Origin of the sequence: Pseudomonas sp. AAC (assembly GCF_000725445.1) — a bacterium.
Classification (GTDB): domain Bacteria; phylum Pseudomonadota; class Gammaproteobacteria; order Pseudomonadales; family Pseudomonadaceae; genus Pseudomonas; species Pseudomonas citronellolis.
In genome coordinates this window covers 766,033-879,647 of the sequence record NZ_KL647095.1, presented here as the reverse complement: position 1 = coordinate 879,647, position 113,615 = coordinate 766,033, and the positions used below count along the sequence as shown (strand labels likewise).

The 113,615-nt window shown below is 60.6% G+C and carries 108 protein-coding genes, 10 pseudogenes and 3 riboswitches (2 of these 121 only partly in view); of the genes and pseudogenes, 79 read left to right on the top strand and 39 right to left on the bottom strand.

Annotated features, from left to right (window positions below):
• Both FG99_RS09400 and FG99_RS09395 read right to left on the bottom strand, forming a co-directional pair.
• Positions 1-2,043: the 5' portion of a DEAD/DEAH box helicase gene (locus tag FG99_RS09400; protein WP_043268975.1), read on the bottom strand. The gene continues 1,500 nt to the left of window position 1, outside the view; 2,043 of the gene's 3,543 nt are visible here — the first part of the coding sequence; its start codon is at positions 2,041-2,043; its stop codon lies off the left edge, out of view.
• The gene (locus FG99_RS09395; RefSeq protein ID WP_043268973.1) at positions 2,027-2,806 is read right to left on the bottom strand and encodes a Hachiman antiphage defense system protein HamA; all 780 of its coding nucleotides are present in this window, start codon (positions 2,804-2,806) and stop codon (positions 2,027-2,029) included. Before FG99_RS09395 ends, FG99_RS09400 begins: the two co-directional genes overlap by 17 nt.
• 506 nt (positions 2,807-3,312) lie before the next feature.
• Here FG99_RS09395 and FG99_RS09390 point away from each other — a divergent pair.
• The 6 genes from FG99_RS09390 (at position 3,313) to FG99_RS32465 (ending at position 7,556) form a co-directional block, all read left to right on the top strand.
• Positions 3,313-3,585 (top strand): hypothetical protein, encoded by a 273-nt coding sequence (locus tag FG99_RS09390; protein WP_003150493.1) that lies wholly within the window; start codon positions 3,313-3,315, stop codon positions 3,583-3,585.
• A gap of 98 nt (positions 3,586-3,683) precedes the next feature.
• A complete protein-coding gene (locus tag FG99_RS09385) occupies positions 3,684-4,652 on the top strand; it encodes a DUF932 domain-containing protein (protein ID WP_043268971.1) in 969 nt (322 codons plus the stop codon).
• Between the two features lie 155 nt (positions 4,653-4,807).
• A complete protein-coding gene (locus FG99_RS31250) occupies positions 4,808-5,209 on the top strand; it encodes a hypothetical protein (RefSeq protein WP_081884600.1) in 402 nt (133 codons plus the stop codon).
• Between the two features lie 122 nt (positions 5,210-5,331).
• Positions 5,332-6,336: a YqaJ viral recombinase family nuclease gene (locus tag FG99_RS09375; RefSeq protein WP_043268967.1), complete on the top strand. Its 1,005-nt coding sequence runs from the start codon at positions 5,332-5,334 to the stop codon at positions 6,334-6,336.
• A gap of 79 nt (positions 6,337-6,415) precedes the next feature.
• Positions 6,416-7,336: a recombination directionality factor gene (locus tag FG99_RS09370; protein ID WP_043268966.1), complete on the top strand. Its 921-nt coding sequence runs from the start codon at positions 6,416-6,418 to the stop codon at positions 7,334-7,336.
• 46 nt (positions 7,337-7,382) lie between these two features.
• Positions 7,383-7,556, top strand: a complete 174-nt coding sequence (locus FG99_RS32465; protein WP_023105896.1) for a hypothetical protein — start codon at positions 7,383-7,385, stop codon at positions 7,554-7,556.
• 27 nt (positions 7,557-7,583) lie between these two features.
• Here FG99_RS32465 and FG99_RS09365 read toward each other — a convergent pair whose 3' ends face one another.
• A complete protein-coding gene (locus FG99_RS09365) occupies positions 7,584-7,916 on the bottom strand; it encodes a helix-turn-helix domain-containing protein (protein WP_228380054.1) in 333 nt (110 codons plus the stop codon).
• A gap of 103 nt (positions 7,917-8,019) precedes the next feature.
• On the opposite strand from FG99_RS09365, the gene FG99_RS09360 reads away from it, so the two are divergent.
• From FG99_RS09360 to FG99_RS31240, 6 genes and pseudogenes are all read left to right on the top strand, one after another.
• Complete coding sequence (locus FG99_RS09360; protein ID WP_043268964.1) at positions 8,020-8,466, top strand: hypothetical protein; 447 nt, start codon at positions 8,020-8,022, stop codon at positions 8,464-8,466.
• Between the two features lie 29 nt (positions 8,467-8,495).
• Positions 8,496-8,855: a hypothetical protein gene (locus FG99_RS09355; protein WP_034077542.1), complete on the top strand. Its 360-nt coding sequence runs from the start codon at positions 8,496-8,498 to the stop codon at positions 8,853-8,855.
• A 9-nt stretch (positions 8,856-8,864) separates the two neighbouring features.
• A complete protein-coding gene (locus FG99_RS09350) occupies positions 8,865-9,128 on the top strand; it encodes a hypothetical protein (RefSeq protein WP_023101161.1) in 264 nt (87 codons plus the stop codon).
• A 210-nt stretch (positions 9,129-9,338) separates the two neighbouring features.
• Positions 9,339-11,900: an autotransporter family protein gene (locus FG99_RS09345; RefSeq protein WP_043268961.1), complete on the top strand. Its 2,562-nt coding sequence runs from the start codon at positions 9,339-9,341 to the stop codon at positions 11,898-11,900.
• Positions 11,900-12,754 carry a hypothetical protein gene (locus FG99_RS31245; protein WP_023105891.1) on the top strand — a complete coding sequence of 285 codons (855 nt, stop codon included), beginning with the start codon at positions 11,900-11,902 and terminating at the stop codon, positions 12,752-12,754. Before FG99_RS09345 ends, FG99_RS31245 begins: the two co-directional genes overlap by 1 nt.
• A gap of 137 nt (positions 12,755-12,891) precedes the next feature.
• A pseudogene (locus tag FG99_RS31240) lies at positions 12,892-13,826 on the top strand (IS1182 family transposase); the annotation flags it as partial.
• A 166-nt stretch (positions 13,827-13,992) separates the two neighbouring features.
• On the opposite strand, the gene FG99_RS09335 reads toward FG99_RS31240, so the two are convergent.
• On the bottom strand, positions 13,993-14,898 hold the full coding sequence (locus FG99_RS09335; RefSeq protein ID WP_023105885.1) for a LysR family transcriptional regulator: 906 nt from the start codon (positions 14,896-14,898) through the stop codon (positions 13,993-13,995).
• 157 nt (positions 14,899-15,055) lie between these two features.
• Between FG99_RS09335 and FG99_RS09330 the strand changes: the two genes are divergently transcribed.
• The 3 genes and pseudogenes from FG99_RS09330 to FG99_RS09320 all read left to right on the top strand — a co-directional run.
• Entirely contained in the window at positions 15,056-16,165 is a 1,110-nt protein-coding gene (locus FG99_RS09330) for an S-(hydroxymethyl)glutathione dehydrogenase/class III alcohol dehydrogenase (RefSeq protein WP_023105884.1), read from the top strand.
• 43 nt (positions 16,166-16,208) lie between these two features.
• Positions 16,209-16,607 (top strand): VOC family protein, encoded by a 399-nt coding sequence (locus FG99_RS09325; protein WP_023105883.1) that lies wholly within the window; start codon positions 16,209-16,211, stop codon positions 16,605-16,607.
• A 183-nt stretch (positions 16,608-16,790) separates the two neighbouring features.
• A pseudogene (locus FG99_RS09320) lies at positions 16,791-17,390 on the top strand (DUF3422 family protein); the annotation flags it as partial.
• 50 nt (positions 17,391-17,440) lie between these two features.
• Here the strand turns inward: FG99_RS09320 and FG99_RS32460 are convergent.
• Positions 17,441-17,599: a hypothetical protein gene (locus tag FG99_RS32460; RefSeq protein ID WP_162489991.1), complete on the bottom strand. Its 159-nt coding sequence runs from the start codon at positions 17,597-17,599 to the stop codon at positions 17,441-17,443.
• Positions 17,600-17,644: 45 nt separating this feature from the next.
• Here FG99_RS32460 and FG99_RS09315 point away from each other — a divergent pair, with 45 nt between their 5' ends.
• On the top strand, positions 17,645-18,496 hold the full coding sequence (locus FG99_RS09315; RefSeq protein WP_023105881.1) for a hypothetical protein: 852 nt from the start codon (positions 17,645-17,647) through the stop codon (positions 18,494-18,496).
• Between the two features lie 292 nt (positions 18,497-18,788).
• Here the strand turns inward: FG99_RS09315 and FG99_RS31235 are convergent, their stop codons facing one another.
• Entirely contained in the window at positions 18,789-19,100 is a 312-nt protein-coding gene (locus FG99_RS31235) for a DUF2845 domain-containing protein (RefSeq protein ID WP_071537366.1), read from the bottom strand.
• A gap of 812 nt (positions 19,101-19,912) precedes the next feature.
• On the opposite strand from FG99_RS31235, the gene FG99_RS31230 reads away from it, so the two are divergent.
• On the top strand, positions 19,913-20,803 hold the full coding sequence (locus FG99_RS31230; RefSeq protein WP_196754676.1) for a TolC family protein: 891 nt from the start codon (positions 19,913-19,915) through the stop codon (positions 20,801-20,803).
• 15 nt (positions 20,804-20,818) lie between these two features.
• Here the strand turns inward: FG99_RS31230 and FG99_RS09300 are convergent, their stop codons facing one another.
• Positions 20,819-21,274 (bottom strand): DUF6285 domain-containing protein, encoded by a 456-nt coding sequence (locus FG99_RS09300; protein ID WP_071537368.1) that lies wholly within the window; start codon positions 21,272-21,274, stop codon positions 20,819-20,821.
• Here FG99_RS09300 and FG99_RS32800 point away from each other — a divergent pair.
• From FG99_RS32800 to FG99_RS09290, 3 genes and pseudogenes are all read left to right on the top strand, one after another.
• A pseudogene (locus FG99_RS32800) lies at positions 21,224-21,966 on the top strand (alpha/beta hydrolase). The gene FG99_RS09300 and the pseudogene FG99_RS32800 overlap by 51 nt on opposite strands.
• Positions 21,967-22,838: 872 nt before the next feature.
• Positions 22,839-23,951 (top strand): VIT1/CCC1 transporter family protein, encoded by a 1,113-nt coding sequence (locus tag FG99_RS09295; RefSeq protein ID WP_043268959.1) that lies wholly within the window; start codon positions 22,839-22,841, stop codon positions 23,949-23,951.
• 297 nt (positions 23,952-24,248) lie between these two features.
• Positions 24,249-24,890 (top strand): glutathione S-transferase family protein, encoded by a 642-nt coding sequence (locus FG99_RS09290; protein ID WP_031630821.1) that lies wholly within the window; start codon positions 24,249-24,251, stop codon positions 24,888-24,890.
• Between the two features lie 120 nt (positions 24,891-25,010).
• Here FG99_RS09290 and FG99_RS09285 read toward each other — a convergent pair whose 3' ends face one another.
• From FG99_RS09285 to FG99_RS32030, 3 genes and pseudogenes are all read right to left on the bottom strand, one after another.
• The gene (locus FG99_RS09285) at positions 25,011-26,396 is read right to left on the bottom strand and encodes an IS4 family transposase (protein WP_043268957.1); all 1,386 of its coding nucleotides are present in this window, start codon (positions 26,394-26,396) and stop codon (positions 25,011-25,013) included.
• 199 nt (positions 26,397-26,595) lie between these two features.
• A pseudogene (locus tag FG99_RS32035) lies at positions 26,596-26,838 on the bottom strand (IS3 family transposase); the annotation flags it as partial.
• A 34-nt stretch (positions 26,839-26,872) separates the two neighbouring features.
• Positions 26,873-27,195: pseudogene (locus FG99_RS32030) on the bottom strand (transposase); the annotation flags it as partial.
• Between the two features lie 224 nt (positions 27,196-27,419).
• On the opposite strand from FG99_RS32030, the gene FG99_RS09275 reads away from it, so the two are divergent.
• The 5 genes from FG99_RS09275 (at position 27,420) to FG99_RS09260 (ending at position 31,607) form a co-directional block, all read left to right on the top strand.
• The gene (locus tag FG99_RS09275) at positions 27,420-27,632 is read left to right on the top strand and encodes a helix-turn-helix domain-containing protein (protein ID WP_235567576.1); all 213 of its coding nucleotides are present in this window, start codon (positions 27,420-27,422) and stop codon (positions 27,630-27,632) included.
• Between the two features lie 611 nt (positions 27,633-28,243).
• Positions 28,244-29,164: a GGDEF domain-containing protein gene (locus FG99_RS31205; RefSeq protein ID WP_023105870.1), complete on the top strand. Its 921-nt coding sequence runs from the start codon at positions 28,244-28,246 to the stop codon at positions 29,162-29,164.
• Positions 29,165-29,671: 507 nt separating this feature from the next.
• Positions 29,672-30,121 (top strand): MarR family winged helix-turn-helix transcriptional regulator, encoded by a 450-nt coding sequence (locus FG99_RS09270; protein WP_023105868.1) that lies wholly within the window; start codon positions 29,672-29,674, stop codon positions 30,119-30,121.
• Between the two features lie 29 nt (positions 30,122-30,150).
• Positions 30,151-31,209, top strand: a complete 1,059-nt coding sequence (locus FG99_RS09265; protein WP_043268955.1) for an NAD(P)-dependent alcohol dehydrogenase — start codon at positions 30,151-30,153, stop codon at positions 31,207-31,209.
• An 11-nt stretch (positions 31,210-31,220) separates the two neighbouring features.
• Entirely contained in the window at positions 31,221-31,607 is a 387-nt protein-coding gene (locus FG99_RS09260) for a hypothetical protein (protein ID WP_023105866.1), read from the top strand.
• Positions 31,608-32,215: 608 nt separating this feature from the next.
• Here FG99_RS09260 and FG99_RS09255 read toward each other — a convergent pair.
• From FG99_RS09255 to FG99_RS09240, 5 genes and pseudogenes are all read right to left on the bottom strand, one after another.
• Positions 32,216-32,425, bottom strand: a complete 210-nt coding sequence (locus FG99_RS09255) for a YgdI/YgdR family lipoprotein (protein ID WP_031630816.1) — start codon at positions 32,423-32,425, stop codon at positions 32,216-32,218.
• Positions 32,426-32,751: 326 nt separating this feature from the next.
• Positions 32,752-32,853 (bottom strand): annotated as a pseudogene (locus FG99_RS31200) (IS3 family transposase); the annotation flags it as partial.
• A gap of 767 nt (positions 32,854-33,620) precedes the next feature.
• On the bottom strand, positions 33,621-34,049 hold the full coding sequence (locus FG99_RS31195; protein WP_023105864.1) for an organic hydroperoxide resistance protein: 429 nt from the start codon (positions 34,047-34,049) through the stop codon (positions 33,621-33,623).
• Between the two features lie 188 nt (positions 34,050-34,237).
• Positions 34,238-37,375: an efflux RND transporter permease subunit gene (locus FG99_RS09245; RefSeq protein ID WP_023105863.1), complete on the bottom strand. Its 3,138-nt coding sequence runs from the start codon at positions 37,373-37,375 to the stop codon at positions 34,238-34,240.
• A 12-nt stretch (positions 37,376-37,387) separates the two neighbouring features.
• Positions 37,388-38,530: an efflux RND transporter periplasmic adaptor subunit gene (locus FG99_RS09240; RefSeq protein ID WP_031630811.1), complete on the bottom strand. Its 1,143-nt coding sequence runs from the start codon at positions 38,528-38,530 to the stop codon at positions 37,388-37,390.
• 1,567 nt (positions 38,531-40,097) lie between these two features.
• Between FG99_RS09240 and FG99_RS09235 the strand changes: the two genes are divergently transcribed.
• The 25 genes and pseudogenes from FG99_RS09235 to hypE all read left to right on the top strand — a co-directional run bounded on the left by FG99_RS09235 (position 40,098) and on the right by hypE (position 65,430).
• Positions 40,098-42,491 carry a DUF3772 domain-containing protein gene (locus tag FG99_RS09235; protein ID WP_043268953.1) on the top strand — a complete coding sequence of 798 codons (2,394 nt, stop codon included), beginning with the start codon at positions 40,098-40,100 and terminating at the stop codon, positions 42,489-42,491.
• Positions 42,492-42,514: 23 nt separating this feature from the next.
• Positions 42,515-42,643: pseudogene (locus FG99_RS33075) on the top strand (hypothetical protein); the annotation flags it as partial.
• 2,255 nt (positions 42,644-44,898) lie between these two features.
• On the top strand, positions 44,899-45,291 hold the full coding sequence (locus tag FG99_RS09225; protein WP_023105860.1) for a DUF3592 domain-containing protein: 393 nt from the start codon (positions 44,899-44,901) through the stop codon (positions 45,289-45,291).
• Between the two features lie 153 nt (positions 45,292-45,444).
• A complete protein-coding gene (locus FG99_RS09220; RefSeq protein ID WP_023105859.1) occupies positions 45,445-46,899 on the top strand; it encodes a sigma-54-dependent transcriptional regulator in 1,455 nt (484 codons plus the stop codon).
• The gene (locus tag FG99_RS09215; RefSeq protein ID WP_023105858.1) at positions 46,896-47,903 is read left to right on the top strand and encodes an NADH-quinone oxidoreductase subunit B family protein; all 1,008 of its coding nucleotides are present in this window, start codon (positions 46,896-46,898) and stop codon (positions 47,901-47,903) included. Before FG99_RS09220 ends, FG99_RS09215 begins: the two co-directional genes overlap by 4 nt.
• 12 nt (positions 47,904-47,915) lie before the next feature.
• Entirely contained in the window at positions 47,916-49,373 is a 1,458-nt protein-coding gene (locus FG99_RS09210) for a nickel-dependent hydrogenase large subunit (protein WP_043268951.1), read from the top strand.
• Between the two features lie 14 nt (positions 49,374-49,387).
• A complete protein-coding gene (gene nikR / locus FG99_RS09205; RefSeq protein ID WP_023105856.1) occupies positions 49,388-49,843 on the top strand; it encodes a nickel-responsive transcriptional regulator NikR in 456 nt (151 codons plus the stop codon).
• Between the two features lie 4 nt (positions 49,844-49,847).
• Positions 49,848-51,164, top strand: coding sequence for a sensor histidine kinase (locus FG99_RS09200; RefSeq protein ID WP_034077747.1), 1,317 nt, complete (start codon positions 49,848-49,850; stop codon positions 51,162-51,164).
• Positions 51,165-51,321: 157 nt separating this feature from the next.
• The gene (locus FG99_RS09195) at positions 51,322-52,362 is read left to right on the top strand and encodes a HoxN/HupN/NixA family nickel/cobalt transporter (protein WP_023105854.1); all 1,041 of its coding nucleotides are present in this window, start codon (positions 51,322-51,324) and stop codon (positions 52,360-52,362) included.
• Positions 52,363-52,745: 383 nt separating this feature from the next.
• A complete protein-coding gene (locus FG99_RS09190) occupies positions 52,746-53,831 on the top strand; it encodes a hydrogenase small subunit (protein ID WP_081884599.1) in 1,086 nt (361 codons plus the stop codon).
• Positions 53,832-53,854: 23 nt separating this feature from the next.
• Positions 53,855-55,711 carry a nickel-dependent hydrogenase large subunit gene (locus FG99_RS09185; protein WP_023105852.1) on the top strand — a complete coding sequence of 619 codons (1,857 nt, stop codon included), beginning with the start codon at positions 53,855-53,857 and terminating at the stop codon, positions 55,709-55,711.
• A 60-nt stretch (positions 55,712-55,771) separates the two neighbouring features.
• Positions 55,772-56,455 (top strand): Ni/Fe-hydrogenase, b-type cytochrome subunit, encoded by a 684-nt coding sequence (gene cybH, locus FG99_RS09180; protein ID WP_023105851.1) that lies wholly within the window; start codon positions 55,772-55,774, stop codon positions 56,453-56,455.
• Positions 56,452-57,090: a HyaD/HybD family hydrogenase maturation endopeptidase gene (locus FG99_RS09175; RefSeq protein ID WP_023105850.1), complete on the top strand. Its 639-nt coding sequence runs from the start codon at positions 56,452-56,454 to the stop codon at positions 57,088-57,090. The genes cybH and FG99_RS09175 overlap by 4 nt, the downstream gene beginning before the upstream one ends.
• Before the next feature lies 1 nt (position 57,091).
• Positions 57,092-57,415: a HypC/HybG/HupF family hydrogenase formation chaperone gene (gene hypC, locus FG99_RS09170; protein ID WP_023105849.1), complete on the top strand. Its 324-nt coding sequence runs from the start codon at positions 57,092-57,094 to the stop codon at positions 57,413-57,415.
• On the top strand, positions 57,412-57,894 hold the full coding sequence (locus FG99_RS09165; protein ID WP_023105848.1) for a thioredoxin domain-containing protein: 483 nt from the start codon (positions 57,412-57,414) through the stop codon (positions 57,892-57,894). The genes hypC and FG99_RS09165 overlap by 4 nt, the downstream gene beginning before the upstream one ends.
• Before the next feature lie 14 nt (positions 57,895-57,908).
• A complete protein-coding gene (locus FG99_RS09160) occupies positions 57,909-58,766 on the top strand; it encodes a hydrogenase expression/formation protein (protein ID WP_023105847.1) in 858 nt (285 codons plus the stop codon).
• The gene (locus FG99_RS09155; RefSeq protein WP_023105846.1) at positions 58,763-58,987 is read left to right on the top strand and encodes a rubredoxin; all 225 of its coding nucleotides are present in this window, start codon (positions 58,763-58,765) and stop codon (positions 58,985-58,987) included. Before FG99_RS09160 ends, FG99_RS09155 begins: the two co-directional genes overlap by 4 nt.
• Positions 58,980-59,459 (top strand): [NiFe]-hydrogenase assembly chaperone HybE, encoded by a 480-nt coding sequence (gene hybE / locus FG99_RS09150; RefSeq protein ID WP_023105845.1) that lies wholly within the window; start codon positions 58,980-58,982, stop codon positions 59,457-59,459. Before FG99_RS09155 ends, hybE begins: the two co-directional genes overlap by 8 nt.
• Positions 59,456-60,538 carry a hypothetical protein gene (locus FG99_RS09145; RefSeq protein ID WP_043268948.1) on the top strand — a complete coding sequence of 361 codons (1,083 nt, stop codon included), beginning with the start codon at positions 59,456-59,458 and terminating at the stop codon, positions 60,536-60,538. The genes hybE and FG99_RS09145 overlap by 4 nt, the downstream gene beginning before the upstream one ends.
• Entirely contained in the window at positions 60,531-60,878 is a 348-nt protein-coding gene (locus FG99_RS09140; protein ID WP_023105843.1) for a hydrogenase maturation nickel metallochaperone HypA/HybF, read from the top strand. The genes FG99_RS09145 and FG99_RS09140 overlap by 8 nt, the downstream gene beginning before the upstream one ends.
• A 21-nt stretch (positions 60,879-60,899) precedes the next feature.
• On the top strand, positions 60,900-61,853 hold the full coding sequence (gene hypB, locus FG99_RS09135) for a hydrogenase nickel incorporation protein HypB (protein WP_051878648.1): 954 nt from the start codon (positions 60,900-60,902) through the stop codon (positions 61,851-61,853).
• Positions 61,846-63,018, top strand: coding sequence for a Kae1-like domain-containing protein (locus FG99_RS09130; protein WP_051878645.1), 1,173 nt, complete (start codon positions 61,846-61,848; stop codon positions 63,016-63,018). Before hypB ends, FG99_RS09130 begins: the two co-directional genes overlap by 8 nt.
• Complete coding sequence (locus tag FG99_RS09125) at positions 63,009-63,242, top strand: HypC/HybG/HupF family hydrogenase formation chaperone (RefSeq protein ID WP_031630801.1); 234 nt, start codon at positions 63,009-63,011, stop codon at positions 63,240-63,242. The genes FG99_RS09130 and FG99_RS09125 overlap by 10 nt, the downstream gene beginning before the upstream one ends.
• Positions 63,239-64,369, top strand: a complete 1,131-nt coding sequence (hypD, locus tag FG99_RS09120; RefSeq protein ID WP_023105839.1) for a hydrogenase formation protein HypD — start codon at positions 63,239-63,241, stop codon at positions 64,367-64,369. The genes FG99_RS09125 and hypD overlap by 4 nt, the downstream gene beginning before the upstream one ends.
• Positions 64,370-64,398: 29 nt before the next feature.
• Complete coding sequence (hypE, locus tag FG99_RS09115; protein ID WP_269465861.1) at positions 64,399-65,430, top strand: hydrogenase expression/formation protein HypE; 1,032 nt, start codon at positions 64,399-64,401, stop codon at positions 65,428-65,430.
• A gap of 257 nt (positions 65,431-65,687) precedes the next feature.
• Here the strand turns inward: hypE and FG99_RS09110 are convergent, their stop codons facing one another.
• Complete coding sequence (locus FG99_RS09110) at positions 65,688-66,563, bottom strand: IS110 family transposase (RefSeq protein WP_051878643.1); 876 nt, start codon at positions 66,561-66,563, stop codon at positions 65,688-65,690.
• A gap of 345 nt (positions 66,564-66,908) precedes the next feature.
• On the opposite strand from FG99_RS09110, the gene FG99_RS09105 reads away from it, so the two are divergent.
• The 16 genes and pseudogenes from FG99_RS09105 to FG99_RS31185 form a co-directional block, all read left to right on the top strand.
• Complete coding sequence (locus FG99_RS09105) at positions 66,909-67,424, top strand: sigma-70 family RNA polymerase sigma factor (RefSeq protein ID WP_023105836.1); 516 nt, start codon at positions 66,909-66,911, stop codon at positions 67,422-67,424.
• Positions 67,421-68,407 (top strand): FecR domain-containing protein, encoded by a 987-nt coding sequence (locus FG99_RS09100; RefSeq protein ID WP_023105835.1) that lies wholly within the window; start codon positions 67,421-67,423, stop codon positions 68,405-68,407. Before FG99_RS09105 ends, FG99_RS09100 begins: the two co-directional genes overlap by 4 nt.
• A gap of 111 nt (positions 68,408-68,518) precedes the next feature.
• Positions 68,519-70,948, top strand: coding sequence for a TonB-dependent siderophore receptor (locus FG99_RS09095; protein ID WP_177330897.1), 2,430 nt, complete (start codon positions 68,519-68,521; stop codon positions 70,946-70,948).
• Between the two features lie 35 nt (positions 70,949-70,983).
• Entirely contained in the window at positions 70,984-71,247 is a 264-nt protein-coding gene (locus FG99_RS09090) for a GNAT family N-acetyltransferase (protein ID WP_023105833.1), read from the top strand.
• 123 nt (positions 71,248-71,370) lie between these two features.
• Positions 71,371-72,033, top strand: coding sequence for an aldehyde dehydrogenase family protein (locus FG99_RS09085; protein ID WP_256204841.1), 663 nt, complete (start codon positions 71,371-71,373; stop codon positions 72,031-72,033).
• A 234-nt stretch (positions 72,034-72,267) separates the two neighbouring features.
• On the top strand, positions 72,268-72,888 hold the full coding sequence (locus FG99_RS09080) for an SDR family NAD(P)-dependent oxidoreductase (RefSeq protein ID WP_167543650.1): 621 nt from the start codon (positions 72,268-72,270) through the stop codon (positions 72,886-72,888).
• Positions 72,889-72,892: 4 nt separating this feature from the next.
• On the top strand, positions 72,893-73,234 hold the full coding sequence (locus FG99_RS09075) for an alpha/beta fold hydrolase (protein ID WP_034076308.1): 342 nt from the start codon (positions 72,893-72,895) through the stop codon (positions 73,232-73,234).
• A 158-nt stretch (positions 73,235-73,392) separates the two neighbouring features.
• The gene (locus tag FG99_RS09070) at positions 73,393-73,785 is read left to right on the top strand and encodes an Ohr family peroxiredoxin (RefSeq protein WP_043268944.1); all 393 of its coding nucleotides are present in this window, start codon (positions 73,393-73,395) and stop codon (positions 73,783-73,785) included.
• A 76-nt stretch (positions 73,786-73,861) separates the two neighbouring features.
• Positions 73,862-74,164, top strand: coding sequence for a putative quinol monooxygenase (locus FG99_RS09065; protein ID WP_034076332.1), 303 nt, complete (start codon positions 73,862-73,864; stop codon positions 74,162-74,164).
• Between the two features lie 201 nt (positions 74,165-74,365).
• Positions 74,366-75,409: a zinc-dependent alcohol dehydrogenase family protein gene (locus FG99_RS09060; RefSeq protein ID WP_034076304.1), complete on the top strand. Its 1,044-nt coding sequence runs from the start codon at positions 74,366-74,368 to the stop codon at positions 75,407-75,409.
• Positions 75,410-75,510: 101 nt separating this feature from the next.
• Positions 75,511-75,936 (top strand): organic hydroperoxide resistance protein, encoded by a 426-nt coding sequence (locus FG99_RS09055; protein WP_043268942.1) that lies wholly within the window; start codon positions 75,511-75,513, stop codon positions 75,934-75,936.
• Positions 75,933-76,391, top strand: coding sequence for a MarR family winged helix-turn-helix transcriptional regulator (locus FG99_RS09050; protein WP_034076300.1), 459 nt, complete (start codon positions 75,933-75,935; stop codon positions 76,389-76,391). Before FG99_RS09055 ends, FG99_RS09050 begins: the two co-directional genes overlap by 4 nt.
• 80 nt (positions 76,392-76,471) lie before the next feature.
• Entirely contained in the window at positions 76,472-77,479 is a 1,008-nt protein-coding gene (locus FG99_RS09045) for an NAD(P)H-dependent flavin oxidoreductase (RefSeq protein WP_051878640.1), read from the top strand.
• A 31-nt stretch (positions 77,480-77,510) separates the two neighbouring features.
• Complete coding sequence (locus FG99_RS09040; protein WP_034076298.1) at positions 77,511-78,071, top strand: glutathione peroxidase; 561 nt, start codon at positions 77,511-77,513, stop codon at positions 78,069-78,071.
• Between the two features lie 74 nt (positions 78,072-78,145).
• Positions 78,146-79,141, top strand: a complete 996-nt coding sequence (locus tag FG99_RS09035) for an aldo/keto reductase (RefSeq protein ID WP_043268941.1) — start codon at positions 78,146-78,148, stop codon at positions 79,139-79,141.
• Positions 79,142-79,190: 49 nt separating this feature from the next.
• A pseudogene (locus FG99_RS31185) lies at positions 79,191-79,964 on the top strand (NAD(P)-dependent alcohol dehydrogenase); the annotation flags it as partial.
• Here FG99_RS31185 and FG99_RS32790 read toward each other — a convergent pair.
• A pseudogene (locus FG99_RS32790) lies at positions 79,941-80,114 on the bottom strand (CopG family transcriptional regulator); the annotation flags it as partial. The pseudogenes FG99_RS31185 and FG99_RS32790 overlap by 24 nt on opposite strands.
• A gap of 16 nt (positions 80,115-80,130) precedes the next feature.
• Here FG99_RS32790 and FG99_RS09025 point away from each other — a divergent pair.
• A complete protein-coding gene (locus FG99_RS09025; protein ID WP_051878629.1) occupies positions 80,131-80,574 on the top strand; it encodes an MFS transporter in 444 nt (147 codons plus the stop codon).
• A 9-nt stretch (positions 80,575-80,583) separates the two neighbouring features.
• On the opposite strand, the gene FG99_RS09020 is transcribed toward FG99_RS09025, so the two are convergent.
• The 3 genes from FG99_RS09020 to FG99_RS09010 all read right to left on the bottom strand — a co-directional run bounded on the left by FG99_RS09020 (position 80,584) and on the right by FG99_RS09010 (position 83,289).
• The gene (locus tag FG99_RS09020; protein ID WP_226046299.1) at positions 80,584-81,765 is read right to left on the bottom strand and encodes an MFS transporter; all 1,182 of its coding nucleotides are present in this window, start codon (positions 81,763-81,765) and stop codon (positions 80,584-80,586) included.
• A gap of 164 nt (positions 81,766-81,929) precedes the next feature.
• Entirely contained in the window at positions 81,930-82,730 is an 801-nt protein-coding gene (locus FG99_RS09015) for an endonuclease/exonuclease/phosphatase family protein (RefSeq protein ID WP_051878626.1), read from the bottom strand.
• Positions 82,731-82,746: 16 nt separating this feature from the next.
• Positions 82,747-83,289 (bottom strand): Chromate resistance protein ChrB, encoded by a 543-nt coding sequence (locus FG99_RS09010; RefSeq protein WP_043268939.1) that lies wholly within the window; start codon positions 83,287-83,289, stop codon positions 82,747-82,749.
• Positions 83,290-83,464: 175 nt separating this feature from the next.
• A riboswitch (Fluoride riboswitch) is annotated at positions 83,465-83,526 on the top strand.
• 142 nt (positions 83,527-83,668) lie between these two features.
• Here FG99_RS09010 and crcB point away from each other — a divergent pair.
• From crcB to zapE, 8 genes are all read left to right on the top strand, one after another.
• Complete coding sequence (gene crcB / locus FG99_RS09005) at positions 83,669-84,052, top strand: fluoride efflux transporter CrcB (RefSeq protein ID WP_034076290.1); 384 nt, start codon at positions 83,669-83,671, stop codon at positions 84,050-84,052.
• A gap of 13 nt (positions 84,053-84,065) precedes the next feature.
• On the top strand, positions 84,066-84,410 hold the full coding sequence (locus tag FG99_RS09000) for a DUF190 domain-containing protein (protein ID WP_034076288.1): 345 nt from the start codon (positions 84,066-84,068) through the stop codon (positions 84,408-84,410).
• A gap of 20 nt (positions 84,411-84,430) precedes the next feature.
• Positions 84,431-84,964 (top strand): inorganic diphosphatase, encoded by a 534-nt coding sequence (gene ppa / locus FG99_RS08995; protein WP_034076285.1) that lies wholly within the window; start codon positions 84,431-84,433, stop codon positions 84,962-84,964.
• Between the two features lie 229 nt (positions 84,965-85,193).
• Positions 85,194-87,032: a dihydroxy-acid dehydratase gene (gene ilvD / locus FG99_RS08990; protein WP_043268937.1), complete on the top strand. Its 1,839-nt coding sequence runs from the start codon at positions 85,194-85,196 to the stop codon at positions 87,030-87,032.
• A 48-nt stretch (positions 87,033-87,080) separates the two neighbouring features.
• Positions 87,081-87,146: riboswitch (Fluoride riboswitch) on the top strand.
• 117 nt (positions 87,147-87,263) lie between these two features.
• Positions 87,264-87,704: a hypothetical protein gene (locus FG99_RS08985; RefSeq protein WP_034076280.1), complete on the top strand. Its 441-nt coding sequence runs from the start codon at positions 87,264-87,266 to the stop codon at positions 87,702-87,704.
• Positions 87,701-88,861, top strand: a complete 1,161-nt coding sequence (cfa, locus tag FG99_RS08980; protein WP_051878625.1) for a cyclopropane fatty acyl phospholipid synthase — start codon at positions 87,701-87,703, stop codon at positions 88,859-88,861. Before FG99_RS08985 ends, cfa begins: the two co-directional genes overlap by 4 nt.
• A gap of 51 nt (positions 88,862-88,912) precedes the next feature.
• Positions 88,913-90,199, top strand: a complete 1,287-nt coding sequence (gene eno, locus FG99_RS08975; protein WP_043268935.1) for a phosphopyruvate hydratase — start codon at positions 88,913-88,915, stop codon at positions 90,197-90,199.
• A 54-nt stretch (positions 90,200-90,253) separates the two neighbouring features.
• Positions 90,254-91,336, top strand: a complete 1,083-nt coding sequence (gene zapE, locus FG99_RS08970; protein ID WP_043268933.1) for a cell division protein ZapE — start codon at positions 90,254-90,256, stop codon at positions 91,334-91,336.
• Positions 91,337-91,354: 18 nt separating this feature from the next.
• Here the strand turns inward: zapE and FG99_RS08965 are convergent, their stop codons facing one another.
• The 8 genes from FG99_RS08965 to FG99_RS08930 form a co-directional block, all read right to left on the bottom strand.
• On the bottom strand, positions 91,355-91,969 hold the full coding sequence (locus FG99_RS08965; RefSeq protein ID WP_043268931.1) for a histidine phosphatase family protein: 615 nt from the start codon (positions 91,967-91,969) through the stop codon (positions 91,355-91,357).
• Positions 91,970-91,990: 21 nt separating this feature from the next.
• Complete coding sequence (locus FG99_RS08960) at positions 91,991-92,461, bottom strand: HAD family hydrolase (RefSeq protein ID WP_043268929.1); 471 nt, start codon at positions 92,459-92,461, stop codon at positions 91,991-91,993.
• Between the two features lie 20 nt (positions 92,462-92,481).
• Complete coding sequence (locus FG99_RS08955) at positions 92,482-92,901, bottom strand: universal stress protein (protein WP_034076266.1); 420 nt, start codon at positions 92,899-92,901, stop codon at positions 92,482-92,484.
• Between the two features lie 3 nt (positions 92,902-92,904).
• Positions 92,905-94,149 (bottom strand): cation:proton antiporter, encoded by a 1,245-nt coding sequence (locus FG99_RS08950; protein ID WP_034076264.1) that lies wholly within the window; start codon positions 94,147-94,149, stop codon positions 92,905-92,907.
• A complete protein-coding gene (locus tag FG99_RS08945) occupies positions 94,142-94,489 on the bottom strand; it encodes a DUF190 domain-containing protein (RefSeq protein WP_034076262.1) in 348 nt (115 codons plus the stop codon). Before FG99_RS08945 ends, FG99_RS08950 begins: the two co-directional genes overlap by 8 nt.
• Before the next feature lie 144 nt (positions 94,490-94,633).
• Positions 94,634-94,696, bottom strand: a riboswitch (Fluoride riboswitch).
• Between the two features lie 2 nt (positions 94,697-94,698).
• Positions 94,699-95,664, bottom strand: coding sequence for a YagK/YfjJ domain-containing protein (locus FG99_RS08940; protein WP_043268926.1), 966 nt, complete (start codon positions 95,662-95,664; stop codon positions 94,699-94,701).
• 771 nt (positions 95,665-96,435) lie between these two features.
• The gene (locus FG99_RS08935) at positions 96,436-96,663 is read right to left on the bottom strand and encodes a helix-turn-helix transcriptional regulator (RefSeq protein ID WP_023082732.1); all 228 of its coding nucleotides are present in this window, start codon (positions 96,661-96,663) and stop codon (positions 96,436-96,438) included.
• 48 nt (positions 96,664-96,711) lie between these two features.
• Positions 96,712-97,881 (bottom strand): hypothetical protein, encoded by a 1,170-nt coding sequence (locus tag FG99_RS08930; RefSeq protein WP_043268925.1) that lies wholly within the window; start codon positions 97,879-97,881, stop codon positions 96,712-96,714.
• Between the two features lie 485 nt (positions 97,882-98,366).
• On the opposite strand from FG99_RS08930, the gene FG99_RS08925 reads away from it, so the two are divergent.
• On the top strand, positions 98,367-99,035 hold the full coding sequence (locus tag FG99_RS08925; protein WP_043268923.1) for a hypothetical protein: 669 nt from the start codon (positions 98,367-98,369) through the stop codon (positions 99,033-99,035).
• 299 nt (positions 99,036-99,334) lie between these two features.
• On the opposite strand, the gene FG99_RS32785 is transcribed toward FG99_RS08925, so the two are convergent.
• Together FG99_RS32785 and FG99_RS32780 are read right to left on the bottom strand one after the other, a co-directional pair.
• Positions 99,335-99,667 carry a hypothetical protein gene (locus FG99_RS32785; protein ID WP_043268921.1) on the bottom strand — a complete coding sequence of 111 codons (333 nt, stop codon included), beginning with the start codon at positions 99,665-99,667 and terminating at the stop codon, positions 99,335-99,337.
• A 1-nt stretch (position 99,668) separates the two neighbouring features.
• A complete protein-coding gene (locus tag FG99_RS32780) occupies positions 99,669-99,797 on the bottom strand; it encodes a hypothetical protein (protein WP_256204840.1) in 129 nt (42 codons plus the stop codon).
• Between the two features lie 380 nt (positions 99,798-100,177).
• On the opposite strand from FG99_RS32780, the gene FG99_RS30745 reads away from it, so the two are divergent.
• On the top strand, positions 100,178-100,414 hold the full coding sequence (locus FG99_RS30745) for a hypothetical protein (protein WP_051878623.1): 237 nt from the start codon (positions 100,178-100,180) through the stop codon (positions 100,412-100,414).
• Positions 100,415-100,958: 544 nt separating this feature from the next.
• On the opposite strand, the gene FG99_RS08910 is transcribed toward FG99_RS30745, so the two are convergent.
• From FG99_RS08910 to FG99_RS32010, 7 genes are all read right to left on the bottom strand, one after another.
• On the bottom strand, positions 100,959-102,944 hold the full coding sequence (locus FG99_RS08910) for an amidohydrolase (RefSeq protein WP_051878621.1): 1,986 nt from the start codon (positions 102,942-102,944) through the stop codon (positions 100,959-100,961).
• Positions 102,945-103,112: 168 nt separating this feature from the next.
• On the bottom strand, positions 103,113-104,507 hold the full coding sequence (locus tag FG99_RS32020; RefSeq protein WP_141766166.1) for a phenylacetate--CoA ligase family protein: 1,395 nt from the start codon (positions 104,505-104,507) through the stop codon (positions 103,113-103,115).
• Positions 104,508-104,535: 28 nt separating this feature from the next.
• Positions 104,536-105,783: a saccharopine dehydrogenase family protein gene (locus tag FG99_RS31170; protein ID WP_081884596.1), complete on the bottom strand. Its 1,248-nt coding sequence runs from the start codon at positions 105,781-105,783 to the stop codon at positions 104,536-104,538.
• A gap of 13 nt (positions 105,784-105,796) precedes the next feature.
• Positions 105,797-107,158: an MATE family efflux transporter gene (locus tag FG99_RS08905; protein WP_043268918.1), complete on the bottom strand. Its 1,362-nt coding sequence runs from the start codon at positions 107,156-107,158 to the stop codon at positions 105,797-105,799.
• Positions 107,159-108,841, bottom strand: coding sequence for an asparagine synthase (glutamine-hydrolyzing) (gene asnB, locus FG99_RS31165; RefSeq protein WP_081884595.1), 1,683 nt, complete (start codon positions 108,839-108,841; stop codon positions 107,159-107,161). It lies immediately after the preceding gene.
• A 14-nt stretch (positions 108,842-108,855) separates the two neighbouring features.
• Positions 108,856-109,296 carry a hypothetical protein gene (locus tag FG99_RS32015; RefSeq protein WP_141766167.1) on the bottom strand — a complete coding sequence of 147 codons (441 nt, stop codon included), beginning with the start codon at positions 109,294-109,296 and terminating at the stop codon, positions 108,856-108,858.
• On the bottom strand, positions 109,283-110,485 hold the full coding sequence (locus tag FG99_RS32010; RefSeq protein ID WP_168187681.1) for an aminotransferase class I/II-fold pyridoxal phosphate-dependent enzyme: 1,203 nt from the start codon (positions 110,483-110,485) through the stop codon (positions 109,283-109,285). The genes FG99_RS32015 and FG99_RS32010 overlap by 14 nt, the downstream gene beginning before the upstream one ends.
• A 197-nt stretch (positions 110,486-110,682) precedes the next feature.
• Between FG99_RS32010 and FG99_RS32005 the strand changes: the two are divergent.
• Positions 110,683-111,766, top strand: a pseudogene (locus FG99_RS32005) (IS3 family transposase).
• 29 nt (positions 111,767-111,795) lie between these two features.
• Here FG99_RS32005 and FG99_RS31155 read toward each other — a convergent pair.
• Both FG99_RS31155 and FG99_RS08880 read right to left on the bottom strand, forming a co-directional pair.
• Positions 111,796-112,101: a hypothetical protein gene (locus FG99_RS31155; RefSeq protein WP_081884593.1), complete on the bottom strand. Its 306-nt coding sequence runs from the start codon at positions 112,099-112,101 to the stop codon at positions 111,796-111,798.
• Between the two features lie 122 nt (positions 112,102-112,223).
• The gene (locus FG99_RS08880; protein ID WP_043268912.1) at positions 112,224-113,144 is read right to left on the bottom strand and encodes a LysR family transcriptional regulator; all 921 of its coding nucleotides are present in this window, start codon (positions 113,142-113,144) and stop codon (positions 112,224-112,226) included.
• Between the two features lie 158 nt (positions 113,145-113,302).
• Between FG99_RS08880 and FG99_RS08875 the strand changes: the two genes are divergently transcribed.
• On the top strand, positions 113,303-113,615 hold the 5' end (the start) of the coding sequence (locus FG99_RS08875) for an AMP-binding protein (protein ID WP_043268910.1). It continues 1,379 nt past the right edge of the window; 313 of the gene's 1,692 nt are visible here — the first part of the coding sequence; its start codon is at positions 113,303-113,305; the stop codon falls past the right edge of the window.

The following is a 113,615-nucleotide window of genomic DNA, read 5'->3' as shown; positions in this document are numbered from 1 at the left end:
CATGACGACGGCCGTGGCTGACAGGTTAAGGCCTTGCGCCAACGTTGGCGACGAGACGGTGACCTTTAGGATGTTGTCGCGCAGTAGCCGCTCCACCTCCTTGCGATAGGCGGTTGGTAACGCTCCGTGGTGCAACGCTACGCCGAGGCGAAGGCATTTGAGAATGGCGCTGTCCGGTCCCAGCCATTCCTCACCGAGTGCGATAGCGACGCTGAGAGCGGCGGGGCCAGCTTCAAGCAGGGAGCGAAGTGCACCGCGCTCATGGAGATCGACGATTACATCCGCATAAGGCTCAACGCTGCGCCGCTCAGGGCAGAAGATCAGGACAGTTTGCCCATCCTCGACAAGTCGCCATGCAGTCGCGATACACATCTCGCGCTGATCGCACGGGAATAGTTTGGTTCGACGACGTTTCGGCGACACCCAGTTAGGTGGTACTACTCCCGTGAGAAATCGTTGAACCCACGGGCGTTCATCACCAATGCGCAGATCGAGGCGCGCTGTGGACGTAGCGGAAGACCAGGTAACTTCACCGAACCGTAGCCGTGTGGGTCGCCAGTCATGTTTGATTAGGCCACCCGGATGATCCCGGCGCAGCCATCCGGCGAAGTCATCGAGCTGGTCACCATCAGGCAGGATGGCCGATAAACAGACGATTCGCCGCTCATGCGCATCTGGTCGGCGAAGCAGTCGTTGAATCTGTACTTCGTAGCGAACCTCGCGCTCGTTGGGCCCGATCATGTGCCCTTCGTCAAAGACGAGCAGACCGACGTCATTGAGAAGAGAGGGATCACTGCGTAGCGCAAAGTCGAGCTTCTCCGGCGTCGCAACGACGATGTCGCGTTCTCGAATCGTGTCCTCATCGAAACCGCTTACCCCAATGCTGCCGTAAAGCGTCGAAATCGTCTTACCGAGCGGACCAAAAGTCCTCTGCAGGGTAGTTTCGGTCTGGGCCGATAGCGCGCGCAGCGGTGTGATGAATGCTACGCGCCTGCCGCTGGCTAAACAGCGCAAGATGCACAATTCGGCAATGCGCGTCTTGCCGGCGCTAGTGGGTAACGAAACTACGAGATCATCAGTTTGATCTGCCGCGCGAGCCGCCGCCTCGATTTGAGAAGGCCACAAATCGACCTCGGCTTTAGGGCGCCGTTGTAATAGCGCAATGAATAGCTCACGAAGGCGCGGCCAGTCCGCTGCCTCGCCTCCAACGGGTTGGAGCGGTACTTTCTCGTGGAAGGTATTCGACCAGAAGTCCGTGAGGAGGTGAATCGCAACTCGGTGGCCCCACCACTGCGGCAGCATGTTCAGCTCACTGCAAATGGCGAGGCTTTTCCGAAGCCGTTCCAGCGCCTGGTCGAGTAGCGATCGCTCGCCGCGCTCTAGCGCGAGGAGGAATATAGACATGGCTGCCATGAAGGCATCGGTCAGTGCGGTGTCGAGCCCGTTGTAAAGGAAGTCGTTTCCACCGTCAGCGAGGCCCTCCGCAGCCTCCCCTTGATCTAAATTCTCCTTGATTTCGGCAGCGATGCGGATGTCGCTGCCTTGCTCAGAGGCCCGATAGTTGAGGACGCCGGAGCGAAGCGCGTTAAGGTTTCGCCGCATTAAAAGAGCGAGCACGCGTTCTGTAAGCGAGAAATTTTCGTCTGCTTCGACAATCGCCAGAAGTGAGTATGCACGAGCGGAGAGGTGCGCGAGATGATAGCTCGCCGCCGCCATGATGAAGTGGAAATCACGATCGACTTCCTGGCGATTTCCCTTGGCAATGACCGCCTCAAGAGCAGTGCCAGCCTGCTCGAATGCGATACGGGCTTGTGCAGGATCACCTCCGAATTCGCGCAGGCGAAGGCCAAGCCCGAGTAGCGCATATCCGTACGAATGTAGATCGTAGCTTAGCTGCTGCGCAAACGCGGGCGCGTCCGGCGGGAGTTCACCATCACGCCAAATGATCGCGCGCGCCTGTCCGCGCGCTATTAGGCGGCCACGAAATCCGGCGGTCGCCGCATCTAAAATGTCGGCAGCAATTGCTTCAGGCGTTGTTGACATTGGCAATCACTCGATCATAGACCGCGGCGATGAAGGCGGGATGGCCATTCACGTGCAGGCCAATCCCCCATTGAATAATGGTGCCGGTATAGGTCTGGAGAGCGGCAGTTAACAGGGCTTCCGGCGCATTGCCTGAAAAGGTGAAGAGCAGGTGCTGTACGTTCTGTATAGGTATGCCGTGCTTGAGCAGCGCGTCATCGATTGCGTCGGCGAGGGGCAATTCGTTCAGCTCGAGCAGGCGTTCTGAGATGAAGGTCAACGCGTGAGCTGAGGGTAGGCCTCCATCCTTATCCAAGCCGGCCCGAGCTTCGGCAAGGACCTGGGCGGTGAGTTTGGCTCGGCTCTTGGCTTCGGTCTTCAGAAAATGAAGCTGCTGGGTACGGGCGTCTTGGCGAATACCGATGACATCATCTCCGCGCATCGCCATATTGCGATGGTCCTTCCAGCGCAAGCGTTTGATCGGCGCGCGATAGCCACCGCTACACGCATCGATCCATTCCGTCGCATAGATCTCACCCAGATCGCCGGATCGGATCGCTTTGGTGTTCGGCAACTTGCCTTGGATAAGTGCAGCCGCTGCAGGTTTGCCGAGACGGGCGAGCGCACGAGCGACGTGCTCCTCTGAAGCATAATGCCCCGGCACGATGGCTGCCGTTACCTCGATCCCTGTGGGAAGGTTGGCGGGCTGGCCGGTCATCACTCGACGGAAGTGACTCCCTACCGGCTGATCGACCGAATCGCACCAATCGTTGAACTGCGCCACGCTCCTCCTCCCAGTCAGTGATAAAAAAGATCTCGGACGAGAGCGAATGGTAATCCAGTGTCAGTGGTACGGCGAACCTTGCGCTTACGAACCAGCGCAAGGGGGTATTTGTTGCTCAAGCATCTCGGAGAGATTGTGGCCGTCCATGCAGATCACGCACTTGCCTTTCCCGAAGGGAGCGAGACCGTCATCGGTGAAGCCCCTACTATTGACAGAGCAGGCACGGTGCCACGCCGCTTTTTTTGCTCGATATTGCCATAGAAAAGATGCAGCTCCACAACGTCTACGGGTGGGCCTTCAGGCATTCGATTATCTGGCACTTGCTCTCCTGAACACCCCGGATGCTAAAGGTGGAGAGAGCACTCTATAGCTCCACCAGAAAGTCGACTCGAAATAATTTCAGTCCTACATCACTGCTTTGACATACCCATCATGGAGGCTCTCCAGCCATGTCATTGCAGTGTCCTCGCTGTAACTCCCCCAAAATCGCATCTCTGCATCCCGCCATGAAGATCGGCGCCCTGGTCGGCACGGTCGGTGGCGCAGCGCGTGGCGCTTCCGCCGCTCTTGCTGGTGGTCAGGCCGGCGCAGCAGTCGGCGCCATTGCCGGCCCGCTGGGCATTACCCTCGGCTCGTTGTCCGGCGCCATTCTTGGCGGCCTGGCAGGCGGTGTCGGCGGCTGTGCGCTCGGCGCCCAACTCGGCGACCAGTTGGATCGCCACGTGCTCGCCAACAACCTCTGCCTGATTTGCGGGCATCGCTTCAACCTGCCGACCTGATCGGCTTCGTTCTTCGCTTCCCTTCCCTTTCATCCCTTCCGCCGGTGCTGCGCGTGGCGCAGCGCTTTATGCCGGCTATTGCTCACAGGAAACTCATCATGGCTCATCTCATCGAACGTATGGCCTATGTCGGCGAAGCCCCTTGGCATGGCCTGGGCAGCCGTCTGTCCCCGAAACAGCCGCTGGAAGTCTGGCAGCGTGAAGCCGGCATGGACTGGCAGATTCAGGAAAGCCCGGTCCATTTCAAAGCGGATGCGGTTGGCCACCTGGGCAGCATTCACTCCTTCCCTGAACAGAAGGTGCTCTACCGCTCCGATACCAAGGCACCGCTCTCGGTAGTCTCCCAGCGCTATCAGGTAGTGCAGCCGCGAGAGGTGCTGGAGTTCTACCGCGACCTTACCCAGGTTTCCGGCTACGAGTTGGAAACCGCGGGCGTGCTCAAAGGTGGGCGCAAATTCTGGGCGCTGGCGCGCACCGGACAGAACACCTCGCTGAAGGGCAACGACCTGGTCAACGGCTACCTGCTGCTGGCCACCTCCTGCGACGGCACCCTGGCCACCACGGCGACACCGACCACCGTGCGGGTGGTGTGCAACAACACCCTGACCATCGCCGTCGACGGTGCTACCCGGGCGATCAAGGTGCCGCACAGCACCCGCTTCGATGCCCTGGCTGTGAAGAAGCAACTGGGCATCGCCGTCTCGCAATGGGACGAGTTCATGTACCGCATGCGCCACCTGGCCGAGCGCAAGGTGCAGTGGCATGAGGCGATGGGCTACTTCATGCAGGTGCTCTGCGATGCTCAGCCCAACAATCCGCTGCCGGATGCCTTGCCGAATGAACGTGCGCTGCGTCGGGTGCAAAGCCTGTACGAAGGCCGTGGTCGTGGTTCGCAACTGGAAGCCGCCAACGGTACTGCCTGGGGCCTGCTCAATGCCGTCACCGAGTACGTCGACCACGAACGCCGGGCGCGCAGCAACGAGTACCGCATGGACTCGGCCTGGTTCGGCCAGGGGGCAGTGATCAAGCAACGCGCCCTGGATGCGGCCCTACAGTTGGTGGCCTGACGGCCGTTCCCTCCTCTCGTTATCCCTATTCGCCCAAAAGGTTCTGCGGCTGCTCCAGTAGTTCTTTAGCAGCCGCAGCTTTGGGCGTTCTCTTCCACCCGCCGGGGTTCCGCTCCTGTGGAGTGGGCTCCGGTGTTTCATTGGAGGCCTCTCTCATGGGCTGGCTGTTCTCATCCCGTACCCGGTCAGAACTCATCCAAGATCTGATCCGCCCCGAAGACACGGCACGAGCCAGTGTTCGTGTGCTTGTGCATACCTTGCGTGGCAATGTGCTGTGGTCCGTCAGCGAAGTGACGGCGAAAGCTACCGGTGTCCACCCAGACCTCGCGCCTGGCGAGTCGATGCGTTACATCCGTTGTGATCTGCTGCAACGCAGTGGCGGTGAGTGGGGTTACAAAGCCATGGATGAGTCCATGGCGCCGTACTACTACAGCTGTCCGCTGCGCTATCTCGACATGGCCAAGGAACTCTCGCCCGGCTGGCGCGAGAAAGTGCGCGCCCATCACGCACGGCAACGGCAGCCGGCGGCCTCCACAGCCGTTGCTGTAGCCCGGTAAGAGGGAGTGATCGCAGCACCACCTGGATGTGGTCCTCCCATTGATGGCCTGACGGCCGCCCATTCCCCGATGCCCGACCGGCTCTGCCGGCCGGGCATTTTTATGTCCGGAGAAAAACCCTCATGACTCACGCCCATTCCACATCCAACAGAACACGGCAGCGCCCTGCCCTGCGCCTGGTCGGTACCAAGGACCTGTCCCGCGATGACTGGCTGGCGGTACGCAAGCACGGTATCGGCAGTTCGGACGCGGCCGCCGCAGTCGGCCTCAACCCCTACAAGTCGCAGCTGGAGCTGTGGCTGGAAAAAACCGGCCGCGATGCCGGGCTGCCCAAGAGCGATCCGAACGACGAGGAAAGCCCGACCTATTGGGGCAACATCCTCGAGCCCATCGTCGCCAACCACTACTGCCGCCGTACCGGTAACCGGGTACGGCGGATCAATGCCGTGCTACAGCACCCTGATTCCAAGTTGGACTGGATGCTGGCCAACATCGACCGTGAGGTGATCGGCGCAAGCGACGTACAGATCCTCGAATGCAAGACCGCCGGCATCAACGGTGCCCGTCTCTGGAAGGAAGGCATGCCGGTGTACGTGCAGTTACAGGTGATGCACCAGCTAGCCGTCACCGGTAAACAGGCAGCCGACGTGGCCGTGCTGCTCGGTGGCCAGCACCTGGAGATCCATCGCATCGAGCGCGACGAGGAGCTCATTGGCCGATTGATCGAGCTGGAGCGCGACTTCTGGGCCTACGTGCAACGCGATACGCCACCGCCGGCGGATGGTTCCGACTCGGCGGAGCAGGCCCTGCGCTGCCTGTATCCCGAGGACCACGGCCACACCCTGGACTTCACTCAGGACCGGGGGCTGTCAGACGCCTTCGATGAATTGCAGACGGTACGCGCCAGCCTGGAGCTGCAGGGCAAGCGCGAGGCCGAGTTGAAGCAGCAACTACAGCAGGCCATGGGCAATGCCAGCCGGGCCCTGTTCGCCAATGGCACGGTGTCCTGGCGCAAGGCCAAGGACAGCGTGGTGCTCGATGTGCCCCTACTGCTCAAGGAAAAGCCCTACCTACTGGCGCGCTATCCCACCACCAAGGTCGGCAGCCGGCGTTTCCTGATTACCTGATTTCGCTTCCCCCCTTGACCACCCTGGCGTCTCCCCTGCGCCGGAGTGGTCCTTTTTATTCATCCACTGGAGAACCACCATGCTCAAAGGCTTGGCCATTACCCCGCCGGTGCTCGGGCGGATTTCCATCGGCAAGGTCGTCGAGAAGAACGGCAAGCGTCTGCCGGAGAAGGACGATCAATTCACCCTGACCTCGCAGGTGCAGTTGCGCGACGGCTGGCTGCCCCATCCCCTGGACGAGGAACTGCGTAAAGCGCAAGGCGGCAAGATCCGCAGCATTCCGATTCGTCTGTTGTTCAACGCGCCAGAGCTGAACTTCCGCGCCGAGTACTGCCTGTTCGATCGGCAGTCCGGGCGACCGGTATGTGTTGGCAATGGCGAGACCTGCAAGCGTCGTGGTCAGGACGGTATCGCCTCGCTGCCCTGCCCTTCACCGGATGGCTGTCCGCTGGCTAAAGGCGGTGCGTGCAAACCCTACGGTCGCCTCAACGTGGCCATCGGTGATGAGGATCCGTTGGGCAGCTTCGTGTTCCGCACCACCGGCTTCAACAGCATCCGCACCCTAGCAGCGCGGCTGCAGTACCTGCAGGCGATTTCCGGCAACCGCCTGGCGTGCCTGCCGCTGGAGCTGCGTCTGCGCGGCAAGTCCACCCGGCAAAGCCACGGCTCGCCGATCTTCTACGTCGACATCACGGTGCGCAGTGGCCTGTCGATGGAGGAAGCGCTGCTACAAGCCCGGGAACTCGATGAAGCGCGCCAGGCCTCCGGCTTCGACCAGGTGGCGCTGGATGCCACGGCGCGGCTGGGCTTTGCCAATGGCGCGTTCGAGGACAGTGACGAGGAAACCGGTGCCATCGCCGAAGAGTTCTTCCCGGAGCCAACTCCCGAATCGCCACCTTCAACCGCTCCAGTAGCGGAACCGACCACCACGCCGAAACCCACCTTGTCGACGCTACTGAAAGCCCGCGCCGAAGCACGCACTCAACAAGCCGCGGACTGATGTCCGCGGCATCACCCATCACTCAATCTACGAGGAGGATTGCGCCATGAACCTGGTGCGCTTCATTGGTTTGCTGTTCGTGTTCATCGGCGTGCTGGCCAGCTGTGCAGTGGCCGTTGCGCTGCTGGTGCTCATGCTGCGTTTCTGGCCACTACTACTAGTGATCAGTGCAGCCTGCGCAGTCTTCAATGAGTTCTTAGTAAGGAGGCACGCCGGCTAATCAACCGGGGCAATTGAAGGAGCCAGTCTAACTAGCAAGCAATTCGTCGAGGTATCGCAGCAGTTGCATACGCTTCGAAGCCTCTAACTGATGAAACTTGGTCAGAAGCTCAGCCTCGTCTTCCTCAGTCGAATAGAAGTAGGCCGCCGGAACCCCGAGAACCAACCCCAAACGCTCGACAAAGTCGGGAGTGGGAATGCGCTTCCCCAGTTCGTAGCGGTTCATGCGCGCGCTAGCAGACATCGCGTCCAATCCAGCCTCTAGCCCGAGACGCTCCTGCGAGAGCCCCACTCGCATCCGGGCCTGCTTGATTCGGCTTCCCAGCACCGACATCCCGATAACTCGCTGCAAAAGCAGCATCGTGCATGTTGGTACTTCACCAAATACTACCGTTTTGGTAGTGTCGCAATGACACTAGGACCCGAACGGATACCTGCGCCCTAAACCACAAGGACCCGTCCCCATGCGTAAACACTTTTTCGCCGCCACATTACTCAGCCTGATGTCCATTACCGCCGCTCACGCCGGTACCTACGAATGGACTTCCAGCTATACCCAGGGCGTTGAGGAACACCTGGTCGACGACGGCAACGGCAACCAGTTGAACATCACCTGCCCAGACGATGACGAGAGCTCCGTCTCCGCCTACGCCACCATCGCCGGTAAGCGCTACTCCTCCGAACATGACGGCTTCGACGTCATCGTCGACGGCACCACCTTCAGCAACCCCTTCTACACCGACTGCGAAGCCTGCAGTGCCAGCTTCCCGGGCTTCTGGGCTGCGCTGCGCAAGGCCAACTCCCTGCAGCTCAGCGTCGGCGGACAGACGGTGAAACTCCCAACCCAGAACCTTCCCCAAGTTCTCCAACCCCTGACCAGCAAGAAGAACCTCTGCCGCTCCGGCTGGTAACCCTTCCCACACGACATAGAGACAACACCATGGAACAAGAACACGAAACGGCAGACGCGCCGAATGATCTGCCCGCCAGTCCGGAAGTGATCGGCTGGGGCGCCGCCTCGCTCGTCCTCACCATCATTTTCCTGACCGTGAACACCTCAGCAATGGTGTTGGGCGCCAGCTTCATGCTGAAGCTGCTGGCCGGCCTCGTTGGTTTGATAACAGGCTGGATCGGCGCCCTGGTGGGCAACGCGATCCGCAAGTTTGCCCAACCCGATGCGATCTACACCAACGGCGGCGCGCTTCACCTGATCTGGTTGAAAGTGTTCTGGCTGATAGGCCCGCAAGTCATTGGCCTGGTAGTTGGCATCGGCCTCGGATGCTCCCTGGTATTGCGATAAGGAAGACCGATGAAGAGCAAGTTCTATCTGGTGCTGGGCCTGTTGGTCCTGGCGGGCTGTTCGGATGACAAGTCCAAGCTACGCGGACAGTTTCTCTCAGGCTGCGTGCAAGGTGGCTCTCCCAAGCCAGTTTGCACATGCGTCTACGACAAGCTGGAAAAGACCTACTCGACCGAGCAGTTGAAGCAGATTCAGGCAGGGCGAAGCCCGCTGGTATCGAACTTCATGCAGGACAGCATCACGTATGCAAAGGCCTGTATAGCGGAGCAGTGACAGCAACCGTGCCGCTCCCGATCACCTCGGAACCGTGAGCACCAACTAACAAGCATCACGCCCCAAACATAACCAACCCCGCACACGGCCATAACTGGTCGTGTGCGGGGCAGGGGTTCTTTTGTTTTTTGAAAACCCAGGAGCTGCCCGTCGAGACACATCCCAGAAGAGCAAAGCACCACAGCCACACACACTCAAGGACCTGAACCCATGACCCCGACGTACCGCAAAACCCTGCTCGCCCTGGCGATTTCCGCCAGTGCCCTGCCCCTCGCCGCACACGCCCTGACGCTGACCAACAGCGGCCTGGACAGCGAAGGCAACACCTACACCGACAGCACCGAAGTGACCGGCGTTTTCACTGGCAGCGACCAGCCTCTTCGCTTCTACAGCGACACTTTCAATCACGACCTGGTGCTCAACGCCCAGGTGCAGGCCACGGGCGATGACCTCAACGGTATCGACCTGTCCTACGCCGGAGACGATGACAGTCCCTCGCCCATCGGCGCGCCGACCGAGGTGCTCGGCAACCTGCAAAACAAGGGCAGCATCACGGTGAATGGCGCGGGCGTCACCGGCCTGCTGATCGATCCGGCCATCATCCACGGCAACCTGGTCAATGAAGGCACCCTGCAGGTGGCCGGCGGTGTCCTCGAGGGCGATGGTATCCGCGGCCTCAAGTTCGCCGGTCAGTCGGTGTTGCAGGGCGACCTGGTCAATGCTGCCAGCGGCAAGATCCTCGCCGATGGCGAAGAGGCCACGGGCATTCAGCTCAAGGGCGGCACCATCGGCGGCAAGCTGATCAACGATGGCCTGATCCAGGTCAGCGGTACCGGCTCGACAGCGGTCCTCGCCACCTATGACGATGACATGGGGAGCCCGAATCGTGTGGACCTCGGCGGAATTGAGAACCATGGCAGCATCCTGGCCAGCGGCGATGATGCAACCGCGTTGCGTCTCGACGGCGTGAGCTTTGCCAATGCGCCGGTGCAGGTGCTCAACACCGGCACCATCCAGGCTGACGATGCCGCCATCGAGGTGGGGGCCTTCGACATCGACGGTGCGAATGCCGGCAACACGCTGGTCATCCAGAACAACGGCAACCTGATTTCCCAGGACGAAGCCATCGATGCCTCCCAGGCCAGTGGCGGGGTGCACCTGGTGTGGAGTGCCGGCAGCATCACCGGTAACTTGATCGACCTGTCCAACATCGAAGTGAACGGCGACGTGACCTTCAGCGGCACCGACGCCAGCACCGATGGCGCGAACATCCGCCTGAAGGACGGCGGTTGGCTGGATGTTGGTAGCGATGCCGGCAACACGCCGGCACACTTGGAATTCGCTCAGCCGCACACCACGATCCAGGGCAACCTGGATGTGGCGGCCAACTCCTCGCTGGGGCTCAACCTGAGTTCGGCCACGGATCCGAACAAGGCCGTGGTTGCGGTCTCCGGTACCGCGGAGTTCGCCAAGGGCTCGCAGATCCAACTGGCGGCCCAGGGTAATGACTTCAAGGCTCAGGGCACGACCTATACCCTGGTCCAAGCCGGCACCCTGCAGGATGACGGCGTGAGCGTGACCAGCCGTTCGGCCCTGCTGAACGTCAACACCTACAGCAGTGGCGACAATCAGATCGTGGCCAAGGTCAGCACCAAGAGTCAGGATGAAGTCGGCGAGGTGATCGGCCAGGTCGGTGGTTCGGCCAATGCCCAACGTGCGGGCGCAGCTTTCAGCCAGGTGGTAACCGGGCTGGCGCAGAGCAATCCCAACGATCCGGTGTTCCAAGCCTACGTGAATGCCTCGCAGGATCCGGTGGCGCTGAAGAAGCTGACGGAGCAGTTGGCCCCCGAGGTGAATGGTGGTGCAACCCAAGCGGCCACCAGTGGGCAGACGCTGGTGAGCAACGTCACCGGCAATCGCACCAGCAGCCTGCGCGGTGCGTCCTCGGGCGATGTGCTGCAGAACACCGGCATCTGGGCCCAGGCACTGTACAGCGATGCCAACCAGGATCTGCGTAACGGCGTGGCCGGCTTCAACGCTTACAGCCGCGGCATCGCCATCGGCGCCGATGGCAAGCTCACCGACCAGTTGACCCTGGGCGTGGCCTACAGCTTCCTGCACACCAGCGTGAACAGCGACACCGGCAATACCACCGATGTCGATGGCAATGCGCTGACCCTGTACAGCGGCTTCGAACAGGGCAACTACTTCGTCGACGCCAACCTGAGCTATGGGCTCAACGACAACGAGAGCAAGCGTCGCATCGCCGGCACCACGGCCAAGGGTGACTACGACAGCCAGGTCCTGGGCGCCAACGTCGTCGGTGGCTACACCTACCACCTGAACCAGCAGTTCCTGATCGAGCCACGCCTGGCCGCCCGCTATGCGCGCGTCGATATCGATGGCTACCACGAGAAGGGTTCGTCGGCGGCGCTCAAGGTGGATAGCCAGCGCTACGAGGTGGCGGAACTGGGGGCTGGTGTGCGAGTGGCGGGCGACTTCCCGGTCGGCAACGGCAACCTGCAGCCGCAGGCCAAGTTGATGGCCTACCATGACTTCGCCGCGGACGAAGCCCAAAGCACTTCGGCCTTCACGCTGGGTGGCACCCCCTTCGTGAGCCAGGGCGCCAAAGCCGTACGCAACAGCTACGAAGCCGGTGTCGGTGCGGACTACCATCTGGGTGCGGTTACCGTTGGGGTCAGCTACGACTACACCGGCAAGACCGACTTCAACGCCGACACCTTCACCGCCAAGGTCCGTTACGACTTCTGATGAAGCACTACCTTTCCGGCCCACGCGCGTGGGCCGGTTTTCTTCGAGTCCTAGTGGCACTGTTGATCGGCGCCCTCCTCGCCGGCTGCCAATCACCACGCGAAGCGCTGCAGCAGTTGGCATATGGGCATGGGAGGAAACTGGAAATCCTGCCGGGGCAGCCGTTCCCGTTGGCCATGCTGCCACCGCAAGGCACAGAGAAAGCCAATCGCCTGCGCGTCTACCTGGAAGGTGATGGCCACGCCTGGGCCACGGCAACACAACCCAGCCTGGATCCGAGTCCGCACAACCTGCTGGTGGCGCGGCTGGCCGTGGACGATCCGACGCCAAATGCTTATCTGGCGCGGCCTTGCCAGTTCGTCATGACGCCAGCCTGCGACCCCACTTTCTGGACCGATCGGCGCTTTTCGCAGGAGGTGGTCACCAGTCTCAGCCAAGCGCTGGACCATTTGAAACAGCGCTATGGCAATCGGGAGTTTGAGCTGGTGGGATATTCGGGAGGCGCGGCACTGGCACTGCTGCTGGCGGCACAGCGGGAGGACGTCACCCAGGTCCAGACCCTAGCGGGCAATCTCAGCCCACGGCTTTGGGCGGAAATGAAAGGACTATCGCCTCTCGGCGGCTCATTGGATCCATTGGACTATCGGGATCGCCTGGCATCGATACCACAGCGACATCTGGTGGGAGACGTAGATGACGTTGTCCCTGCCTCTCTGGCCAAGGCCTACCTGGAACAGCTAGGGCCATACGCCTGCAGTCAGGTTGTAATCTCTCCGGCTACGGATCACCAGCAAGGCTGGGAGACCGCTTGGAGAAAATGGCGGGGTCAACCGCTAAATTGCAAGAACAATTGAGTCCACAGCCGCAAGCCGCCGGTGACCAGGATTCGTTCTTAGCAAACGAACCACGACCCGTTATCGGCCCAGGCTGTGTAAAAATATGGCCAGTGCTCTTGCTATTCTGCCGTCGGCGGTCATAGCGGGGGTAGTCCATGAAGCGTTTCATCCAAGGTGAGCATCGAAGTCAATGCACTCTGCTGCTCGAGAGCCTGGATAATTACGTCGCGGACACCAACCCTGTTCGAGTAGTCGATGTGTTCGTCGATGAACTCGATCTCGGCCGCTTGGGCTTTGACGGTGTGGTTCCCGCCGAAACAGGCCGCCCTGCGTACCACCCTGCCGTCCTGCTGAAGATATACATCTACGGCTATCTCAATCGCATCCAATCCAGTCGCCGGCTGGAGCGTGAGGCGCAACGCAGCATCGATCTGATGTAGCTGGCCGGACGCCTGACACCGGACTTCAAGACCATCGCCAACCTCCGCAAGAACAACGGCAAAGCCATTCGTGGTGTCTGCCGGCAATTCGTGGTGCTGTGCCAGCAACTCGGTTTGTTCTCCGAAGCACTGGTGGCCATCGACGGTAGCAAGTTCAAGGCGGTCAACAATCGCGACCGCAACTTCACCAGTACCAAGCTGCAACGGCGAATGGAGGAGATCGAATCCAGCATCAGCCGCTACCTCACTGCGCTGGACACTGCCGACCGGCAAAAACTGCCGTGGCGCGGACTAAATCCGAGCGTTTGCACAGCAAGATTGCCACCCTGAAAGCCAAGATGCAGGAGCTCAGGGATGTTGAGGCTCAGTTGGAGACCACCCCGGACAAATAGATTTCTCTTACTGATCCCGACGCACGTTCGATGATGAGTCGCGGCACTGGCATGGTCGGTTACAACGTCTAGGCAGCGGTTGAGACGAAGCATCACCTGATCGTGACGCACGAGGTCACCAGCAATGGCATCGACCGCGATCAGTTGAGTGCGATGGCCAAGCAAGCGCGGGCGGCAATGGGGACGCAATCGCTGTCGGTGGTTGCCGATCGCGGCTACTTCAAAAGCGAGGAAATGCTCGCCTGCCACGAGGCTGGCAGCCCCATCAATCCTCGCCGGCAAGCTTCAGCCAATCCTTTCAACTCTCTGTAACGCGCACCGACCACGATGGTCCTCCCTCAACGAACCGTGACTAGGTACTTCCTCAAGATCCGGCCTTCAATGACGTAGCCGTCGCGCTAGTCCTACAGCGCCTTGCGGCGTGTCAGCGCAAAGCTGGCAACGATCCAACGGCGACCAGCATTTCATCAAATACCGCTCGAACCCTTCCAGGAATGGGGCCACGCTGAGGCCGATAGACGTACAAGCCCCATGCCGGAGGCTCTTCGTCCTGCAACACCTGCACGAGTTGCCCGCTGGCAATATAGGGAGCCGCCATGTAGTCCGCTAGTTGGGCGAATGCGATCCCGGCCAGTGCGGCTCCTATTTCCATTTCGGCATTGTCGGCGATGAGGGTGGGGGCCGCGGGTGTCCACTGCTGTCCCGCTTTGAAGTGCCAAGGCCAGGGGCGGCCGGTATTGATATCCAGGGCTACGGCGATCGGTAGCCCGGCCAACGCATCGATATCGTCAGGGGTGCCCACTTTCTCGATAAGACGTGGAGCGGCAACGATTGGCAGCCTCATGTCGGCTGCCTTGCGCGCGACGAAGCGGCTATCACGCATGAATCCGACCCTGATGCCAACGTCGATCCCATCGTCAACCGTATTACTGATGCGATCGGACAGACGCACATCCAGGGTGATCCCAGGATGACGCGCGGCAACGCGCTCCAATGCAGGTAGAACGGCTCTGGTACCCAGGCTGTACGGTGCGGTGATGCGGACCGTGCCCGACAGTGCAGCCTGCTGGTCGGCAGCAGGCGTTCGCCACAGATCGTCGACCCGCTCCAGTACAGGGCGGACCTGTTCCAGCAGACCTTCGGCAAAGGCGGTGATGCGAACCTGGCGCGTGCTGCGATGAAACAACACCTCGCCGTAGTGTCTCTCCAGTTGCTGAATGGCACGCGTGACACCTTGAGGGGAAGTCCCCAAGCGGACAGCTGCGTCGCGAAAACTGCTGCTTTCAGCCGCCACCCGGAATATATGCAGCAGTTCGATGTCCTTGTTCATTCTCCATGCTCCTAGGCCATCTTCGTTGTGCACTTATTATTCCATATTTTGGAATTCCAAAATCGCAACAATTCCATATACGGCAACCGAGTCATTTCCCAAACTGACAACTCAGCGGAATGCTCCGCTCCGAACCACCAGATGAGGAAACGACATCATGAAATCACGTGCAGCAGTTGCCTTCGGGCCTGGAAAGCCGCTGGAAATCGTCGAGATCGACGTCGAGCCGCCGCGCAAGGGCGAAGTACTCGTCAGGATCACCAATACCGGCGTTTGCCATACCGACGCCTTCACCCTGTCGGGCGACGACCCTGAAGGCCTCTTCCCGGTCGTGTTGGGTCACGAGGGGGCGGGAATCGTTGTGGAGGTGGGTGAAGGTGTGACCAGCGTGAAGCCAGGCGATCACGTCATTCCGCTCTACACCGCCGAATGCGGGGAGTGCCTGTTCTGCAAGTCTGGCAAGACCAACCTGTGTGTCGCGGTTCGCGCAACCCAGGGCAAGGGGCTGATGCCCGATGGTACGACCCGCTTCTCGTACAACGGTCAGCCGCTTTACCACTACATGGGCTGCTCGACCTTCAGCGAATACACCGTGGTCGCCGAAGTCTCGCTGGCCAAGATCAACCCGGACGCCAATCCCGAGCATGTCTGTCTGTTGGGTTGCGGTGTGACCACCGGCATCGGTGCCGTTCACAACACAGCCAAAGTGCAGCCGGGCGACTCGGTGGCCATCTTCGGCCTCGGCGGCATCGGTCTCGCTGCGATTCAGGGGGCACGCCAGGCCAAGGCAGGTCGAATCATCGCCATCGACACTAATCCGGCGAAGTTCGAGCTGGCTCGTACCTTCGGCGCGACCGAATGCCTCAACCCGAAGGACTTCGACAAGCCGATTCACGAGGTTCTCATCGAGATGACCGGCTGGGGTGTCGATCACACCTTCGAGTGCATCGGTAACGTCAACGTGATGCGGTCGGCCCTGGAAGCTGCCCATCGTGGTTGGGGCCAATCGATCGTCATCGGCGTCGCCGGTGCTGGTAAGGAAATCTCGACCCGTCCGTTCCAGCTGGTCACCGGCCGGACCTGGAAGGGCTCTGCTTTCGGCGGAGTTAAGGGACGCACCCAACTCCCGGGCATGGTGGAAGACGCAATGAGAGGCGAGATCGATCTCGCTCCGTTCGTCACCCACACCATGGGCCTCGACGACATCAACAAAGCCTTCGACCTGATGCACGAAGGCAAGTCGATTCGCACAGTGATCCACTACTGATCACTCACGATCCACTCAACACCAACCATCAAGGAAATTAACCATGTCCAATCCTGTCATTTCCGGCGACGGTATCTTCTCGCATGTCTTTATCGGCGCCGCCGACGTTCAGAAGTCGGCTGCGTTCTATGACGCCGCTCTCGGTGCTCTCGGCATCAAGAACCTCGGTCCTTTCGGCAACGGGTGGGTGCTTTTCGGTCGCGAAAAGCCAGCCTTCATCATCGCCCGTCCGGGCAATGGCGCAGCGCCCTCCAGCAACGGCGTGACCATCGGCTTTGCGGCCGCTACTCCCGCCGAAGTGGATGCCTTCCATGCCGCCGGTCTTTCCGCAGGTGGCACCGACGAGGGCCAGCCTGGCCCGCGTGGTCACCTGCCGGGTGCCTATGCGGCCTACCTGCGTGATCCGGCGGGCAACAAGGTTTGCTCGTACACCTTCGTTTGAAAGCAAAGAAGCTGAGGATGCTCTGAAAGGGTCAGCACAAGCCTCTATCCGGCGAGCCTATTAGACAGACCGTGTAGGACGGTGCCTGCTCATGAAGGTCGGCCCGCAGCCATGTGCGAAACGCATGGCTGCGGGCATTTACCTTGAAGCGTGTTTTTCCAACCAATGAGAAATGAGGTCGTTATGAAAGAGCCGGCCAACATCAATACGACGACCGTACAACCCGCCTCGACCGCCACCGTGTACGGCATGCCGGCCTATGCCGATCGTGCTGCCGCAGCGGGTGAAGTGCACGCGCGCCCGCATCTGTTGATTCAAGCCCCACACGGCATATTGCAGATCGCTTTCATGACCGAAGGCGACCTTGCCAAGGACCAGATGGCGATGAGCGAGTTGTCTCATCGCTTCGGTGTTGCCGAGCCCGACCATGCCACGCCGCTTCACGGCGTGACATGGGATGAGGGAGACCTGCACTGTGAAAAGCACACCGAGTTCTCGACGTATCTCTGGTGCGCTTCGCTGGATTCCGAGACAGGAGAGCCGTGCGGCGAAAACCCGTTCAAGCATGGATTTGTCCCGTCGGGCCAAGTTGTATCCGGCATCCGTTTGAGACTTCTTCCATGGACGCCGGAAACAGAAAAGGAGGCCGATCGCTTCGATTCCGCCAGTCTGTGTTACTCGCTGGTGGAGAAAGGTTCTGCCGCCATCCTAACCGACTTCTAGCAGGATGAGGACGGCCTGACGCAGATCCTCGTCCTTGCCCGCGATTTGACCCCGGCACGGGGGATGCCGTCGGATGTGTTCTGCTTCTATCGCGTCAGCAAAGCGGTCAGTCATCGAGAGGACGACTCTTCGCCAGTATTTCCAATAAAAGCACAATGATCTACATCAATAACACCAACATCAAAGCATGCAAAAGTTTGTTTCAAAAACCGCAACAAAAACACCTTATCGATTCCAGGAATCACTTCTAGCTTCTTTTTGCCACCCATGAAATGGCGCTCCCTGATCTATTTGCAAAAAGGAATTAGCAGAACATGAAACTTGTACTGAACTTCGACGGCTCCGCCCTCACTGCCAACAACCTCCAGCAAGCAATGACTGCAGCAGGAGCAAATACCACAATCAACATCGACACGGCGCAGGCCGTCAATATTACCACGCTACTGCAAGTGATCGGCATCGCGGGGAATACCAAGCACCTGAACGCAACATTCAATGGGGCGCAGTTGACCTCGAACAACTTGCAACAGGCTGTAAATGCATCCGGCAGCAACACCAGCATCGCCGTCAACACTGCGCAGGCGGTCAACATAAACACCTTGCTGTCGATAATCGCCTCAGCAGGCACCATCAAACACTTTAACGCTGACTTCAATGGTTCTCAGCTCACTGCGAACAACCTCCAGCAGGCAGTAACCGCCGCTCAGTCGGGTACCAGCATCAGCGTAAACACCGCTCAAGCGGCGAACATCACCGCCCTCCTCGAAGCGATTAATGACGCGGGCAATAGCAAGGTCTTTAGCGCCAATTTCAACGGTGCACAACTCTCCGGGACAAACTTGCAACAGGCACTGACCGCTGCCGGCACCAACACGTCCATTGGCGTGAATACCGCCCAAGCTGTCAACATCACTACCTTACTGCAATTGCTGAGCATCGCAGGTAACACTAAGAAGTTCAGCGCTGATTTCAATGGCGCACAGCTGACCTCGAACAACCTTAAGCAGGCTATCAGCGCAGCAGGCACCAATGTCAGCATCAGCGTCAACACCGCCCAGGCAGCGAACATCTCGGCCCTGCTTCAGGCGATCCAAAACGCTGGCAACACGAAGAATTTCAGCGCCGATTGCAACGGTGCACAGTTGACAACTTGCAACAAGCGTTAACTGCCGCAGGAAGTAAAACCAAGATCAGTGTCAACACTGCCCAAGCGGTAAACATTAGCACCATGACACAACTGCTTTCTATTGCCGGAGCTAGCAAGCTCTTCAGCGCCACCTTTAACGGTGCACAACTAACGGCCAACAACTTGCAGCAAGCAGCTAGCAACGCGGGGGCGAATACTACGATCATTGTCTCAAGCGCACAAAGCGCTCCCATAGCGACCATACTGGATATCATCGGCACGGCCGGCTAACGGATATACGCAGGTACTCACTGAGCACCTGCGTTCATCGCTCAATTCATTCGGGTACGGATTTCTACCAATCTTCCATCGACAAATCGAAGATATTGATACGCACCATTACTAGGTCCATAAACCCAATTCTCAATAGTCGCGGCACCTTTTGCAACGTAACCATTGGCATCAACAGCCGGCCCAACAACTTGACGCTGCGACGGATCACCACACTTTCTAATAACATCGACTATCAGCTCGCCTTCACTTACCAGGTTACTTCCGCAACGCATTGTGGCAGCCTGAGCAGACGATGCCGCAAGCGCGAGCACGCCAAAAATTGAAACGGCGCAAACTCCCCTAAACTTCATAATGGACTCCTTGAGACCAAATTCATCAGATATTCGACCATGACACTATCACACCCCTGTGTCGGACAGTCATCTTAAGCCCGTCCAATTTAGCGCACATTCTCAGTTAGAGCAGCTTAGGAATCGGCACTTAAAATGCTTGGCTGTGGATCCCCCCACATGGAAGGTCTTCCTGGAGGAGTTTATCTGGTCATGCGATACACGGAAAAAGGCCGAGAAATGGGCTGCACAAGCAGAGGCGCTGAGCTGACTTATTCAGCTTATCACTTGCCGTCGCCGTACCCCGCACGCCAGCCCAGAAAAGGTGATCATCTGTTGATCGATGAAAGTCCATCCTGCAGGAAGCTGATTGCCAAAAAATCCCAGCAGATTCAGTAAGCATTTATTGCTGCCTCGGTAGCCCACTTACGCGAGGGTGTCCTCAGCTTCGAGAGGACACCCACGAACCTGCGCCCTACCCGATCATCGCTGCTCATCACGATAGGATTTCTTGCCCTCGGGGGTCTTGTGACTTACCAGCAGTACCAACTGGTAAACATGCGAGGCCCCCTGGAAGGTGCTACCGAGAAAACGTCAATCGACTCCCTTCTCGGCCGGATAGGAAAGCTCGACGAGCGAGTCGACACCTTCGCCGGCCAACACCTGGCCAGTAACGAGGATTTCCGAACGGCCCAACAGGCGCTATCCAATCGGATTGACGCGGCGCAGGCATACGCCAAGCAGGCCAATGACAACGTGAGCTAGATCGTGCAGTCCGCACTGTCAGCCGGCGACATCGTAGCACTGAAGGCCGACCTGGAGACGCCACGGCCATCCACGACTCCGCCCACGACGACAACACCCGCAAGAAGCTGTTTCCGGGCCGCAATGCCGTCGGCCAGACCCTACTGCTGGGCAACGTGCCGGTGCGGATCGTCGGCGCGCTCAACCCGATCCAGAGCAACTTCAGCAACAGCGAACAACTCAAGGTGTACCTGCCCTACACCACCGTCATGCACCGCACCCTCGGCCAGTCGTACCTGGCGAGCATCACCGTGCGGGTGGGCGACAGCGTCACCCTGGCGCTCGACGACGAGCCGCAGCGACTCACGCAGACCGGGTTGCCAGCGGTGGATGCCGGGATGCAGGTCTCCTTGCTCGCACGCCGGCCCGAACTGAGCGCGGCCGAACTGCGGCTGCGCAGCACGCTCAGGAGCGCCGATGCTACCCGCGCCAGCTACTTACCCGGACCTCAGCCTCACCGGTACACTCGGCTACTCCAGCACCGCTCTTGGCGAGTTGCTGAAGAATCCGGTGGGCGCCTTGGGTGCTGGACTGAGCCTACCGTTCCTGCAATAGCGCCAGATGAAATACGACATCGCCATTTCCAAGGTGGATTACGAACTGGCCGTGGTGAACTTCCGGCAGACGCTCTACGCCCCTTGGGGGATGTGGAGAACAACCTGGCCGGCCGCCGCCACTACACGGAACAGGAAGCCATGCGCGAACGGGCACTTGCCTCCGCGAAAGAAGCGGAACGCATTTACCGCATCCGCTACGAGTCCGGCGCGGAAAGCCTGCAATCCTGGCTCACCGCCCAGGAGACCCGGCGCAATGCAGAAATCACCCTGGCCGAGAACCGCCTGAACAAGTTGCTCAACTATGTCGCGCTGGTCCAGTCCCTGGGCGGTGATGCGAAAGCCGGAACCCATCCGGACACTTGAAGCGGCGAGAGACGCTCATCGGCTGATCTTGCCAATCATGAGGGGGCGTGTCGCCAACTGCCGATGTCCGCCGCCATGGGTTGAACCGAGTCCGGATCGCAGTCGATCAGGGCCGCCAGCCTGCTCGAGAAACTCATCCGTAGCAGGCGCCTCGCACCGGCGGCTCGCGTCACAGGGGGCATCATGCCGAAGTGCGCCCTTCCCCTGACCGAACAGATCCAGATAAGCCGCTAGGACCTTGGGATTGCTGATTTCCAGCTTGCGCCGCGTGATCTGCTGCAGGTCTTGCCAACGTTCCTCATCGCAGCGCCCGGAGCGCAACTCGCGAGTGAGCAGGCTCTCGCCCGCAGTACCGTCACCCTCGCGGTGCGCTTCACGCACGGCGATGGCCAAGGCATTGGCGATCATCCTCGCCAGGTAATGAACATCGGCAGACAGCCGGGGCAGCCGTTCCCGTTGGCAATACTTCATCAGCCTCAAGGCAAAACGAAAGCCCCTCGCCTGCACATTTATCTGGAAGGCGATGTCTATACCTGGGCCACGACGACGCAGCCCAGTCTGGATCCGAGTCCGCACAACTCGCTGGTAGTGCGGCTGGCCGTGGACGATCCGAAGCCGAATGCCTATCTGGCTCGCCCCTGCCAATTCGCTCTGGCGCCAGATTGCGAACCTGCACTCTGGACCCATCGGCGCTTTTCCCAAGCGGTGGTCACCAGCCTTAGTCAGGCGTTGGATCAGCTAAAGCAGCGCTACGGCAATCGATAGTTCGAACTGGTGGGGTATTCAGGAGGGGCTGCACTGGCGCTGCTGCTGGCTGCTCAACGAGACAACATTACTCAGGTCCAGACCCTGGCCGGCAACCTCAGCCCGCGGCTTTGGGCAGCAAGGAAAGGGTTATCGTCCCTCAACGGCTCGCTGGATCCGTTGGACTATCGGGATCACCTGGCATCGAACCGCAGCGACATCTGGTGGATGACGCAGATGACATAGTCCCGGCATCGCTAGCCACAACCTACTTGGTACGGCTACATCCATATGCCTGCAATCAGGTTGCAACCTCTCCTACTACAGATCACCGGCAGGACTGGGAGGCTATCAGGAAAATATGGCAAGACCAGCCATTAAGATGCAAAACACTTCAATCCATCCCCAAAGCAGAATAGGTTTCTAATGCTGCCAGACGTAAAGCGCAGCGGGTACACGGGATAATGTCCATTGGGCCTCCTACAGTGCATAGAGGCGCCTTGGAACCGTATCACCCCAGCCGGTAGACGGCGAAAACCGGCTTCAGCGTTCTGCTTGCGAAACGCTGGAAAACCGGTGGACGGAAATGAAAGGACCGGGACCGACGGGCTATGAAATCTTCATGCGCGAAGTCAGGTTCTGCTGCATGAAGTCCAGGAAGCGTCGCTGGAACAGCATGGCGTGCTCGTGGGCGGCCTTCTCGATGAAATGAAAGAGCTTGCAAGAGGCGGGAACCAAAAGTTGACCGGCAACATAAAGCTGTCAGATCCAGCCACGTTTGAGCGCACATTTGTAGCTTCGGCAATTACAGACTTTTGCTAATTACACCTGAGGGTTGGACTTGACCTGCGCCTTTCCGACCAAGTTCAAGATCTCTACAGCGGCGACCTGGGTCCAGCAACGAGTGGGTGGCTCTGATCGCGCAGACGCAGAGCGGGGAGCAAACTGCGAGCAGCCGCACTGCCGGTCCCAGGAGCGCTCCCCGACAACTAGGCCTTGACGCACAGGCAATCGATAACCTCTGCCATACCGTACACTTTCTGGTGCCTGTGCTGAACAGTTCCAGCATGCCTCCATCTCACTCACATCATTTTCAGCACAGAAGGACAAGCAATCATGAGCACATTCAATAGTATCCATTGTAAGGTCTTGGCTATCACCGGTGGCAGCGACGGACAGGGTGAGGCAACTGTGCGCCATCTAGCCAAACTGGGCGCCAGGCTGGTGCAATGATCCACTTGCATTGCGCGACTACCCAGGCACGGCAGCCAACACCAAAGGAACAGCCCTCATGACAAATGCCACAACAAGCCGCTACCGCGCAAACCTGCAGGGCGAAGTGGATGGCACAGCCATCTACACGGCGCTTGCCGAGGGCGAGTCCAACCCTGACCTGGCGGGTGTATTCCGACGCCTCGCAGCCGTAGAGGCCGCCCACGCGGAGTTCTGGCGCCAACGGATGACGGCAACCGGCGACCATTTTTCGCCCGGGCCATCGCGCCGCGCCCGCCTGGTGGCCTGGCTGGTACGAAGGTATGGCAGCGCCATTCTGCTGCCGGTGCTCGCCGCTGCAGAGAGCTTCGGCAGCAGGACCTATGACGACCAACCCGAGGCTCGCGTGGCCGGGCTCGCACGTGATGAACGCTCGCACGCGCTATTGATGCAGCAGGCCGCCGGAACCGGTGGCTTGCCCGGCCCGTTTCTTGCCATGCTGGAAGGCCGGCATCGCGGTGGTGGCAACACGCTGCGGGCTGCGGTGCTGGGTGCCAACGATGGGTTGGTGTCCAATCTCAGCCTGGTCATGGGTGTGGCCGGAGCCGCCGCCTCAGAACATGCCATCCTGCTGTCGGGCCTGGCTGGGCTTATCGCCGGCGCAGGCTCGATGGCCATGGGCGAATGGCTGTCAGTTACCAGTTCACGCGAACTCTATCGCAGCCAGATTGCCATCGAGGCCGACGAATTACGCGAGCTCCCGGATGAGGAACGTGAGGAGCTCATTCTTATTTACCAGGCCAAGGGCATTGCCGAACCCCAGGCCCGCGCACTCGCCGGCAAACTCCTGAGCACGCCAGCGACTGCGCTTGACACCCTGGCTCGGGAGGAACTGGGGATAGACCCGGAGGGGCTGGGAGGTTCGGCTGTCACCGCTGCGGTGTCCTCCTTCATGCTGTTCGCGGTGGGGGCCATCATCCCGGTCCTGCCCTTCATGTTTCTGTCGGACACTCCGGCACTACTTACCAGTCTGGCGGCCAGCAGTGCAGTGCTCGGCCTGCTGGGTGCGGGGACCAGTCTCTTCACGGGACGCGGTGCATGGTTCTCCGCAGCTCGCCAGATCACCATCGGGCTGGTCGCTGCCGCAGCCACCTATGGTATCGGCACGCTTTTCGGCGTGACGCTCGGTTGAGCCGCCTGCAACTGCCACGCAGGTGGGCAGAGCGCGAACGCACAAAGCGATTATGCAAAGGCAGATTTCCGCCTGAAGTATGCAGAAAACGACGGCAACACGCGCATGAGAAAGCTGGAGACTCGATGAACAAGGCTCCGGTGCTCTCATCAGACCGGCGCTATGTCAACGCAAGTGCAACGGCATATATACCCTCGTCGCCAGCTATCTTGAGGATTTTCGGCTCCACACCACTCGCCGTCTGCAATTTTGCAAAGCAAGTTTTTTGAGAACCTATTCATTGCGGAGAACCCACCCATGATTACCGTATACCATCTGGGCATTTCACAGTCTGAGCGAATCGTCTGGCTGTGCGAAGAACTTGCGCTTGCCTATGAGCTTCATCGCTTCGATCGCGATCCCGGGACAAGGCTGGCCCCGCCCGAATACAAGTCCATCTCGCCGACCGGGACGTCACCAGTCATGCGCGACGGGGACATCGTTCTGAGCGAGTCGGGAGCCATTATGGAATACCTCATTCACCGGCACGGTGATGGTCGTCTGGCCGTTGCTCCAGATCATGCAGACTATCCCACCTATCTGTTCTGGTTCCACTTCACCAACAGCTCGCTCATGGCGATGGAGATGGCCAGGACGACGTTGGCCGCGGCGGGGAAGGGTCATGGTGGAGGGACTTCACCGCTCGTAGAGGAGCGCATCGATATGGCCTTCAAATTGATCGAAGAGCAACTCGGGCGTACTGCTTACATTGCCGGCGATTTCTTCACGGCTGCTGACATCATGCTGCTGTTCCCGCTCACAACCATGCGCTATTTCATGCCCATGGATATTGCCGGGTATCCCAACCTCCTCGGCTACCTGCAGCGGATAGGCAATCGGGAAACCTACCGACGGGCCATGGCTAAGGCAGATCCGGGGATCGCCCCTCTGCTCACCTGAAACCGTGCAGGAAAAAGAGGCGTAAAAGCATTGTTGTACTGCGGACACGGACGACTTCCCGTTGTGCGGAGGTGTATGCCAAGCTATATCTGATAAATAGACGACTGGTCTGAATGGCGCTTACTTAGCCCGCCTAGGGTGACCGCTTCGCCTGATTTTGGCGCGCTCAGATTGGCGTGTATGGGTCAGCAATGGATAAGGTTTCGACCTTCGCTTGAGAGCTCGTGGCTCAACCCGCCCAGGCCGCCTGCCAACGCGCTGCTGGGCGATTAAAATGAGTAACCTCTGAAGGCTTTCGTCCATATCCGGACCATCGAACTGTCGCCACGCCAGCCATAGCTGCAGGCTGTGCTTGAAGCTCAGTTCACGCGGCAAACAGTCCGCCATTAATGCCGATTGCACCATGAGTAGCCGGATCAGGTTGTGTGCCAGCAGGTAAACCCAGAGTTCTTTCACGGCCATCGTCGGCGTTTTACAACTCAGCATCACAAGCCCCATCGTGCTCTTGAGATTGCGTAAGTCCAGTTCGACATGCCACCGGCTTTTGAACAACCCTTTCAATGCGGCCTTGGGCGTTTGATTCGCGCAGCGCAATGTTGTGACCAGGATCTTGTCGCCTGCTTTCAACTCCCGAACCACCAACCTCTCAGGCGCTTGCTCGTAGTGTGCCTGGCTCATCCAGAGCGGACGTTTCGGGGGCTTTTCCAGAGCAATCAGATGATCGCGCGCGCCCAAGCGCTTGCCGCGTCGGAAGTCGGTACTGCGTCGACGAGCACCATACTGTTCGAATACGCCATCAATGCCTCTGCGCTGCAACTCGCACAGCAGAAAGTAGGTGGCGTAATAGGCGTCGCCCACCAATACATCCCCCGTGTTCAACGTATCGAGCATCGACCGCAACAGGGTTTGTTCATCACCGCCTTTACCTCGAAAACGCCCCAATGCCGCATCCAGCACTGCCCCGCTGGAAAGACAGACAATGCCGACCAACCGGCAAATCGGAAATCCAAGCCCTGGCTTTTGTCCACGCGACTGCGGATAGGCAGCCTGATTGGCTTTGGTATCTGGCATCGCCACTGTCGTCCCATCGACCAGCCGAACCGGTCTGCCCATCCACTGCCCAGTCTGAGCAGAGCAGGTGCTGATCAGATTACCAGCGCCGCGAACCAGGCTGGAAACCATCTCCACCGGCAATCGCTGACGAGCACGACAGTAGCCGCCGGTGTGAGTGCTGCACGGCATCAAACCACCGTGTACCTGCTTTACAGCCAGGTCATTGACCGCTCTTTGGCAGGACCGGTCGGCACTCAAGGCTTGAGCCATGAACATGGACAGCGTCTCCGTCGGTGGGAACAAGCGCTCCCGATGAGCCGGCAACAACAACTCGACCCGGTCAAGTAATTCAGGGCCGGTTAGCAAGTTGAAGAAGGCGTAGGCATCTGCGCTTGATGCATGTCGGCGGGCACGTTGCTGTTGATGAATGGCAGCTTGATGCCTAGGATTCATGTGGGCTGCTCCTTGGGTTCGGTGTGTGTTCGCAACTATCACCGTAGACCAAGAGAAGCCTTTCCTCTTCAGGATCAACCAGTTAGCGCTTAAGTAAGCACCATTCACGACTGGTCTAATTTTGTTTTCGAGTGCGACACATGAACGTCATTCAAACCACTAACGATGTCCGTACCCATATCATTGCGACGGCCGGGTTCTACCCTATTTCCACAGACGGTTTGAAAAAGGCTGAAAACTTCAGATCCTGGCGGTCGACTCTACGACGCATTCGTGGATTGTGAAATCGCTCGATGTAGTCGAATAGATCTGCCCGTGCCTCATCGCAAGTTCGATACGATTGATGGGCAACACGCTCCCGTTTGAGCAGGCCAAAGAAGCCTTCACAGGCAGCGTTATCGCCGCAATGCCCGACGGCACTCATGCTACAAACCAACGTGTTGCGACGGCCGATTGAATCCACCGTCCCCCGGCAACAGGGGGAGTGCGCAATCCATTTTCGCGAGCGGGCGATCTCCACCGCTTCCTTGAGGATCTCGGCCTCCATGATCTTCTTGCCTAGCATCCGTTGCAGCTCGCGGATCTGCTTGAGGGCATCGGCCAACTCGGAAGCGGGCACCACCGCCTCACCGGCACTGACTGCCGAGAGGCTGCCGTCCTGGTAGAGCTTGCGCCAGTGGAACAGTTGGTTGGGATTGATACCGTTGCGCCGGGCCACCACCGAGACGCTTTGCCCGGGCTCCAGGCTCCCGCGCATCATGGCCAGTTTCTCCTCGACGCTCCAGCGGCGACGCCGCTCCTAGCCAAGCACTTCGATGCTTTTGTCTTTGCTGGTAGTCATAAACACAGTCGTTTGCCTATCCCTTATGGTAAGGGGGAAACGGTGTCCTGTGTTTCAAGGGGCTCGTTCACAGGTTAGCTGTACCTTTTTTGGATACGACGGCCTTGTACCTATAAAAGGTACAGGTGACCAAAAGCATAAATACCCCGGGAATGTTGGCCTTAACCTGCTGGCTGCGCGATATGCGCAAGAAGCAGGGCTTGACGATGCGCGACCTCGGAAAACGGTTGGGCGTCACACACTCTTACATTCAGAAAGTCGAGACTGGAGAACGTAGGTTGGACGTTGTTGAGTATATCTGGTACTGCAAGGCTCTTGATGTGCAGCCGCATGAAGGATTGAACATTGTGATGGCATTTGGACAAGGCGAGCACACGCAGCAAAAGAAATCATGACCAGAGGACACGTCGATGAACCATGATGTTGAGAATCAACCTCATTGCTCATCACCTCAAACAGCACCTGCCCCTATCGCCTCTCTATAGCCCCCACCAAGCGTTAGCCGGCCTGCGCTCCAACCTGTCGGCATCTGGCTTTCAGGAAATAAGCCATTTCTGAAGGCCAAGATGCCGATTCAGAGGAGCCTGCCTAATGAGCTCGGCAGGAGGCTGGGAGTCTGTCCATGACTCCCCACTCCGGCGATTCCTCGCACCACCTTTTCCTGCGCACGCCTGTCTGCACACCAAGAAACATGGCATGCATCTGCCCTCGGCCAGCTCCAAGGCTAGCCCCCACCCACTGCACTATGCCACCGCATGGCAATGAGCCATTGGTCTTCCTGCTGCTTGTGGTACGCTGTACCTGAATTAGGTACATTGCAGATGTATCTTGGACGAATATGGCGATCTAATTAATGGATACTATGGACTGGGCGATCGAAGAAGCATGATTTAATGCTTCTTGGCATCTCAGAGTAGGAGCACCCAGTTGGTTCAACTAGCTATCCATAATAGAGAGAATATCCATAAGCCTAGCCAAGCATGTCGGGATGACGAGGGGGAAACCCATGGCGTTTTCGAAGGAATCACTCCTTTGTACCTTACGGGATACGGTACTTGATGCACTACCTTTTGCTGTCTCATGGGCTACCCTGCCAGAAGCACACATTCAGCACTGTAACTCATATTTTCATAATCTTTTCAGGTACCCACCAGGTCACTTCAAGACAGTGAGTCAGCTAATAGAGGAAACCTATATCCATGAGTGGCAGCGCGAGCAAGCCTGCAAGCACTGGAATAAATCAAAATCGCGACCTGGATCTACAAAGGTATCCGTCACCCCCGATATCGAGCTTGAAATTCTAGATGGCGACGGAAATATCCACAACGTCCTATACTGCTGTCTAATCCTACATGAGCAGCAGTTGGCAATAAATCTTTACAAGGATATTTCCAATCTCAAGCAGGATGTAAAATTATTAAAGGAGCATGCTTATCTTGACCCTTTGACTGGCATTGCCAACCGTAGAGGACTGCGAGAGCATTGGCATAAAGAGACCTCTGGGAGGAACCAAACACGCCTAGCTCTACTTATGGTGGATCTAGACAACTTCAAACCGGTGAATGACACCTATGGTCATTTGATTGGGGACGAAGTACTACGCACTCTTGCACACCGATTTAAAAGCGCCATAAGAGATTCAGACTTCATATGCCGCTTTGGTGGCGATGAGTTTTGCCTACTACTCACCGTGCCCGAGAGGTTTGAGTTACTGGAAGATATCTGTCAGCGAATTATCACTACGGCAAGCGAGCCTATAGCCATCCTCAATAGGAAGATAAAAATATCTGCAAGCATTGGCGGCTGTATCTATCCTGATCACGCAGCAGACAAGCGCAAACTGTTGGAACACGCAGACTCGGCACTATACCAAGTCAAGAAATCAGGAAAAGCGCGATGGAAATGGTTTTCACCCAACACTATTTGACTGGCCAGACACCTTATAAACAGAGCACGCATAAACAACTTAAAAATTATTCCACCTTAGATAGCCCACTAAAATCCAGCACGTTACGGAAACATTAGAGAAGGCTAGAGCAGACGCTAGAAACTCTAGCATGTAGATTTCTCGCTACGGCAGTAGCGTATTGCGAATAGAAAAATCAGGAGCACGCTTTCTCGCTGGCGACAAAACTCTCTATAACGCTCAGCGGGTCACTGACTGACAAGGTACTTAGGAAGCTCTATTGATAAAATATGCGGCTAGCAATATAATTGCTAAACACATAAAGGCATGGCCAAAGGAAATCCATGAGCACTCCCCATTCGAAAGTCTTCGCGTTTGGCGGTGGCGACAATAGTGCACTCCGTAAGGAGCCCCTTACCAACGTCATTCAGACACGGGACAAAGCTGTCGTGGCAGAAGCATCCATGGCCAGCCCCCCCAGCAGCACCAACGCCATAGCCCTCTTGATCAAGGAGGGCTGAAGCTACTATGGCCATTCCGGAAGACGATCCGTTGCTGCTTGACCGACAGCTTTGCTTTCCCCTCTATGCAGCCTCCAACCTACTGACGCGAGCCTATCGGCCGGTACTGGCGCCACTCGGGCTCACCTATTCGCAATACCTCGTGATGTTGGTGCTCTGGGAACATGATGTGGTCAGCGTTGGTGATCTGGGAGAACGCTTGCATCTAGACAGCGGCACGTTAACACCACTGCTCAAACGTATGGAGCGTGACGGTTTCGTGACTCGCCGCCGCGACCCTGAAGATGAACGACGCGTATTGATCATGTTGACACCCCATGGACACGAACTCCGCGCTGCGGCACTGAACGTGCCACAAACCCTGGCGGGCCAGCTTGGAGTCGATCCGGCTTCCGTCGAGGACCTACGCGACGCGGTGCAGGCCATGGTTCGCATACTCGCTCGTCGCTACACCTAACCGTTATCTCCCTCGACAGGAGGCTAGTCATGGCTACCGCTACTTGTACTGGCTACGCAGTCCAAGATGCCAATTCCCCATTGATTCCATTTTCGTTCTCACGCCGGTCACCTCGCCCTTTGGATGTTGTGATCGACATTCTTTATTGCGGCGTCTGCCATTCAGACTTGCATACAGCTCGCAACGAATGGGGCAACACCCTATATCCCTGCGTACCTGGCCATGAGATTGTCGGGCGGGTGAGAGGGGTTGGCTCCGGCGTCACCCGCCACCAAATCGGGGACTTGGTGGCTGTGGGCTGTATGGTCGATGCCTGCCGTGAGTGCCCGAGCTGCCGCGAAGGGCTCGAGCAGTATTGCCAAAAGGGCATGGTTGGTACCTACAACGGAGATGACAACGTTCTCGGCGGTCATACCTTCGGAGGTTATTCTAGCCACATCGTCGTGCCCGAGGACTTCGTACTGCAAGTTCCAGACAGCCTCGATCCAGCTGGCGCAGCACCGCTGCTGTGCGCTGGAATCACCACGTGGTCGCCCCTGCGCCGCTGGGGGGCAGGTCCGGGCAAGAAAGTCGGGGTCGTCGGGCTAGGGGGGCTGGGGCACATGGCAGTCAAGCTGGCCCATGCACTGGGCGCCCATGTAGTGCTGTTTACTACCTCCGTATCCAAGGTTGCCGATGGTAGGCGGCTCGGTGCAGATGCGGTTGTGCTATCGAGCGACTCGCAGGCAATGCTCACCTACCAATCCAGCCTGGACCTGATCATTGATGCGGTATCCGCACCACATGACATTGACCTTTATTTGGACTTGCTTGGCCGCGACGGCACATTGGTGCAGATTGGCGCACCAGACGAACCGCTACCAGTCAGTGCCTTCAGCTTCATCACGGGACGACGCTCTATCGCCGGCTCGGCGATCGGAGGCATTGCCGAGACCCAGGAAATGCTCGATTTCTGTGGTGAGCACGGCATCACTGCCGACATCGAGATTATTCCCATCCAGCAGATCGAACAGGCCTATGCGCGAATGTTGCGCAGTGACATCAAATACCGCTTCGTCATCGACATGGCTTCGTTGAAGACCGCCTAGGAGATAGAGCCATGTATGAACTGTTGAGCCAGACCCACAAAGGGTTAGCCATGCTCTCAGTGCTACTGACGCTGGGTTGGGTCAGCATAGTACTGACAGCGCCGCGGATCGCTGGCGAGCTGGGAGGACCACGAAAGCTTGTTTATACGGGAGCGATGGCCATGACCGGCTTAACTGGCCTGTCCGGCCTGGTATTGGTCGTCGTCGCACAAGGCACCTGGCTAAAGCTGATATTTCCCTGGCTTGGTCTGATCGCGGTCGCAGGCCATGGTTTTTCCGGGACATCCAGCCGGCGCGCCCTGGTAGCGGGCAGCAAAATGCCAGCGTTGGTGGCAGCCTCGCTCCAACTCCTGTTTCTCATTACAGCTTACGGCCTGATGACGCTTAAACCATTCTAACATGTAGCGATCGAGATCTATCCCCTGGAGCCCGAAAGTAACGGAGTCGAGGATTTTTAAAGTCTGAAGGTTTTTTCGATGCAACGTATGCGCCCGGCGAACACACACCTTCAGAGTCCCGACATGAAGAGCAATGGTGTCAACCTAAAATACGTGGACACCATCGTCCATAATGCAAGGATCACCATGCACCAGTGCAACTCTTATCCCAAGCACTTCAAGGCAAAAGCCGTTCAGGAATGCCTGCAACCTGACGTGAGCGTTAGGGCAGAAACACCAATCTGATTCGCAAGTAGATAGCCCTCTTCCGTGACCGCCTCCCCGGGCTGCTGGGTTTCCCCTTTTCCCAGGCGACCACTTTGGGCACCTTTCAGCAAAACCATAACCTACAGTCAAAAAGATACCTACGGATAGGTATCATCCGCTAAATTCCAACCAACGACAGAGAAGTCTTTAAGGCCGCACCAAAATGAGGGTTTCTCGTTACTGAAAGCGGCTTAAAGTTACCTTCAGACTAGCCAGCAACCAGAGCACGCCAACGCTTCGCCGCCAACCATTGGCTATAGGAAAAGAAGAGCCCTCATTGCCGAGGGCTCTTAAAGTGATACTCAGCGCTCGATCAACTGCTTAACGCTGCTCTGTGGAATTTGCTGTTTCTTGCCTTGGCTATCTTCGAACTCAAGCATACCCGTCTTACTATCCAGCCGAGGTTTATCTGTGGTAGTAAGCACCTGACCATCCCTTGTCATGATCAGGTACTCAGAAGAACAACCGACCAATACAAATGCACAAATCGCAGCGACAAAAATGCTTTTCATCTTACTCCCCATAGAGATGCTGGTCTGAAGGAGGCCTATCCTTAAGAGGGCCCGTACGGATTTTAACTCGTATAGTCTCTCTCTATAACCCCAGGATAGAGGCTTTTCTCTACAAAATCGTGATAGCCTAAGCCAGTCAACAGAATCCCCGCGAAGGAATCTCTTGACTGGCCGCCCAACTGGGCGGCCTTCTTATTACAATCAAACACTTAGCAGCTGCTTGGGCTTGCCCCATCCCGCTAGACAGATTGGTTGACCTAACAAGCCACCGCCTCACACTGCATGGAATTTACATATTTCAGTGCCAAGTGCCGGCGCCGTGCGTTTTAGAACCGCTCGATGTAGTCGAACACCTCGGCCCGGCGCTCATCAAGGGACCGGTAAATCCGCTGGCTCAGTCGTTCGGTTTTCAGCGTGGAGAAGAAACTTTAAGGCACCTATGCCAACTGAAACTCGAGGTGTTCGCCAGATCAACCAGGACCTGGGCATATAGCACCCTGACGAGATAGCGCTGCAGGCGGCTATGGATCTTCTTGATGATAACGCCCCTTTCCCGTGCGCGTGCTCCACGTAGGCCCTAGTACGCAGATCGCTGCGCATCCGTACTAGGGCGATCTCTCACAAGGCGTTGCTGGCAGCGCAATCAACACCTCGATTCAGTCGGTGGTTGAATCATTTACCAGATGAGGCTGGCAACAAACTTGTCCCGCACAGGACCGCCAGTACGGCCTCACCTCGCAACCGCTCGGGATTATCGCCGGACACTACCGGGAGGGTTGCGGTAGTTTGCGGACCAATCAATACCTAATCCGCTCAACAGGCACTTGGCATGCTGCTATGTCAGGCGCTCAAATATGGCATCGAGTACACAACCTACGATTTAGTAACAGCCAACGCCTGACCAATAGGCGCAGCGTTGCCACCGGATTCTGCAGTGAGAAAATCACCGTTCTCGTACGCCGGGCAGCAGTAGTAGTAGCACCTGTTTTTTGCTCATAGGAAGAAAACAGAAGCATCGCCATACTTGCTCTCCTTTCCCTTGGGCGACGAGAACCAGGGTAAGCATTCAGGCCTGACACAGCCCAACTCCATCAGAGTGCTATGGTTTAAGTGCTTGCCGCTGATATGCCGCCCATAGATAGATCGCACCTACCAATACAGACATGCAACTCGTACAGTAGGTGCGAAGTAGCTCTCAGCGAGTTGTAATTGAGAGGGAAACGTCGATATTGCCACGAGTTGCATTAGAATACGGACAGACTCTGTGAGCTTCTGCCACAACCTCTTCGGCCAGTGCCTGATCGACGCCGGCAAGTATCACTTCGAGCGCGACGCTCAGAGCGAAACCACCACTGCCGTTGGGAACGAGGCTTACTCTAGCACTGACCTCCACATCATCATCCTTGATTTTTTGTTCCTTATTGCGCGTCACATGGATGACCGCATTACCGAAGCAAGCTGCATAGCCCGCGGCAAACAGTTGTTCGGGGTTGGTCGCGTTACCCTTGCCGCCCAAGGCGTTGGGCAGCGCCAGTTGCAGGTCAAGCAAGCCATCATCGCTATGGATCGTGCCGTTGCGACCGCCAACAGCAGTGACTTTCGTGGAATACAGGGTGGTGCTCATGGTGCCTTCTCCTTAGATGGTTTTTAAAAACTATATTTCTAGGGAATAAATTGCTATCAATCTATTTACGCCTCCGTGTCCTGCACTATTCAAATTTTCCAGCTCTTACTGTAGTTATACCTCCTCAATGGTTTTGTCAGGACCGCACTCCCTTGCTGCAGATAAAACCCTACGGTAGTTTCTGCTATTCATGCCTGCACTCCCGTACTGGAAACGGATGTCTTGTACCGGTCGAACAACGAAACGATCAGTACGAAGAACAGCGGCACGAAGAACACGACAAGAATGGTTGCGCTGATCATGCCACCAACCAGACCGGTCGCAATTGAGTGCTGACTTCCAGAGCCCGCCCCAGATGCAATAGCCATTGGCAATACGCCGAAAGTGAATGCGAGGGATGTCATCAAGATAGGACGTAGACGTAATTTCGATGCCTCAACGGCTGCCTGAACGACAGACCTCCCCTCCTGCTCATACAAGCTCTTGGCGAACTCGATGATCAGGATCGCATTCTTTGCAGTCAATCCGACAGTAGTCATCAGACCAACCTGAAAGTAAACGTCTGCCGTCAAATCTCTCCAAAGGGTCGCCACGACAGCCCCCAAGATACCTAGAGGTACTACAAGAACAACGGCAATAGGCACCGACCAACTTTCATACAATGCCGCTAGGCAAAGAAACACTATCAGCACTGTCAAGGTATAGAGCATAGGTGCTTGGTTGCCTGTCTTGATTTCCTCATAGGACAATCCGCTATAACTCAGCGAAATTCCATTTGGCAGTGCTTTCATGATCTCGGAAATGGCGACCATTGCTTCCCCAGTGCTGTATCCAGATGCGGGCTGCCCTAGTATCTGTACAGCCGATATCCCGCTAAAGCGCTCTAGTTTTGGAGAGCCGGAAACCCATTCTCCCGAGGCAAATGCCGAGAAGGGGACCATCTGCCCCAGGGCATTGCGCACATACCACTTATCGAAGTCTTCAGGGCCGATACGCGAACTGTCATTTCCTTGCAGATAGACACGCTTCACGCGTCCCCGATCAATGAAATCATTGACGTACAACGAGCCCCAGGCAGCGGACATGGTGTCATTGATCGACTGAATGCTGACCTGCAATGTCCGCGCCTTTTCATCGTCGATGTCCACCCGATACTGCGGCTCATCATCCTTGCCATTAGGGCGAACCGCTTGTAATACAGGGCTCTCTTGAGCGAGTTCCAGGAATCTATCACGGGCAGCCATCAAGGCTTCGTGGCCGAGGCCCGCCCTGTCCTGAAGGTAAAGATCGAACCCCATTGCATTGCCCATTTCAAGAATCGCAGGCGGAACGATAGCCAATACGGTTGCATCCTTGATTTTTGAAAAATGAACATTGGCTCTTTCCACCAAACTGAAAATGTCCTGTCCTTTTCTTGTTCTTTCCTTCCAGTCCTTCAGCATTACGAACCCTATCCCTGCGTTCTGCCCCCGGCCAGCAAAATTGAAACCATTGACCGTCAGGATGGAACTGGCGACGTCACCTTCCTCCTCCAGCAAATAGCGTCTTATTTCATCGAGCACTGCCGAAGTTCTCTCCGCGGAAGAGTTGGCTGGCATACGCACCTCCACGAAAACTACCTTCTGGTCTTCTCCCGGCAAGAAAGCACTGGGAATTCTGCTGAACAGATACCCGGTGCCAATAGTGATCAACAGAAATATCAACAAATAGCGACCGCGATGTATAAGCATCCCAGCGACGCCGCGCTCAAAGCGTTGGGTATTACTGTCGAAACAGCGGTTGAACCAGCCGAAGACCCCTTTCTTCTCAACGTGCCCCCCCACTTTCGGTGATTTGAGAATAGTGGCACAGAGAGCCGGCGTGAAAATCAGCGCAACCAGTACGGAAAGCCCCATGCACACGACGATGGTCACGGCGAACTGCTTGTAGATGATCCCAGCTGAACCACCGAAGAAAGCCATGGGAACGAACACTGCCGACAGAACCATGCCGATGCCAACCAGCGCCCCTGAAATTTGGCCCATGGACTTTCGGGTAGCTTCCAGTGGCGAGAGCCCTTCTTCATGCATCAGGCGCTCGACGTTTTCCACTACTACGATGGCATCGTCCACCAGCAACCCGATCGCCAGAACCATGGCATACATGGCCAGGGTGTTGATGCCAACCCCGAACAGCGGCAGAACCGCGAATGCCGCCAGTAGCACGACCGGTATCGCCAGGGTGGGAATCAGTGTTGCACGCAAGCTCTGCAAGAACAGATACATCACAATGAACACCAACACGACGGCTTCGAAGATGGTGTGTATCACCGACTCGATCGACGCCTCGACAACAGGCGTAGTGTCATACGGGTAGATAACTTCTACACCGTCCGGCAGGCTTGCCTTTTGCTGCTCTATCACCCCCCTGATGGCATTGGCCGTCTCCAGCAGGTTTCCACCTGGAGCCAGTCGTAACGCCAAGCCGGCCGAAGCCTTGCCATTGTATTGGGTACTGAAAGAAAAATTGTCCGCCCCCAATTCCACGGTAGCAACATTTTTGAGCCGCACCTGTGAGCCATCGGCATTCACCTTGACCAGTATTTCCTCGAACTCTTCTGGAGTGGTCATACGTGTCTTGCCAATTACCGTCGCATTCAGCTGGACACCGCTGCGGGTGGGTAGCCCACCCAATTGGCCAGACGACACCTGGACATTCTGCTCGCGAATCGCGGTAGCTACATCAGAGGGCATCAGTTGGTAGCTATTCAGTTTGTTCGGATCAAGCCATATGCGCATCGCATAGGGGGAGCCGAAGAGCAGGACATCACCAACCCCATCGACACGCGAGATTGGGTCTTGCAGGTCGGAGGCGATGACGTTGCTCAAGTCAGAACTGTTCATCTTGCCGGTGGTATCCACCAGTCCAACGAACAGAAAGAAGTTCTGCTGGTATTTGACAACACGCAAGCCCTGACGCTGGACCTCTTCCGGTAGGCGAGGAGTGGCCAGTTGCAGTTTGTTCTGCACCTGCACCTGAGCGATGTCAGGGTCGGTGCCCTGCTCGAAGGTGACGATAATGCTCATGCTACCGTCGGAGTTGCTTTCCGCCGACATGTAGCGATAGCCATTCAGACCGCTAAGTTGCTGCTCAATGACCTGCACGACCGTATCCTGAACCGTTTTGGCCGAGGCGCCAGGGTAGGTCACCTGGATAGATACCGCAGGCGCTGCGATGTTCGGATACTGGCTGATCGGAATGTTCAGCAACGACAGCGTCCCGGCAAGCATCGCGACAATGGCCAACACCCAGGCGAAAATAGGCCGTTCGATGAAAAAACGTGACATGCCCGGAGTTCCTCAGTGCACGGTAACTGTTTGCTGACCGAAGCTGAGGGCCAACTTGACATTCGATGCGTCTACAGGCTGGACCCGGATACCTTTACGGGCACGCTGCACCCCCTCTACTACGATCCGGTCACCCTCCTGCAATCCCTGTTCGATCAACCAGGCATTACCAACGGTGCGAAGAGTCTGTACTTCGCGTCGCTCTACGGTGTTGTCCTTCCTGACCAGCCAAACGTAGGGCGCTCCTCTGGCATCCCTGAGCAAAGCCTGCTGAGGCACCAACAATGCTGAGTTGCGAGTCCCCTCTTCCAGTTGAGCGCGCACAAACATGCCAGGTAGCAGCTTGCGCTGGGGATTGGGAAACTCGGCGCGAAGAGTGACTGCACCAGTACTTGGGTCCACATGCACTTCGGAAAACTTCAGCGTACCGGGCAGCGGATAACGACTACCATCGTCAAGGATCAGGCCAACCCGAGCCAGAGCCTCACTATCGCTGCCCTGCAATTGTCCTGACTCCAGTGCTTGTTGCAGGCCGAGCAGTTTGGTAACAGGTTGAGTAACGTCGACATAGATAGGGTCCAGTTGAGTCACAGTGGCGAGCGCCTGCGTCTGGCTATCGGTGACCAACGCACCTTCGGTCACGGTAGACCGACCTATACGCCCAGAGATCGGAGCAAGCACCTTGGTGTATTGGACATTAATACGAGCCACCCGCGCTTCAGCCTGTGCCTGTTTCCAGTTCGCCACAGCATCATCATGCTGCTGCAGGCTCACGGCATTAGCTTGCAATAGCCGCCCATAACGGCGAGCCAGGTTCTCCGTCGTGATCAAATTGGCTTCGGCCCTGGCCAATTGCGCCTCATAGGTCCGCGGATCGACCTGATACAACTGCTGTCCCTGCCTAACTTCGTTGCCCTCGATGAACAGACGCTTCTCGACAATTCCCGAGACTTGGGGGCGTACCTCTGCAACCCGGTAGGCCACTGTTCTACCTGGTAGATCACGCGTGAGGGTCAGAGTCTGGGCTTGCACCTTGTATACCCCTACCTCTAGGTCTGAACCGGCCGTTGCCTGCCCCTCCCCTCCACAACCAGCAATGCTTGTAGCGACAGCCAGAGAGAGCAGCCCTTGCAGGATGCGTCGTGAATTTCTCATAGCCACAGGTCTCACCTCCCAATGCTCCTCTTGCTGTGGACCCAGGGAAAACACTTGCCTACGATCCGCCTGCCCCGCTGACTCAAGTGCGGAGCCCATCGAGAATCGGTAGACAGAACAGGCCCAACGGTTGGAGGGCGTCCATCCATGTGCCGCCCCTCTTTTCGGAAACCGCTGCCGACGATGCCTGAGGACTGCTGGCAGTCCCTTCGGGATGGCCTCGGAGAGGTTACGGTTCTTGAGCAGCGAATCAGTTTTTAGCAATTATATTGCTAACAATTGAATTTGAGAACCTGAATTTTCCTTACCCCCACCAAGTGCAAGTTATTCCCTTGCCACCCTCCCAGGTGAACTCACTACCACCGGAGCACTCTGGACTGCCCTTGGCAGTACTGACTGTGTCTGACCTCTACTAGATTAATCAACATTCCTGAAACGCCGAGCCAATGCCTGCAAGTCGCGCCCCAGGCACACGAGTCTCCGGGTAGCACCATTGATCTGGCGAGTGTTTTCCACTGTCGACGGTGCCATTTCCTGTACCCGTACGGCACTATCGTTTACCTGCTCAGCAACCACGCTCTGCTGTCCCGTTGCCGTAGCTATCTGACTGACGCGCACCTCGATGGCAGCATTGAGCTGCCAGCAGGTTGGTCTGCTCGGCCAGAGTTTTCACCTCGACAGCAACCGTGGATTCCTGAGCGCGAGCTTGGCGTGGGTCAGCACAAGCAAACTGGTACAGACCGTGCCAAAATCACGTTCACCAGCACGGATGGCTCTCGCCAGGCTGTGCCCGTCCAGCACAGCCGCGGCAGGTGTGCAAACACCTGCCAGAACACCAGATCGGTGGCGCCGATGGCCCCTCGCAGCGTGGTGCAGTGAGGCGCCAGCAGCACGCACTGAACCAGCCCAGGTCCTCGCGCGGGTCGCCGACACTGGTGCACTCCCTGTCGAAGGTACCGCTCAGCCGGCCCTGGTGGACGAGGTGGTTGCCTGTATGGAAATAACGACGCATCCCCGAATGCGGGCGCGCCCCTACACGTCGACCTGTCCGGCCAACTCACCCTGGTCACCGGCGCCGGCGCCGGCAGCGGCCTCAGCCAAGGCTTCGCCCTGGTGCTGGCTGCGGCCGGCGTCGCGAACGCCCGTCGGACAACGATCACCACCGCCGGCAGTCAGCCCCGATCAAGATCCTCGACCTACGTGATGCCGCCTCTCTACCGGTACGCATTCCGCGAGCTGCCCCAGCCCCACGGGGCCATCGGCTTCTTGGTCAACAATGCAAGAGCGGTAGCGCCCTGGACTGAAACCGGAGGCCATGGACGAGTTGCTCACCACCGATGATCCGGCACACAACTTCTCCGTCACTTCTTCAGCCAAACCTTTCCGTCCCAAAAGCGCAGAGGGAATACACTGTGCCGACACCACCTAGTGATCCAAAAGAAACGGCATCACGAAGTGCTACGCATAGCAGCGACTGAAAGAGCTGCACCATACGCCCCAGGAAACTCTCGGAGCTTACTCCACCCCGTTGTATGTTGAGCTAGACAAGATCAAAAAGGAGAAATCGATGAGGCAAGTCAGCCTGCTCACACTCTTCTGCCAGACCATACTGGCCTGGAGCTTGGTCTTGTCCCTAGGCAGCGGGGCCAGGGCCACAGAATCGGACGTGCAGGCGCCCGTCGAGCTAAGTCAACTCAGCGCACAACTTGATCTGATCCGCCAGAGCGTCACCGCCGACACCAGTGACGACCTCCTCGCCGAGTTACGCCAGAGCGCGCTGCAGGTCCAGCGCCAGGCCGACGCCCTGCTCGCGCTGCGGGTCGACGACATCGAGCGGGTCGACGACCAGTTGAAAGTGATCGGCCCACAGCAGCCCGACGAGGCGGAAAGCCTCGCCGCCCAGCGCCAGACCCTGACCCGGCAGAAGAACACCCTGCTCGACGACGAACGCCAGGCCACCCAGCTCGGCCAGTCGTCCCGCGACCTGGCGGCACAGATCGTCAACCTGCGCCGCAGCCTGTTCAACTCGCAGATCAGCAGTCGCGCGGCGACACCGTTTAGCCCGAGCTTCTGGTCGACCTTGATCCGTCCCAGCGACGACGACCTGCGTCGGCTGGACAAGCTGAAGGCGGAGGCCCTGGTCGCCTTCGACAGCGCCATCGCGCCCGGACACCGCTGGGCCTTCGCCGGAACCCTGCTGGCCACCGTGCTGGTCTGGAGCTTCGGCCGCCGCCTGCTGGAGCGCATGCTTACCTGGGCGATGATCCGCTGGCTACCGGAAGGCCGCCTGCGGCGCAGCGCCCTGGCCCTGGCAGTCGGGCTGGCGACCATCCTGACCATCGTCGGCGCGGTGTCGCTAATGCGCTGGGGCCTGGAAAACAACGCCAGCCTGAGCCCCGACATGGCCAGCCTGACCGATCAACTGGTGAGCCTGGCGAGCTTCTGCGCCTTTATTGCAGGCCTCGGTCGTGCCCTGCTGATGCTGCCGAGGCCATCCTGGCGGCTGCCGGGGATTCCTGACCGGATCGCCAGCGCCCTCGGCCCGTTCCCGGCGACCCTCGCGATGGCACTAATGCTGATGGCTACCGAGGAACGGATCAACAGCGTCATTGGCGCCAGCCTGGCCCCGACCGTCGCCCTCAACGGCCTGACCGCGCTGGTCACCGCGCTGATCTTCGCCGCCGCTTTGCTGCGCTATCACCGGGTGCGGCGCAAGTTCGAACTGGAACGGCCAAGCGGAATCTCCGGACTGATTCCCTTCCTCGCCTCGGTCTGGGTCGCGGCAATCCTCCTCACCCTGTTCACTGGCTACCTATCGCTGGCTTACTTCCTCACCGTCAAGCTGCTCTGGATCAGCGTGGTCGCGACCACCAGCTACTTGCTGATCGCCTTCTTCGGCGACATCTGCGAGACACTACTCTCACCCAAGCACCCCAGCGGCCTGGCCCTGGCCAACGCGCTCGGCCTGTCGCCGCGCCATCAGGCTCAGGCCAGTACCGTTCTGGCCGGCATCGGTCGCACCCTGCTGCTGCTCGCCGCGTTGCTGCTGGCCTTCCTACCCGCCGGCTCGAACCCCAGCGAACTGCTGCAGGGCTTCACCCAACTAGGCGAAAGCAGCAAGAGCCTAGGCAACCTGAACATCGTCCCACAGGACATCTTGGTCGCCCTACTGCTTTTCGTCGGCGGCCTATTTGCCCTGCGCATCGTTAAGCACTGGCTGAGCGAGCGGCTGCTACCGGAAACGAACATGGATGCCGGCATGCGCGCCTCACTGGTGACTCTGGTCGGCTACCTCGGCTTTGTGTTCCTGGCGATGCTGGTGATGTCTGCCCTGCGGATCAACCTGACCAACCTGACCTGGGTGGTCAGCGCCCTCTCAGTGGGTATCGGCTTCGGCTTACAGGCCATCGTGCAAAACTTCATCTCCGGACTGATCCTGCTCACCGAGCGGCCAGTAAAGGTCGGAGACTGGGTCAGCCTGGGTGGGGTCGAGGGCGACATCCGGAGGATCAATGTGCGCGCAACCGAAATCCAGATGTCCGACCGCTCGACGGTGATCGTACCCAACTCGCAGTTCATCTCGCAGAACGTGCGCAACGTGACCATGGGCAACGCCCTCGGAGTGGTCGGAGTCAACCTGACACTGCCGTTGGACACCGACGTGATGAAGGTCCGTGAGCTGCTCTTGCAGGCGTTCGCCGAGCACCAGGCGATCCTCGACGCGCCGGTGCCCTCGGTGACCTTCAAGGACCTCGCTAGCAACGGCCTGGTCCTCACCGCCAGCGGCTACGTCAACAGCCCACGCTCAGTGTCCGGGGCGCGCAGCGACTTGCTCTTCATCGTCCTTGATCAGCTCAGAAACGAGGGCATCGCGCTGTCCTCACCACAGAGCCTGGTGATGATCCAAGATGTTGAAACGGCCGAAACGGCCCTACCGTCACAGGGCCAAGCCTATAATTGAGGCCCTGACAGAAGGTTCCGGAAAGTAGCGCGTTCGCTGAGATGCTTGACTACAACCTCAAGAACTGGATGGCTCTGATGCGTTACGTGGATGACGGCAACCTATCCATCAACAACGGATCGAGACCAGACCCAGGCCCTGGTGCAATCTAACTGGCTACTTGCTGGCTCACGACACAGTGGCCAGCAAAGTGTGGCGTTGATGGCACTGGTCCAGTCAGCTCGCCTGAAAGGACGCGTCCATATGCCTACTTAAGGGACGCGCTTACACGCCACCGAATCAGATGGCCTATACACCGGCCGAATTGCCTTCCGTTCAACTGGACACTTGTCGACACGGTGGGTGCTGCTTATTCGCCGACACCAACTAAATCTAAAAAAGCGTTTTATTTCTCCGACACCATATTCAATACTCGCTTCGTCAACGGAGTCCCCGCGAAGGAAACCGAAGACGGGCCTCGTTTCGACGAGGCCTTTTGTTCTCACCCCGAACCTGCAGGTCTTTACCTAAAACTCCGCTACCAGCCCTAAGAATCTAGCCCTGAGGGTGATCCCATGAACGAATCGCGCACGCTCCATGAACTACTCTCTGGCGATGCTGGCGCTTGGCTTGCCCTGGCGATATGGGCTGTCAGCATATGTACTGCAGCCGCCATTTGGCACATATGTGATCTAGGCTAGTTTCAAATGGGTGTAACCATAAGCGCCAGTACGAACAGCAAGGTGACGATGCCTTTCCGGGTGACGGTAAGCCGAGTGGTGAGAGCCCGGAACCGTGTCGCCTACACCAGCAGCCGGCCCAGGATGGAACGAGGCATTTTAAAAGTGCTCACCATCTTCTTGCAGCCCACGAAGTGCTGTTGAGGCTTCACGCTGGTGACGCGCAGGCCGGCCGCTACAGATATCACGCAGCGGTTTCTATATTTGGCAACCGCCGCCTCCCTCGGCGAGGGGGATGACGAATCGGTGCCTGAGCAAAGAGACCCGCACCATTCACCATGAGGTGAATGGGATCTATGGCCATCGCCGCATTAAGCCTGATCTGGCAGCCATTGAGCATGTGCATGACAGCAGCGGGCCCTCGCCTGCTCCACAGAGCCGGACTGCACGTTCAGCGGCTGATTTCCAGCAGTCGCCACGCACAGCCGATTGCCCCGAATCACCAGGCTCGCCAGCTCGCCTTGGATCGTACCGATCAGCACTGGGTCTTGAACACGACCTATGCGTGAACGACCTAACGTTAGTTGTATCTGGCTGTCGCGCTTGGTCTCTAATCACGCGCCTAGGGGATCATGGAGACTAAAACTCTCAAGGGAACGATAAAGATCGCCCGCCCATGGAAATGAACTGCCCCCTTGGCCGCCAGAGAGAACTAGCAAGGCTGGTGGTTAGTGAAAATCCCAATGTAGTGACTCGCAATTGGCCGCTTGAACGCCCCGTCGACACCGGACGCCCAGCGATGTAGTACTGATCGAGTAAATCCGTCGGGCAGTCAGCGCGCCGTCCAGCTACAGCTATCACCAGGCTGGGGTCCTGCTGCGTCGACTGCATGAGCAATAGGTCAGCCCTAAAATGCAAAGCGGGCTCACCGCGTCATGCGTGACCACTATCTGTTGCTGGAACGGCAGCCCAAACAATTAGTGTGGCGACGATGCTAGCGACGTGAGGCTGGAAGCTGTCGAGCAACGCTTCAGCGGCGAACGACCTGCATCGCCGGCAATGGCTGAGCGATAACAGCTCGGTCTATGCGACTGAACAGACTTGGGCCCTTTGCCCGGCAGATCAGCCTCCCCCTTAACAACGCCGGCGTGCAGCCCTCAGAGCAATGGAATGGCAGAGTGTTTCGTGAAGATCATGAACTACCACTACATCCGCCATCTGCCCAAGCCCCCCAAACTCAATCGATCGCCCCCTGTGCAATCCGACCAACGCCTTCAAGCATTACAGTGAGGAGCATCCTCACAGAGCACTACTGCCCACCTCGAGGAGTTCAGGTCAAGCAGCCTAACAACGTTCGGAGATTCCTGAGCTACAGGGGCAACTGCACCAAATGATACTCCCGTGTCGTCAGCAGTCCCTGTTTAGCTCGTTCAACTGTTCGGGCTTAGGTCAGAGGGAAGACGGGAGGCAGCTTGGGCTCCTACTAGTGCTCGCGACACCGCGCGACCTGCAGCTTGCCTCTCGTCGCTCTCACCTTCGATCCTATCGAAAGTCGCAGACACAAGCGGGCCACGCCCACGAAGCGCAGGGCAACAGAGCCCGCTGCGCGCCCCCTCTCGCGCCGATCACGGCGGCGCACGCCCACGCCAATCAGCGTTCTTGCCGTGCTGGATGCCCGCTGGGTATGCTCCGCGCACCATACGGAGATAGCTGTACGCCATCACAGGCTGCCATTCAGGGAAGAGGCCATGAAGCATCTGTTTCGCTGGGCGATCTGGCTCGCTGTCGTCGTTGCGCTGGTACAGACGGCGCGCCATACGCTGGACATGCGCAGTTGGCCGAAACCCCAGGCCCGGGTCGTGCGCACGGAAGTGGAAGAGTCCATCGACGACACCCGCCCCAGGTCGCAGAGCGAGCGCGAACGCCAGCGGCAACGCCTGTACCCTCCGATGAAGTATGTGGCCATCGTCTACTACACCTTCGATGCCAACGGCATGCGCTGGACCGGTCATTCGCGCGGCAGCCGGTACAGCACCCGGGACAGCGCCATGGGCCAGGCCGCTGAGTTCCCGGCCGGGCGTACGGTTTCGGTGATCTACAACCCGAAGGACCCCAGCGACACCGACATGAAATTCTGGTGAACGGCCACCCGCCACCCCGTCCGGACGTCTGATATCTCCTACAAGGTCAAAGGGCATATACTCCTGCGCTTTCATCCAGGCGAGCCACGAGCGGCCATTCCGTGCCTGGCGACCATGCCCGCCCCCGCAGGCCCAGGACACCTCGTTCAGCCCATGACCGATACCGGCGTTGTCCCTACCATCCTCGTTGTCGACGACGAGTTGCGCTCTCGCGAAGCCCTTTCACGGGTGCTCGCCGACGAGTTCCAGGTGCTCCTTGCCGAATCGGCGGAGCAGGCACGCGAGCAGCTCGAACAGCACCCGGTGGCGGTGATCCTCTGCGACCAGCGCATGCCCGGCGTGCAGGGCATCGACTTCCTCAGGGAAGCCCGCGAGCGCTGGCCCGAAGTCGTGCGCATCGTGCTCTCCGGCTATACCGACTCCGAAGACATCATCGCCGGGGTCAACCAAGCCGGTATCTACCAGTACCTGCTCAAGCCCTGGCTGCCCGAGCACCTGCTCAGCACCGTGCGCAACGCCGTGGAGAGCCGCGCGCTGAACAACCATCTGCAGCGCCTGGACCTGGACCTGCGCGCCGCCACCCCGGTGCTGCGGCGGCGCAACCAGCAGGCGCTGGACAAGGTCCGCGAGGCCTTCGACTTCGCGCGCATCGTCCGCGCCCCGGGCAGCCCGCTGGATGCCCTGTGCGAACTGGCCGCACGGGTGGCGCGCTTCGACCTGGCGGTCCTGCTGCTGGGTGAATCGGGGACTGGCAAGGAGCTGCTGGCGCGCGCCATCCACTACGCCAGCCCGCGCGCCGGCAATGCCTTCATCATGGAAAACTGCGCCGCCCTGCCGGACTCGCTGCTCGAATCCGAGCTGTTCGGGCACAAGCGCGGCGCCTTCACCGGCGCGCACCAGGACCATATCGGCCTGATCCAGCGCGCCCATGGCGGCACGCTGTTCCTCGACGAGATCGGCGACACCTCGCCGGCCTTCCAGGTCAAGCTGCTGCGTGTGCTGCAGGAAGGCGAGCTGCGCCCGGTCGGCGCCACCACCGCGGTGCGCGTCGACGTGCGCGTGGTCGCCGCGACCCATCGTGACCTTGAAGCCGAGGTCCAGGCCGGGCGTTTCCGCAGCGACCTCTATTACCGCCTGGCCGGCGTCTCGCTGGCCCTGCCACCCTTGCGCGAACGCAGTGGCGACCTGCTGCCGATCGCCAGCAAACTGCTCGCCGATGCCAGCCAGGAACTCGACCTGCCCGGCCTGCGCTTCGCCAGCGATGCACTGGGCAGCCTGCTCGGCTACCCCTGGCCGGGCAACATCCGCGAACTGCGCAACGAAATCTACCGCGCGGCGGCCCTCTGTGATGGCCAGGAAGTCGGCGCCCGAGCGTTTTCCTGGAAAGTCCTGCAGGGCCAGGCACGCAGTGCACTGCCCAGCGCGGCACCTGGCGAGCGCCCGGCCGGCACCCTGCAGGAGCAGCTCGATGCCATCGAGGCCACGCTGCTGCGCGAGGCCCTGCTGCGCCATCGCTGGAACAAGACCCACACCGCGCGCGAGCTGGGCCTGTCGCGCGTCGGCCTGCGCCAGAAGCTGCGCCGCTTCGGCCTGGAGGAAACCCCATGAGCGCAATGTTCCGCGTGCTCTGGCTGCAGTCCGGTGGCTGCGGCGGCTGCAACATGTCACTGCTGTGCGCCGACACCCAGGACTTCGCCGGGCTCTGGCGCAGCGCCGGAATCGAACTGCTCTGGCACCCCTCGCTGTCGCTGGAAAGCGGCAATGAGGTGCTGACGATCCTCGACGACTGCCTGAGCGGGCGCACCCACCTGGATGCGCTGTGCATCGAAGGCGCGCTGCTGCGCGGGCCCAATGGCACCGGGCGCTTCCACGTCCTGGCCGGCACCGGCATCCCGATGATCGACTGGGTGCGGCGCCTGGCAGCCGTCGCCGACTACACGCTGGGCATCGGCACCTGCGCGGCCTACGGCGGGATCACTGCAGCCGGCAACAACCCCACCGACGCCTGCGGCCTGCAATACGACGGCGAGCGCCCCGGTGGCCTGCTCGGTGCCGACTACCGCTCGGCCCGTGGCCTGCCGGTGATCAACGTCGCCGGCTGCCCGACCCACCCCGGCTGGGTCACCGATACGCTGATGGCCCTGGCCGCCGGGCTGTTCGCCAACCAGGACCTGGACGCCCTCGGCCGCCCGCGCTTCTACGCCGATCAACTGGTCCACCACGGCTGTACGCGCAACGAGTTCTACGAGTACAAGGCCAGCGCAGTGAAGCCCTCGGACCTGGGCTGCATGATGGAAAACCTCGGCTGCAAGGGCACCCAGGCCCACGGCGACTGCAACAACCGCCTGTGGAACGGCGAAGGCTCGTGCACCCGCGGCGGCTACGCCTGCATCAACTGCACGGCGCCAGGCTTCGAGGAGCCGGGGCATGCCTTCCACCTCACGCCCAAGCGTGCCGGCATCCCCATCGGCCTGCCCACCGACATGCCCAAGGCCTGGTTCGTGGCCCTGGCCGCGCTGTCCAAGTCGGCCACCCCGGAGCGCGTGCGGCAGAACGCCACCGCCGACCATGCGCTGATCGCTCCGGCCATCCGCCCCACCTCGCGACGCTAGGGAGCCCCGCGCATGACCCGTCTACTGGTCGGCCCGTTCAACCGCGTCGAAGGCGACCTCGAAGTCCAGCTGGACATCGAGGACGGCCAGGTGCGCTCGGCCCAGGTCAACGCCACGATGTACCGCGGCTTCGAACAGATACTCCGCGAGCACGCCCCGCTCGATGCGCTGGTCTACGCGCCGCGCGTGTGCGGCATCTGTTCGGTGTCGCAGTCGGTCGCCGCGGCGCGGGCCCTGGCCGGGCTGGCCGGTATCCAGCCGCCGGCCAACGGGCTGCTGGCCATCAACCTGATGGCGGCGACGGAAAACCTCGCCGACCACCTGAGCCACTTCTACCTGTTCTTCATGCCCGACTTCGTTCGCCCGCTGTACGCCGAGCGCCCCTGGTACGCCGATGCCGTGGCCCGCTTCACCCCGCACAGCGGCAGCCAGCAACGTCTGGCCCTGGCCGCGCGCAAGCGCTGGCTGGACCTGATCGGCACCCTGGGCGGCAAGTGGCCGCATACCGGCTCGGTGCAGCCGGGCGGCTCCACCCGTGCCATCGATCCGGCCGAGCGCCTGCGCCTGCTGACGCGGGTGCGCGAGTTCCGCCAGTTCCTCGAAAGCGAACTGTTCGCCGCACCGCTGGCGCGCATCACCGGGCTGGCCAGCGAAGCGCAGCTCTGGGAGTGGTACGCCGAAGCACCGGAGCACGGCGACCTGCGCCGCTTCCTGCGCATCGTCCTGGATGCCGGGCTGGAACACCTGGGCCAGGGGCCGGGGCTGTACCTGTCCTATGGCGCCTACCCGCAACCCGATGGCCACAGCAGCTTCGCCCAGGGGCTGTGGGATGCGGCGCGAGCCGAGGTGCGCCCACTGGCCCTGGAGGGTATCCGCGAGGACGCCAGCCACGCCTGGCTGGACGACCATGGCGGGCCGCTGCACCCGGCCCACGGGCAGACCGAGCCGAACCTGGACAAGCCCGCCGCCTACACCTGGAACAAGGCCCCGCGGCTGGCCGGCGAGGTGCTCGAAACCGGCGCCCTGGCGCGCCAGCTGGTCAGCGCCCAACCGCTGCTGCGTGACGCCGTGGCGCGCTGTGGCGGCAGCGTCTATACCCGTCTGCTGGCCCGCCTGGTGGAACTGGCACGGGTTGTGCCACTGATGGAAGACTGGTTGCTGGCGCTGCGCCCCGGCGAGCCCTATTACCTGGATGCGCCATTGCCCGACGACGGCAGCGCGGTGGGCCTCACCGAGGCTGCTCGCGGTGCGCTCGGCCACTGGCTGCGCATCGAGCGCGGGCGCATCGCCAGCTACCAGATCATCGCGCCGACCACCTGGAACTTCTCGCCGCGCGACGCCCAGGGCCGCCCCGGTGCCCTCGAACGGGCCCTGGAAGGCGCCCCGGTGCGCCCCGGTGAGCAGACCCCGGTTGCGGTGCAACACATCGTGCGTTCGTTCGACCCCTGCATGGTCTGCACCGTGCACTGACCCGGAGTGATGCCATGCAACGCCTGACCATCTCCCTCGACGAGCGCCTGGCCGAGGCCCTCGACCAGCTCATCCGCGCCCAGGGCTATGGCAACCGCTCCGAGGCCCTGCGCGACATCCTGCGTCGGCACATCGAGCAGGAGCGCCTGCGCCAGGACGCCGACGCGCTGCACTGCGTGGCCAACCTGAGTTTCGTCTACGACCACCACGCGCGCACCCTGGCCGAGCGGGTCATGACCCTGCAGCACGAACACCATGACCTGACCATCGCCAGCCAGCACGTGCACCTGGACCACGACCACTGCCTGGAAAGCCTGATGCTCAAGGGCCCGGTGCAGCACGTGCAGGCCTTCGCCGAACGCCTGAGCGCCGAGCGCGGCGTGCGCCACGCCCGCCTCAACCTGATCCCGGTGGCGGCCGCCGAGGGCCAGCACAGCCACGCCCACCCGCACCTGCATCCCACGAGCTGACGCGATGGCCCGCAAACCGCCCGCACCGCCGCTGGACGAAGACGCCTGGCTGGAAGTCATCGGCAAGATGGACGAGGTCTACTCGCAACTGGTCCAGGACGAGATCGCCCTGGAACAGAAGAACACCGAGCTGGAGCAGTCGCAGCAGTTCATTGCCGGGCTGCTGGCGTCGATGTCCGACATTCTCCTGGCCTGCGATCCGCAAGGGCTGATCGAGGAAACCAACCACGCCCTGCGCGAGAGGGTCGGCGGCGACGAGCAGAGCCTGCGCGGCCGTCCGGTACACGCCCTGCTCGCCGACGCCAGCAGTGGCGAGCGCCTGCGCAGCCTGCTCGCCAGCCTGCGCCAGCCCGGCGCCAGCGCCAGCCTGGAGGTCGACTTCCGCGGTGCCGATGGCGAGCCGCTGCCGGTGGACCTCAGTTGCACCGTGCGCAGCGGCGCCCACGGGCGCTGCCTCGGCCACGTGCTGGTCGGCCGCCCGCTGGGCGAGCTGCAGCACGCCTACCGGCAACTGCACGAGGCCCACGAAGCGCTCAAGCGCACCCAGCAGCAGTTGCTGCACGCCGAAAAGATGGCCTCCCTCGGCCGTCTGGTGGCCGGCGTGGCGCATGAACTGAACAACCCGATCAGCTTCGTGCTGGCCAATGCCCATGTGCTGGGCGGCTATGGCCAGCGTCTGCAAGGCTACCTGCGCGCAGTACACGAAGAGCTGCCCGCCGAGCAGCGCGCGGCGCTGCGTCAGCAACTGCGCATCGACCCGTTGCTGGCCGACCTGCCGTCGCTGATCGACGGCACCCTGGAAGGCGCCCAGCGCACCGCCGATATCGTCAGCGCGCTCAAGCGCTTCTCCGCGATGGACCGTGGCCAGCCGGGCGAGGTATCGCTCAATGAGGTGATCGAGCGCGCCATCCACTGGATCACCCGGGGCACCGCCCCGGACCTGCGCGTGCACTGGCAGCCCGGCGCGGATGTGCGTGTGCACGCCAATGCCGGGCAGTTGCTGCAGGTACTCATGAACCTGATGCAGAACGCCTACGACGCCGCTCGCGCGGGCGGCAACGCCGCGCAACTGTGGATCGCCCTGAGCCACGCCTCGGGCTGGGCCGAGCTGGCCCTGCGCGACAACGGCCCGGGGATCGCCGAGGAACACCTGAGCCAGGTCTTCGAACCCTTCTTCAGCACCAAGCCGGTGGGCCAGGGTACCGGGCTCGGCCTGTCGATCAGCTACGGCATCGTCGAAGGCTGTGGCGGCACCCTGCAGGCCGGCAACCACCCCGATGGCGGTGCGCTGTTCCACCTGCGCCTGCCCGCCCTGGGCTGACGCGCGCAACGCAAAGCGCCTGACCAGTACGTCCAGCGTGCTGGCAAGCGCCTGACCAGCTGCAGCGCGCCCAGGCCCGCCGAGGCTGGCGGCAGCGGGTTGGCACAGGGCTTGTATGAAGTTTTTCGGTTTTTTCATACACCCCGCTGGAGTTTCCATGCCTCGCCCGGCTGCCCCCCGCCCACCGACACCCGCCCCCTATGGCCTGTTCATCGGCCTGATCGCCTGCAATGCCCTGGCCTGGCTCTGGGCCCTGCTGGCCTTCCACGACTACCCGCTGCTGCTCGGCAGCGCCGTGCTCGCCTACAGCTTCGGCCTGCGCCACGCGCTGGACGCCGACCATATCGCGGCTATCGACAACGCCACCCGCAAGCTGCTCCAGGAGGGCCAGCGCACCACCCATGTCGGCCTGTACTTCTCGCTCGGGCACAGCAGCGTGGTGATCATCGCCTCGGCGCTGATCGCGCTCAGCGCCCGCCGCCTGCAAGGCGCGCTGGAGGCCTTCCACGGCATCGGCGCACTGATCGGCACCTCGGTGTCGGCCGCCTTCCTGCTGCTGGTGGCGCTGATCAACCTGGTGATCCTGCGCTCGGTGTACCAGGCCTTCCGCCGGGTGCGCCGTGGCGAGCGGATCGGCGAGGCCGAGCTGCACGGCCTGCTGGCCGGCAGCGGACCGCTCGCGCGCCTGGCCCGGCCGCTGTTCGGGCTGATCCGCCGTGGCTGGCACCTCTACCCGCTGGGTCTGCTGTTCGGCCTGGGCTTCGACACCGCCACGGAAATCGGCCTGCTCGGCATCGCCGCCAGCCAGGCCGCCCAGCAGTTGCCGATGCTCTCGATCCTGGTGTTCCCGGCGCTCTTCACTGCCGGCATGGCGCTGGTCGACAGCGCCGACAGCGTGCTGATGACCGGCGCCTACCGCTGGGCCCAGGTGCGCCCGGCGCGCAAGCTCTACTACAACCTGACCATCACGTCGGCCTCGGTGCTGGTCGCGCTGCTGGTCGGCGGCCTGGAAGCGCTGAACCTGCTCGCCGGGCAACTCGGCCTGGAAGGCGGCCTGTGGGACGTGGTCGCCCGGCTCAACGAGCAGTTCGGCCTGATCGGCTACCTGATCGTCGCGCTGTTCGTCAGCACCTGGGCCCTGGCCTGGGTCGTCTACCGCTACAAAGGCTACGACCGCCTCGACCCGACGCCAGCCTGAGCCGGCACCGGTCAGCGGTTTTCCAGCACGCCCCTCGCACTGGAAACCTGCTGACCAGTTGCCGCCGAGCCAGCTGCCCCGGCCGCCTGTGCGGCCGGCGCAAAAGCCCCCGTGCCGGGGCCTGGCGGGCCTAGACCAAGGTCGAACACCGGCATGCGACGCAATGGCACAGGTCTTGTAATGACCCGGCATGCCCTTCGAATGCCCCACCGCATTGCTCCGCCCCGTCCGCCCGCCATCGCTTGCGCGGGCCGGCACCCCTTCCCGTGAGTCCACGACTGCGCCGGCCTACCCGTCCGCCGTGGTCGCCCCGTACGCCACGCCAGAAGCGCAGGCGCACGCCATTCGAAAGAGAAAGACAAGCCTGGCCGAGGAGAAATCAGGTGACCGAAACATTCTATGAGGTGATGCGCCGGCAAGGCATATCGCGGCGCAGCTTCGTCAAGTTCTGCTCGCTGACCGCCACGTCGCTGGGCCTGGGCCCGGCCTTCATGCCGAAGATCGCGTGGGCCATGGAGAACAAGCCGCGCACCCCGGTGCTCTGGCTGCATGGCCTGGAGTGCACCTGCTGCTCGGAGTCGTTCATCCGCTCCGCGCACCCGCTGGCCAAGGACGTGGTGCTGTCGATGATCTCGCTGGATTACGACGACACCCTGATGGCCTCCGCCGGGCACCAGGCCGAGGCCATCCTCGACGAGGTGATGACCAAGTACAAAGGCAATTACATCCTCGCGGTGGAAGGCAACCCGCCGCTGAACCAGGACGGCATGAGCTGCATCATCGGCGGCAAGCCGTTCATCGAGCAGCTCAAGCGCGTCTCGCGCGATGCCAAGGCGATCATTTCCTGGGGCTCCTGCGCCAGCTGGGGCTGCGTGCAGGCGGCCAAGCCCAACCCCACCCAGGCAGTGCCGATCCACAAGGTGATCACCGACAAGCCGATCATCAAGGTACCCGGCTGCCCGCCGATCGCCGAGGTGATGACCGGGGTCATCACCTACATGCTGACGTTCGACCGCATCCCCGAACTGGACCGCCAGGGGCGGCCGAAAATGTTCTACAGCCAGCGCATCCACGACAAGTGCTACCGCCGGCCGAACTTCGACGCCGGCCAGTTCGTCGAGGCCTGGGACGACGATTCGGCGCGCAAGGGCTACTGCCTGTACAAGGTCGGCTGCAAGGGCCCGACCACCTACAACGCCTGCTCCACCGTGCGCTGGAACGGTGGCACCAGCTTCCCGATCCAGTCCGGCCACGGCTGTATCGGCTGCTCCGAGGAAGGCTTCTGGGACAAGGGTTCGTTCTACCAGCACCTGACCGACATCAGCGCCTTCGGCGTGGAAGCCAATGCCGACCAGATCGGCCTGGCCGCCGCCGGCACCGTAGGCGCGGCCATTGCCGCGCACGCTGCGGTGACCGCCATCAAGCGGGCCGGCAGCGGCTCGGCACGCACCTCCACGCACGACGCCTGAACGCAGTACAGGAAGCCTGAAGCATGAGCAATTATTCGACCCAGGGGTTCGACCTGGACAACAGCGGCCGGCGCATCGTCGTCGACCCGGTGACCCGCATCGAGGGCCACATGCGCGTGGAGGTCAACCTCGACGCCAACAACGTGATCCGCAATGCGGTGTCCACCGGCACCATGTGGCGCGGCCTCGAAGTCATCCTCAAGGGCCGCGACCCGCGCGACGCCTGGGCCTTCGTCGAGCGCATCTGCGGTGTCTGCACCGGCTGCCATGCCCTGGCCTCGGTGCGCGCGGTGGAGGATGCGCTGGATATCCGCATTCCGCCCAACGCCCACCTGATCCGCGAAATGATGGCCAAGACCCTGCAGGTGCACGACCACGCGGTGCACTTCTACCACCTGCACGCGCTGGACTGGGTCGACGTGGTATCGGCCCTCAAGGCCGACCCCAAGGCCACCTCGGCCCTGCAGCAACTGGTTTCGCCGGCACATCCGAAGTCTTCGCCGGGCTACTTCCGCGACGTGCAGAACCGCCTGAAGAAATTCGTCGAGAGCGGCCAGCTCGGGCCGTTCATGAACGGCTACTGGGGCAACCCGGCCTACCAGTTGCCGCCGGAGGCCAACCTGATGGCCGTCACCCACTACCTCGAAGCCCTCGACCTGCAGAAGGAATGGGTGAAGATCCACACCATCTTCGGCGGCAAGAACCCGCACCCCAACTACCTGGTCGGCGGGGTGCCGTGCGCCATCAACCTCGATGGCGACCTCGCCGCCGGTGCACCACTGAACATGGAGCGCCTGAACTTCGTGCGGGCGCGCATCGACGAGGCGCTGGAGTTCTGCCGCAACGTCTACGTGCCCGACGTGCTGGCCATCGGCACCCTCTACAAGGACAAGGGCTGGCTGCACGGCGGCGGGCTGTCGGCGAGCAACGTGATGGACTACGGCACCTACGCCAAGGTCAACTACGACGAGCGCACCCACCAGTTGCCCGGTGGCGCCATCCTCAATGGCAACTGGGACGAAATCCACCCGGTGGACGTGCGCGACCCGGAACAGGTGCAGGAGTTCGTCACCCACTCCTGGTACCAGTACCCGGACAACGACAAGGGCCTGCACCCGTGGGACGGCATCACCGAGCCGCACTACGAGCTGGGCGCGCGGACCAAGGGCACGCGCACCGCCATCGAGGAAGTCGACGAAAGCGCCAAGTACTCCTGGGTCAAGTCACCACGCTGGCGCGGGCATGCCATGGAGGTCGGCCCGCTGGCCCGCTACATCCTCGGCTATGCCCATGCGCGTCAGGGCAACCCGCACTGCCAGCGCGTCCGGCAGCAGCTGGAAAGCTCGCTGCAGGCGGTCAACCTCGACCTGCCCAGGGCCCTGGGCCTGAACACCACCGACTACAGCGCCAGGCAACTGCTGCCCAGCACCATCGGCCGCACCCTGGCCCGCGCACTGGAAGCCGAGTACTGCGCCGAGATGATGGTCGACGACTGGAACGAGCTGATGGGCAACATCCGCAACGGTGACCGCGCCACCGCCAACGTCGACAAGTGGGACCCGAAGACCTGGCCCGCCGAGGCCAAGGGCGTGGGCAGCGTGGCCGCGCCGCGTGGCGCGCTGGGCCACTGGATACGCATCAAGGACGGGCGCATCGAGAACTACCAGTGCGTGGTGCCCAGCACCTGGAACGGCAGCCCGCGTGACAGCAAGGGGCAGATCGGCGCCTTCGAGGCGGCGCTGATGAACACCCCGGTCGCCGTCGCCGAGCAGCCGGTGGAAATCCTCCGCACGCTGCATTCCTTCGACCCCTGCATGGCCTGCGCGACCCACGTGATGAGCGAGGACGGCGCCGAACTGAGCACGGTCACGGTGCGCTGAAGCGGCCCGCAGCCAATCGCCGGGCGCCTGCGCGCGCCCGGCGCATCCGAGGTGACGACTATGTCTGAACATCCGGCCCGCGCCAGCGGGCATTCCGAATACGTCTACGAGGCGCCGGTGCGCCTGTGGCACTGGATCAACGCCGCGTGCATCGTCGTGCTGGCGATCACCGGCTACTTCATCGGCTCACCGCTGCCGACCCAGCCGGGCGAGGCCAGCGCCAACTTCCTCATGGGCTATATCCGCTTCGCCCACTTCGCCGCCGCCTACCTGTTCGCCGTGGGCCTGATCGGCCGCACCTACTGGGCGCTGGTCGGCAACCACCATGCCCGCGAGCTGTTCTGGGTGCCGCTGAGCCGGCGCGCCTACTGGCGCGAGTTCGCCGACTGGTTGCGCTACTACCTGTTCATCGGCCCGGTGCCGGCGCCGACCTTCGGCCACAACCCGCTGTCGCGCTTTGCCATGGTCTTCGTCTTCCTGCTCACCTCGCTGTTCATGCTGGTGACCGGCTTCGCCCTGTACGGCGAGGGCGCGCAGATGGGTTCCTGGCAGCAGCGCGCGTTCGGCTGGGTGCTGCCGCTGCTCGGCCAGTCGAACAACGTGCACATCCTCCACCACCTGGGCATGTGGCTGCTGATCCTGTTCATCCTGCTGCACGTGTATGCCGCCGTGCGCGAGGAAATCTGCGGCCGCCTGAGCCTGATCGGCAGCATCGTCTCCGGCTACAAGGCCTTCAAGAAATGAACGCGACCCTGCCTGACACCCCGCCGCGCATCACCGTGCTCGGCATCGGCAACCTGCTCTGGGCCGACGAAGGCTTCGGCGTGCGCTGCGTCGAGGCACTGCAGCAGCGCTACCAGTTCGCCGACCACGTGACCCTCATCGATGGCGGCACCCAGGGCCTGTACCTGATCCAGCACGTGCAGCAGGCCGACTACCTGCTGATCTTCGATGCGGTGGACTACAACATGGCCCCCGGCACGCTGAAATTCGTCGCCAACGACGACGTGCCGCGCTTTCTCGGGGTGAAGAAACTGAGCCTGCACCAGACCGGCTTCCAGGAAGTGCTGATGCTCGCCCAGCTCACTGGCCAGTACCCGCAGCGGGTGCTGCTGATGGGCTGCCAGCCGGAGTACATGGACGACTATGGCGGCAGCCTGCGGCCCTGCGTGAAGGCCGCCCTGGAACTGGCCCTGGAGGCTGCCCTTGAAGTCCTGCAGGACTGGGGCGGCGCGCCACGGCCGCGCACGCAGGCGCTGCCCGAGGACGAAGCGGTGACCCTGCTGCACCTGGAGCTGGCGCGCTACGAGCGCGAACGCCCCAGCGAAGAGGACGCCTGCCGGGTCGGCGACGAGCGCATCCTGGCGCGGCGCAACTGACATGTGCATCGGCCTGCCCATGCAGATACTCGCCACCCGCCCGGGCGCGGCACTGTGCATCGACCGCCATGCCCGCCAGCGCTGGATCGACACCGCGCTGGTCGGCGAATGCGCGCCCGGCGACTGGCTGCTGGTGTTCATCGACGCCGCCCGCGAGCACCTGGATGCCGCCCGCGCCGCGGAAATCGACGCCACCCTGGCCCTGCTCGACGCCGCCCTGAACGGCGAGGCACAGACTGACGCCGCGTTCGCCCTGCCCTCGGCCATGAGCGCCGAGCAACTGGCCGGGCTGCTCGGCCAACCCGTTTCCAAGGAGCCCGCATGAGCGAATCCGCCGCCTTCATAGCCCCCCTGCCCGCCCCCCCGGCAGTGCCGCCGCTGATCGCCCGCCTGGTCGAACAGCACGCCGCCAACTGGGTCGGGCTGGACACCCTCGACGCCTGGCTGCACGCGCCCGGCGAGGCCCTGCTGCTGCTCTGCGGCGACCCGCAACGCTACCCGGAATGCCTCGACGTGGCGGTCATCCTGCCGGAGCTGTGCCGGGCCCTGAGCACGCGTCACGCCTGCCACCTGCGCCTGGGCGTGGGCCGCCGCGACGACGAAGCGGCGCTGGCCGAGCGCTTCGCCCTGCGCCGCTGGCCGAGCATCATCTGGCTGCGCGACGGCCACTACGTGACCCAGATCGACGGCATGCGCGACTGGGACGCCTACCTGCACCTGGCCGGCGCCGCCCTGCAACAGCGCCAGGCGCTGATCCCGCTGCGCGCCGACGAGCCGCCGCGCGCCCCTGGAGGTTGCCAATGAACGGAGCCACACCCATGGACCCGCTGCTGTACATCCCCCTGACCGACATCGGCCCCGGCTCGCAACCCGAGGACGACGCGGTGCTGGAATACATCAGCATGCCCCAGGGCATGTACACCCATTCGCTGCCGGAACTGCCCGAGCCCGAAGTGCTGGATGCCGCGCCCGGTGCGCGGCAGATGCTCGGTGAAATCCTCCATATGCTGCGCAGCCGGCATGCCGGTGACTGCCCGCCGAGCCTCGACCTGCGGCGCTGCAGCGCGGCCGACCGGACGCTGCTCGACCAGTTGCTCGGCGAAGGCGAAGTGAGTGCGCGCATCGGTGCCGGGGTGCGTATCCAGGAATCGATCTTCGCCGGGGTGTGGCGGGTCTTCGGCGACGAGCATGACCATATCGACGTGGCCCCGGCGCCGGCCGTGCTGCACCGCGCGGCGCGCATCGACACCTGCGCGCGAGCCTTCGCCACGTGCCTGCCGCTGCCGGACGGGGTGATGAACGCCCCGGCCATCCTCACCGAACTGCAGGACCGCAGCGCGCGCTGGCAACCCGGCGACGCCGCCCATGTGCTCAACCTCAGCCTGCTGCCGCTCTCCGAACAGGATGTGCCGTTCCTCGATGCGCGCCTGGGCGAAGGCCCGGTGCTGGTGCTGGCGCGCGGCTACGGCAACTGCCGGATCAACAGCACCGAGGTGGCCAACTGCTGGCGGGTGCGCTACTTCAACTCGCAGGATGCGCTGATCCTCGACACCATCGAAGTCACCGACCTGCCCGAAGTGGTGCTCGCCGCCCCGGAAGACATCGCCGACTCGCTGGAACGTTTCGAAGACATCATCCAGTGGTTCGAAGGCGAATGCGCGCAGGTTCCGCGATGAGCGCGCGCGCAGGTTTCGAAGGCAGCTACCTGGGCGACCGCGCGCGCCTGGCCGACGACACACGCCTGGAATGCAAGATCTGCTGGTGGGTGTACGACCCGGCCGAGGGCGACCCGGTGTGGCAGATTCCTCCGGGCACACCTTTCGCCCAACTCCCCGAGCACTGGCGCTGCCCACACTGCGACGGCGAGGCCGAACAGTTCATGGTGCTCGATGACTGACCCGACCCCGCGCGCCGAGGCGCTGGCCCGGCGCTTCAGCGAGATCGCCGCGACACGCATGCGCGGCCTGCCGCTGCTCAACCCCGCGCTCGGCGTGGAAGCCGTCGGCTTCGCCGCGCAGAGCCTCGGCACAGAGGCCGGCAGCGGCCTGCTCGGGGTGCTCGTCACGCCCTGGTGCATGAACCTGATCTGGCTGCCCGACCCGGGCCAGCCCCGGCCACGCGAAGGCGAGTCGCGCGAATACCGCATCGGCGACCAGCAACTGGGCTTCATCGCCGCGCATGACGAGGTCTTCGGCGCCTACCAGAGCTGCTCGCTGTTCTCGCCGATGTTCGAATTCGCTGACCCGCAGAGCGCCCGCGACACCGCGCTCCAGGTGCTCGCCCTGCTGCGCCGCGGCACCCCGGCCGAAGGCCCGGCGCTGGGCCGCCGGCGCCTGCTGTTCGGCCACCTGCGCGAGGCCGCGCGATGAGCCTGGAGCAGGCGGTGTCGCGCCTGGCCGGGTCATTGCAGGTGCGCCCCGGCCAACGCCCGGCGCTTTCCGGTGGGCGGCCGCCGCTGGCTGGCCGGCTGCTGCGCGGGCAACCCTGGCAGGCCGCGGCGCAGCGCCTGCCGCTGCTCTACAGCCTGTGCGGGCAGGCCCACCGGCTCAGTGCCGAACTGGCCGTGCAGGCCGCGCGCCACGGCCACGCCGAAGCCAGCGAGGCGGCGCGCCAGGCGCTGCACGCCGAGGTGCGTCGGGAGCACCAGCGGCATATCGTGCTCGACTGGCCGCGCCTGCTGGCCAGCCCCGGCAATCACAGCGCCGCGCTCGGCGCCCACCTGGGCGAAGACCCGCGCGCCTGGTTCGGCGTATCGCCGCAGGCCTGGCTGCGCGCCTGGTACGACGACCCGCGCGGCGCCTTGCAGACCTTCAGCGACGGCCGCGAACACTGGCTGGCGCGCCTGCTCAGCGCGTGCCGCCAGCGCGCCGAAGCCCTGGCCCTGCCGCTGCGCGCCCTGCCCCTGGAAGCCGGCAGCCTGCGCAGCATCGCCCACGACCTGCAACGCCGCGAAGGCTTCGTGCGGCGCCCGGAACTGGCCGGGCAGCCCTGCGAAACCGGCGCCTGGACCCGCGCCCACGCGGCCTCGTCGCCGGTCTGCGACAACGCCTGGCTGCGCCTCGGGGCGCGCCTGGCCGACCTTGCCGAACTCAGCCTGGAACACCCGCGCCCGCTGGCCCTGGGCGCCCTGGCCATTGCCGAGGGCCAGGCCCTGGCCTGGTGCGAGACTGCGCGCGGCCTGCTGCTGCACCGCGTACACGTGGAAACCCATGGCCCGCAACCGCGCATCTGCGACTACCAGATACTGGCGCCCACCGAATGGAACCTGCATCCTCGCGGCGCACTGGCCCGTGCCCTGGAGGCACTGCCCTGCGACAGCTCGGCACGGCGCCAGGCCGAACTGCTGCTGGCGGTCTACGATCCGTGCCTGGCCTACCAGATCGAGGTCGGCGCGCCCGAGCGGCCCGCCCCTTCGGCAAGCGACTCAGGAGCCTATCCGCATGCATGAAGTCAGCCTGGCCGGCGGCATACTCGCCGCCGTCGAAGACGCCGCACGCCAGGACCCGTTCGTCCGCGTCAGCCGCCTGCGCCTGGAAGCCGGCCAGCTCGCCGGGGTGGAAGTCGAAGCCCTGCGCTTCGCCCTCCAGGCCATTGCCCCCGGCAGCCTGCTCGATGGCGCGCACATCGAGATCGAACAGCCCGACGGCCAGGCCTGGTGCCTGGATTGCGCCACCCACGTCGCCCTGCCGCAGCGCGGCGCTGCCTGCCCGCACTGCGGTGGCTTCTGGCTGCAGCCCACCGCCGGCACCGAACTGCGCATCCTCGACCTGCAGGTCGAGGACTACTGAATTCGCCACAGGAGAAACGCCATGTGCGTCGTCTGCGGCTGCTCCGGCGGCCCATCCCACTCCCACACTCCCGCAGCGCCCGACGCCGGCCTGAATGCCAGCGCCGACCTGCACTACGGGCAGGGCGCCGCCGGCGTCTCGCTGCCCGGCGTGAGCCAATCGCGCACCATTCGCCTGGAGCAGGACGTGCTCGGTGAGAACGACCGCCACGCCGCGCGCAACCGCCAGGACTTCGACAGCCATGGCGTGCTCGCACTCAACCTGGTCTCCAGCCCCGGCTCGGGCAAGACCACCCTGCTCTGCGCCACCCTGCAGGCCTTGCGCCAACGCCAGGCGCAGTTGCCGCTGGCAGTGATCGAAGGCGATCAGCAGACCAGCCACGACGCCGAACGTATCCGCGCCACCGGGGTGCCGGCGATCCAGGTCAATACCGGCAAGGGCTGCCACCTGGACGCGCGCATGGTCGCCGAGGCCTATGCCCGCCTGCCGCTGCACCATGCCGTGCACGCCCGTGGGCACGGCCATGGACAGCCGACCGCACGCCTGGCGCCACCGGCGGCGGGCAGCCGGCTCGGCACCCTGCGGCCGCTCACCGCGGCAGGGCCGGCCGGCATCCTGTTCATCGAAAACGTCGGCAACCTGGTCTGCCCGGCCCTGTGGGACCTCGGCGAGGCCGCCAAGGTGGCGATCCTCTCGGTCACCGAGGGCGAGGACAAGCCGCTGAAGTACCCGGACATGTTCGCCGCCGCCAGCCTCATGCTGCTGACCAAGACCGACCTGCTGCCGCACCTGGACTTCGACGTGCAGCGCTGCCTGGACTACGCCCACCGGGTCAACCCGCGGCTGCGCGTGATCCAGCTCAGCGCCCGCGATGGCAGCGGCATGCCGGCGTGGCTGGAATGGCTGCTCGACGGCCGGGCCCGGCACCCTGGCCAACCCGGCGAACACGTATCGCTGGGGTGCCGGCATGACTGAGCTGCACACGCAACGCCTGCCGCTCGCGGCGGTCTGGCCGCCGGTACTGGCCTGTGGGGCCTGGCTGAAGAACAGCGCCTGCCTGCTGCAGGGCGACCGGGTGCTCTGGTCGCCGGTGCATGGCGACCTTGGCGAGGCGGCCAACTGCCTGGCCCTGGAAGCCTCCGTGGAGCAACTGCTGGCGCACGCCGAAGCCCCGCCCCGGCTGATCGCCCACGACCTGCACCCGGACTTCCACAGCACCCGGCTGGCGCTCGACAGCGCCGCACGCCTGGGCATACCGGCACTGGCGGTGCAGCACCACCACGCGCACATCGCCGCCGTGCAGGCCGAGCACGGGCTGGCCGGGCCGGTGCTCGGCCTGGCCCTGGACGGGGTCGGCCTGGGCTGCGATGGCCAGGCCTGGGGCGGCGAACTGCTGCGCGTCGAGGCCTCCTCCTGGCGTCGCCTCGGCGCGCTGCGGGCGCTGCCGCTGCCCGGTGGCGACAGCGCCGCCCGCGAACCCTGGCGCCTGGTGGCCGCCAGCCTGCACCTGCTCGGCCGCGGCGAGGAGATCGAGGCACGGCTGGCCCCGCAGGTCGGCGCGCCGGCCGCCGCGACCGTGGCACGCATGCTCGAACGTCGGCTCAACTGCCCGCCCAGCAGCGGTGCCGGGCGCTGGTTCGATGCCGCCGCCGGAATCCTCGGCCTGAGCCTGCGCCAGGCCTTTGAAGCCGAAGCCGCCATTGCCCTGGAACGCGCGGCCAGCGACTACCTGGCCAGCCACCCGGCGCCAGCGCCCGAGGGCCTCTGGCAGGTCTGCGACAACGGCCGCCTGGACCTGCTGCCGCTGCTCGCGCGCCTGTTCGAACTGGCCGACCAGGGCCGCGCCGCCGAAGGCGCGGCGCTCTTCCACCTGGCGCTGGCCGCGGCACTGGCCGACTGGCTGGCACGCCAGGGGGGCGACCTGCCGGTGCTGCTCGGCGGCGGCTGCTTTGCCAACCGTCTGCTCAGCGCCCGGCTTGGCCAGCATCTGGCCGCCCAGGGGCGGCGTGTATTCACTGCGCAGAGCGTTTCCTGTGGCGACGCCGGGCTGGCCCTGGGCCAGGCCTGGGTCGCCGCGCACTGGGCTGCCCCGAGCGGCCACGCGGCGCTGCCGCTGGAGGATATTCCCGCATGTGCCTAGCCATCCCCGCCGAAGTGGTCGAGTTGCGCGACAACGACCAGGCCCTGGTCGACCTGGGCGGCATCCGCAAGGAAATCTCGCTGGCGCTGGTCAGCGGCGCACAGGTCGGCGACTACGTGATCGTGCATGTCGGTTACGCCCTCGGCCTGATCGACCCGGAGGAAGCCCGCCGCACCCTGGCAATGTTCAACGAACTGGGCCTGGCCCCGGCGCAGGACCTATGAAGTACATCGACGAATACCGCGATGGCGAACTGGCCCGACAGATCGCCGCACGCATCGCCCAAGCCGCCCGGCCGGAACGCGACTACCGCTTCATGGAGTTCTGCGGCGGGCACACCCATGCCATTTCCCGCTACGGTGTGAGCGACCTGCTGCCGGGCAACGTGCGCATGATCCACGGCCCCGGCTGCCCGGTCTGCGTGCTGCCGATCGGGCGCATCGACCTGGCCATCCGCCTGGCCCTGGAGCAGCGGGTGATCCTCTGCAGCTACGGCGATACCCTGCGCGTGCCGGCCTCCGACGGGCTCTCGCTGCTGCGCGCCAAGGCCCGCGGCGGCGACATCCGCATGATCTACTCCCCGCAGGATGCGCTGAAGATCGCCGAGGCCAACCCCACCCGCGAGGTGGTGTTCTTCGCCGTCGGTTTCGAAACCACTACCCCGCCCACCGCGCTGGTGATCCGCGAGGCGGCCCGGCGCGGGCTGGACAACTTCAGCGTGCTCTGCTGCCACGTGCTGACCCCGCCGGCCATCGCGCACATCCTCGACACCCCGGCCAGCGAGGCGGTGGCCCTGGACGGCTTCATCGGCCCGGCGCACGTCAGCGTGGTGATCGGTGCGGCGCCCTACGCCGAGTTCGCCCGGCGCTACCGCAAGCCCGTGGTGATCGCCGGCTTCGAACCGCTGGACGTGCTGCAGGCCATCCTCATGCTGGTGCAGCAGGTCAACGACGGGCGCGCCGAGGTGCAGAACGAATTCATCCGCGCCGTCAGCGAGGCCGGCAGCCGGCCCATGCAGGCGCTCATGGAAGAAGTCTTCGAGCTGCGCGAGAGCTTCGAGTGGCGCGGCCTGGGCGAGATGCCGGCCAGCGCCCGGCGCATCCGCCCGGCCTTTGCCCGGCACGACGCCGAAGCGCGCTTCGCCCTGCACTACCAGTCGGTGCCCGACCACAAGGCCTGCGAATGCGGGCCGATCCTGCGCGGGCAGAAGCGGCCCATCGACTGCCGCCTGTTCGGCAGCGTCTGCACCCCGGAAAACCCGGTCGGCTCGTGCATGGTCTCCAACGAGGGCGCTTGTGCAGCGCACTACGCCTACGGGCGCTACAAGGACATCGAGGTACACGCCGTATGAACGCTCGCGCCCCTGTCAAACGCGGCTATGTGCGCCCGCTGAACCTGCGCGACGGCCAGGTCGAGATGGCCCACGGCGCCGGTGGCCGCGCCTCGGCGCAACTGATCGAGGAACTCTTCCTGCGTGCCTTCGACAACCCCTGGCTGCGCCAGGGCAACGATGGCGCCACACTGCCGGCCCCCGGGCCCGGCGAGCGCCTGGTGATGGCTACCGATGCGCACGTGATCTCGCCGCTGTTCTTCCCCGGCGGCGACATCGGCAGCCTGGCCGTGCACGGCACCCTGAACGACGTTGCCGTCTGTGGCGCCCGGCCTCTGTACCTGGCCGCCAGTTTCATTCTCGAAGAAGGCTTCGCCCTGGCCGCGCTCAAGCGCATCGCCGACTCCATGGGCCGCGCCGCCCGCGAGGCCGGGGTGGCCATCGTCACCGGCGACACCAAGGTGGTCGAGCGCGGCAAGGGCGATGGCGTGTTCATCAGCACCACCGGGGTCGGTGCGCTCGCCGCCGGCATCGACACCGGCGGCCATCGCGCCCGCCCTGGCGACGTCATCCTGGTGTCCGGCAGCATCGGCGAGCACGGCGTGGCCATCCTCTCGCAACGCGAATCGCTGGAATTCGAAACAAAGATCGCGTCCGACAGCGCCGCCCTGCACGGTCTGGTCGCCGAACTGCTGGCCGTGGCACCGGGTCTGCGCGTACTGCGCGACCCGACCCGCGGCGGGCTGGCCACCACACTCAACGAGATCGCCGGACAGTCCGGCGTAGGCATGCTCCTCGACGAGGCCGCCATTCCGGTGCTGCCCCAGGTCGAGGCCGCCTGCGAGCTGCTCGGGCTCGACCCGCTGTACGTGGCCAACGAAGGCAAGCTGGTGATCATCTGCGCCGAGCCGGACGCCCGGGCCCTGCTCCAGACCCTGCACGCCCACCCGCTGGGCACCCGTGCCGCGCGCATCGGCCAGGTGGTCGAGGACAGCCACGGCTTCGTGCAGATGCACACCCGCTTCGGCGGGCGGCGCATCGTCGACTGGCTGGCCGGCGAACAACTGCCGCGCATCTGCTGACCCAGCCACAATTCGCGGGCTCTGGTATTCGAAAACAGCGGGCGTACGCCCAAGGGCGATACCTCCCCATCTGAAATGTATCCCCCCAGAACCCCCGACGCGCGAACCGTCCCATCGGTCGGCCGAGTGCAGGTAGCACGCAGAGGGGCGAGCGGCAGGAATGCCACGAGAGCGTTAAGATTCTATGCCAACGCTGCCTCCGGTTCGGGGCGTCGATAGGCTGTTTGCGTCTGCATCAGGGCAAAGGCAATACGGGCTTATTTGCGGGCGAGAATGGTCAGCGCCTCAGTCTTTTTCAGGCCGCGCGCCAGGTAGCTTTGATAGATCGATTGCCAGCGCTGCGTGCGGGCTGCGGACATGGCGATGCTGTGCAATAACCGGCGGATTTCCGGGTCTCCCTGCCTGGTCAGCTTGCGCCGGCCACTGTAGCGACCCGATTCCTTCAGGTGCACATCCAGACCTATGAAGGCGATGAACGCATCGCTGTTGCGGAAGCTCCCGCGCAGGAATGCCATGCTCAAGGCGGCTGCGGTCAGCGGCCCGATACCCTCGACTTTCTGGCAGCGCTTGCTCTGGGCTGTCAGTCCGGCTTCGTCCAGCGTTGACTGGATCGCGTCTTCCAGCCTCCTCTCCAGGGTGGCCATGCGCTTGAGCACGGGTTTCAACTCGCTGGCCAGCTCTCGGTCCTGAGAGAAGCTTTGGCGCAGAGAGGTCGCACTACGAACGACGACGGCACGCCGATGCAACATGGCCTGCAGCCGGCTGTATACCTTGCTCGGCGGCTGCCAGGGACCCAATTGCGCCTGCTCGTGGGCCAGATAGCGGGCCAGCAGCTGAGCATCGCTGCGATCATCCTTGTTTCGACCACCAATTCCCTGGCGGTAATTGCTCAGGCGATAACCATTGATGACGTAGATCCGATGGCCCCGTGCATGGGTCAGAGTCGCGACCAGGACATGGTAGATCACCGTCGCTTCGATCGCGATCGAACAGCCAGAAGGCAGGGTCTTGAGCCAGTTCCTGATTGAACACGACTCGTTGGGCAGCTCGAACACTTCGCCCGCAGGGGCACCACAGATGCTCAGCGACTCCTTGGCCACATCAATTCCAATCACCGCAGTTTGGCTTGTCATAGAGCTCTCCGACGCTGAAGATGGAGCGACCTGTCGGGGGCTCACATAGCGCAGGCTTACCGGTATTGTCGGTTTGAGCGGCTACTCAACCGAAGGATTCCTTATCGGCGCTTGTGGTGAGCGCGTGGGCGGGGGAAGTCTCCTACCGTCTGTCTGGCTTGCAGAAGAGGGCCTTGTCCCTCCACCCTCGACAGGTTCCTACCCTAACGCCATACAAGTGGGCCATGCCCACGATCTTTTCCCCCGCGCAACTCGTTGCCACTGCGACGTGGAGACTGGGATACTTGCCAAGGCTGGTCAGGTGAGATGAGAATGTGACGCAATTGATAGTAATTCGCCACAATCATGCCCGACTCCTCCACGTCCCGCGACACCTTCCAGCAGCTCTATGCCGACAACCACCGCTGGCTGCATGGTTGGCTGTGGCGGCGGCTGGGCTGCCATGCCGATGCCGCCGACCTCACCCAGGACACCTTCCTGCGTACCTGGACAGCCCCGCAACGTGATGCCCTGCAAGAGCCCCGGGCCTTTCTCTGCCTGGTGGCCAAGCGGTTGCTGTGCTCCTTCTGGCGGCGCAACGAGTTGGAGCGCGCCTACCTCGATGCCCTGGCCGGCCTGCCGGAAGTCGTATCGCCGTCGGAAGAAGACCTGGCTGTTCTGCGCGAGGCCATCGCGGCGGTTGACCACATGCTCGACGGCCTGCCGGAAAAGGTCCGCCATGCCTTCCTGCTCAATCGCCTGGAAGGCCTCACCCACCCGGAGATCGCCGAGCGTCTGGGCGTGTCGGTGGCGACCATCGAACGCTGGATACGCCGCGCGGTGACCCAGTGCTACCTGGCCAGCCTCGGCGGGCAGCCATGAGCCAGGCAGCCGCAGGACGGTTGCCCGAGGCGATCAAGGCGGCCATCGACTGGCTGGTGCTGCTCGACTCCGGTACGGCCCAGCCGGCTGACCGTGGCGCATTCGAAGCCTGGCTGGCGAGCAGTGCCGAACACCGCCAGGCCTGGGCCTCGGTCACCGGCGCGCTGGCCCAGCCGCTGGACAGGCTGGCCGATGCGCACCGGCAGATACCCGGCAGCGAGCAGGTCGCTACCGGCGTGCTGCGCCAGTCCGGCGTGTCGCTGGAGCGTCGCCGGTTGCTGCGCGGCGGTACAGCGCTGCTGCTGCTCGCCGGGCTGCCCGGCGTGCTGACGCTGCAACGGCGCATGCCGCTGGAGGGATTGATCCGCGACTACTACAGCGGCACTGCCGAGCGTCGGCGCATTACCCTGGCCGACGGCAGCCTCCTCACGCTCAATGCGCGGACCACGGTCGACGTGGACATCAGCGCAACGCAGCGCCAGGTGCGCCTGCATCAGGGCGAGTTGTGCATCGAGGTGGCGGACGACCCACGCCGGGCCTTCGTCGTGCAGTGCGCCGAAGGCCGCGTCAGCAGCCATGCCGGCACCTTCGTGGTGGCGCAGGAGGCGGGGCACGCCTGGGTCAGCGTGATGCGCGGCAGCGCGCAGGTGAGCACGCTCTCGGGGCAGTCCGGGCAACTGCAGAGTGGCCAGACGCTGCGCTTCGATGCCTTGCGCCTTGACCCGAAGGGTACGTCGTCCCGGCGCCTGGATGCCTGGCTGCAAGGCCGTGTGGATGTGCAGGACGAAGCCCTGGGCTATGTGGTCGATGCCTTGCGCCCGTATCGCTACGGCCTGCTGCGGATCACCCCGCAGGCCGCGGCATTGCGGGTGTTCGGCGTGTTCCCGCTGGATGACACCGAGCGCGCCCTGCAATCCCTGGCGCAGGTGTTGCCGATCCGTGTCGATCACTATGGCCCGCTGACCCTCATCGACCTGGCCTGAAACCGTGGCTGAACAGCGGGGCTGAAAAAAGTTGTGATCGCGTGAGGGGATTTTTCCGCTCGTTCGACAAAGGAGGAAATTTTTCTCCGAACCTCAAGGAACGACCGCCTCATGCGCACCTCACTTCGCCCCTCGATGCCGCTGGCCTTGGCCATCGCCCTGGCCATGCCCGGCGCGTTCGCCGAACCGGCCTCGCAGCACTACCAGTTGCCGGCCCAGCCCCTGGACCAGGCCCTGCGCGAAATCGCCCGGCAGAGTGGGCGCAGCATCGTCGCCGACCCGGCGCTGGTACGCGGCCGTGCCAGCCATGCGGTAGACGGTGACTTCGACGCCGAAGCCGCGGCGCGCCGGGCCTTGCAGGGCAGTGGCCTGCAACTGCGCACCACCGAGAACGGCACGCTGACCGTCGAGCGCACGCCCGAGGGCGACACGCTGGAGCTGGGCGCCACCACGGTGAACGCGGCGGCGCTGGGCGAAACCACCGAGGGCACCGGCTCGTACACCACCGGCGCGCTGACCATCGGCAAGGGCGCGCATACGCTCAAGGAAACCCCCCAGTCGGTGACGGTGATCACCCGCAAACTGATGGATGACCAGAACCTCAACACCATCGATCAGGTGATGGAGAAGACCCCGGGTATCACCGTGTCCGGCTCGCCCATGGCCGGGCAGTATTTCTACTCGCGTGGTTTCAAGATGGATGCGCCGTACCAGTACGACGGCGTCCCGCTGGATATCGGCAGCAGCTACGTACAAGCCAACAGCTTCGGCGCTGACATGACCGTCTACGACCGCGTGGAGATTCTGCGGGGTGCCTCGGGGATGATGAAGGGCGCCGGTACGCCCACTGGTGCGGTGAACCTGGTGCGCAAGCGTGGCCAGGCTACGCCGACGGCGTCGGTCACCCTGCAGGGCGGCTCCTGGGACAACTATCGTGGCCAGGTCGATGTCGGTGGCCCGCTGAACGCGGATGGCACCCTGCGTGGCCGGGCTGTGGTGGCTAAGCAGGACCGCCAGTATTTCTACGACATCGCCAAGCGCGGCGACGATATCGCCTACGCTGCGCTGGACTATGACTTCACGCCCGATACTACCGCCGGTATCGGCTTTGCCTACGAACGTGTCGATGCCACTCCCTGCTGGGGCGGCCTGCCTCGCTACGCCGATGGTAGCGACCTGAAACTCAGCCGTTCCACGTGCCTGGGCGCGAGTTGGAACACCTGGGACAGCAAGCGCAACACCGTCTGGGCCGATATCAGCCAGCGGCTCAACGATGATTGGCGCGCCAAGCTCTCCGCCATCTACACGCACAACACCCAGGATATGAAGTACCTGCAGGGCGCGGTGTTCAGCACCGTAGCCGTGGGAAGCGACAATGGCGCTCTGACCCCGCTTGCCGGGCTCTTCGACTATGACCAGACCGACTACGGCTTCGATGGCTTCCTCGATGGCAAATTCCGCGCCTTCGGCCTGGAGCATGAGCTGACCCTTGGCGCCAATACCAGTCGCTCGCGCAGCAATGACGTGTGGGCACTGGAGCGTCTGACCGGTACCACCATCGATGCCTTCGACCCCGGCAAAGTGGCTGAGCCGTCCGACAGTGAGATTATCGCCAACTCCTATCGTGGTGGCTGGCCCTACCCGAGCAAGACCGATATCAAGCAGACCGGTGCGTATGCCAACCTGCGGCTGAAGCTCGCCGAGCCGCTCACCCTGGTGCTGGGCAGCCGGGTGAGCTGGTACGACTACTACAACGACAACAAGTCCTATGGCAGCGTCAGCACCTCGCGCATGACCGAGACTGGCCAGGTCACTCCCTTCGCTGCGCTGCTCTATGACATCGACCCGCATCTGACTGTCTACGCCAGCTATGCCGATGTGTTCCAGCCGCAGTCCTATGTCGATGCCGATGGCAAGCCACTTCCGCCCAAAACGGGAAAGAACTACGAACTGGGGATCAAGGGCGAATGGTTCGATGGCGCGCTTAACGGCACCGCCAACCTGTTCCAGGCTTACCAGGAACATGCGGCCGGCGCGCTGGACAGTTCATGCAACTGCTCTTACGACACGGGCAAGGTCCGTGCCCAGGGGGTCGAGCTGGAAATGAGTGGCTCGCCGATCGAGCGTCTGCAGGTACTGGCCGGCTACACCTACACCCAGACCAAGACCTTGAGTGCCGTGCGTAACGTTAACGTCGCCGCTTCCGATGGCGACACCTACAACACCCTGGTGCCCCGCCACCTGCTGCGGGTGTGGGGCGATTACGAGCTGGCCGGTGCACTGCGCGATTTTAGCGTCGGTGGTGGGGTGACTGCGCAGAGTGACATCTACCGGTTGTCCAACTCGGTGAAGAGTGCGCAGGCCGGCTATGCAATCTGGAGTGGTCGGATCCAGTACCACCTGGATGAGCACTGGAGCGTTGCCTTGAATGGCAACAACCTGTTCGACAAGAAGTACTACCAAACGATTGGCGACCGCCTGACCATGAACTACTACGGCGACCCGCGTAACTTCATGGTCACGCTCAAGGGCAGCTTCTGAGCGAACTGCCCGCCACCCGATGCAAGGACCGCACGATGTCGCCCACGCTCCGCCGCGCCAGCCCCGAAGATGCCCCCGCCATCAGTGCGGTGATCCTGCGCAGCCTGCGCCAGAGCACTGCGCAGGACTACCCGGCCTCGGTGATCGAGCGGGTGGCGCGCAGTTTCGACGTCGACGCCGTGCGCAGGCTGATCGCCCGCCGCGAGGTGTTCGTAGCCCTGGAAGATGGCCAGGCGGTCAGCACCGCCAGCCTCGACCGTGCGGTGGTGCGCAGTGTATTCGTCGACCCCGCGTGGTAGGGGCATGCATCGGTGCCCGCTTGATGGCCGCCGTCGAAGAACGGGCGCGGGCGGTGGGCGTCGCCTGCCTCAAGGTACCTGCGTCACTCACCGCACAAGGGTTCTATACGCGCCTGGGCCATCGTGCTGCCGGACGTGGACGTTGACGAAGTGGCGCTGAAGCTGTTCATGGGCGCCTTCTTCAACAGCGGCCAGGTCTGCGTGGCGTGCAAGCGCCTGTACATCCACGAAAGCATCTACGAGCGCCCGCGCGACAAGCTGCACCAACTGGCGCAGACCCTGCCGATCGGCGACTGCATGCAGCCGGGCGTGCTGTTCGGGCCGATCCAGAACCTGCCGCAGTACCGCCGCGTGCTACAGTTGCGTGACGAGGCCCGCGACGCCGGCCTGGTGCTGCTCGAAGGCGCTGCGGTACCTGAGCGCGGCTACTTCATGCCGCTGACCCTGGTGGATAACCCGCCGGAAGATTCCCGCGTGGTGGTCGAGGAAGCCTTCGGCCCGATCCTGCCGCTGCTGCGCTTCAGCGACGTCGACGAGGTGATCGCCCGAGCCAACGCCAGCGACTACGGCCTGGCCGGTGCGGTGTGGAGCAAGGACGTGGCTCGCGCGGTGGAGATCGCCAAGCGCCTGGAGACCGGCACCGTGTGGATCAACCAGAACCTGGAGTCCTCGCCCATGGTGCCGCTGGGTGGCCACAAGCAGTCCGGCCTCGGCGTGGAGAACGGCGTCGCCGGCCTGATGGAGTTCACCCAGCCGAAATCCATCTTCATTCCCAAGTCCGCCTGACCCTTCCCCACGCGACAGCGAGTCCCCAGGCTCGCTGTCGCGCCCGCACTCTGGAGACAACCGCATGAACGACGCATCTGCAAAGGCGGGCGTGCCCCTGCACGTCGACCTGTTCGACCAACTCGCCCTGGTCACCGGTGCCGGCAGCGGTCTGGGGCGGCGCTTCGCTCGGGTACTGGCTGCGGCCGGCGCGCGGGTGATCCTCTGCGGCCGCCGCCGCGACCGCTTGCGGAAGTGGCTGAGGCGATTACCGCCAGCGGCGGTCAGGCCATGGTCGAAGTCCTCGACCTGCGCGACGCCGCCACGTTGCCGGTACGCATACGCGAGCTGACCCAGGCGTACGGCAGCATCGACATCCTGGTCAACAACGCCGGCATCGGGCAGAGCGGCACAGCCCTCGACATGGAGCTGGCGGCGATGGACGAGCTCTTCGCCACCAACCTGCGCGCGCCCTTCATCGTCGCCACCGAAGTGGCCCGGCACCTGATCGCCGCCGGACGACCGGGACGCATCGTCAACCTCCTCTCGGGCGGCGCCCTGCACTACAGCAGCGGCATGGGCGCGGCACTCTACTGTTCGCTCAAGGCCGCAGTGATCCGCATGAGCGAAGCGCTGGCGCTGGAGTGGGCGAATCACGGCATCAATGTCAACGCCATCGCGCCGGGGCTGTTCGAGACCGAGATGACCGAAGAGCACCTGGCGCGCTTCCGCGAGCACATGGTCGAGCGCCTGTCACGCAAGCGCGCCGGCTTGCCGGAACAACTGGACAGCACCCTGCTCTACTTGGTGTCGCCGGCCTCCGAGTTCGTCACCGGCATCTGCCAGCACGTCGACGACGCCCAGTACCCCCGCTGACACCATGGCTCCCCGCGCGAACCTCTTCGAGTCGCAACGGCTGCGTCTGCACTACGCCGAGTGGGGCGATAGCAAAGCCCGGCCACTGCTGCTCCTGCACGGCGGCCGCGACCACTGCCGCAACTGGGATTGGGTCGCGGAGCGGTTGTGCGCGGACTGGCGCATCATCGCCCCCGACCTGCGCGGTCACGGCGATAGCCAATGGTGCCCGTCGGGCACCTACACCTACGACGCCTACCTCTGGGATTTGTTGGCCCTGGTAGAACACCTGGGCATTACGATCACTGGGCACCGCGCTGTGCGTAAACGACGGCACAACCAAGAGCCACGGCCGCCTTTGCCTTAGTAAGCCACCTTGAGGCTGCCGGCGAGGACGGCCTGCCAAAACTCCCGTGTACGGCGAACGCCCAAATATATAGCAAGCAATATTATTGCTTGCTATATATTACCAATAAATCAAGGAGGAACACATGAGCACACTTCTACAGCACGACAGTCAACGCCATAGGCGGCCGCAGCGGCACCGTCAAGAGCACCGACGGCCTTCTGGATCTACCCCTGTCCCTGCCTGCCGCGCTTGGCGGCAAGGGCGGGGCGACCAATCCCGAACAACTGTTCGCGGCTGGCTATGCGGCCTGCTTCGGCAACGCCGTCATCCACATCACCCGCAACAAGGAGACGAAGGTCCGCGACAACGACATCGAAGTCGCGGCAACTGTCGGCATGGAGTCGAACGGCAGCGGCGGTTTCACGTTGACCGTGGCGCTCGACGTCACCATCGCCGGGGTCGACCAGGCGGCGGCCGAAGCAATCGTTGCCGAGGCGCACAAGGTCTGCCCGTATTCCAATGCGACCCGTGACAACATCGACGTGGCCCTGTTGGTGAAAACGCGATGACGCCATCGGCGCGCGGGCCGGGGCCCGTGCGACACCCAGCCCACCCCAAACGTCAAGGAGTTTCTTGATCATGAGCCTGCTTAAAACTGCGTTGTTCGTTCGTCTGGAGGCTCGGCCCGGAAAAGAGCAGGAGGTCGAGGCGTTCCTGGAGGCGGGCTTGACGCTCGTGCTCGATGAGCCAGCCACCGCCGCATGGTTCGGCCTGCGCCTCGGTCCCAGCACCTTCGCCATTTTCGACGCCTTCCCCGATGAGGCCGGGCGTGAAGCGCATCTGGCGGGCAAGGTCGCCGCCGCCCTGCTCGCCAGGGCCGGAGAATTGCTGTCTGAGCCACCCAGCATCGAGAAGGCGCAGGTGCTTGCCAGCAAGTTGTCCGGGTGAGGCTGTGTTTGCGGAATTCTGTCCCGTCGGATTCTCTGGCACCGGGCTTCACCTTCGAAAAGGGCGAAAGAACCCAATGACCAATTTCTTTAGTCGACTGCATCTTCCGGCTGAGCGGCGGCGAAATCCCGCCATTGATTCTGCAATTGCAAAGCTGATCGTCAAGACGGCATCCAGCAAACCACAATGGAGTACAAAGGTATGAAAGCACTCGTCTACAAGGGGCCTGGTCAGAAGGCGTGGGAAGAAAAGGAAAAACCCGCTATAGAGAAGCCGACCGACGCCATCGTGCGGATCACCAACACCACGATCTGCGGCACCGACCTGCATATTCTCAAGGGTGACGTACCCGCCGTCACGCCGGGCCGGACGCTCGGCCACGAGGGCGTCGGCATTGTCGAGGAGACCGGCAGCGCCCTGCGCAACTTCAAGAAGGGCGACCGGGTGCTGATCTCCTGCGTCACCTCCTGCGGCTCGTGTCCGAACTGCAAGCGCCAGCTCTACTCCCATTGCGCAGATGGCGGCTGGATACTCGGCCATCTGATAGACGGCACCCAAGCCGAATATGTGCGCATTCCGCACGCCGACAACAGCCTTTACCCGGTGCCGGACGGCACGGACGAAGAGGCGCTTGTCATGCTGTCCGACATCCTGCCGACCGGCTTCGAGATCGGCGTCCTCGCGGGCCAGGTGAAGCCGGGCGATGTCGTCGCCATCGTTGGCGCCGGGCCTGTCGGCATGGCCACACTGCTGACGGCGCAGTTCTATTCGCCGGGGCGGCTTGTGATGCTGGACACCGATGCCAACCGGCTTGAAGTCGCAAGGAAATTCGGTGCCACTGACACGATCAACGTTGCCGATGGCAAGGCGGTCGAAACGCTCATGGAAATGACGGGCGGTGTCGGTGTCGACGTGGCGATCGAGGCGGTCGGCATTCCCACAACGTTCGATATCTGCCAGCAGACCATAGCCCCCGGCGGGCGCATCGCCAATGTCGGCGTTCATGGCAAGCCCGTCGAGCTGCACGTGGAGAAGCTCTGGCTTCAGAACATCACCATCGCCATGGGCCTTGTGAACACCAATACCACGCCCATGCTGCTGAAGACGCTTCAGGCCGGGGGCATCTCACCGGCCCAGCTCATCACCCATCGCTTCGCGCTGGACGACATTCTGAAGGCGTACGAGGTCTTCGGCGCAGCGGCGAAGGAGAAAGCCATGAAGGTGATCCTCAAGGCCGCGAAGTAAGGCACTGACAAGACGGAGCCTTGCCTGCCGGCAAGCGCTTCCAGGATATATGGCCAGCCACAACCTGGCTGGCAGTTAATGAATTTGATCAGGAGAAACACATGAGCACACTCTACAGCACGACAGTCAACGCCATAGGCGGCCGCAGCGGCACCGTCAAGAGCACCGACGGCCTTCTGGATCTACCCCTGTCCCTGCCTGCCGCGCTTGGCGGCAAGGGCGGGGCGACCAATCCCGAACAACTGTTCGCGGCTGGCTATGCGGCCTGCTTCGGCAACGCCGTCATCCACATCACCCGCAACAAGGAGACGAAGGTCCGCGACAACGACATCGAAGTCGCGGCAACTGTCGGCATGGAGTCGAACGGCAGCGGCGGCTTCACGTTGACCGTGGCGCTCGACGTCACCATCGCCGGGGTCGACCAGGCGGCGGCCGAAGCAATCGTTGCCGAGGCGCACAAGGTCTGTCCGTACTCCAATGCCACGCGCGGCAACATCGACGTGGCCCTGTCGGTGAAGACGCGATGACGGCATCCGAGCGGGGGCGCGACGAGGATCTGCTTCATCTCGATCGCCAGCTCTGCTTTCCCCTCTATGCGGCGACCAACCTGCTGCAGCGGCTCTACCGGCCGCTGTTGAAGCCCCTGGGCCTGACCTATTCCCAGTATCTGGTGATGCTGGTGCTGTGGGAGCGCGAGGAGGTTTCCGTGGGCGAGCTGGGCGGCTGCCTGCACCTCGACGTCGGCACGCTCAGCCCGCTGCTCAAACGGATGGAGGAAGCCGGGCTGATCGTCCGCAGGCGTGACGTCGCTGACGAGCGGCGCGTTTTCGCCGCCCCGACCGCGCATGGATGGGCGCTGTACGATGAGGTGCGGCGTATCCCCGAAGCGCTCGCCGAGCGCACCGGCCTGGTCGCAGAGGAGGGAGAGCAGTTGCGCGCCCAAGCCCAGGCGTTCGTTGTCAGGCTTGCCGGCGTGGTATAGCCAACGCTCTCGCCAAATCCGTTTGCAGCCGGCCCGGTGCCAGGAGCGACAAGAGACAACACACATTCGAGGTAATAGAAATGTCTTCCAACGAGACACGTGTCTCCAGACTTTTGAAGATCGAGCATCCGGTGATCCAGGCGCCGATGGTCTGGCTGACATCCGCCAACCTGGTTGCCGCAGTGTCGGAGGCCGGGGGCATGGGCGTGCTCGGTCCCAATGCCGGGCAGACCACCAAAACCACCGATCCCGGCGAGACGGCCGAGCGCTTGCGCAATGAAATCCGCAAGACGCGGCGCCTGACGGGCAAGCCCTTTGCGGTGAATTTCCTGCTGCCGATCGAGGGCGTGGACATCAGCTACCTCTATGCCGAACCGCTTTTGAAGGTCATTCTTGAAGAAAAGGTCAGGGTCGTGATCACGGTCGGCCAGGACATCGGCAAAGGCCTGGACTACATCCGCGCGTTCAAAGAGGCTGGTATCACCGTCGTCCATCGGGAGTTGTCGCCCACCGTCGAGAATGCCCTGCAAGCGCAGCAGGCGGGCGTAGACGCCTTTATCGTCACCGGCCACGAGGCGGGCGGGCATCTCAGCGCGCACCGGATCAGCACGCTGGTGCTGTTGCCGCAGATCACTGACGTACTGCGCATTCCCGTGATCGCAGCCGGCGGCATCTACAATGGAAAAACAGCGGCAGCGGCGCATGCTGCGGGCGCGGAAGGCATCTACGCCGGTACGCGCTTCATCATGACCGATGAATCACCAGCTGCGGCAGCGGCCAAGCAGGCGATTCTAGACGTGCGCTCACAAGACCTCATCGAAGCGGGCACGCCCGGTGCCATGGCTCGGATCATCGCACCGAAACCGGGGGCTGGCGCCACAGAATCCGACGGCATCGCGGCGACCAAAACCGGCATGCTCGATGGCGATCTGGACAACGGCATCGTCTGCGTCTCTGAATCCGCCGGCGGCATCGCCAGCATCGTTCCCGCCAGGGAGGTCGTGCTGGAGCTGGCCCGGCCGTTTCATGATGCGCCTGCGACGAACGGCCCGACCACGCTGGGGCACCTGGCGGAATGCGCCGGGTGACATGACTTTCCCACACCGAAGGAAAATGGCGATGACTGCTGCTCTTTTCACCATTCCGATTACCCGCATCGACGGCGCACAGACTTCGCTGGCCGACTATGCCGGCCAGGTGCTGTTGGTCGTCAACACCGCATCCCAATGCGGCCTCACACCGCAATATGAAGGTCTGGAGGCGCTCCATTCCCGGTATCGCGAACAGGGCTTCGCGGTGCTTGGCTTCCCGGCCAATGATTTCGCCGGGCAGGAACCCGGCGACGATGCCGAAATTCAGCGCTTCTGTTCGACGGCCTATGCAGTGGATTTCCCACTGTTTTCCAAGATTTCCGTCGCGGGTGAAGGCAAGCATCCGCTTTACGCCGCGTTGATCGAAGCCAGGCCCAGGGCGCAAGGCGGCGAAACGTTCCGCCAGTGGCTGGCGGGGCATGGCGTGACGCCCAATCCCGAGCCGGAAGTGGCGTGGAACTTCGAGAAGTTCCTGGTCGGCCGCGACGGCGCTGTCATCGCCCGCTTCGCGCCCGGTATCGAGCCGCAGGACGGCGCCATCATCGAAGCGATCGAAGCGGCACTGCCCGGACAACGCCCAAACACCTGATCGGGTGAGCGGATATGCCGGGGTGGAATGATCCGGCCCCGGTCGAACACGGATTCCAAAAGAGGGGACATGACATGAACAAACGCATATTGGGAAACTCCGGCCTGGAAGTGTCCGCGCTCGGGCTCGGCTGTATGGGTATGACCTGGGCCTACGGCGCACCCGGCGAGCGCGGCGACATGATCCGGCTACTGCGCGGAGCCGTCGATCTGGGCGTCACCTTCTTCGATACCGCCGAAGTCTACGGTCCGTTCACCAACGAAGAACTGGTCGGCGAGGCGCTCGCGCCGGTGCGCGACCAGGTGGTGATCGCCACCAAGTTCGGCTTCGCCATCGACCCGAACGGCGGTCCGTGGCCGCTCGGCACCGACAGCCGCCCGGAACACATCAAGGCCGTCGCCGATGCGGCGCTGAAGCGGCTGCGCACCGATCGCATCGACCTGTTCTACCAGCACCGCGTCGATCCGCAGGTGCCAATCGAAGACGTTGCCGGCGCCGTGGCCGATCTGGTGAAGGCGGGCAAGGTCAAGCATTTCGGCCTGTCCGAGGCCGGTGCGGCAACGATCCGCAAGGCCCATGCGGTCCACTCCGTGACCGCGCTGCAAAGCGAGTATTCGTTGTGGTCACGTGAACCGGAGCAGGAGATCCTGGCCCTGCTGGAAGAACTCGGCATTGGCTTCGTCGCCTACAGCCCACTCGGTCGCGGCTTTCTGACGGGAGCGTTCGGCGCCGATGCGGCCTTCAGCGACGATGACTTCCGGGGCGGCAATCCGCGCTTCCAGGCTGCGGCGCTGCGCAAGAATGTCGCTCTCGTCGATGCGCTGAAGGCAATCGCGCGGGAGAAGAACGTCACGCCGGGGCAACTCGCACTCGCTTGGCTGCTGGCGAAAAAGCCCTGGATCGTACCGATCCCCGGGACGCGCAAGCGCACCCGGCTCGAAGAAAACATGGCCGCCACCCGCGTATCCCTCAACGTGGCCGACATCGCGGCCATCGAAGCGGCTGTCGCGGCGCATCCGGTCGAGGGCACGCGCTATGACGACCAGGGGCTTGCCGCAGTGGACCTGTAGCAGTCACGAAAAATCCAGACTCCATCATCGTTCGGAAAGGATCTTGGCCATGTCCGCTTGCACCGGCTACGCCGCCGAAAACGCGACCTCGCCGCTGGCTCCCTTCTCGTTCTCACGCCGCGAACCTGGGCCCACGGATGTCGCCATCGACATCCTCTATTGCAGCGTGTGCCACTCCGATCTGCAAACCGCCCGCGGCGGATGGGGTGGCACGCTGTATCCCAGTGTTCCCGGCCACGAAATCGTCGGGCGCCTTTCGGCCGTCGGAGCGAAGGTCGCGCACTTCAAGGTGGGCGACATAGTGGCGGTCAGCTGCATGGTAGATTCCTGCTGCACCTGCCCGAGCTACCGCGAGGGGCTGGAGCAGTATTGCGAGCAAGGCATGGTCGCCACCTACAACAGCGTCGATCCCATCCTCGGCGGCCCTGCCTTCGGTGGCTACTCCAGCCATTTCGTCGTGACGGAAAGCTTCGTGCTGCGCCTGACCGCCGGCGCGCCGCTGCTGTGCGCCGGCATCACTACCTAGTCGCGGCTGCGCCACTGGGGCGCGGGGCCAGGCAAGCGGGTCGGCGGCGTCGGCCTGGGGGCTTGGCCACAGGCCGTCAAGCTCGCCCGGGCGCTCGGCGCGCATGTCATACTGTCCACCACGTCCGCATCCAAGATGCAGGACGGCAAGCGCCTGGGCGCCGACGAGGTCGTACTGTCCAGCGACGCGCAAGCGATGGCCGCGCACGGCTCGACGCTTGATCTCATCATCGACGCCGTCTCCGCCCCGCACTACATCAATCCTTATCTCGACCTGCTCAAGCAGGACGGAACTCTGCTGCAGGCAATCCAGCCATTTGGCGATGGCGGCTTCGCGCTGGTCGCCCGCGTCTGGCGAGAGCCAGGATGCCAGCGCCGCCGCGACAATGGACGATTTGGACACGCCTAGTTCATCGAGGCGCTTGGCGTGCTCGTGATGGAGAGCGATCTTCTACTCGGTGGCGATGGGTGTGAGCGGTTGCGGTTCCCTGCTGTTCGGCCGTCTTTTCGACCGCTACGGCTTCAAGGTGCTGGTCGGCCTGACGCTGGCAAGTAGCGTCTTTGCACCGCTGACGTTGCTTGGCGGGTTCTGGTGCGCACTTTTCGGCGCGGCGATTTGGGGGGTGGGCATGGGGGTGCACGAATCCATCATCCCCGCCGCGGTTGCTCCTATGGTGCCCAGCACTCGCCGCGCCTCCGCCTTTGGTCAATTCACCGCCGGCTACGGTATCGCTTGGTTCGCCGGTAGCAGCCTAATTGGTGTCCTTTACGATCACTCCGTAATGGCAACCGTAGCATTCTGCGTACTTAGTCAGTTGGCAGCCGTTCCAATCCTCTGGTACGTCGGCCTGCGGGTCGGAAATCTAGCGGAAGGCGGCGACAGTTGCTCGCCACCGGCCCCTCCGTAGATAAGCCGCTTAACGTCCAGTACCACCAGACATCCGAGCCAACACCCCAGTACCTGCGATCATTAGTATGGCCGCCAGCAGAAAAGCGAGCACGGGCGAGACTGCAGTCCATAGGAGACCAACAGTAGCGCTCGAGATGAACTTTGCGGTGCCGTTCACCGTGCCAAGCGCACCGTAACTCAGAGCCAGCGTCTCCTGCTGCACCATGTCCGCGGTTACAGTGGACTCCAGGGCCTCCTGCACGGACACATACAGGCCCGCGACGGTGAAGAGCAGTACCAGCATCGGCACGCTGTCCAACCTCAGCCAGAAAGCCAGTGCGGCCAGTAGAGCCGTCAGGCTACCCAAGGCATAACCCGCGACAAGCACCGGCAGCGAGCCCAGGCGATCCGCCAGTATGCCGATGGGGTAGGACGTCAGGACCTGGACCAGGTTGCGCCAGACATACAGCAGACCAGCAACCTGCGCCGCTTGCACCACTCCCAGGGTTCCGCTGAGCAGTTGCGTGGCCGCAAGTATGAGCAAGCTGTGGCTGAAATCACCGATACCGAATAGCCCGACGGCTCCCAGGTAGCGCTTGAAACGCAGAGGCAGGCCTTTGAGGGTCTGGAAGAACTTCAACTCGGGGTTCGCGGAGTGCTGCGGGTCCTTGACCAGGGTCAGGAACGCCAATACGGCGAGGACGCCGGGGATGACGCTCAACCAGAGCACCAGCCGGAAAGGCCCTGTCGCATCGTCCCAGGGTAGCTGTTGAGCCCACCCCAGTAGGGCGACACCAAGCAACGGGCCAATGACGGCCCCCAACGTGTCCATCGCCCGGTGGAAACCGAATGCACGCCCCCGGGTATCGGCAGTCACCGCCTGGATCACGATAGCATCGCGCAATGGGCCTCGCAGTCCTTTGCCGAACCAGGAAACCAGCCGGCCGGCAAGAAGCAGCGGCCAACCCAACGCCAGTGCTAGCAGGACCTGGCCGGCCGGCGTCAGGCCGTAGCCGATCAGGACCAGCAGTTTGCGATGCCCCAGTTTGTCAGCGATGTAGCCGGAGAACATTTTCGTGTAAGCGGCCAGGGCGTCTGCGATCCCTTCGATGGTGCCCAGTGCCGCGGCGGGTATTCCCAGTACCGCAAGGAACCCAGGAAGAATCACGGTTGTGGTCTCGTAGCAAAAATCGCCCAGGGCACTGGTCAATCCCGCTCCCGCGACTGTTCTGTTGAGCCAAGTTGATCGGCCTGTACTGCTTTGGGAGCTATCGCTTTTTTCCAAGGAACGTTCTTGATACTGGCTCATCATGCGATCTCGATAGTAAGGAGCTCGTAATCCCAACTGCTGCGCTAACGTCGGCGGAATCATGGTCAAATGTCGAAAGTCGCCAAGACCGGATAGTGATCCGAAGCACCGTCGGTGGCTGGGGTGCGAATCACCTCATAGCTGACAACCTTGCTGGCAAGGGCTGGCGTGGCCAGGACGTAGTCACACCGCATCTGCGCAAACTCGGAGTTGGTGTAGGCAGCGGTGGGTACCGTAGGTGTGGACTCAGGCTGCAGGAGACGACCTACATCGACCCAGCCAGCTGTTTCGAGCGTTGCGAGGACCGTCGTATCAGCATCACGGCCATTACTGGAGTAACGAATGCGGTGGTGCGCAGAGAGCAGATCGAACCCCTGCGGCTCCGGATCATGCGGTGATGCCGAGTTGAAGTCTCCCGCAAGTAGCCGGTACTCGCCGGGAATGGCCTGCACGGCCAGGTATGCGGCTTCCCGACGTCTGACATCCACGCCATTCGGGCACAAATGAACGCTCGTCAGGTGCAGGCTTTGCCCGCCCCCAGGCAATGCCACCCTGAGAGATGCAACGCTGTGATGAAAATTGAACGGATCGCTCTCGAAAGAGAGCGGCCTCAGAGGGTGTCGAATAAAGATCGCAAGATGCTGCCCAGTCCTCGGAGCTAGAGCCAAAAAGCCCCGCATCTGAAGCTGGCGCTCCATGTCATACAACGAGTCACCACCGCTTGCATCGAGTCCGCGGGCCTCCTGCATCAGGAAGATGTCAGGCTCCAGTTCTCGTACTAAGCCGATCTGCGCCACGGACCTACGTGTATCTGCGCCGTCGCGGCCGGCAAATAGGGTGTTGTATGTCAGCACTTTCAACAGCATGGAGCACCTCTTCAGGTCATCGATTTTCGTCCTGCGCCTCGAACACGCGCTGGGCGTAGGTATCCAGTAAGGTTTCGCAGTGCTGCAGGCGCTGCTCCGCTTCCACCAGGAGTGGCGCGCCGTAGAAGTCCAGCTTGCGGATCTTCTCCAGCCAGTTCTGCAGCTTTTTCAAATCGACGTCGTTCTCTTCCAACTCGGCGTAGGTGAAGTGGCAGGCCGCGGTCTCCTTGGCGATTTCCGCTTCGAAGTCATCACACTTATCGAGCAGCTCGCGGTACTCCTCGTCGCGGTCAGCCTTGAAGCGTGCTACCACTTTGTCTTCCTGCAGACGGTCCAAAGCGACGGTCTCCAAGATCACTGAGTCGCCTGCCATTGCCTCGATGTCGTGCTCTAGCATCTTCAACTGACGAACATGCTCATCAGTCTTTGGGAGCAGGCAGACGCCGTTTTGCAGATACACCGCCCCCATCCCTTTGAGCTTGCGCCACAGAGCAATGCGCTTCTTGGCGGGTTCCGATGGAACCTTATAGGTGAGGAGGAGCCAGTTCTGATTCGTCATAGTGTGCAATCCTAATGTTACGGTCGTTACATCTTAAAAGAATCAAAATTCATAAGCATATGGTTACAGCTATTGATTTGGATGAAAACGAGGCGATTGCTCCGCCCACGCGTCCGCCTCGTTTCAGGTATGTCATCGCAAGGATGATTTCCCTGAAGTAGGTAGAAATGCTAATTTCTTCACAGGAGATGGCATTCCTCCTTTAACCGCCTTCGTGCTGATGATGCCTACGTGAACCCTGGACAGGGTGCGTAGGTGTGCGTCCTGTCCTTTCGTATAAGGATAGGAACGTGAACGCAATTCTCCGCCCAGCCCCCCTTTCCCCGTCGGGGACATCTGTTTTCGCCTGGTCACCGCTCCGCCATGGAGTCTGGCCAGCGTGCTGAAATCCATTATCGCTATTGCCGGCGGCGCCGCCCTTGGAGCCCTGCTGCGTTGGTTCCTTGGATTGCAGCTCAATGCGCTGTTCCCCACCATTCCGCCGGGTACCTGGACCGCCAATCTCATCGGCGGATACATCATCGGCGTGGCCGTGGCCTTCTTCGCCGCCAACCCGGCGCTCAGCCCTGAATGGCGCCTGTTGATCATCACTGGGTTCTGCGGCGGCCTGACGACCTTCTCGACCTTTTCGGCGGAAACCATGGCGCTGCTCCAGTCCGGGCGCGTCAGTTGGGCAATGACCGCCATCGGCGTGCATGTCGCGGGCTCCCTTCTGGCTACGACCGCTGGACTCATGACCTACCCATTGCTCAGTGGACGCTGACGGAGGAGCAACGATGCAAGGCTATCTGGTGACTTTCTTCACCCAACAGAGCCGCCGCCATGGCGGCAAGCTGATCACCGACTGGATGGTCGATCTGGCTCGCAGCATGAAGCTCAAGGGCGCCACCCTGGTGCTGGGCGCCGAGGGCTACGGCCATGCCGGGCGGCTGCACTCGTACCATTTCTTCGAACTGGCCGACCAACCCGTCGAGATCTGTCTGGCGGTATCCGAGGAGGAGTGCCAGCAGTTGTTTGAGCGCTTGGAAGCCGAAGATCTCGCCCTGTTCTACGTGAAGACTCCCGTAGAAATGGGGACCGTGGGCAAACGCAAGGCCGAACGCGACACCCCCAGCACCTGACGCTTACGGAGACCCAAGACATGAGCTTCACTGACCTCCCTGCCGGCAAAGACGTCCCGGACGACATCTACGCCGTGATCGAGATCCCCGCAAACCACGCGCCCATTAAATATGAACTGGACAAGGCCAGCGGCCAGATGTTCGTCGACCGTTTTCTCAGTACGCCGATGTTCTACCCAGCCAACTACGGCTTCATTCCTTCCACCCTGAGCGAGGACGGCGACCCACTGGATATCCTGGTCATCACACCTTGCCCGGTTGCACCTGGCACCGTTCTGCGTTGCCGCCCGATTGGCGTGATGTACATGACCGACGAGGCAGGGCCCGACGCCAAGATCATCGCAGTGCCCCACGATAAGCTCAGCACCCTGTACACCAATGTGCGCGAATGCAGCGACCTGCGTGAACTGATGCTCCAGCAGATCCAGCACTTCTTCGAGAACTACAAGACTCTCGAGCCCGGCAAGTGGGTACGCATGGACCGCTGGGGCAGTCTCGACGATGCCCGCGAGGAAATCCGCAAGTCGGTGGCGGCCTATGGGGCGGCACATTGAGCGGAGGCATTTCCCAACCCAAGGCGACCTGGCTACCTGCACCCACTCGCCTCCTAGAAGCTGGCTGCTTGTCGCTCGGTCTGCTCGGCGGCTGGTTTTTTGCTCGATCGGCAACTGGCCTGGTCGGGCTAGTACCACTGAGCATGGGCCTGGTGATGCTGGTGAATCTCGTGCTCAACGACTGAGCACCATAAGACAAAAACAATCTAATTAGCTGACAGGACCCACCATGCCCGATTACCGCTCGAAAATCTCCACCCACGGTCGCAACATGGCCGGCGCCCGCGCCCTCTGGCGCGCCACCGGGATGAAGGACGAAGACTTCAAGAAGCCGATCATCGCCATCGCCAACTCCTTCACCCAGTTCGTGCCCGGCCACGTGCACCTGAAGGACCTGGGCCAACTGGTCGCCCGCGAGATCGAAAGACACGGCGGCGTGGCGAAGGAATTCAACACCATCGCCGTGGACGACGGCATCGCCATGGGCCATGACGGCATGCTCTATTCCCTGCCGTCGCGCGAGATCATCGCCGACTCCGTGGAGTACATGGTCAACGCCCACTGCGCCGACGCCATCGTCTGTATCTCCAATTGCGACAAGATCACCCCCGGCATGCTGATGGCCGCGCTGCGCCTGAACATCCCGGTGGTGTTCGTCTCCGGCGGACCGATGGAAGCCGGCAAGACCAAACTGGCCAGCCACGGCCTGGACTTGATCGACGCCATGGTGGTCGCCGCCGACGATTCCTGCTCCGACGAGAAGGTCGCCGAGTACGAGCGTAGTGCCTGTCCGACTTGCGGTTCCTGTTCTGGCATGTTCACCGCCAACTCGATGAACTGCCTGGTGGAGGCCTTGGGCCTGGCCCTGCCAGGAAACGGGACCACACTGGCCACCCACGCCGATCGCGAGCAGTTGTTCCTGCGCGCCGGCCGCCTGGCCGTCGAGCTGTGCCAGCGCTACTACGGCGAGGGCGATGCCTCAGTATTACCGCGCAGCATCGCCAATGTGCTCGCCTTCGAGAACGCCATGTCGCTGGACATCGCCATGGGTGGCTCGACCAACACCATCCTGCACCTGTTGGCCGCCGCCCAGGAAGGCGAGGTGCCCTTTGACCTGCGCGACATCGATCGCCTGTCGCGCAAGGTGCCGCAACTGTGCAAGGTGGCGCCGAACATCCAGAAGTACCATATGGAAGACGTGCACCGCGCCGGCGGCATCTTCTCTATCCTCGGCGAACTGGCCCGTGGCGGCCTGCTGCACACCGAGGTGCCGACCGTGCACAGCCCGAGCATGGCCGACGCCATCGCCGAGTGGGACATCACCCAGACCCGCGACGAGAAGGTCCATACATTCTTCAAGGCCGGCCCCGCGGGCATCCCGAGCCAGGTTGCCTTCAGCCAATCGACCCGCTGGGACACCCTGGACGATGATCGCGCCGAGGGTTGTATCCGCAGTTTCGAGCACGCCTACTCCCAGGAAGGCGGCTTGGCCATGCTGTACGGCAATATCGCCCTCGACGGCTGCGTGGTGAAAACCGCCGGCGTGGACGAGTCCCTGTATGTCTTCGAGGGCACGGCGAGAATCTTCGAAAGCCAGGACGCCGCGGTGAAAGGCATCCTCGCCGACGAAGTGAAGGCCGGCGACATCGTGATCATCCGCTACGAAGGCCCGAAAGGCGGCCCGGGCATGCAGGAAATGCTGTATCCCACCAGCTACCTGAAGTCCAAGGGCCTGGGCAAGCAGTGCGCCCTACTCACCGACGGCCGCTTCTCCGGCGGCACCTCAGGCCTGTCCATCGGCCACGCCTCGCCGGAAGCCGCCGCGGGCGGCGCCATCGGCCTGGTGAAGGACGGCGACAAGGTGCTGATCGACATCCCCAACCGCAGCATCAACCTGCTGGTGAGCGATGAAGAGCTGGCCGCCCGCCGTGTCGAGCAGGATAAGAAAGGCTGGAAGCCGGCCGCGCCGCGCGCGCGCAAGGTGACCACCGCGCTGAAGGCCTACGCCCTGCTGGCCACCAGCGCCGACAAGGGCGCCGTGCGCAACAAGGCGCTGCTGGAGGACTAATGCCCCGAGGCTCCCGGACTTCTTGCAAGCCCGGGAGTCGGTGATACAGTTCTCACAGGAGATGGCATTCTCCGTTAACCGCTGACGCCGTCAGCTGATGATGCCTACCGAACTCGCGAAGGCGGGAGCGGTAGGCATTTTTGTATCTACAGCCCCACTTCGCTCAGGTAGTCCCATCGCCAGCCGCGATTCGCCTTATGGCACGCGTCGGCCCTGTACCTGGAGGTGAATGTGGGAACCCCACTGCATCATCAGCCTGACCTCATCTGGTCGTCGTCAGTCACCAGCATCCTGTCCGACGACCTGGAAGCGTTTCTCCAGCTGCTTCCCGCTCAACATATCCTTCTACGAGTAACCTACCCTTCGGCGCTCAATATCGCCCGTGAGCAACAAGAACACCTCGCCCGGGCGCTGTTCAGCCAGGGATTGAAGCGCTCCGCACTGCTAATCGAAAGCGCTGCCCGCTACCTGGTGTTCTCGGAGCCTCGCGAGGCCTGGGACACCTATTGCTGCCTGAGGTACTCCAGCCTGGCAATCGAGGTCGGTATCTGCCGTGTTGGCGTCTACCGAGAGTCGCTAGCGAACCTACGTACCCGCTCCACAGCGACGGCCTATCCGGCCCCGAGCAACCAGCCCACGGCGACGGTCGACGACGCGAGGAACCCGGTATGAGCGAGATACTCGAAACCTCATCGAGCGGCTCGCAGTCCAGCTCGAATCCGGAAGTGCGCAAGCTCGCCGTCGGTTTGCTGCACAAGGCCGATATCGAGGTGAATGGTCAGCGTCCCTGGGACATGCGAGTGCTGCGCCCGTGCGTCTTCGAACGAGCGCTGGGTATGGGCAGCCTCGGCCTGGGCGAGAGCTATATGGACGGTGACTGGGACGCTGCGCATCTCGACGAGTTCTTCCATCGCCTGCTGCGCGCCCGGCTCGATCGCGAGGTCCAGCCGTTGCGCTTGCTTGCCCATGCCCTGCGCTATCGCCTGCGCAACCTGCAGAACATCAGGCGTGCCTGGCAGGTCGGCAGGCAGCATTACGACCTGAGCAATGAACTGTACAAGGCCATGCTGGACTCACGCCTGACTTACAGCTGCGGCTATTGGGAAAACGCCACAAATCTCGAGCAGGCCCAGGAGGCCAAGCTGGAGCTGATCTGCCGCAAGCTGCAGCTCAAGCCCGGCATGCGCCTGCTGGACATCGGCTGCGGCTGGGGAAGCCTGATGGCCTATGCCGCGCAGCACCACGGCGTGGAGTGCGTGGGCGTGACTGTATCCCAGGAACAGGCGAACTGGGCCGGTGACCGCTACCGTGACCTGCCCGTGGAGTTCCGACTGCAGGACTACCGCAGCCTGAACGAGCGGTTCGACCGCATCGCCAGCGTCGGCATGTTCGAGCACGTCGGGCACAAGAACCATCGGGCGTTCATGCAGGTGGCCCACCGCTGTCTCGCTGACAATGGCCTGCTCCTGCTGCACAGCATCGGCAAGAACGCCCGCCGCGGGCATCCCGACCCGTGGATCGACCGCTACATCTTCCCCAACGGCGACCTGCCCTCCATCGGCCAGATCGGCGATGCCGCGGACGACCTTTTCGTCGTCGAGGACCTGCACAACTTCGGCGCCGACTACGACCGCACCCTGATGGCCTGGCACGCCAATTTCGAAGCGGCCTGGCCACGCTTTTCAGCACCGGGGGAGCGCTTCCGGCGCATGTGGCGCTACTACCTGCTGTCCTGTGCCGGCGCCTTCCGCGCGCGCGACATCCAGCTCTGGCAGTGGGTGTTGTCCAAGCGCGGAGTTATCGGCGGCTACCGGCGTCCGCAATCGTAATCGAACGTGGCAATCGCGACTGGCGCATTTGAGCGAAAGAAGGAGATCGGTATGGCCGTATTCATCAAGCAGGTAGTTGCCCGGGAAATCCTCGACTCAAGAGGCAACCCGACAGTCGAAGTGGACGTGACCCTCGAGGACGGTTTCCAGGGGCGAGCCTCGGTGCCTTCAGGGGCGTCAACGGGTAAGCATGAAGCCGTTGAACTGCGTGATTGCGACCCGGCGCGTTATGGCGGCAAGGGCGTGCTGGACGCCGTGCACAATGTCGCCAGCGAAATCGCCCCGCTACTGAAGGGCCATGACGCCTGCGACCAGACCGCTATCGATTTGGCCATGCTGCAGTGCGATGGCACGCCGGACAAGTCGCGCCTGGGCAGCAACGCCATCCTCGGCGTCAGCCTGGCGGTGGCCCGCGCGGCGGCGGCGGCCACCGGCCTGCCGCTGTTCCGCTACCTCGGCGGGGAGCAGGCCACGCGCATGCCGGTGCCCATGTTCAACGTGCTCAACAACGGTGGCGTGCACGCCCACTGGCAAGGCACGGACTTCCAGGAGTTCATGATCGTCCCTTCCGGCGCCGGCAGCTTCCGCGAGGCGCTGCGCTGGGGCGGGGAAATCTACCGCCACTTGCGTACCCTGCTGGAGGCCAAGGGCTTCTCCACCTCGGTGGGCGACGAAGGCGGCTTTGCGCCACCGTTGAAGTACAACGCCGATGCCCTCGACCTCCTGATGAAGGCCATCGAGGCCGCCGGCTACCGTCCGGGCGAGGAAGTCCAGCTCGCCCTGGATCCGGCGCCCAGCGCACTCTACGAAAACGGCTTCTACCGCCTGCACAGCGAAGGCCGGCTTCTGGATGCCGACGAGATGATCGGCCTGTATGCCGACTGGGTGGAGCGCTACCCCATTGTGGTGCTGGAGGACGGCCTTGCCGAGGACGACTGGGAGGGATGGAAGCGCCTGACCGCGGCGCTCGGCCAACGCATCGAGCTGGTTGGCGACGACCTCTTCGTGACCAGCGCCGAACGCATCCGCCGCGGCATCCTCGAGAACACCGCCAACGCGGTGCTGATCAAGCCGAACCAGATCGGCACCCTCAGCGAGACCCGTACCACGGTACTCCTAGCCCACAACAACGGCTGGGGCGCGATGGTGTCGCACCGCAGCGGCGAAACCGTCGACAGCTTCATCGCCGATCTCACCGTGGCCTTCGGCACCGGGCATCTCAAGGCCGGCGCCCCCTGCCGCGGCGAGCGGGTGGAGAAATACAACCAACTACTGCGCATCGAGGAAATCCTCGGTGGCACCGCGCACTATGCTGGCTACCAGGCTTTCGTGCATTGACCTGGCGGAGGGCGCCAGGCGCCCTCCGTCCCCCCATTGAGCCAGAGGTGAAGCATGACTGCCGCCGACCGCCAGGCCATCCCTGAATCCGTATCAGAACGAATTCTCCGACACTTTCGGGTGGCCCTGGAGGAGCGCGGCTACCTCGCCGATTCGCAGCAGCAAAACGCCGTCGAGCACCTTGCCAACTGGCTGGAGCACTTCCTCCACGGACACCATGGCTGGTTTCACAAGCCAACGGCGGGCATCTACCTGTGGGGGGACGTAGGACGCGGCAAGAGCTTTGTGATGGATGCCTTCTTTGCCGCCGCCCCCTTGCAGGACAAGCGCCGCGTCCACTTCCATGCCTTTCTGGAAGAAGTGCAGATGCGCCTGCAGGCTTTCGCTGGCCAGTCCGATCCCCTGGAAAAGGTCACCGGCGGCATTGCCGAGGAAACTCGCCTGCTGTGCTTCGACGAGTTCCACGTCCATGACATCGGTGACGCCATGCTGCTCGGGCCGACGCTGCAGCAACTGGTGGATGCGGGGGTTGGTTTGGTCTGCACGTCCAACTACCCGCCGTCCGCACTGTGCACGGACCCGTTGTACGGAGAGCGCTTCCGCCCCGTAGTCGAACTGATCGAGAAGCGCTTCGAGGTACTGGCGCTGGACAACGGCGAAGACTACCGGCAGCGACTGACCCCACTGGACCGTTGGGGCAGCTACCTCTGGCCGGCCGCATCCGTCGACCTGGCCCTCCTGCGCCAGCGCTTCGCGCTGGGGCCGCAGACGAGCTTCGAGCAGGTGCTGCAGGTCAACCACCACCCACTGCGAGTGCGGGCCCAGGACGGCGACCATGCCTGGCTGGACTTCGAGGAGCTGTTCGAGCATCCACACTCGGCGGCCGACTACCTGTGGCTGATCGAACGTTTTCCCTGCATGGCGGTGAGCAGCCTGGGGCCATTGCGCGACTGCCCCGACGATGTCGGCAAGCGCTTCCTGAACTTCATCGACATCGCTTACGACCGACACCTCAAGCTGCAGCTCTACGCCAGCGTAGCGCTGGAGCAACTGGCCGCCGGCGACACCCTGCTGGATTTCGAACGCACCCTCAGCCGCCTGCGGCAGCTGACCCTGGTGCCACTGGCGACTGACTGAGCGAGCGGCCGTACCTGCTCAGACGCCAGCCAGGTGCCCGCTCTCGTTGAGCCGGTGCAGGGTGCAGACGGTGTCCTCGACGACGATCTCGTTGAGGCAGCAGGGCTCTTGTTTCAGCCGCCAGTAGCGCGAGAGTGGCAGGCCCAGCGCCTGCAGCAGCAAGACGCGGTTGATGCTGTCGTGGCCAACCAGCACCAGGGTCTTGCCGGCATGACGATGCAGGACTTCACGCAGCACCTTCGTCCCTCGCGCCAGCACGTCAGCCAGGCTTTCGCCGTCGGGGATCGCGGCCAGGTCGGGCGCTTCCAACCAGGTGCGGTGCTCCTCCGGCCAGCGCTGGCGGACCTCCTCATGGGTCAGGCCCTGCCACTGGCCGTAGTCGGTGTCGGCTAGCCCCTCCAGGGCCTGCACTGGAGCTCCCGTGGCGCGCGCGATGGCGGCACCGGTATCGACGCAGCGCGACAGCGGGCTGGTGTAGATTGCATCCGGTTGCCAGGTTTCGGCGATGCGGCGGGCCACGGCCAGCGCCTGGCGCTTGCCCAGGTCGGAAAGTGGCAGTTCGGCGCGCCCGCGGAAGCGCTCCGGGGCTATCCAGTCGACATGGCCATGGCGGGTCAGAACGATTCGGGTCATGTTTGTTCTCTTGCCTGATGCTCAGCAACGCAGACTGGTGATGATGCGCTGCGGGTGGGTCAGCATATCCAGGGCGCTGAGGATATCCAGCACAACCAGATCAGCCGCACCGATGGCCACCGACGAAGCCCCCTCCGGGCCAATGACTGCAATCCCCAGTGCCGACTTCTGCAACATGTGCCGGTCGTTGCTGCCATTTCCAATGGCCACCACCCCATTCATGCCCAGCGTGCGCAGATAGTCTTCCTTGAAGATCGCCTGATCGTCGTCGGAGAGCACCAGCAAGTTGACATCCAGCGCAGCGAGCTCCGCCTCTGCGGTGCCAAGCGGGTCGCCAGTAACCACATGCAAAGCCAGAGTGCGGCCAAGGATCTCCAAGCGCCGCGCTACACCGTCTATCAGGCGACCATCCACCGCCAGGGTGCCGTTGTAGTCGCAGATCAGATGCTTCAGCCTAAGACTCCCCACTCCCGGGATATCGATCGCCAGCATATTCAGGCTCCTTTAGCGGGTCAGCCGCGAATGACGGTAACGGCGCAGGGGGCGTGGTCGATGACCTGCCGGGCCACCGAGCCCAGCAGCCAGCGCTCGAAACCGGAATGACCACGATGACCAATCACGATATGGTCGATGGCGTGCTCCTCCGCATAACGCACTATTTGCTCCGCGGGACGGCCGACCGAGACATGTGTCGTCGGCCGATCCTCCGGAGCCATCCTCCGGTAACCAAGCATGTTGAAGGCATGATGAAAGTGCGCGCGCGAGCGTTCGATCACTGCCTCGGTCTCCACCTCGTCACCGAACTCCGGCGGCTGCGCCACCGAGAGAATGTGCAGACTGGCGCCAAAACGCTCGGCCAGGTCGTGGGCGAAGTTCAGGGCCAGCTCCGCTGCCGTGGAAGCGTCATAGGCCACCAGAATGTGCTTGATCATGGTTCACCTCCTTTGCGCCGCATCCGAGCGCAAGTCGTCGTGCCGCGCAGATTGCCTGACCTCCGCCGGCGGACCGGCGGCCTCCTCCTCGGGAGCGTTCCTGGGCAACAGATGCCGGGGCAGGAAGAAGGCATTGGCGATCAGCGTCGGTACCACGGCGCTACCGATCACAGCCGCCACCAGCGCTGAGTACTGCCCCTGGTCGATCAGCCCATGGGACAGGCCGAACAACGCCGAGATGGTGCCGAAGGTCAGTCCGGTGGACATCAGCAGGGTGGTGTAGGCGCCTTCCCGACGTGGCGAGCCGTAGTACAGGCAGGTGGGGTACACGCCCACCAGCTTGGTGAGCATTTTCACCAGCAAGAGCAACACGAAAGCCGCGGGTGCGGCGGCCAGTGCCGGCAACGACACCAGCGAGCCAGCGCGGATGAAGTAAAAGGGTGTCAGCAGGCCGAAGGTCAGGGTGCGCAGGCGGCGAATCAACGCGTGGTCCTTGCCTACGGTGCCGGCCAGGACCATGCCGATCAGATACGCCGGCAACACTGCCTCGCTGTCCGCCCACGTGGCCGCCGCGCCCAGGCCGAACAGGCAGAGCATGAGGAACTTGGCTTCCAGTTCCGAAGGGCGGCCACCGAAGCGGCGGAAAAAGCGCGGGGTGATCCACGGCAGCAGCAGCGCAGCCAGGGCCAGGATACCGGCGAAACCAATGGTCTTCAGGGTGAAGGGGGCGAAGATCAGCCCCAGGGCGATCACCGTGGCCAGGTCGTTGACGAAGCAGGCCGCCAGCACGATTTTCCCGTATTCGCTGGTGTTCAGCCCCAATTCCAGCATCACCGCATAGACCACCGCCACCGAAGTGGTAGACATGGCGATACCCGCCAGCCAGCTGGCCTGCGGGTTCCAGCCCAGGCCCCAGCGCGCGAGTGCCGCACAACCGAGGAAGGGCACGATGAAGCCGACCAGGCCGATGACCGTTGCCTGCTTCCAGTGAGTGCGGAACACCTTCGGGTCCAGTTCGGCACCGGCCAGGAAGGTCAGCAGAATGGCCCCGGCACCTGACAGGAACTTGATCCAGCTGGCATCGCCCTGCAGCACTGCCATTCCCAGCAGCGCACCGATGATCAACTGGGCAATGGTCCCGACGACGATCTCCGACAGGGCCGTAGCGATGCGCAAGAAGATCGACACCAGCGTCGCCAGCAGCGCCAGTCCCAACCACAGGGCTGCCTGAGCCCATATCTCAGTCATGGCGGCCTCCGCTTGCGGCTTCGTCGTCCTCACCCAGTACGCCGAACTCGATGGGGGTCTTCACGTACACCAGCTTCAGGTGTTCGTCAGCCAGACGGGTGAAGATCCGCTGCATTTCCTCCTCGGTGACCACCATCACCACTTCCAGCGGTTGATCGGCCAGTTCGAAGAAATGCGCGGCATGCATTCTGTGGTGATGGCCAAAGCCTTCTTTGGCGGCCAGCAGGGTGGCGCCGTGCACACCCAGGCGCAGCGCCTCGGCCATAAGCCATTCGGCGATGGGCTTGTGGTGGACCGTGCGGTCCTGCTGGGTGAAGAAGGTCAGTTGGTAGCCCTTCATGACATCCCCCGTACCGCGAGGAAGTACGAGGCAGAAGGCTCAAAGGCAGACCCTGGGAGCGAGGTGAGGTGTGGTTTCATGGCAGCTGTCCATAGGTCATTCGTGGACAGCGCATACAAAAATGCCTACACCGCCCAGATAGGGTTGTGCGTAGGCATCATCAGCCGGAAGGCGGTTATGAGGAGGAATGCCATCTCCTTCCTAAGACGTTAGCAAAGAGCGCGAAAAATGCACTGAAAGATACGACCGATACGAAGCCCCCTGGCGCCTGCAGGCCTCACCCGTAGCGATTGGCCATCCTCGATCAAGTAGTGGCAGGCCTCGATGATGTTCTGCCTACCAGTTGCATCGTCGCGCTGGAACATCCCTACCCCGCAGCGCTCCTTATACAACCGCTTCTTGTGGTTGCAGCTGTGGAAGTACCCCCAACCCTCGGTAATCCTCTTCCACAGATCACCAATAGCGTCAGCCTTGGCATAGTCACTACGGACTTTCCGGCCATCGAAGAAGAAGGCGGCATGGATGTGGTAGCCCATGTCCTCCCCTTGCTCCACGGCGCAGATGTAGCCTGTCTCGTGCTGGAAGACCGGATCGTATTCCCGAGCCCGGATCAGCCTGTCCAGGTCCTCGAAGACGTCCTCCACCTTCAGGCGAATACGTGCTGCTTCCCGGTAGTACAGATCCACCCTCACCACTACGGTACGAGAACGGCTAGCCATCACCCGCTCTACGTATTCAGTGACGGCTTGCCGATTACGCTTCTCCCGGCAAACACGGTCATGCTTCCCACGCTTGAACCACTTGGTCTGCACGTGCTCCCGAATCCTCTCCACGAGCCAGTTGTAGGTCTGGGCCTCTGACAGGAGCCCTCCCTCGCTCTCGTCCATGCACGTCATCCCGAACATCCCGAACTCGATGCCGATGTCGTAGCACGCCTCCTTGAATGCGAGCAGGTGTTCACTCAGGGCGTACGTCTCGTCATGCACCAGGTGATACATCTGCCGAATGTGATCGAAGTACCGAGAGAGCTTGGTCCTCTTGATGACTTCATCCCCCTGTGCGTCGTAGCTGATCCTAAATGCAGGACCATCGTGACGGATCACTGCGTTCACGAGTCGCTCGATCTGGATAGCGATGTCGGATTGGGAGAGGTGTTTCGCTGCTTGATTGGTCATGGTCTGTACCTGGTTGGTTTAGGGCATACCAAGTACGGAGTGGGTATTTTTAAACTGGAGAGGTGGGTAGCTAGGTTCCTGTTGTAGCTAGCCATGAGTGAGTAGAGGTGGATGGATTAGAGATAGGTTATTGGAGATGGTTAGCGATGGAATGGGTGAATGGATTAGGTAGATTGATAGAGATAGTTAGTAGCTATCTATATCAATAAACCCCACTATCCTGCTTGCAAAACACCAAGCGCCATCGAGCATCCAGACGAAGAATGTCAAGCGTAGTCGGGAGAAATCACAGAGCCGGGCACTGGGAGTTATCTGAGAGATAGCACCAGTCCAACAGGTGCTTGCTGCTCCCCTCGATGCCGTCCAGAGCCCCTACAGGCAGGAGATGCTATTGCTCTATGGTGTAGTGGGCATCCGAGCCTATGGGTAGAAATCTAGAGACAGAAAGATCAGGAGTGGCTCAAATCCAAGGGTCGTGAATAGCTAGTAAAAGCATATTACCCACACCGCACAGGATCCTTTCAGCTACGCCGTGATCGAAGGGTGTTTCTCACCGGGCACACCGGGAAATTCTTCTCTGCACTTACTCCGGAAATAAACCATCGACCATCCATCTTGATACAGCCAGCAATCAAACTGCGTACCCTCCCGATGGCCCCGGCAATGAGGAGCAACATTGACGGCCCACCAGGAGGGCTAAGGCATACTGCCGCCCATTCGGCATAAACGCCATGACCAGCCGCAGCCGGTCATGGCGCCGATGCTTAATGATTAGCCGGCCACACCCAAGCGGCCAAATCGGACGGGAGAGTCACTGACCGAGTCGCGCTCCTCGATCCTGGCCAAGATCCAGTCGTAAACTTCGCTATCGACCCAACCGACACAACGGTCACCCAGAGAGACGGGTTTCGGGAAGGTGCCCTCCCCGATGTACTTGTAGATGGTCGACCGTGCCAGGCCGGTCGAATCGATGACTTCTTTCAGGCGGATGATCCTCATGAGCAGGCTCCTCTATTAGCTCAGAAGATCTGCACACCGGGGATTTTTTTACTGCAGCCGCAGAGCTCTTTTTACCTTGCGAGGCAAAGTAACCAATCCGAAGTCCATTCGGTTCTGTAGAGTCAACTCGGCTTCATCTATTGCTAGCCACCTATCCACATTTTCCCGAGTGACCTCCTCGAACACCGAAAAACGTCCCAACCCCACAGGCGCCGGTTGGAGCATGATCGTAATCGACTTATAGCCGAGGTCATCCATTGCCGGAAGAATACGAATATCCGCTGCCTCGAAATCAACCCAGTTCAACTGACCAAATCGCGCCCGATATTCGTGGGCGACCTCCATCGCCATTGTGTAGATGGACGAACAAACCTGCTTGGCATTGCTATCAGTTCCATCCGTGGACTCGGTGGCAACTTCGCTATCACTTTCTTCCATCAATCCGCCCCTCTCCTCGGCCACCATCGGATTACGATTCCTGACAAAATCACTCTTAATCAATGCTCTGAGCTCAGCATCTTCAATCGGAACGTCCGAAGCCAAGCGCCGCCAGTGGTGCGATAGCAGGTGAGAGGCATACCTATAAAGCAGGTGTTGGAGTAGGAAAAATACAGGCTGCCGCTGACCCGCCCAGATCTGAGCCAGACCGACGGGGACTAGCACCACACCGCTTTCACGCCGCACCTTCTCGGCATAAGCATGAGCCTGCTTGTGAAGAGTCTTCGCATGATTGGGCTTTCCCCAGTCGTAACTGATGTGTACAGCAATAGCCCCCTGTGGCTTGAGCGCATCAATATTCAGGTAATACGTGCTCTCGACCTTACCTGCGGCAAAAACCTTGCTCGAAAGGCCGGGGGTATGACGTCGAATCAGCCCCAAGACCATTAGGCGAGAAAGACGAGCCTTCATTTGTTCAGTCTGCATGCCTGTGAGCCGCGCCAGTTCCAGCAGCCCGATCTGGACCATTCCAAACCGGTCAGAGCGAGAAAGCAAAACCGCGAAAAGCAGGCGATTACGGATGCTCAGCCGCCCACGGCTACCTGGCGGCTGGCGCCTCCCCTTTTTAGGCTCCGCCGCAGCCACCACCTCCTCACCTAGTTCGTCTTGTTCGTCAGGTGCACGTCCGAGTACAGGAAAAACCATGTCCGCGCCCGAGAACAGCGCCTGCAACAACTCGGCATGTTGAGGGTAGGAATCATCCCCTACCAATGCGTCCACATGACACGAACCTAGCGTGTAGGTAACCGTTGCCCTTCCTCCGCTTCCTACTCGGGCTGGAGCATCACGCTCCATGGCACCAGCGTCGACTAGCTCACTCAATGCGGCAGAGACGACTCTCTCCGCCACATGGAGCCTCTTCGCAAACGGCTTCACGCTCAGCTCGCTCGCTGGACCTAGCCAGCACCCTGGATCCCTGGCAATGACCTCCAATATGAAACGAGCATCAGGTGAGCATGAAAAGTCTGTATCCAATAGGCTTTCGAATAGAAGAGCCATTTCAAATCTCTCTCCAACGTACGGTTTTCACACACTGTGTTATTCGCATATACGAACAATAACAACTCATATAACACATCACAACACAACCGACTAAACATCAAAACGTCACCAATAACGGTTGCGTACCATCTTGCATATCGCAACCGTAACGGATATTTTCGAAAATCCTAGCTAGGCGTAAGTCGCCCTCTTTGGAGGATGTAATGTCAGAGAATGAGAAACCGTTGAGGTGGCTGCGTCGGCAGGATGGTGAGTGGGAGTGGGCAGCTGACTACCTGGTGCAACGACTCGACTCCGAGTACATAAAGTCGATAGCGCCCAATCCGACCAATCGACTGGGAACCTACGAAAACGTGGTTTCTGCCATCGGAAAAATCCGGAAGAATGACCCTGAGCTTGTCATCAGACTGCAGGGCGCTGTACGGCAACGTCGGTACCGGTCCGATAGCAACGGCAGGAAGCCGCTGACGTTCACCCTTAGCAAAGAAACCATCTCTAGGTTGAAGCATCTTGCCAAGCGGCATGAGACAAGCGAAACGGCCGTAATCACCGCGCTTATAGATAAGGCAGGGCAAGCGGCCGAAGCCGAGAAGAACTACGAAAAACAGCTCAAGGAATCAATTTCAAGGGAGCGCAAAATTGCCGGCCAGATAACGGCGTCCATGAGCGCTCAACGGGACGAAGCACTAAAACACGTAGAGCGATACCTGAGGCTTCTCGCCCAGTGGGAGCGGAAGTACCCTGACGGAATACCCTCTTCTGACAGCGACGACGACATCAACGAGCGTATTGAGACCAGAATGAAGGACCTTAAAAGCGCGCTGGCCTACATGGACCTCAGAGACCGCCTGACCACTGAACGCCCGACCTAACGAGCCGTGAAAGCTAGAGACCTGCACCAAGCCGTGTCAGGTGCCTCCAGTTCAAATCCAGCTAAGAGGTATTCCAAATGGTATTCCACAGAATTTCTTAACCGGGTTTTTTATTTAAATTTCATGCAGATAGAAAGTCATTTCAGATTACCCCGGCCCACCAAATGCAAGACGAGAAGCCCCTGATTTTCCTAGAGAATTTCAGGGGCTTTTGCTTTTCTAGACATTCGTTTGCCCAAAAATTGCCTTCTGCCCGCTGGATCACTGGCAGCCTTCCCCCTTCGTCCAATGTCTCCCGCCTATTTCTCACACGCCGAAACGCTTTCCCAACCGCGAAGCTGCGCAGCGAAAAGCCTCCGCAGGTCGACCAGGCAGATACCGGCAATGCCCCGGCTCAGCAGTACGCCAGCTCCGATCCACTCGGCTACCACTTCATCAGGTAAAACGCACATCCGGCCAAAAGCTTCGACGGTGCACAGGCCGAGATTCAGGTCTGGTTGGTTCATAACACCCAGGCCGAGTTGCGCCAACGGGTCGCGCAGGAAGAAGAAGCGTTGCGACAGCAGAAAGCCGAGCAACTCGCCCAGTCTCAGACGGAACAAGCCAGGGTGGCGCAGGAAAAAACGCTTCATCTCAGCGCAGTGTCAATTCTGGTGGCAGCATGAGCAGCATCCAACCGAGAGAACTGCGCAGAAAAAGGCTGAGGCGTGCGCAGGTCGTAATTGAAAGCGGACGTATTCCGGCATCGAGTTCGGTCAACATGAATCGGCCGCCCTCCTCTTCCGCTTTCACGCCCTTCCCAAACGAAGTATCCAGACCGATACCAAGCCGCTAACAAACCCCACTAAAGGTTTCCCCGCGAAGGCCGCCATGCCGGGTATCCATCACGATCCGGAGCCTTCCGATGTCCAGCATCTCGTCCGTCAGCAACATGAATCCTCCGCTTCACCACCTCCTCAAACTCATCCACCGCCACCGCATCGACGAGTGACGGCAGCACCACCTCCTCCAGTGCAACGAGCACCACCCAAACCAATGCAAGCGGTTCAGCGCAAGGCGCTGGCGGGGCTGGCGGCGCCGGGGGAAGCGGTAGTAGCTCCAGCAGCACCTCGGACAGCACGCTGGAGAAGCTCAAGGAGGCTGTGGAACAGGCGCAGAAGGAACTGCAGGAAGCCGAACAGGAACTTGCCAAGGTCAGCCAGAGCGGCGGCAACCAGACCGAGGAGGAGAAACAGGCCCGCCAGGTGCAGGAGCAAGCAGCCCGGGCACGTGTCGCGACCGCCAGCGCTGCTGTGGCGACGGCCTATGCGGCGTACTCCGAGGCGCTGACGGAGTCCGGCAGCAGCACCAGCGGGACCGGGGTGAATACCACGGCTTGAAATGGAAAGTAGGATGGTTCTGTGACAATAAAGAGATTTCCCCAAAGACCTCACAGCCTTGGAGCTGGATAAAGAAAGACGCGAGCAACCTGCAAGGCTGCTCGCGAAGCAAGAATGAGCGGATGACTTGATCGATTTTGGTCGAATCGTCGCTTTTAAAATCGGCAAGGGCAGAGGTCGGCCGGAAATGCAGGGCTACTTCAGACCATCCCTAGGGATGCTCTTGGTAAATATTTACCTGAAGTATACGAACTAGAAGCACTAAACGCAGGCGGCTATTGCGAATATCCAATTTGTTACGACAAAAAGAATAGGCCTATCGAAATACAATAGGCCTGAAGGGCGAATGCCCCTTTTTAATTGTCTAGCGCAGTTAAATCCAGCTAAGCCCTGGAGCTTTTTAACCATCGAAATAATTATATCCCAGAAACTCAGGATAAATATTTTTCACATCGAGCAAAAGCCAATTGACAGCCAAAAATAACAATTCAACCACAGCCTAAAAACATATATATCACCGTTCAAATCCAGTGCCTTTTACTGGTCAATTGCGGGCACTAGTAATATGAGCAACTGGATCTGAGCGCATGTAGACGGTACGGCCACGAAACACCGTTCGCTCCACTTTCGCCTCCGCAATTTTTTCCGGAGTGCCTTTAGAAACCAGATCGAAAAGATTTCGGTCGACGACAATAAAGTTGGCAAGTTTCCCCAACTCAAGCGAACCGAAAAGATTCTCTTGGCGAACAGCGTGCGCTCCGTTAATGGTATAAGCATCAAGCATCTGATTCAGCGTAGCGGCTTGATCGATGTTATATGGTTTCTGACCAGGAAGAGCGCGCGTGATACCCGATGCAATGTTGACGAACGGATTAGGGTCCCGAGTATCAACGGGAGCGTCACTACCTGCCACCAATATCGCACCAGCCCTGTAGGTACTAGCTACGGGATAGGTTGCACTCCATACATAACTATTTTCATTATACAGAACATCTTCGAGCGACTGCCCTATCTTACTTGGCTGTAGGAATGGCGTAACTGTGACATCGTACTCAGGATCCAAGTTCATCCAAGAATATGTATAGGTTAGATAAACGCCTAACGCCCCCATCCGCGCTTGGTCATCTGGATGAATTATCTGTAAGTTAGCAATAGTGTGCGGAATTCCTCGATTTCCATTACGATCTCTCGCTGCCTGCAGGGCGTCAACTGCAATTCTCGCTGTGCGGTCACCGATACTGTGTATATGCGTACCAAAACCATCCGCATCCAAAGCCGTTACATAGCGATCAAGCAAGGCTGACTCAATATTAACGATGCCATTGAAATTCGAATCTTCACTATCGCCGATTATAGAGACTTGGGGTTTAGAATCAGCTTCTCGCAACCCTAGCGCCGGCACCTGATAGTTGTGCAGCATGCCTGCTGTGGGCAGAAAAACTGGTGTCGCAAATGGATCGCCCTCAAGCACTCCATCTAGGAATACCTTTACCACATCAGCTTTTATTTGCGGATTTCTTGCAAATTCCTTCCGCACTGCACGGGCCTTTTCAATGCGAGCCGGTATGTCGACCACTCCTGCGTAATCTTCAGAAGCGAAGCAAGTTGCAGCGCTGACATACACGTTCAGTATATTCTTCTTCTGCATAGCAATATATTGATCTCGGATAAAATCAGTTGCACAGGCATCCTGAATGCTAGTGATACCTCTCATGGCAAGCAAGTGCGCGACTTTGGGCAATATGTCGCCGTACAATTTACTACCCTGAATGTGCCCTTTAGGTAGCTTCATGAAGTCGTAGCTATCTGCCGGAATTCGCTCTCTAGCGCGATCCCGCACCACTCCAGTATCCAAGCTTACATACGAAGCCATCTTTTCGAAGATGCCCCCTTGGGATAAAGACTCAGCATTGAAACCTATTGTTCTCCCTTTCTCATCCTGAGCAGTACTCAAGGCAGTTGAGTTATAGGCACTAGCATGACCATCCGACCCGAATAGCATGATCGGGCGCTCTATAGATACGGAATCCAGTGCCTGACGTATTGTTTTGTAAGTAGATGTGGGCTCGTTTCCGGCATAAGGCATCCACTGATCAATTATCAACCATGTACCAGGGGCGGCAGGGTAACGAGTCTGGCAATTCCTAACGACTTTAGCCAACTGATCTAGGTCAACCCCCTTACCATGTAAGTCACAACCTTCAATAGCTACCGTCCCAAAGGTATGGATATGATTATCGTGAAAACCGGGCAGCACCATTTTTCCGGAAAGATCAACTACTTTATAACCATTTTTAATATAGCGCTCTGCGCCAGCAATTTCACCTAAATAAACAATTTTTTCGCCGGATACCACCATGACATCAACTTCATTACGCTGAGCGTCCTGTGTATAAATTCGTCCATTAACATATACAGCACTATTGGTCTGATCGACGGAGAAGGTTGATGTATTTTTGCAGCCATTCACACCTAAAGTAAGAGCAAATGAAAGAAGCAATACTTTCGTCGCTTGACCCCAAAATAGCATGTAGAAATTCCATGTAAGTCAAGAATTTAGAGCACTCTTCGCTCGAGAGCACAGCCCCTGTACAAGTCGCCATAAATATATTATTTAATTAAAAATCATATTTTATTTTTTGCGAGCCCCTCCCCTAGAATTACAGTTGCCCTAAGGCAACATGACGAGCAAAGAGAATTATTTTTCACAGATAATTTTCTTCCGCTTGTAGCTAGCAGTCGCAGGAAGGAAGTCAGACCACACCGCTTTCACATTGACCTCCATTTTCAGGATCCGCTTTAACTCGACAGCGAATGATGCAACCAAATTATCAACCAACAGAGAGTTCGATCCGGTATACAAGAAGTCGAAATTTTTTATATCGCGCTTTTGAATTAACCTGAACGACTCAACATGCTGGTTCGCATTGAAGTAACTGTCGAGCGTATTGGTAACAATAGCAGTGGGTACATAGTGACCACCTATCGTCCTCAAGCAGTCATCCTTCCGGCCCTCTACGCGCTCGATAGTTCGCCCGTGCCGCCCACACTGGCATTTAAATTCATCGTCACCACCAATGGAAACAATATCACCATGGTCGTAGCGAATGAACGGCATCGTGCGGCAAAGGAAATCTGTGCAATAAACGCTGGCGAGTTTAGCTTCCCTAGAGCCTGCAACGGTCTCTAGTTCAACATACACTTGGTCAAAATCTGGATGGTAATGTCGATAGGGGCACTCCAAAGCAATGATGCCAACCTCCTCAGATGAGTATTCATCGAGAACATTAGTTCTGAATAGTCTGGAGTAATACTCTCGCTCGTGCCTAGAGCTCGCTTCGGAGTTTGTGACGATTGCCTTCAACCCAAGCGCCGCAATACGCTCAGAATATGGCTCAAGAATAGGCAGGTAGCTCGGGAGAAGATTTAGGATAATTGGACGAAGCTGCTCCAGATGCTGAACAAACTCCTCCGAATCAGCGATGTCATTCAGCGTAAAAGTTGGATAATCACCCATCATCGAAGATGTCCAACTTCGAATATGGTGAACATTGTAAATCCAACGATCTGGAGTAAACTCCGCTCCGGCTAGCTGTTGGAACATACGATAGTAGTTGAGTGCGTTGTTAGAAACAGAATCCAAATCGCTCAGAATTGGCAAGGCGACGCCACTGGAGCCAGAGGTGCTAGACCAAAACACGCCTGGGGCGTCTTTTGATAGATTCCGAGGCATAAAGTCCTCGGTCTTTACATTTCTGAGAATGCCTTTGTTCAGCACTGGCAATGATCGGAAATCCGCGAAAGAGCGAATTCCTCCGACTTCATAGCCTACCGCCTTATAAAACTCACAGTAGAACGGAATGTTTTCGTAGGCGTAGTCGACCACGCTCGAGAGGTGATTAAGTGTGAACTGCTTCTTCTGCTCAGCGGTCCAACCACTCCTCTCTAAGAGAGCTTGCTTCTCCTGAACCCAGCGTTGATATATATGCTGCTGAATCTCCGAAGTATCATAGCAATCCTCTTGCACAGTCATCCTAGAGTTTTTATGAATGGATTGCAGATTGGACGTAAAAGATTGAGTGTTAAACTTCATACTGGCAATTCCTTTCGAAACGACGGCATCAGAGTCCTACTAATTCAGCTTTAGCGCACTCGCTTACGCTGGGGACACTAGCCACCCGCCAGTCAAGACCCAACTCGCGAATCTTATTCAGGAACGGATCAGGTGGTAGCTCTTCCGGGTGAACCATAGTTCCGGCATTCCATTGGCCGGTGGCGATCAACACTGCAGCTGCCATTGCTGGAATGGCTGTTGTGAACGCAGTGACTTGGGTCTCCAGATCGTCGAGGCAATCTTCGTGCCTGCACACACTGTGCATAAAGATCTGCTCAGATTTCCCGTTTTTCTTGCCTCCAACCAAGGCTCCGACACACACGGTTCCACGATAGGAACTTGCAAAGGTCTCAGGTGCTGGTAGCACTTTGGCGAGGTAGTCCAAGGGTGCGATGCTGACGGCCCCGAGATCGATTGGATCAAGAGATAGCATCCCAACTTTTTGAAGAACCTCGAATGTCGACTTAAAGCTATCGCCGACACGCATCCAGAACTCGACCTTCGCTTCTGGCATGTGCATGGAGAGCGAATGAACCTCGTCATGGCCTACCGAATAAAGCTTTTGCCGTCCAATCTCCGGGAAGTCAAACTCCATGTGTCGAGAGAATGGCGGCGCAGAATGCCAAGATCCGTCCTGCCAGTAACCGGTTTCCTCGCAAAGCTCCTTGAGGTTTACCGCCGCATTGAAGTTTGTTGCAAAGAACTGATTGTGGATACCAGCGTTAGCGCAAAGGATATCGATAGTTTCTACGCTATCTAAATAGTCATTTTGAATCTTCTTGCAGAAGACATTCACTACGCCAGGATCGAAGCCAATCGAAAGAATCGCAGTCAGCCCCTTTGCTCGAAAACTCTCACGCAGTGTCAGCTCGTGCGAATACCAAGGCGGCGGCACGTTATAGTCGCTGTTTTGCTCATAAACAGCAGTGTCGATGTAGTGCGAACCAACCGCTAAGCACGCCCGCATAACGTTTAAGTGTGTGTCGGGTGTGGCGACATTTATTACAATGTCGGCCTTCGCCAAATCAAGAACCGCTACGAGCGCATCATAGTTACATACATCACATCCATAGTAACTGGCCACAAAGCCGTATTTGGCTTGTACCCTGTCTGCAACGCCCTTGGCTGAATCGGCGAATCGCCCAACAACATGCAATGTAAAACTCGTGTGCGGATGTTTTTTGGCGAATGCAGCAGCCACTACTTTACCAACCGTACCGACTCCAAGGATGACAATATTAATACTCTCATGCATGACTAGCCCTCATTCAAAGCGAGATTGAATACGAATCAGATGACTTCGAACTGATGCGTGTAAAGTAGATGAAGAGTCCTAGAGCAGTAGCAACAAATCCAATTTGCATTCCTACCCAGACAACCAATGGCGTAGATGAGTACGCATCAATCAGATAAAGCTGGGATAGCAGGCCGAACGCCCAAAATCCAACAAGGTTTATGGCTAGCGGCCAGCGAGTAATTTCACATCCTCTAAGTACACCAGTAATTAGCAGAATGAAGGCATCTACCAAGAGAAATGGCAGGGCGAAGGAGAAGAAATCATCCATATGTTCGTACACCAGCGTGGTATCGCTGGTAGCGGGGCCGAGGAACATGGAAAATATCTCATTTCTAGCAACATACATTGCGAGCAATAGCGCGGAAACAAAGCAGAACGCGGTTAGCGTCACCTTGTAAAGAAACTTGCGTAACGCTTGACCTGTTGCCTGGCTGATATTAGAGGACACATGAATGGCGCAGTACTCGTTGAATCCAAGGATAAAGACAACAATCAGTTCGTTAACTTGGAGGATCGCCAAATGGGCTGCCAACGCTTTCTCACTAAACCACCCCATAAGAAAAACAGACACGGACAGGAAAGCAATAGTGCTGATGATGCTGAAGCCTATAGGCACGCCGATCTTCAGTGTTTCCGAAATGTAAGAGTAGAGAAGCTTAAAGTTGGCCAGCTCCTTTAGATCCACGCGCGGGCTGGGTGTGTAGTAGGACATGAATATGAACAGCACACCTGCACCAACGACAGCGCCAACTAATGTTCCGATCCCCGCACCCAACAAACCAAGCTCTGGCGCACCCCACATGCCGTAGATAAATATGTAGTTAAGAGCAACGTCCACGAGGAGCTGGATGGCCGCTCCAGCAACTACCAGTTTTCCCTTATCGTGGAACGCAAGGATCTCCCAGTAGTGTATGAATAGCAGGTTAGGCAGGATCGAAAGTCCGAGGCATACAAGGTAACCACGCGCTTCATCGACCAAACGCGGCGACTGTTGCAAGCCTAATAGGATCTCCGGGCCAAGAAGTAATGCAATCAAGGCAAGAACGCCGTAGGCCAAAAGCAGGAAGTAGATTGCAATCTTGCTGCTAGACATCTGCTTCGAATCTTCAGCATCAAGGAAGCGGCCATAGATTGGGCCGAAGCCGAAGACGATTCCTTCCCCCAGCATGAACAGAATCAGGTAGATCTGCATGGCAAGTCCGCCAGACGCCATGCTGTAGACATCGTGTCTGCCGAGCATCACCGAGTCCAGCAACGGCATGAGCACGACCGACATGTTCGCGAGACCGAGCGGTAAAGCGCGCCGAAGAATTTCCTTTGAAGTTATGTCCATCTATCGTGCTTCCGCCATCACACCCGCGAATGCATTTACCGCGTTCATTCTCCACTCGAGCTTGGGAGCTGACTTTGATACGGCCTTTATCTCAGCGGTTGAAAAGAGGCTGTTATTTGCCGCCAGGTCGGCAAGGAATGACTCCTTGATGTATGCATTCCTCGGCGTGTCAGGGAACGCCTGTTTGCGCCTTACCCGGATCAGGTCTGTCAGGATCCCTGTCATGGCGGTTCGTAGTGGAGCCTTCTCAACACCCTGTACAACCTTCTCTTCAGTCGAGAGACTCAAGGCATGCTTCACAAGCGCTTGATTAAGAAACGGTAGGCGAACCTCTACGCCTGAAGCCATCGATAACCTATCCTCGTGGCTAACCATCGCCTGGAGATGTCCCTCCATCAGCATGGTTTGTAGCGCAGATGCATTGGCCCAACGGGCGGTCAGGTTATCTTCGATGAGGCGTGCCAATTCCGCTTGGGTGAGCAGGTTGTGGAGGCCTCTTTGGTTAGACAGGTTATGGAAGTGCTTGATCGTTTGCTCAAAGTTGGCCGAATATAGATCTTGGAGTCCATAGTGATAGTAATAGCCACCCCAAAACTCATCTGCGCCTTGCCCGTTCAATGCCACCCTGAATCCTAAGTCCGCGATTCGCTTGTATATTAGATACTGGGTGATATAGACCTGATCATGTAACGGCTCCTCCAAAGCTATTTGAACCGCTAGGAAGTTGGTTTCTACGGCTTCGGCGTTAACCTGTAGTTCTTGATGATCTACCGCGCCAAGATGGTCAACCAAATGTCTCGCATATTCGAGATCATCATTTCTTCCTTCTGCATAAGATGCGGTGATCGTAGTAAAGGGCATATCACGCATCTCTGTCTTGAGCAGACTCGCGATAATGCTACTGTCTAATCCACCAGACAGAACCACTGCATAGGGATGGTGTTCAGGAACCATTGAGCTAACTGCATGTGCAAGTTTTCGCCTGAGCGGCAAATCAGGCTTCCGAGCACCCAAGTGGCAGGTATAAACCTCTCGAATTCCCACGATACTATCGAAGCAGTAGACTTTGCCAGGACGGCAGTTCTTGATACTCTCGAAGTATGTAGATTCCCGGCTGGCGAAAAAATCAAAGATCAGATCAGAGAGAATGCGTGACGAGTCCAGGCGAGTCTGAGCTTGAGTTTTCAAGATCGCTTTTGCTTCAGACGCAAGTACTAGCCCCTCACTGTCCACCTTGAAGGCCAACTGCTTTTCTCCCAGCGGGTCACGAGAGAAAAATAGTTGGCCAGTAGTCAAGCTGTATAGAGCAATGGCCCAGCAGCCCTCTACTAAATCGAGAAACTCCCAGCCTTCACTCTCGATTCCGCGAAGTAGGGTTTCTGTATCTGAATCGGTTTCGAACAAAATCTTTTGTGCAGCCAGGCGTTCACGAAGAGCCTTGTGATTATAGACCTCGCCGTTAAAGATAAGCACTGATTGTTCAGTAATCATTGGTTGTCGACCACTGACTGTGCTCGTTGTCGATATAGATAGCAGCGTGTGCCCTAGGAAAACTCGCCCGTCTGGGCTTACGTATGAGTCTATATGGTCTGGCCCACGATGCTGGAGTGCGTTTAAGGCGTGGGAATGAGCCGCCCCTTGACCGGAAGTTTTTTTGGCGAATGACGCAAAGATGCCACACATTTCAAATTCCTACTTTAAATAAGCTGAATACGCGCGTCTTGCCATTCGGAGGCGATCCAGTCATGTAGAGCAACTTCGAATTCTGCTTCTGTGATTGGCGAAGCTCCGTCCTGTCGTAGCCAATAAGACATTGCGGCGCTACCCCCGTTTGGATAGATGTAAATACAGCCGAAGCATTTATTTCTTGCAGAGTTGGTCACGGTGAACGCAAAGGAGCTTTTGTCCCGAAACTCCTTCTCATGCCACCCTAGGTCGACGATGTTGTCGTGCAGATTTATGTTCAGTGGCCAGTTGGAGTCTGATGGATACTTTTTGTGAAGTTGCTCTTTGCTGACAAAAACAGCTTCAAGGTCGATCACTGCGTGAGTTATTGAAAGCGGCTCGACGACGACGTCCCCTTTGACGAAGCCGGATGGAACCCTCGTTAACTGAGGAAACAGCTTAGGAGAGTACATTTTCGCTCTCCATGCGATGCTCGCTCTCGAACTCCACCAGAGCCGAGTGAAGATGCTCGACGCTTTTTTGGAAGCGTGAATTGACTCTGGATAATGACACCCGGAATGCAGTGCAGGGTGGTGTACTGTTGCTTTCCCAGTAGAAGAACCTTCCCGGAAGAACGTGCACATCTTTCGTCGCGAGATACTCTACGATATCTAGATCAGAGTACTTTGTAGATTCGACCTGGAACCACTCCAAGGGCAGTGAGGCGCTTCTCCTATCCGTCGTAGGTAAGGCGATTGTGTTTTTCATCCGGGAAAGCAGGAATGAATGACGGAAATTTACTGGGTCGTGAATGCTCTTGGAAATACCCTGCTTCAAGGTCTGATCAAATAGTCGCTCGAATGTGAGCATGGTAAATCTTGAGTGGCAGAGATACACCTCGTCATAAATGATTTCAAACAGTCTAGCGGACCTTTCCGAGTAGCTGATTAAACTAGCCTTCATGTCGTGTGTAGGCCATGTTTTACCCGTATCTTCAATGATGAAGTACTCGCACCCGCTGCGCTCCAGAATTGCGCGGTCATCGTAGAGTCTGTTTGCATATAGGCGAAATGTTGTATCGAGGACAAGCGCCTTTTTCCGCTCCGCACAATACCCTGCAATTTGCTGCATGTATTGTTCTTTGATCACTGTTCCAGTTGGATTGTTAGGATTGACTAAGAATAGCGTGTCAAAGTTAAGTGAGTCCAGTTTGGTAAAAAGCCTGAGTGCGTTATCTGCCGTCCGAAAATAGCTATCTTCAATCAATTGAAGATCACAGCCGCGCCGTTGAAGTAGAAGGGCTAGATTGTCGAAGGTTGGTGAGACCAAGACTATGCGTGGCGATTTTATTGCAAGGTAGGCTGCAACGAGATCTATAGAGTTCGATGCAGTTGGTGATACCTTAAAGTGTGTTAGCGACTCCAGAACCTCGGAGCCAATCAGCTTTGCAAAAGATGCCTTGAAACGAAGTTCTGCAATATTTACCTTTGTGGATTCGCTTTCTTGCCAGATATCTTGGAGCTGAGAGGGGAAGCCTGGAAAACTTTCGTGAATATCGTGATAGGCATGACCATCGGAGAGGTTGTGTCCACCCCGAAGACCCAAAATCTCATAATCCGTTAATTGATTTAGCATATCTCTTCCCACAAACGTGAAGTCCATAAAAATCATCTCTAAAAGATCACGTTACCGAAATAGTATCAACGCAGATAAATAAATTAGGGAATAGATTACGCACCCATAGGAATTTTCCTTCCGCAGACCCAGACTTTCATCGGCGCTATGGGAGCACCGACGTCTCCCCCGATTTGAGTAGCGCCCAGCTTTAGAGTCCAATTCCAGTAACTAGGAGATTGGACATGAAGAAGCGTTTCACTGAAGAAAAAATCATTGGCTTCCTACACGAAGCCGGGGCCGGACTGCCGATCAAGGAGCTGGCCAGTTACTACCTCTGGCGCAGCAAGTTCGGCGGGATGATCGTGTCGGATGCCAGGCGACTGAAGGAGCTTGAAAGCGAAAACGCCCGACTGAAGAAAATGCTCGCCGAGTCGATGCTGGAGATCGAAGTCACCCGCGAGACCTTGCGAAAAAAGTGGTGAGCACACCCTCCCGCCGAGAGCTGGTGCGCCACATGACAGCACGCGGTTTGAGCGAGCGTCGGGCGCTTCAGGTGATCCACACGAGCGCCAGTGCACTGCGCTATCAGCCAAGGCCGGATCGCAACCAGAGCCTGCATGAACGTATTGTGGCCCTGGCTCATCGGCATCGCCGCTATGGTGCAGCGATGATCTATTTGAAGCTGCGACAGGCTGGTGAGCTGGTTAGGTTGAACGTCTGTATACCGAAGCCCACTTGTTAGGTGAGGCGCCGTAAGCGCAAGAAGATACCGATTGCGGATCGACAGCAGCTGGGCCGCCCACGTGCTGCCAATCAGGTCTGATCAATGGACTTTGTGTTTGATCGCACAGCTAAAGGGCGCGTCATCAAGAATTTGACCGTGGTGGATGATGCCACCAGTCTGTCGTTATCGTGCCGGAACGCGCTATTGGCGGGAACTATTTGACGCGCATCCTGGATCGACTGGCCATGTCACGTGGGTTGCCGAAAGCCATCCGCACGGACAACGGCAAGGAGTTCTGTGGCAGGGCCATGCTGACCTGGGCTCATCAGAGAGGTGTGCAACTGCTCCTGATTGAACCCGGCAAGCCCAATCAGAACGCCTACATCGAATCGTTTAACGGGCGCTTTCGTGACGAGTGCCTGAACGAGCACTGGTTCACCAGCCAGCCGCACGCCAAGGTGGTGATTGAGTCCTGGCGACGGGAATACAACGAAGAACGACCCAAGAAAGGACTTGGCGGGTTACCCCCATCAGCCTATACCGAGCAACTTTCCTTAAAAGCCATTACATTGACTCAGGACTCTAAAGTCGGCTGCTACTGAAGACGAGGAGACGTCGCTCCAGCCGGAACCTACCATAGTGCCATGGTCACCAGCAGCCTTAAAACTGACGCATCTGACAGCTTGCGGCTGAACCGCAAGCCCCTTGCCAAACCGACCTGCAGAGATCTGGCTCGCCAGTACCTGAACCGGCGATAACGACCAAGCGTACCCTTACGCAAGCAGCGCGCCCCCGCAGGCTTCAAGCGCAGGTGCTGACCATCCTTGACCAGGTACTTCATAACCTTGTGCGTATGACGCCGTATCGACTGATCTGACCTCTGGATTTGGCCGATGTCGGACTGTGAGAGATGGGTGTTGAGCTTGCGGTTGTTCATGGTTGAGTACCTAGTAGGTTATTGGTGCATACCAGGTACGTGGTCTGTTTCATTGCTCCGTTCCAGCAAAACGGGAGCTGGTTCATTTCAGTTCCGTCGCGCCGTACGCCATCGCACCAACCTCAACGCATCCGCTCCACCACCTCCATCAACTGCCCGCGCAGCCACTGGTTCCCGGCTTCGCCATCGGCGTGGCGTGACCAGTAGAGGTTCAACGTCACCGGCGGCAGTTCCAGGGGCATCGGCAGCAGGCGGTTGCCCAGGCCGCAGTTGAGCAGCTCGGCGTAGCGTCTGGCCATGGTCAGCAGGCAATCGCTTTGCGACACCAGCAGCGCCGCCGACAGGTAGTGCTGGCAATGCTGGCGTACCTGGCGGGTCAGGCCGAGTTGGCCGAGCGCCAGGTCTTCTATGCAGATGCCGCGGCGCCGTGAGGTGACGGCGACGTGTTCGGCGGCCAGGTAGCGTTCCGCCGTCAGTTCGCCGGTGAAGGCCGGGCCGGCCATCACGCAGAGGTCGTCGCGCCACAGTTGGCGGTGGCGCAGCGTGGCGTCGGTGGGGCGGGCGATTTCGATAGCGAAGTCGATGCGGCCGGCGGCCAGTTCCTGTTTCAGTTCCGCCCAGTGCACGCTGCTGCTGCGCACGCCGACCTGCGGGGCGACGCGCTGCAGGTGGTCGAGGATGCCCGGCAGCACCACCGGCTCCAGTTGCTCGGGCATGTTCAGGTGGAAGGTGCGCGGGTCGCGCTGCGGGTCGAAGTCCTGGCGGCGGATCACGCTGCGGCGCAGGCCGTTCAAGGCGTGCTGGATGTCCGGCGCCAGTTGCTCGGCCAGCGGTGTCGGCGCCACCCCGCGGCCGTGGCGGACGAACAGCGGGTCGCCGATCTGCTCGCGCAGGCGCGCCAGGGCGTGGCTGACCGCCGACTGGCTCAGGTGCAGGACGTCCGCCGCGCGGGTCAGGTTGCGCTCGCGGTAGACCACTTCGAAGACGCGGAACAGGTTCAGGTCCAGACGACCGAGCGTCGACCATTCATGTGCTTGATTCATGCCGATCACCCTCTATCCCCAGCCGCTCCAGCCTAGCAGCGATCCCTACCGGAACAACCATGCATAGCGTTCATGGATATCGATGAATAGGCGTCAGTTCTTTCGCTCTCCCCGGCTTTTTAAGATGCAGCGCAACAAGAACGACAAGAGTGCCCGCCATGAACGAAGCCCGTTACCTCCAGGCGCTGCATCGCCTCCAGGCCGCCGCCTGGCCAGCCGGCACGCCGCGCGAGCCGCATTACCCGCACGGGCAGCAGCCGCTTGGCGAATACCTGCGCAGCTGGGCGCGCCTGAAGCCGGAGGCGCCCGCGCTGGACTTCTACGGCCACAGCCTGGCCTGGGCCGAGCTGGACCGCCTGGCCGATCGCTGCGCCGCGTTGCTGGCCGAGCTGGGCGTGCGCCCCGGCGAGCGCGTCGCCGTGTTCCTGCCCAATTGCCCGCAGTTGCACGTCGCCTTCTACGGCATCCTGC

Bases quoted from the DNA above. Each gene is read 5' to 3' on its own strand.
- FG99_RS09390 (WP_003150493.1), top strand. From the start codon at position 3,313: ATGAAGATCGGCGCCCTGGTCGGCACGGTCGGTGGCGCAGCGCGTGGC.
- FG99_RS09385 (WP_043268971.1), top strand. From the start codon at position 3,684: ATGGCTCATCTCATCGAACGTATGGCCTATGTCGGCGAAGCCCCTTGG.
- FG99_RS31250 (WP_081884600.1), top strand. From the start codon at position 4,808: ATGGGCTGGCTGTTCTCATCCCGTACCCGGTCAGAACTCATCCAAGAT.
- FG99_RS09375 (WP_043268967.1), top strand. From the start codon at position 5,332: ATGACTCACGCCCATTCCACATCCAACAGAACACGGCAGCGCCCTGCC.
- FG99_RS09370 (WP_043268966.1), top strand. From the start codon at position 6,416: ATGCTCAAAGGCTTGGCCATTACCCCGCCGGTGCTCGGGCGGATTTCC.
- FG99_RS32465 (WP_023105896.1), top strand. From the start codon at position 7,383: ATGAACCTGGTGCGCTTCATTGGTTTGCTGTTCGTGTTCATCGGCGTG.
- FG99_RS09365 (WP_228380054.1), bottom strand. From the start codon at position 7,916: ATGCTGCTTTTGCAGCGAGTTATCGGGATGTCGGTGCTGGGAAGCCGA.
- FG99_RS09360 (WP_043268964.1), top strand. From the start codon at position 8,020: ATGCGTAAACACTTTTTCGCCGCCACATTACTCAGCCTGATGTCCATT.
- FG99_RS09355 (WP_034077542.1), top strand. From the start codon at position 8,496: ATGGAACAAGAACACGAAACGGCAGACGCGCCGAATGATCTGCCCGCC.
- FG99_RS09350 (WP_023101161.1), top strand. From the start codon at position 8,865: ATGAAGAGCAAGTTCTATCTGGTGCTGGGCCTGTTGGTCCTGGCGGGC.
- FG99_RS09345 (WP_043268961.1), top strand. From the start codon at position 9,339: ATGACCCCGACGTACCGCAAAACCCTGCTCGCCCTGGCGATTTCCGCC.
- FG99_RS31245 (WP_023105891.1), top strand. From the start codon at position 11,900: ATGAAGCACTACCTTTCCGGCCCACGCGCGTGGGCCGGTTTTCTTCGA.
- FG99_RS09335 (WP_023105885.1), bottom strand. From the start codon at position 14,898: ATGAACAAGGACATCGAACTGCTGCATATATTCCGGGTGGCGGCTGAA.
- FG99_RS09330 (WP_023105884.1), top strand. From the start codon at position 15,056: ATGAAATCACGTGCAGCAGTTGCCTTCGGGCCTGGAAAGCCGCTGGAA.
- FG99_RS09325 (WP_023105883.1), top strand. From the start codon at position 16,209: ATGTCCAATCCTGTCATTTCCGGCGACGGTATCTTCTCGCATGTCTTT.
- FG99_RS32460 (WP_162489991.1), bottom strand. From the start codon at position 17,599: ATGGGTGGCAAAAAGAAGCTAGAAGTGATTCCTGGAATCGATAAGGTG.
- FG99_RS09315 (WP_023105881.1), top strand. From the start codon at position 17,645: ATGAAACTTGTACTGAACTTCGACGGCTCCGCCCTCACTGCCAACAAC.
- FG99_RS31235 (WP_071537366.1), bottom strand. From the start codon at position 19,100: ATGAAGTTTAGGGGAGTTTGCGCCGTTTCAATTTTTGGCGTGCTCGCG.
- FG99_RS09300 (WP_071537368.1), bottom strand. From the start codon at position 21,274: ATGAAGTATTGCCAACGGGAACGGCTGCCCCGGCTGTCTGCCGATGTT.
- FG99_RS09295 (WP_043268959.1), top strand. From the start codon at position 22,839: ATGACAAATGCCACAACAAGCCGCTACCGCGCAAACCTGCAGGGCGAA.
- FG99_RS09290 (WP_031630821.1), top strand. From the start codon at position 24,249: ATGATTACCGTATACCATCTGGGCATTTCACAGTCTGAGCGAATCGTC.
- FG99_RS09285 (WP_043268957.1), bottom strand. From the start codon at position 26,396: ATGAATCCTAGGCATCAAGCTGCCATTCATCAACAGCAACGTGCCCGC.
- FG99_RS09275 (WP_235567576.1), top strand. From the start codon at position 27,420: ATGCGCAAGAAGCAGGGCTTGACGATGCGCGACCTCGGAAAACGGTTG.
- FG99_RS31205 (WP_023105870.1), top strand. From the start codon at position 28,244: ATGGCGTTTTCGAAGGAATCACTCCTTTGTACCTTACGGGATACGGTA.
- FG99_RS09270 (WP_023105868.1), top strand. From the start codon at position 29,672: ATGGCCATTCCGGAAGACGATCCGTTGCTGCTTGACCGACAGCTTTGC.
- FG99_RS09265 (WP_043268955.1), top strand. From the start codon at position 30,151: ATGGCTACCGCTACTTGTACTGGCTACGCAGTCCAAGATGCCAATTCC.
- FG99_RS09260 (WP_023105866.1), top strand. From the start codon at position 31,221: ATGTATGAACTGTTGAGCCAGACCCACAAAGGGTTAGCCATGCTCTCA.
- FG99_RS09255 (WP_031630816.1), bottom strand. From the start codon at position 32,425: ATGAAAAGCATTTTTGTCGCTGCGATTTGTGCATTTGTATTGGTCGGT.
- FG99_RS31195 (WP_023105864.1), bottom strand. From the start codon at position 34,049: ATGAGCACCACCCTGTATTCCACGAAAGTCACTGCTGTTGGCGGTCGC.
- FG99_RS09245 (WP_023105863.1), bottom strand. From the start codon at position 37,375: ATGTCACGTTTTTTCATCGAACGGCCTATTTTCGCCTGGGTGTTGGCC.
- FG99_RS09240 (WP_031630811.1), bottom strand. From the start codon at position 38,530: ATGAGAAATTCACGACGCATCCTGCAAGGGCTGCTCTCTCTGGCTGTC.
- FG99_RS09235 (WP_043268953.1), top strand. From the start codon at position 40,098: ATGAGGCAAGTCAGCCTGCTCACACTCTTCTGCCAGACCATACTGGCC.
- FG99_RS09225 (WP_023105860.1), top strand. From the start codon at position 44,899: ATGAAGCATCTGTTTCGCTGGGCGATCTGGCTCGCTGTCGTCGTTGCG.
- FG99_RS09220 (WP_023105859.1), top strand. From the start codon at position 45,445: ATGACCGATACCGGCGTTGTCCCTACCATCCTCGTTGTCGACGACGAG.
- FG99_RS09215 (WP_023105858.1), top strand. From the start codon at position 46,896: ATGAGCGCAATGTTCCGCGTGCTCTGGCTGCAGTCCGGTGGCTGCGGC.
- FG99_RS09210 (WP_043268951.1), top strand. From the start codon at position 47,916: ATGACCCGTCTACTGGTCGGCCCGTTCAACCGCGTCGAAGGCGACCTC.
- nikR (WP_023105856.1), top strand. From the start codon at position 49,388: ATGCAACGCCTGACCATCTCCCTCGACGAGCGCCTGGCCGAGGCCCTC.
- FG99_RS09200 (WP_034077747.1), top strand. From the start codon at position 49,848: ATGGCCCGCAAACCGCCCGCACCGCCGCTGGACGAAGACGCCTGGCTG.
- FG99_RS09195 (WP_023105854.1), top strand. From the start codon at position 51,322: ATGCCTCGCCCGGCTGCCCCCCGCCCACCGACACCCGCCCCCTATGGC.
- FG99_RS09185 (WP_023105852.1), top strand. From the start codon at position 53,855: ATGAGCAATTATTCGACCCAGGGGTTCGACCTGGACAACAGCGGCCGG.
- cybH (WP_023105851.1), top strand. From the start codon at position 55,772: ATGTCTGAACATCCGGCCCGCGCCAGCGGGCATTCCGAATACGTCTAC.
- FG99_RS09175 (WP_023105850.1), top strand. From the start codon at position 56,452: ATGAACGCGACCCTGCCTGACACCCCGCCGCGCATCACCGTGCTCGGC.
- hypC (WP_023105849.1), top strand. From the start codon at position 57,092: ATGTGCATCGGCCTGCCCATGCAGATACTCGCCACCCGCCCGGGCGCG.
- FG99_RS09165 (WP_023105848.1), top strand. From the start codon at position 57,412: ATGAGCGAATCCGCCGCCTTCATAGCCCCCCTGCCCGCCCCCCCGGCA.
- FG99_RS09160 (WP_023105847.1), top strand. From the start codon at position 57,909: ATGGACCCGCTGCTGTACATCCCCCTGACCGACATCGGCCCCGGCTCG.
- FG99_RS09155 (WP_023105846.1), top strand. From the start codon at position 58,763: ATGAGCGCGCGCGCAGGTTTCGAAGGCAGCTACCTGGGCGACCGCGCG.
- hybE (WP_023105845.1), top strand. From the start codon at position 58,980: ATGACTGACCCGACCCCGCGCGCCGAGGCGCTGGCCCGGCGCTTCAGC.
- FG99_RS09145 (WP_043268948.1), top strand. From the start codon at position 59,456: ATGAGCCTGGAGCAGGCGGTGTCGCGCCTGGCCGGGTCATTGCAGGTG.
- FG99_RS09140 (WP_023105843.1), top strand. From the start codon at position 60,531: ATGCATGAAGTCAGCCTGGCCGGCGGCATACTCGCCGCCGTCGAAGAC.
- hypB (WP_051878648.1), top strand. From the start codon at position 60,900: ATGTGCGTCGTCTGCGGCTGCTCCGGCGGCCCATCCCACTCCCACACT.
- FG99_RS09130 (WP_051878645.1), top strand. From the start codon at position 61,846: ATGACTGAGCTGCACACGCAACGCCTGCCGCTCGCGGCGGTCTGGCCG.
- FG99_RS09125 (WP_031630801.1), top strand. From the start codon at position 63,009: ATGTGCCTAGCCATCCCCGCCGAAGTGGTCGAGTTGCGCGACAACGAC.
- hypD (WP_023105839.1), top strand. From the start codon at position 63,239: ATGAAGTACATCGACGAATACCGCGATGGCGAACTGGCCCGACAGATC.
- FG99_RS09110 (WP_051878643.1), bottom strand. From the start codon at position 66,563: ATGACAAGCCAAACTGCGGTGATTGGAATTGATGTGGCCAAGGAGTCG.
- FG99_RS09105 (WP_023105836.1), top strand. From the start codon at position 66,909: ATGCCCGACTCCTCCACGTCCCGCGACACCTTCCAGCAGCTCTATGCC.
- FG99_RS09100 (WP_023105835.1), top strand. From the start codon at position 67,421: ATGAGCCAGGCAGCCGCAGGACGGTTGCCCGAGGCGATCAAGGCGGCC.
- FG99_RS09095 (WP_177330897.1), top strand. From the start codon at position 68,519: ATGCGCACCTCACTTCGCCCCTCGATGCCGCTGGCCTTGGCCATCGCC.
- FG99_RS09090 (WP_023105833.1), top strand. From the start codon at position 70,984: ATGTCGCCCACGCTCCGCCGCGCCAGCCCCGAAGATGCCCCCGCCATC.
- FG99_RS09075 (WP_034076308.1), top strand. From the start codon at position 72,893: ATGGCTCCCCGCGCGAACCTCTTCGAGTCGCAACGGCTGCGTCTGCAC.
- FG99_RS09060 (WP_034076304.1), top strand. From the start codon at position 74,366: ATGAAAGCACTCGTCTACAAGGGGCCTGGTCAGAAGGCGTGGGAAGAA.
- FG99_RS09055 (WP_043268942.1), top strand. From the start codon at position 75,511: ATGAGCACACTCTACAGCACGACAGTCAACGCCATAGGCGGCCGCAGC.
- FG99_RS09050 (WP_034076300.1), top strand. From the start codon at position 75,933: ATGACGGCATCCGAGCGGGGGCGCGACGAGGATCTGCTTCATCTCGAT.
- FG99_RS09045 (WP_051878640.1), top strand. From the start codon at position 76,472: ATGTCTTCCAACGAGACACGTGTCTCCAGACTTTTGAAGATCGAGCAT.
- FG99_RS09040 (WP_034076298.1), top strand. From the start codon at position 77,511: ATGACTGCTGCTCTTTTCACCATTCCGATTACCCGCATCGACGGCGCA.
- FG99_RS09035 (WP_043268941.1), top strand. From the start codon at position 78,146: ATGAACAAACGCATATTGGGAAACTCCGGCCTGGAAGTGTCCGCGCTC.
- FG99_RS09025 (WP_051878629.1), top strand. From the start codon at position 80,131: ATGGGTGTGAGCGGTTGCGGTTCCCTGCTGTTCGGCCGTCTTTTCGAC.
- FG99_RS09015 (WP_051878626.1), bottom strand. From the start codon at position 82,730: ATGCTGTTGAAAGTGCTGACATACAACACCCTATTTGCCGGCCGCGAC.
- FG99_RS09010 (WP_043268939.1), bottom strand. From the start codon at position 83,289: ATGACGAATCAGAACTGGCTCCTCCTCACCTATAAGGTTCCATCGGAA.
- FG99_RS09000 (WP_034076288.1), top strand. From the start codon at position 84,066: ATGCAAGGCTATCTGGTGACTTTCTTCACCCAACAGAGCCGCCGCCAT.
- ppa (WP_034076285.1), top strand. From the start codon at position 84,431: ATGAGCTTCACTGACCTCCCTGCCGGCAAAGACGTCCCGGACGACATC.
- ilvD (WP_043268937.1), top strand. From the start codon at position 85,194: ATGCCCGATTACCGCTCGAAAATCTCCACCCACGGTCGCAACATGGCC.
- cfa (WP_051878625.1), top strand. From the start codon at position 87,701: ATGAGCGAGATACTCGAAACCTCATCGAGCGGCTCGCAGTCCAGCTCG.
- eno (WP_043268935.1), top strand. From the start codon at position 88,913: ATGGCCGTATTCATCAAGCAGGTAGTTGCCCGGGAAATCCTCGACTCA.
- zapE (WP_043268933.1), top strand. From the start codon at position 90,254: ATGACTGCCGCCGACCGCCAGGCCATCCCTGAATCCGTATCAGAACGA.
- FG99_RS08965 (WP_043268931.1), bottom strand. From the start codon at position 91,969: ATGACCCGAATCGTTCTGACCCGCCATGGCCATGTCGACTGGATAGCC.
- FG99_RS08960 (WP_043268929.1), bottom strand. From the start codon at position 92,461: ATGCTGGCGATCGATATCCCGGGAGTGGGGAGTCTTAGGCTGAAGCAT.
- FG99_RS08955 (WP_034076266.1), bottom strand. From the start codon at position 92,901: ATGATCAAGCACATTCTGGTGGCCTATGACGCTTCCACGGCAGCGGAG.
- FG99_RS08950 (WP_034076264.1), bottom strand. From the start codon at position 94,149: ATGACTGAGATATGGGCTCAGGCAGCCCTGTGGTTGGGACTGGCGCTG.
- FG99_RS08945 (WP_034076262.1), bottom strand. From the start codon at position 94,489: ATGAAGGGCTACCAACTGACCTTCTTCACCCAGCAGGACCGCACGGTC.
- FG99_RS08940 (WP_043268926.1), bottom strand. From the start codon at position 95,664: ATGACCAATCAAGCAGCGAAACACCTCTCCCAATCCGACATCGCTATC.
- FG99_RS08935 (WP_023082732.1), bottom strand. From the start codon at position 96,663: ATGAGGATCATCCGCCTGAAAGAAGTCATCGATTCGACCGGCCTGGCA.
- FG99_RS08925 (WP_043268923.1), top strand. From the start codon at position 98,367: ATGTCAGAGAATGAGAAACCGTTGAGGTGGCTGCGTCGGCAGGATGGT.
- FG99_RS32785 (WP_043268921.1), bottom strand. From the start codon at position 99,667: ATGAAGCGTTTTTTCCTGCGCCACCCTGGCTTGTTCCGTCTGAGACTG.
- FG99_RS32780 (WP_256204840.1), bottom strand. From the start codon at position 99,797: ATGTTGACCGAACTCGATGCCGGAATACGTCCGCTTTCAATTACGACC.
- FG99_RS08910 (WP_051878621.1), bottom strand. From the start codon at position 102,944: ATGCTATTTTGGGGTCAAGCGACGAAAGTATTGCTTCTTTCATTTGCT.
- FG99_RS32020 (WP_141766166.1), bottom strand. From the start codon at position 104,507: ATGAAGTTTAACACTCAATCTTTTACGTCCAATCTGCAATCCATTCAT.
- FG99_RS31170 (WP_081884596.1), bottom strand. From the start codon at position 105,783: ATGCATGAGAGTATTAATATTGTCATCCTTGGAGTCGGTACGGTTGGT.
- FG99_RS08905 (WP_043268918.1), bottom strand. From the start codon at position 107,158: ATGGACATAACTTCAAAGGAAATTCTTCGGCGCGCTTTACCGCTCGGT.
- asnB (WP_081884595.1), bottom strand. From the start codon at position 108,841: ATGTGTGGCATCTTTGCGTCATTCGCCAAAAAAACTTCCGGTCAAGGG.
- FG99_RS32015 (WP_141766167.1), bottom strand. From the start codon at position 109,296: ATGTACTCTCCTAAGCTGTTTCCTCAGTTAACGAGGGTTCCATCCGGC.
- FG99_RS32010 (WP_168187681.1), bottom strand. From the start codon at position 110,485: ATGGACTTCACGTTTGTGGGAAGAGATATGCTAAATCAATTAACGGAT.
- FG99_RS31155 (WP_081884593.1), bottom strand. From the start codon at position 112,101: ATGAACAACCGCAAGCTCAACACCCATCTCTCACAGTCCGACATCGGC.
- FG99_RS08880 (WP_043268912.1), bottom strand. From the start codon at position 113,144: ATGAATCAAGCACATGAATGGTCGACGCTCGGTCGTCTGGACCTGAAC.